Annotated in this window: 98 protein-coding genes and 4 pseudogenes (1 of these 102 only partly in view); 79 read left to right on the top strand and 23 right to left on the bottom strand. The window is 37.3% G+C overall.

Annotation, left to right across the window (positions count from 1 at the left end; translation table 11 throughout):
• Positions 1–11: 11 nt before the first annotated feature.
• The gene (locus ACZ5AE_RS16620; RefSeq protein ID WP_464565666.1) at positions 12–281 is read right to left on the bottom strand and encodes a hypothetical protein; all 270 of its coding nucleotides are present in this window, start codon (positions 279–281) and stop codon (positions 12–14) included.
• A gap of 185 nt (positions 282–466) precedes the next feature.
• Between ACZ5AE_RS16620 and ACZ5AE_RS16615 the strand changes: the two genes are divergently transcribed.
• From ACZ5AE_RS16615 to ACZ5AE_RS16605, 3 genes are read left to right on the top strand one after another with little or no spacing between them, the layout of a single operon-like run.
• On the top strand, positions 467–931 hold the full coding sequence (locus ACZ5AE_RS16615) for a MarR family winged helix-turn-helix transcriptional regulator (protein ID WP_464565665.1): 465 nt from the start codon (positions 467–469) through the stop codon (positions 929–931).
• Between the two features lie 17 nt (positions 932–948).
• Entirely contained in the window at positions 949–1,392 is a 444-nt protein-coding gene (locus ACZ5AE_RS16610) for a hypothetical protein (RefSeq protein ID WP_464565663.1), read from the top strand.
• 13 nt (positions 1,393–1,405) lie between these two features.
• A complete protein-coding gene (locus ACZ5AE_RS16605) occupies positions 1,406–1,981 on the top strand; it encodes an NAD(P)H-dependent oxidoreductase (RefSeq protein WP_464565661.1) in 576 nt (191 codons plus the stop codon).
• 479 nt (positions 1,982–2,460) lie between these two features.
• Here the strand turns inward: ACZ5AE_RS16605 and ACZ5AE_RS16600 are convergent, their stop codons facing one another.
• A complete protein-coding gene (locus tag ACZ5AE_RS16600; protein WP_464565659.1) occupies positions 2,461–4,146 on the bottom strand; it encodes a hypothetical protein in 1,686 nt (561 codons plus the stop codon).
• A gap of 289 nt (positions 4,147–4,435) precedes the next feature.
• Here ACZ5AE_RS16600 and ACZ5AE_RS16595 point away from each other — a divergent pair, with 289 nt between their 5' ends.
• From ACZ5AE_RS16595 to ACZ5AE_RS16555, 9 genes are all read left to right on the top strand, one after another.
• Complete coding sequence (locus ACZ5AE_RS16595) at positions 4,436–4,615, top strand: hypothetical protein (RefSeq protein ID WP_464565657.1); 180 nt, start codon at positions 4,436–4,438, stop codon at positions 4,613–4,615.
• A 58-nt stretch (positions 4,616–4,673) separates the two neighbouring features.
• Positions 4,674–5,750 (top strand): hypothetical protein, encoded by a 1,077-nt coding sequence (locus tag ACZ5AE_RS16590; RefSeq protein ID WP_464565655.1) that lies wholly within the window; start codon positions 4,674–4,676, stop codon positions 5,748–5,750.
• A 2-nt stretch (positions 5,751–5,752) separates the two neighbouring features.
• Entirely contained in the window at positions 5,753–7,795 is a 2,043-nt protein-coding gene (locus ACZ5AE_RS16585; RefSeq protein WP_464565653.1) for an McrB family protein, read from the top strand.
• On the top strand, positions 7,779–9,584 hold the full coding sequence (locus ACZ5AE_RS16580; protein ID WP_464565652.1) for a DUF2357 domain-containing protein: 1,806 nt from the start codon (positions 7,779–7,781) through the stop codon (positions 9,582–9,584). Before ACZ5AE_RS16585 ends, ACZ5AE_RS16580 begins: the two co-directional genes overlap by 17 nt.
• Before the next feature lie 197 nt (positions 9,585–9,781).
• Positions 9,782–10,330 carry a hypothetical protein gene (locus ACZ5AE_RS16575; RefSeq protein WP_464565650.1) on the top strand — a complete coding sequence of 183 codons (549 nt, stop codon included), beginning with the start codon at positions 9,782–9,784 and terminating at the stop codon, positions 10,328–10,330.
• A 560-nt stretch (positions 10,331–10,890) separates the two neighbouring features.
• On the top strand, positions 10,891–11,790 hold the full coding sequence (locus ACZ5AE_RS16570; protein WP_464565648.1) for a HipA domain-containing protein: 900 nt from the start codon (positions 10,891–10,893) through the stop codon (positions 11,788–11,790).
• Positions 11,762–12,247: a hypothetical protein gene (locus ACZ5AE_RS16565; RefSeq protein WP_464565646.1), complete on the top strand. Its 486-nt coding sequence runs from the start codon at positions 11,762–11,764 to the stop codon at positions 12,245–12,247. The genes ACZ5AE_RS16570 and ACZ5AE_RS16565 overlap by 29 nt, the downstream gene beginning before the upstream one ends.
• 475 nt (positions 12,248–12,722) lie before the next feature.
• Entirely contained in the window at positions 12,723–12,899 is a 177-nt protein-coding gene (locus ACZ5AE_RS16560) for a hypothetical protein (protein WP_464565644.1), read from the top strand.
• Positions 12,900–13,296: 397 nt separating this feature from the next.
• Positions 13,297–14,241, top strand: a complete 945-nt coding sequence (locus ACZ5AE_RS16555; RefSeq protein ID WP_464565642.1) for an alpha/beta hydrolase — start codon at positions 13,297–13,299, stop codon at positions 14,239–14,241.
• Between the two features lie 134 nt (positions 14,242–14,375).
• Here the strand turns inward: ACZ5AE_RS16555 and ACZ5AE_RS16550 are convergent, their stop codons facing one another.
• Positions 14,376–15,425, bottom strand: a complete 1,050-nt coding sequence (locus ACZ5AE_RS16550; protein WP_464565640.1) for a hypothetical protein — start codon at positions 15,423–15,425, stop codon at positions 14,376–14,378.
• Positions 15,426–16,158: 733 nt separating this feature from the next.
• Between ACZ5AE_RS16550 and ACZ5AE_RS16545 the strand changes: the two are divergent.
• A pseudogene (locus ACZ5AE_RS16545) lies at positions 16,159–16,386 on the top strand (thermonuclease family protein); the annotation flags it as partial.
• 285 nt (positions 16,387–16,671) lie between these two features.
• On the opposite strand, the gene ACZ5AE_RS16540 reads toward ACZ5AE_RS16545, so the two are convergent.
• A complete protein-coding gene (locus tag ACZ5AE_RS16540) occupies positions 16,672–18,099 on the bottom strand; it encodes an alpha/beta hydrolase domain-containing protein (protein WP_464565639.1) in 1,428 nt (475 codons plus the stop codon).
• Positions 18,100–18,964: 865 nt separating this feature from the next.
• Here ACZ5AE_RS16540 and ACZ5AE_RS16535 point away from each other — a divergent pair.
• From ACZ5AE_RS16535 to ACZ5AE_RS16385, 31 genes and pseudogenes are all read left to right on the top strand, one after another.
• A complete protein-coding gene (locus ACZ5AE_RS16535; protein ID WP_464573648.1) occupies positions 18,965–19,819 on the top strand; it encodes a malate synthase in 855 nt (284 codons plus the stop codon).
• A 588-nt stretch (positions 19,820–20,407) separates the two neighbouring features.
• Entirely contained in the window at positions 20,408–21,187 is a 780-nt protein-coding gene (locus ACZ5AE_RS16530) for a conserved phage C-terminal domain-containing protein (RefSeq protein ID WP_464565637.1), read from the top strand.
• A 199-nt stretch (positions 21,188–21,386) separates the two neighbouring features.
• A pseudogene (locus ACZ5AE_RS16525) lies at positions 21,387–21,956 on the top strand (replicative DNA helicase).
• Positions 21,957–22,023: 67 nt separating this feature from the next.
• The gene (locus ACZ5AE_RS16520; RefSeq protein WP_464565635.1) at positions 22,024–22,452 is read left to right on the top strand and encodes a hypothetical protein; all 429 of its coding nucleotides are present in this window, start codon (positions 22,024–22,026) and stop codon (positions 22,450–22,452) included.
• A gap of 55 nt (positions 22,453–22,507) precedes the next feature.
• Entirely contained in the window at positions 22,508–23,098 is a 591-nt protein-coding gene (locus ACZ5AE_RS16515) for a thermonuclease family protein (protein ID WP_464565633.1), read from the top strand.
• 209 nt (positions 23,099–23,307) lie between these two features.
• Positions 23,308–23,496, top strand: a complete 189-nt coding sequence (locus ACZ5AE_RS16510; protein ID WP_464565632.1) for a hypothetical protein — start codon at positions 23,308–23,310, stop codon at positions 23,494–23,496.
• Between the two features lie 632 nt (positions 23,497–24,128).
• Positions 24,129–25,292 (top strand): S-layer homology domain-containing protein, encoded by a 1,164-nt coding sequence (locus ACZ5AE_RS16505; RefSeq protein WP_464565630.1) that lies wholly within the window; start codon positions 24,129–24,131, stop codon positions 25,290–25,292.
• 88 nt (positions 25,293–25,380) lie between these two features.
• The gene (locus tag ACZ5AE_RS16500; RefSeq protein WP_464565628.1) at positions 25,381–25,665 is read left to right on the top strand and encodes a hypothetical protein; all 285 of its coding nucleotides are present in this window, start codon (positions 25,381–25,383) and stop codon (positions 25,663–25,665) included.
• 172 nt (positions 25,666–25,837) lie between these two features.
• Positions 25,838–26,407, top strand: coding sequence for a competence protein ComK (locus tag ACZ5AE_RS16495; protein WP_464565627.1), 570 nt, complete (start codon positions 25,838–25,840; stop codon positions 26,405–26,407).
• A 400-nt stretch (positions 26,408–26,807) separates the two neighbouring features.
• A complete protein-coding gene (locus tag ACZ5AE_RS16490; protein WP_464565625.1) occupies positions 26,808–28,643 on the top strand; it encodes an McrB family protein in 1,836 nt (611 codons plus the stop codon).
• Positions 28,644–28,646: 3 nt separating this feature from the next.
• Positions 28,647–30,572 (top strand): hypothetical protein, encoded by a 1,926-nt coding sequence (locus tag ACZ5AE_RS16485; RefSeq protein ID WP_464565624.1) that lies wholly within the window; start codon positions 28,647–28,649, stop codon positions 30,570–30,572.
• Positions 30,573–30,990: 418 nt separating this feature from the next.
• On the top strand, positions 30,991–32,274 hold the full coding sequence (locus ACZ5AE_RS16480; RefSeq protein ID WP_464565622.1) for a restriction endonuclease subunit S: 1,284 nt from the start codon (positions 30,991–30,993) through the stop codon (positions 32,272–32,274).
• Positions 32,261–32,620 carry a hypothetical protein gene (locus ACZ5AE_RS16475; RefSeq protein WP_464565621.1) on the top strand — a complete coding sequence of 120 codons (360 nt, stop codon included), beginning with the start codon at positions 32,261–32,263 and terminating at the stop codon, positions 32,618–32,620. The genes ACZ5AE_RS16480 and ACZ5AE_RS16475 overlap by 14 nt, the downstream gene beginning before the upstream one ends.
• A 10-nt stretch (positions 32,621–32,630) precedes the next feature.
• Entirely contained in the window at positions 32,631–34,511 is a 1,881-nt protein-coding gene (locus ACZ5AE_RS16470; protein ID WP_464565619.1) for an HsdM family class I SAM-dependent methyltransferase, read from the top strand.
• Positions 34,512–34,549: 38 nt separating this feature from the next.
• A complete protein-coding gene (locus ACZ5AE_RS16465; protein ID WP_464565617.1) occupies positions 34,550–35,962 on the top strand; it encodes a restriction endonuclease subunit S domain-containing protein in 1,413 nt (470 codons plus the stop codon).
• A 27-nt stretch (positions 35,963–35,989) separates the two neighbouring features.
• A complete protein-coding gene (locus ACZ5AE_RS16460) occupies positions 35,990–37,075 on the top strand; it encodes a hypothetical protein (RefSeq protein WP_464565615.1) in 1,086 nt (361 codons plus the stop codon).
• Positions 37,072–38,151: a hypothetical protein gene (locus ACZ5AE_RS16455; protein WP_464565613.1), complete on the top strand. Its 1,080-nt coding sequence runs from the start codon at positions 37,072–37,074 to the stop codon at positions 38,149–38,151. The genes ACZ5AE_RS16460 and ACZ5AE_RS16455 overlap by 4 nt, the downstream gene beginning before the upstream one ends.
• A gap of 14 nt (positions 38,152–38,165) precedes the next feature.
• Complete coding sequence (locus tag ACZ5AE_RS16450) at positions 38,166–42,215, top strand: hypothetical protein (RefSeq protein WP_464565611.1); 4,050 nt, start codon at positions 38,166–38,168, stop codon at positions 42,213–42,215.
• Positions 42,215–43,018, top strand: a complete 804-nt coding sequence (locus tag ACZ5AE_RS16445) for a hypothetical protein (protein ID WP_464565609.1) — start codon at positions 42,215–42,217, stop codon at positions 43,016–43,018. The genes ACZ5AE_RS16450 and ACZ5AE_RS16445 overlap by 1 nt, the downstream gene beginning before the upstream one ends.
• Positions 43,002–44,162: a hypothetical protein gene (locus tag ACZ5AE_RS16440; RefSeq protein ID WP_464565607.1), complete on the top strand. Its 1,161-nt coding sequence runs from the start codon at positions 43,002–43,004 to the stop codon at positions 44,160–44,162. Before ACZ5AE_RS16445 ends, ACZ5AE_RS16440 begins: the two co-directional genes overlap by 17 nt.
• Positions 44,159–45,847, top strand: coding sequence for a helicase HerA domain-containing protein (locus tag ACZ5AE_RS16435; RefSeq protein WP_464565605.1), 1,689 nt, complete (start codon positions 44,159–44,161; stop codon positions 45,845–45,847). The genes ACZ5AE_RS16440 and ACZ5AE_RS16435 overlap by 4 nt, the downstream gene beginning before the upstream one ends.
• On the top strand, positions 45,840–46,445 hold the full coding sequence (locus tag ACZ5AE_RS16430; RefSeq protein WP_464565603.1) for a hypothetical protein: 606 nt from the start codon (positions 45,840–45,842) through the stop codon (positions 46,443–46,445). The genes ACZ5AE_RS16435 and ACZ5AE_RS16430 overlap by 8 nt, the downstream gene beginning before the upstream one ends.
• A 1-nt stretch (position 46,446) precedes the next feature.
• Positions 46,447–47,895: a protein kinase domain-containing protein gene (locus ACZ5AE_RS16425; RefSeq protein WP_464565601.1), complete on the top strand. Its 1,449-nt coding sequence runs from the start codon at positions 46,447–46,449 to the stop codon at positions 47,893–47,895.
• A 91-nt stretch (positions 47,896–47,986) separates the two neighbouring features.
• Complete coding sequence (locus ACZ5AE_RS16420; RefSeq protein ID WP_464565599.1) at positions 47,987–48,883, top strand: ImmA/IrrE family metallo-endopeptidase; 897 nt, start codon at positions 47,987–47,989, stop codon at positions 48,881–48,883.
• Between the two features lie 150 nt (positions 48,884–49,033).
• Entirely contained in the window at positions 49,034–50,482 is a 1,449-nt protein-coding gene (locus tag ACZ5AE_RS16415) for a restriction endonuclease subunit S (RefSeq protein ID WP_464565597.1), read from the top strand.
• Positions 50,479–51,393, top strand: a complete 915-nt coding sequence (locus ACZ5AE_RS16410) for a hypothetical protein (RefSeq protein ID WP_464565595.1) — start codon at positions 50,479–50,481, stop codon at positions 51,391–51,393. Before ACZ5AE_RS16415 ends, ACZ5AE_RS16410 begins: the two co-directional genes overlap by 4 nt.
• A gap of 995 nt (positions 51,394–52,388) precedes the next feature.
• The gene (locus ACZ5AE_RS16405) at positions 52,389–55,004 is read left to right on the top strand and encodes a DEAD/DEAH box helicase (protein ID WP_464565593.1); all 2,616 of its coding nucleotides are present in this window, start codon (positions 52,389–52,391) and stop codon (positions 55,002–55,004) included.
• Between the two features lie 5 nt (positions 55,005–55,009).
• Positions 55,010–57,676 (top strand): DEAD/DEAH box helicase, encoded by a 2,667-nt coding sequence (locus tag ACZ5AE_RS16400; RefSeq protein ID WP_464565591.1) that lies wholly within the window; start codon positions 55,010–55,012, stop codon positions 57,674–57,676.
• An 84-nt stretch (positions 57,677–57,760) separates the two neighbouring features.
• Entirely contained in the window at positions 57,761–58,159 is a 399-nt protein-coding gene (locus ACZ5AE_RS16395; RefSeq protein ID WP_464565589.1) for a hypothetical protein, read from the top strand.
• Positions 58,160–58,468: 309 nt separating this feature from the next.
• A complete protein-coding gene (locus tag ACZ5AE_RS16390) occupies positions 58,469–59,425 on the top strand; it encodes a hypothetical protein (protein ID WP_464565587.1) in 957 nt (318 codons plus the stop codon).
• A gap of 65 nt (positions 59,426–59,490) precedes the next feature.
• Positions 59,491–59,628: a hypothetical protein gene (locus tag ACZ5AE_RS16385; protein WP_464565586.1), complete on the top strand. Its 138-nt coding sequence runs from the start codon at positions 59,491–59,493 to the stop codon at positions 59,626–59,628.
• A gap of 114 nt (positions 59,629–59,742) precedes the next feature.
• Here ACZ5AE_RS16385 and ACZ5AE_RS16380 read toward each other — a convergent pair whose 3' ends face one another.
• The 7 genes from ACZ5AE_RS16380 to ACZ5AE_RS16350 form a co-directional block, all read right to left on the bottom strand.
• Positions 59,743–59,979, bottom strand: a complete 237-nt coding sequence (locus tag ACZ5AE_RS16380) for a DUF5348 domain-containing protein (RefSeq protein WP_464565583.1) — start codon at positions 59,977–59,979, stop codon at positions 59,743–59,745.
• On the bottom strand, positions 59,976–60,776 hold the full coding sequence (locus tag ACZ5AE_RS16375; protein ID WP_464565581.1) for an ExeA family protein: 801 nt from the start codon (positions 60,774–60,776) through the stop codon (positions 59,976–59,978). Before ACZ5AE_RS16375 ends, ACZ5AE_RS16380 begins: the two co-directional genes overlap by 4 nt.
• Complete coding sequence (locus ACZ5AE_RS16370; protein WP_464565579.1) at positions 60,769–62,124, bottom strand: DDE-type integrase/transposase/recombinase; 1,356 nt, start codon at positions 62,122–62,124, stop codon at positions 60,769–60,771. The genes ACZ5AE_RS16375 and ACZ5AE_RS16370 overlap by 8 nt, the downstream gene beginning before the upstream one ends.
• A 40-nt stretch (positions 62,125–62,164) precedes the next feature.
• Positions 62,165–62,686, bottom strand: coding sequence for a DUF6431 domain-containing protein (locus ACZ5AE_RS16365; protein ID WP_464565577.1), 522 nt, complete (start codon positions 62,684–62,686; stop codon positions 62,165–62,167).
• 1,049 nt (positions 62,687–63,735) lie between these two features.
• Entirely contained in the window at positions 63,736–64,251 is a 516-nt protein-coding gene (locus ACZ5AE_RS16360) for a competence protein ComK (RefSeq protein WP_464565575.1), read from the bottom strand.
• A 632-nt stretch (positions 64,252–64,883) separates the two neighbouring features.
• A complete protein-coding gene (locus ACZ5AE_RS16355) occupies positions 64,884–65,075 on the bottom strand; it encodes a helix-turn-helix domain-containing protein (RefSeq protein ID WP_464565573.1) in 192 nt (63 codons plus the stop codon).
• 94 nt (positions 65,076–65,169) lie between these two features.
• Positions 65,170–66,018 (bottom strand): hypothetical protein, encoded by an 849-nt coding sequence (locus ACZ5AE_RS16350; RefSeq protein WP_464565571.1) that lies wholly within the window; start codon positions 66,016–66,018, stop codon positions 65,170–65,172.
• 521 nt (positions 66,019–66,539) lie between these two features.
• Here ACZ5AE_RS16350 and ACZ5AE_RS16345 point away from each other — a divergent pair.
• The 4 genes and pseudogenes from ACZ5AE_RS16345 to ACZ5AE_RS16330 form a co-directional block, all read left to right on the top strand.
• Positions 66,540–66,976 (top strand): annotated as a pseudogene (locus ACZ5AE_RS16345) (PspA/IM30 family protein); the annotation flags it as partial.
• 31 nt (positions 66,977–67,007) lie between these two features.
• On the top strand, positions 67,008–68,036 hold the full coding sequence (locus ACZ5AE_RS16340) for a TFIIB-type zinc ribbon-containing protein (protein ID WP_464565569.1): 1,029 nt from the start codon (positions 67,008–67,010) through the stop codon (positions 68,034–68,036).
• A complete protein-coding gene (locus ACZ5AE_RS16335) occupies positions 68,033–68,899 on the top strand; it encodes a TPM domain-containing protein (protein WP_464565567.1) in 867 nt (288 codons plus the stop codon). Before ACZ5AE_RS16340 ends, ACZ5AE_RS16335 begins: the two co-directional genes overlap by 4 nt.
• A 24-nt stretch (positions 68,900–68,923) precedes the next feature.
• Positions 68,924–69,910, top strand: a complete 987-nt coding sequence (locus ACZ5AE_RS16330) for an SPFH domain-containing protein (protein ID WP_464565565.1) — start codon at positions 68,924–68,926, stop codon at positions 69,908–69,910.
• Between the two features lie 145 nt (positions 69,911–70,055).
• On the opposite strand, the gene ACZ5AE_RS16325 is transcribed toward ACZ5AE_RS16330, so the two are convergent.
• From ACZ5AE_RS16325 to ACZ5AE_RS16315, 3 genes are all read right to left on the bottom strand, one after another.
• Positions 70,056–70,193, bottom strand: coding sequence for a YvrJ family protein (locus ACZ5AE_RS16325; protein WP_213119625.1), 138 nt, complete (start codon positions 70,191–70,193; stop codon positions 70,056–70,058).
• A 91-nt stretch (positions 70,194–70,284) separates the two neighbouring features.
• Complete coding sequence (locus ACZ5AE_RS16320) at positions 70,285–70,503, bottom strand: DUF2922 domain-containing protein (protein WP_217036811.1); 219 nt, start codon at positions 70,501–70,503, stop codon at positions 70,285–70,287.
• A 139-nt stretch (positions 70,504–70,642) separates the two neighbouring features.
• Positions 70,643–70,861, bottom strand: coding sequence for a DUF1659 domain-containing protein (locus ACZ5AE_RS16315; protein WP_464565562.1), 219 nt, complete (start codon positions 70,859–70,861; stop codon positions 70,643–70,645).
• A gap of 215 nt (positions 70,862–71,076) precedes the next feature.
• Between ACZ5AE_RS16315 and ACZ5AE_RS16310 the strand changes: the two genes are divergently transcribed.
• The 5 genes from ACZ5AE_RS16310 to ACZ5AE_RS16290 all read left to right on the top strand — a co-directional run bounded on the left by ACZ5AE_RS16310 (position 71,077) and on the right by ACZ5AE_RS16290 (position 73,721).
• Positions 71,077–71,403: a nucleoside triphosphate pyrophosphohydrolase gene (locus tag ACZ5AE_RS16310; RefSeq protein ID WP_464565560.1), complete on the top strand. Its 327-nt coding sequence runs from the start codon at positions 71,077–71,079 to the stop codon at positions 71,401–71,403.
• A 289-nt stretch (positions 71,404–71,692) separates the two neighbouring features.
• On the top strand, positions 71,693–72,433 hold the full coding sequence (locus ACZ5AE_RS16305) for an HNH endonuclease (protein WP_464565558.1): 741 nt from the start codon (positions 71,693–71,695) through the stop codon (positions 72,431–72,433).
• A 359-nt stretch (positions 72,434–72,792) separates the two neighbouring features.
• Positions 72,793–73,050, top strand: coding sequence for a DUF4160 domain-containing protein (locus ACZ5AE_RS16300; protein WP_464565556.1), 258 nt, complete (start codon positions 72,793–72,795; stop codon positions 73,048–73,050).
• A gap of 13 nt (positions 73,051–73,063) precedes the next feature.
• Positions 73,064–73,357 (top strand): DUF2442 domain-containing protein, encoded by a 294-nt coding sequence (locus tag ACZ5AE_RS16295; protein WP_464565554.1) that lies wholly within the window; start codon positions 73,064–73,066, stop codon positions 73,355–73,357.
• Positions 73,358–73,505: 148 nt separating this feature from the next.
• Positions 73,506–73,721 (top strand): hypothetical protein, encoded by a 216-nt coding sequence (locus ACZ5AE_RS16290; protein ID WP_464565553.1) that lies wholly within the window; start codon positions 73,506–73,508, stop codon positions 73,719–73,721.
• A gap of 332 nt (positions 73,722–74,053) precedes the next feature.
• Here ACZ5AE_RS16290 and ACZ5AE_RS16285 read toward each other — a convergent pair whose 3' ends face one another.
• The gene (locus ACZ5AE_RS16285) at positions 74,054–74,557 is read right to left on the bottom strand and encodes a sigma-70 family RNA polymerase sigma factor (protein WP_464565551.1); all 504 of its coding nucleotides are present in this window, start codon (positions 74,555–74,557) and stop codon (positions 74,054–74,056) included.
• Between the two features lie 400 nt (positions 74,558–74,957).
• On the opposite strand from ACZ5AE_RS16285, the gene ACZ5AE_RS16280 reads away from it, so the two are divergent.
• The 3 genes from ACZ5AE_RS16280 to ACZ5AE_RS16270 all read left to right on the top strand — a co-directional run bounded on the left by ACZ5AE_RS16280 (position 74,958) and on the right by ACZ5AE_RS16270 (position 78,481).
• A complete protein-coding gene (locus tag ACZ5AE_RS16280) occupies positions 74,958–75,857 on the top strand; it encodes an ABC transporter ATP-binding protein (RefSeq protein WP_464565549.1) in 900 nt (299 codons plus the stop codon).
• A 3-nt stretch (positions 75,858–75,860) separates the two neighbouring features.
• Entirely contained in the window at positions 75,861–76,688 is an 828-nt protein-coding gene (locus ACZ5AE_RS16275; RefSeq protein ID WP_464565547.1) for an ABC transporter permease subunit, read from the top strand.
• A gap of 467 nt (positions 76,689–77,155) precedes the next feature.
• Complete coding sequence (locus ACZ5AE_RS16270) at positions 77,156–78,481, top strand: glycoside hydrolase family 18 protein (protein ID WP_464565545.1); 1,326 nt, start codon at positions 77,156–77,158, stop codon at positions 78,479–78,481.
• A 238-nt stretch (positions 78,482–78,719) separates the two neighbouring features.
• Here the strand turns inward: ACZ5AE_RS16270 and ACZ5AE_RS16265 are convergent, their stop codons facing one another.
• Positions 78,720–79,151 (bottom strand): PaaI family thioesterase, encoded by a 432-nt coding sequence (locus ACZ5AE_RS16265; RefSeq protein ID WP_213145835.1) that lies wholly within the window; start codon positions 79,149–79,151, stop codon positions 78,720–78,722.
• Between the two features lie 306 nt (positions 79,152–79,457).
• On the opposite strand from ACZ5AE_RS16265, the gene ACZ5AE_RS16260 reads away from it, so the two are divergent.
• The 13 genes from ACZ5AE_RS16260 to ACZ5AE_RS16200 all read left to right on the top strand — a co-directional run bounded on the left by ACZ5AE_RS16260 (position 79,458) and on the right by ACZ5AE_RS16200 (position 97,046).
• Positions 79,458–79,637, top strand: coding sequence for a hypothetical protein (locus ACZ5AE_RS16260; RefSeq protein ID WP_464565544.1), 180 nt, complete (start codon positions 79,458–79,460; stop codon positions 79,635–79,637).
• Between the two features lie 1,457 nt (positions 79,638–81,094).
• Complete coding sequence (locus tag ACZ5AE_RS16255) at positions 81,095–82,315, top strand: ABC transporter substrate-binding protein (RefSeq protein ID WP_464565542.1); 1,221 nt, start codon at positions 81,095–81,097, stop codon at positions 82,313–82,315.
• A gap of 96 nt (positions 82,316–82,411) precedes the next feature.
• A complete protein-coding gene (locus tag ACZ5AE_RS16250; protein WP_464565540.1) occupies positions 82,412–83,299 on the top strand; it encodes a branched-chain amino acid ABC transporter permease in 888 nt (295 codons plus the stop codon).
• Positions 83,253–85,061: a branched-chain amino acid ABC transporter ATP-binding protein/permease gene (locus ACZ5AE_RS16245; protein ID WP_464565538.1), complete on the top strand. Its 1,809-nt coding sequence runs from the start codon at positions 83,253–83,255 to the stop codon at positions 85,059–85,061. Before ACZ5AE_RS16250 ends, ACZ5AE_RS16245 begins: the two co-directional genes overlap by 47 nt.
• 3 nt (positions 85,062–85,064) lie before the next feature.
• Complete coding sequence (locus tag ACZ5AE_RS16240; RefSeq protein WP_464565536.1) at positions 85,065–85,772, top strand: ABC transporter ATP-binding protein; 708 nt, start codon at positions 85,065–85,067, stop codon at positions 85,770–85,772.
• 94 nt (positions 85,773–85,866) lie between these two features.
• Positions 85,867–86,715 carry an AraC family transcriptional regulator gene (locus ACZ5AE_RS16235; RefSeq protein WP_464565535.1) on the top strand — a complete coding sequence of 283 codons (849 nt, stop codon included), beginning with the start codon at positions 85,867–85,869 and terminating at the stop codon, positions 86,713–86,715.
• Positions 86,716–86,737: 22 nt separating this feature from the next.
• Entirely contained in the window at positions 86,738–87,988 is a 1,251-nt protein-coding gene (locus ACZ5AE_RS16230) for a CaiB/BaiF CoA transferase family protein (RefSeq protein WP_464565533.1), read from the top strand.
• Between the two features lie 52 nt (positions 87,989–88,040).
• Positions 88,041–88,766: a beta-ketoacyl-ACP reductase gene (locus tag ACZ5AE_RS16225; protein WP_464565532.1), complete on the top strand. Its 726-nt coding sequence runs from the start codon at positions 88,041–88,043 to the stop codon at positions 88,764–88,766.
• Between the two features lie 460 nt (positions 88,767–89,226).
• The gene (locus tag ACZ5AE_RS16220) at positions 89,227–91,449 is read left to right on the top strand and encodes an McrB family protein (RefSeq protein ID WP_464565530.1); all 2,223 of its coding nucleotides are present in this window, start codon (positions 89,227–89,229) and stop codon (positions 91,447–91,449) included.
• Positions 91,424–92,908 (top strand): DUF2357 domain-containing protein, encoded by a 1,485-nt coding sequence (locus tag ACZ5AE_RS16215; protein ID WP_464565528.1) that lies wholly within the window; start codon positions 91,424–91,426, stop codon positions 92,906–92,908. The genes ACZ5AE_RS16220 and ACZ5AE_RS16215 overlap by 26 nt, the downstream gene beginning before the upstream one ends.
• 1,491 nt (positions 92,909–94,399) lie before the next feature.
• Positions 94,400–94,669 carry an HU family DNA-binding protein gene (locus ACZ5AE_RS16210; protein ID WP_464565526.1) on the top strand — a complete coding sequence of 90 codons (270 nt, stop codon included), beginning with the start codon at positions 94,400–94,402 and terminating at the stop codon, positions 94,667–94,669.
• 216 nt (positions 94,670–94,885) lie between these two features.
• Positions 94,886–95,086: a cold-shock protein gene (locus ACZ5AE_RS16205; protein WP_464565524.1), complete on the top strand. Its 201-nt coding sequence runs from the start codon at positions 94,886–94,888 to the stop codon at positions 95,084–95,086.
• 508 nt (positions 95,087–95,594) lie between these two features.
• On the top strand, positions 95,595–97,046 hold the full coding sequence (locus tag ACZ5AE_RS16200) for a DEAD/DEAH box helicase (protein ID WP_464565522.1): 1,452 nt from the start codon (positions 95,595–95,597) through the stop codon (positions 97,044–97,046).
• A gap of 740 nt (positions 97,047–97,786) precedes the next feature.
• Here the strand turns inward: ACZ5AE_RS16200 and ACZ5AE_RS16195 are convergent.
• Together ACZ5AE_RS16195 and ACZ5AE_RS16190 are read right to left on the bottom strand one after the other, a co-directional pair.
• On the bottom strand, positions 97,787–98,206 hold the full coding sequence (locus tag ACZ5AE_RS16195) for a GNAT family N-acetyltransferase (protein ID WP_464565520.1): 420 nt from the start codon (positions 98,204–98,206) through the stop codon (positions 97,787–97,789).
• 335 nt (positions 98,207–98,541) lie between these two features.
• Entirely contained in the window at positions 98,542–99,081 is a 540-nt protein-coding gene (locus ACZ5AE_RS16190; protein WP_464565518.1) for a hypothetical protein, read from the bottom strand.
• Between the two features lie 279 nt (positions 99,082–99,360).
• Between ACZ5AE_RS16190 and ACZ5AE_RS16185 the strand changes: the two genes are divergently transcribed.
• The 3 genes from ACZ5AE_RS16185 to ACZ5AE_RS16175 are packed head-to-tail and all read left to right on the top strand — an operon-like array spanning position 99,361 to position 102,278.
• Entirely contained in the window at positions 99,361–99,936 is a 576-nt protein-coding gene (locus tag ACZ5AE_RS16185) for a DeoR family transcriptional regulator (protein WP_464565516.1), read from the top strand.
• Positions 99,937–99,951: 15 nt separating this feature from the next.
• Positions 99,952–101,601 (top strand): copper resistance CopC/CopD family protein, encoded by a 1,650-nt coding sequence (locus ACZ5AE_RS16180; RefSeq protein WP_464565514.1) that lies wholly within the window; start codon positions 99,952–99,954, stop codon positions 101,599–101,601.
• Between the two features lie 23 nt (positions 101,602–101,624).
• Positions 101,625–102,278, top strand: a complete 654-nt coding sequence (locus tag ACZ5AE_RS16175; RefSeq protein ID WP_464565512.1) for a YcnI family copper-binding membrane protein — start codon at positions 101,625–101,627, stop codon at positions 102,276–102,278.
• A gap of 103 nt (positions 102,279–102,381) precedes the next feature.
• Here ACZ5AE_RS16175 and ACZ5AE_RS16170 read toward each other — a convergent pair whose 3' ends face one another.
• Together ACZ5AE_RS16170 and ACZ5AE_RS16165 are read right to left on the bottom strand one after the other, a co-directional pair.
• Positions 102,382–102,792 (bottom strand): DUF3021 domain-containing protein, encoded by a 411-nt coding sequence (locus tag ACZ5AE_RS16170; RefSeq protein ID WP_464565511.1) that lies wholly within the window; start codon positions 102,790–102,792, stop codon positions 102,382–102,384.
• Positions 102,789–103,247, bottom strand: coding sequence for a LytTR family DNA-binding domain-containing protein (locus ACZ5AE_RS16165; protein ID WP_464565509.1), 459 nt, complete (start codon positions 103,245–103,247; stop codon positions 102,789–102,791). Before ACZ5AE_RS16165 ends, ACZ5AE_RS16170 begins: the two co-directional genes overlap by 4 nt.
• Positions 103,248–103,971: 724 nt before the next feature.
• Here ACZ5AE_RS16165 and ACZ5AE_RS16160 point away from each other — a divergent pair.
• The 5 genes from ACZ5AE_RS16160 (at position 103,972) to ACZ5AE_RS16140 (ending at position 110,585) form a co-directional block, all read left to right on the top strand.
• Positions 103,972–104,985 carry an NHL repeat-containing protein gene (locus ACZ5AE_RS16160; RefSeq protein WP_464565507.1) on the top strand — a complete coding sequence of 338 codons (1,014 nt, stop codon included), beginning with the start codon at positions 103,972–103,974 and terminating at the stop codon, positions 104,983–104,985.
• A gap of 583 nt (positions 104,986–105,568) precedes the next feature.
• Positions 105,569–106,237: a Type 1 glutamine amidotransferase-like domain-containing protein gene (locus tag ACZ5AE_RS16155; RefSeq protein WP_464565505.1), complete on the top strand. Its 669-nt coding sequence runs from the start codon at positions 105,569–105,571 to the stop codon at positions 106,235–106,237.
• Positions 106,238–107,016: 779 nt separating this feature from the next.
• Positions 107,017–108,264, top strand: coding sequence for a DUF4153 domain-containing protein (locus ACZ5AE_RS16150; RefSeq protein WP_464565503.1), 1,248 nt, complete (start codon positions 107,017–107,019; stop codon positions 108,262–108,264).
• 466 nt (positions 108,265–108,730) lie between these two features.
• Positions 108,731–109,285 (top strand): DUF3231 family protein, encoded by a 555-nt coding sequence (locus tag ACZ5AE_RS16145; RefSeq protein ID WP_464565501.1) that lies wholly within the window; start codon positions 108,731–108,733, stop codon positions 109,283–109,285.
• 493 nt (positions 109,286–109,778) lie between these two features.
• Entirely contained in the window at positions 109,779–110,585 is an 807-nt protein-coding gene (locus tag ACZ5AE_RS16140; protein WP_464565499.1) for an aldo/keto reductase, read from the top strand.
• A 295-nt stretch (positions 110,586–110,880) separates the two neighbouring features.
• Here ACZ5AE_RS16140 and ACZ5AE_RS16135 read toward each other — a convergent pair whose 3' ends face one another.
• The 3 genes from ACZ5AE_RS16135 to ACZ5AE_RS16125 form a co-directional block, all read right to left on the bottom strand.
• Positions 110,881–111,114 carry a hypothetical protein gene (locus tag ACZ5AE_RS16135; protein WP_464565497.1) on the bottom strand — a complete coding sequence of 78 codons (234 nt, stop codon included), beginning with the start codon at positions 111,112–111,114 and terminating at the stop codon, positions 110,881–110,883.
• A gap of 332 nt (positions 111,115–111,446) precedes the next feature.
• Positions 111,447–111,683, bottom strand: coding sequence for a hypothetical protein (locus tag ACZ5AE_RS16130; protein ID WP_464565496.1), 237 nt, complete (start codon positions 111,681–111,683; stop codon positions 111,447–111,449).
• Between the two features lie 526 nt (positions 111,684–112,209).
• Positions 112,210–112,401 (bottom strand): DUF2187 family protein, encoded by a 192-nt coding sequence (locus ACZ5AE_RS16125; protein WP_464565495.1) that lies wholly within the window; start codon positions 112,399–112,401, stop codon positions 112,210–112,212.
• A gap of 283 nt (positions 112,402–112,684) precedes the next feature.
• Between ACZ5AE_RS16125 and ACZ5AE_RS16120 the strand changes: the two are divergent.
• A pseudogene (locus ACZ5AE_RS16120) lies at positions 112,685–112,848 on the top strand (tubby C-terminal domain-like protein); the annotation flags it as partial.
• Between the two features lie 194 nt (positions 112,849–113,042).
• Positions 113,043–115,343 carry the 5' portion of an EAL domain-containing protein gene (locus ACZ5AE_RS16115; RefSeq protein ID WP_464565493.1) on the top strand. The gene runs 792 nt beyond the window's last position, so 2,301 of the gene's 3,093 nt are visible here — the first part of the coding sequence; its start codon is at positions 113,043–113,045; the stop codon falls past the right edge of the window.

The raw sequence follows: 115,343 nt of genomic DNA, 5'->3' as shown, positions 1-115,343 counted from the left end.
AGCTTTTTCGTTTATTTCCGTACTTGGTCACTGGAAAGACTCATTCTTTTTCTAATTAACTGTGTTTTCGACTGAATCGGAAGGATGACCTTATGATTATACTTCACGGCTCTTAACTTGTCGGGATAGCTTCTTTTGTGAATTTCCTCTATCAGTTTAGAGTCTACAAAAGCCTTCTCTTTTTTCTTTTTGTTCACCCTATATTCAGCCAGGTAGATAGGCATTTCTGCATAACAGCCGCTTAAAAGGTTAACGCCCTCATCCTTATAAAAAGGAACCAAGACTTCTCCAAATGATTAAAAAAACCGCAGCTTTTACAAAATTCCAGCTGATCGGTCATTTATGTATTACCACATTCAAAAAGATTGGAAGTTTTTCCATATTTTTCTTTACAATAGGTGACATGTCATGTATATTTTAAATATATAAATGACATGTCATCTATTTAGAATTAGGAGTTGAAAAAATGGATTTCGATCAAAAGAAAATGGAAGCTCTCCGATTTTTAATTCTTGCTGCCCAACGCGAGGGAGAGCGAATGCTTCAAGACTTAACCAAATCCATCGGGATTACACCTTCACAAGCAGAAGTGATTCATATTTTGGAACGACATGAACCTCTGTCACTCAAAGAACTGGGTTCCCTTCTCATTTGTGAAACAGGCAGTCCATCCAGACTTGTTAACACATTGGTGGAAAGAGGACTCGTTACCCGTAAAGAAAATATCCAAGACCGGAGATATGTCACGCTTCATCTAACCTCACTTGGAAAAGAAAAAGTAAAAGAAATGAAGTCAATCGAGGAAAAAATGTACGGAATGATGGCGGCAAATTTTGATCCAGTAAAATTAATCACTCTCCACGATGCGTTGGTGGATGTTTTCAAAGGCCATCCATCAGCTGAAGTTTTTAAGAAAAGAAATCTCATATAAAAAAGGAGCGGCAAAGAATGAATAACTTCATACTCGGTATCCAAATGTTATGCTTGGCCATTATCGCAGGTGGTGGAATTGTATTAGGCGGCGGCCTTAGACCACAATTTATCAAAGCTATGGGTCAATCGAAAGCTGTACACGAACTTGAATCCTTACACATTAATATTTGGAATGCATATAATCGATTTTCGTTCATCGCGGCCATTCTGATTTTGCTGACACAGGTGGTTTCCCTTATCGCGACACAACAATTTCAAGTATTTAGTTTTTCTATCTCAGTTATTCTGATATTTCTTTTCATTATTAAACTATCGATAGATGGAAAGTTAAGAAGGAGAGCTGCTGAAAATTCTCTTGCTGCCGGAACCGTGGAACAAAAAAATGATCATAAAAAAGTAGAAATGATTTCAATTGGGATATTAATTCTTTCTACCATTGGAATATTCTTCATTCGTTAATGGGGGGATTCATATGACAACCTTAATTATTTATGCTCACTCTAACAAGGATAGCCTTAATCATGCGATTTTAGAGCACGTCATGAAAGGGTTAAAGGATGCAGGACGGAATTTTGAATTAATTGATTTATACGCGGAGAAATTTGATCCTGTTTTAGTGATCGATGAGCAGCACAAAAGAAGAGATTTAATCCATGATTCGTATACTGCAAAATATCGAGAAAAAATTGAGCAGGCTGAGCAGTTAATTTTCATCTACCCCATTTGGTGGTATGGTGTACCAGCTATTTTAAAAGGATTTTTCGATCGCGTGTTTGTTTCTGGATTTGCGTATCAATACGACGGGAAATTGCCGAAGGGTTTATTGAACAATAAATCAGCATGGGTTATTTACACCATCGACTCTCCATCGTTCTTTATTAGCTTGTTTAGAAGAAATGCCGAATGGATCGTGGTCCGAGACGCTATTTTGAAGTTCTGTGGCATAAAAAATATCAAAAGAACCCGGCTGACATCTGTTAAACATTCTACCTATGAGTCCAGCGAGAAATGGCTTCAAAAAATCTACCAGCACGCAAAAGCGATTTGAAAAATAGTGATAGCAACATCTGGTCTATAATTTATAATGGTCAGCACCTCGATAAATGAACGCTTTAAAGCACTAGGGGACTGATTTGTTTTTTCAAATGTGAATAGATTTTTTTCCCATTTCTTATTCAGACACTTGTTTTTACTCGCAGAATATCCGTATTAAAAAAATTTAGTGTCATTTTGTATATGATAATCTGTAAACACCCTCAGCAGGTCCTCGAGTATTATAGCTGCCATATCAGCCACTGTGTATAAATTATTTCCGTCTAATTGTTTATGAGTTGGTGAAAGACTAACCTTGCTACACTGCTGAGAAAATTGCGCTGGTTCCTGCCTGTGCAAACCCGTACGATGATGTATACATTATTCCATCCAGCAAAAGTGCTGGTTTTCCATTTACATTAATAATATTTTTTCAAAATAAAACCGAATCAGCAGCACCTCATGGGATGCTGCAATTCGGTTTTTTAAGTATGTTTAATAACTCGGCCAAGTAAAATCCTTCTTATAATAGGTCTTCTTTAATTTATACAAATCATATTCCCATTCACCGATGGCATAACTGAATTTAGTTGGGCCGTTTTTTTGTCCTTTTCTTAAACGGACATTATAGGCGATGGTGTAAGCCACTTTTTTTAATCCTAAGACAGGGACCGCCTTTTGGAGGATGGCCCACCGTTTCGTGCGAGTAAGACCGGTAATTTGATAACCTTGCTTTTTTAATTCGCTGTATTCGTTTAGCAGTGGCTGTTCATGATGATCATGTTGAGCATTTTCGTTTATTTCCGTACTTGGCCATTGGAAGGAATCATTATTTTTCTCTTCTACCATGTTTTTCGCCTGAATCGGAATGATGTCCTTAGGATTATACTTCACCACTCTTAACTTTTCGGGATAGCTTCTTTTGTGAATTTCTTCTATCAATTTAGAATCTACAAAAGCCTTCTCTTGTTTCTTTTTGTTCACTTTATATTCAGCTAGGTAAATAGACATTTCTGCATAACCGCCGCTTAAAAGGTTAACGCCCTCATCCTTATAAAAAGGAACCAAGACTCTTTTTTCTTGTAACATTAAATCACGCACTAATTCTCTAAGTTTTTCATTACCGACCATGGTTAGCGGCTTTAAATACGTCGGCAGCATGAAAGACGGTTTCATCACCTTGAATCTATCCACGCTGTTTCGCACTTTATCGATTATTTTCTGAGATTCTTTTTCATTAAAGAGACCACTCTGTCTTAAGCCGTGGCATAGATCGCGCAAGTGTTCCTCATCCGCTTTTTGATGATTAATGGCGTCATATAAAAAGGAATATAACTGAAAAACACTTTCCTTTTCATCCATCCAACGAATACAATCTTCGGATTTATCCAAAAGCTGCTGATCCAAGTCAAAGAGGTAGGCGTACCATAAGAAAAAGGCAACCTCCGCTTTCGTAAGGTTATAATCTAAAAATCCCCATTCGACTTTAATGATGTGAGAAAGTACATCCTCAAGTTCAGTTTCCATTTCAAATTTCATCAGAAGCTTTAAGAACGGAATGATAATTTTCGGTTCATTTGAATAAAGCGCACTATCCAATATATCTGAATAATTTTCCTTTAAAAAGCCGGTTAAATAAACTTCATGCTGTGTGTTGAAAAGGTTATTTAGCAGCTGGAAAAAACTTAAAAGAACCTTATCAAGAAGTTCATTGTCCTTATCGCCGGACACGATAAGATCATTATAAATTCGGGCTGCGATATTTTTTATTCCCTGGTCATTATGGAGTAAAGGTTTAGGATTATGGGTCAGGAGTTCAAGAATATAATGAATCTTTTCCAGATCCTTTTCTTCGACACAATGGTTAAAAATCAAAAGCAAAAATAAGGAATCTTCCATCGAAGAGGAAATAAATAGATGGTCAATAATTTCAAAAGTAACCGGACTGCTAAATGAATTGGTTGATTCCAAAATTTGATTATCAGCCGACACAGTTGAATACCTTCTATTTAAACTGTCAAGCTCCTCTTGTAAGTTATTTTTTTCGTCCATCAGAATCTTTATTTCATTTTTTAGCTTCTTATTTTCATTCTCTAAATCATTCATTTGTTTCTTATAAGGGGCTAAAAGCTGCTGCAGTTCATTTTCAAGATTTGAAATGATTTTGTTGATGCTTGACATCTCTTCTAACTCCCTTCATTAGTTTTCTAAAATAATTATAATATGAAAGTTGGTTCTAAAAGGTGGAAAGTTTACCCTTTACCCAGAAATACCATATAGAAATTATCTCGTCATAGTAAATCAAGATATAGTCAAAAATAACAGTATTAAAAAAATGGAAGCATAATGGACATCATCGAAATCAAATAAGATTGCCTGTTTGTAAAATTTTTTTGGATTTATGGCCCTGTTATTATTACTTGTTGATTCAGTAAGGTATGGCAATTAACAAGCGAAGAATTTCCGGCTAATGTATGTAGAGGAAGCTTATGATGCTGATATAAGCGTATATATTCCGTTAATTGCTCTAAATAAGACAAAATCCAAAGATTTTGAGCATATAAGCGGAAAAACTTCCCTTATTTTTAAGGAAATATCGGTATTTCCCAATTTAAGCGAATTTTCTCCGTTTATTTTTCAAGCACAGTGAAATGAGCATTCAGTGATAACAGCCTAATTTATAAAAAAGTGAAATGGGAGGGGAAACAGTGAGCAGGGAGGATTGGAAAAAGGTCTTGGGTTCTATCCCGGATGGAGAATTAGTTGATTTAATTGATATTTGGAAGATTCAAGTAAAAGGTTTTCGGCAAATAACAAAAGATAACATTCAAACGGTCAGGTCGATGGCCATTTTAGAAGCCTTAAAACCGAAAAACCTAAGTATGATCAAACATTTTTATGATACATTCCATCATCAAGAAAAACCTGATGGCAAAGATATGAACCTTCGCGAGGAATCGGTAGTTAGCCTTAAACAGCTCTACGAAGAGTCATCAGTAGACCTCCATATTATTTTGGGTGTCCTTTATTCCAGTGAAGACAAGCTACACCATCTGAAGGCAAGAAAATTAGAGGATCTTTTACTCGAAGAGCATGGAGCAACCTCCATTTCCGAACTTAATTTATCCAACAAAAATGCCTCTGATGAGCAGGTCCAGCTAACCTTAGAACCTGAAGTGGAATTGGAATGGGAAAAGAAAAAGCGAAAATTTGAGGAGAAAAATGAGAAGCTTCAAAAAACCGTCGATAAATGGGAGAAACAGTATACGGAATTAAAAAACAAGTATAAGGAAGAGAAACAGCAATGGGCCAAGGAAAGAGCACAGCTTCAACAAGATTTGGGTAGGGAAAAATCGAATGTATCTGGTGCAAATGAAAAACTTGCATTAGCCGAGGCAGAATCAGGACGTTTAAAAGAGAAAATCCAAACATTAAAAGCGGAAATATCCCATTTAAATGCGCTGATGCTTTGCTCTAATATAAGGAAGGATAGTGATTCAGAAAGTAATCAAGGGGCAACAAATCCTTCCCACATTGCCTTAGTGGGCGACCCCAAAAATAAATTAACGGAAGAATCGGAGGATCCTATTTTTCATGTATTCGGTCCCAAAGACATAAATGAGGCATTGGAGAAAAACGTCTTTCAAGATTTTGATGAAGTGTGGATTATGTGTTACCTAGTCCCGCCGCAGATGAAAAAGAAAATTAAAAAAATACATAACCAAAAAATTGTTGAATTTATGGATTTTCCAGCGATGAAGAGTTATATCAAAAAGGGGAGATAAACATGAGCACAAAAATCTGGGATAGTGATTTAGTTGGAGTTTTAGATGAGCCCGATCAGTTTGACCTGCCCTATAGAGATACCATATTTATCAATAAAAACAATAGTCTGCAATTCACAGTCCGGATTATTTCGCAGCCGGCAGAAAGCTTTCCGAACGTGAAAACGGTAACTTGTTTTTATTCCGATCTGGAAAGATGGGGATTTGAAGACGATTTTCTGGAAACCGAAGAAACCAGAAAAAATAGATTGCGTGAATGGTTAAGGGATCGCTTGTTCGTTTTTAAAGTGGAAAGGCGGATCAGATATAACCATGAAGAGGTATATAATGCGTTGGATGTCCGTGTCATGCCAAAGCTGCCAAGCTTTCACGAAGGATTACGGTTAATTCCAGCACCAATATTTAGTAAAGAAGTCCATGGTATGAAAAATATGGATGAGTTTGTACTCCGCCTCTCTAATAAAAAATTTGTTGGAAGGATCGATAACATCTCCCATGAGAGTGATGATACACCGTCCTTTGTTGTTTGGCGTGAGTTTGATGAAGAGGAAGATGAACGATTAACTATTTTTGGAGAATTTATAAGGCACCAGTACGCGCATGGTGGTTTTAGTTTCGATGTGAGTGACGAACTTAAAATGATTACGTTTCACGATAAATGGTTGGAGGAGTGTTATTTCAGTGATGCGATTGGGAATCTCGTTTTTATACCGATTGAGACGTATCAGGAAATTACCAATGCCATTGAAAGCGCAACGCCTATTCCAACCGTTACAGAAAGCGAATTGGAAATAAAATCACCTGTAGCACCAGCTGTAAATACAACACCCAACGTACTAATAGACAAGGAGGAACCTGAAGTAGCCCAAACACCGAAATCAGATTTGGAATCGGAAATGCCTGATGGAGTTAACGCTTCAGCTGCTGTCCCAACGACAGACCAAAAAGAACTTGATTTTTTAAAATTGCTTTATTCCAATACACAGGATGCGGGCTTGGTGTATCAGAGAGAGGATCTTATTAACTTTCATACGTCGATGAAATCTTCAACATTAGTGATCCTTTCCGGCATGAGCGGAACGGGGAAAACCAAGCTGGTGGATGTTTACAGTCATTCACTTGGACTGAAGGGAGAACAATTTACCGTAATTCCAGTCAGTCCCTCATGGACATCCGATTCCGACCTGATCGGTTACGCAGATACCATGCACATGGTGTACCGACCAGGAGATTCAGGCCTCATCAAAGCATTACGAAAAGCGGAGGATGAACCAAATAAAATATTTGTTATTTGCTTCGATGAGATGAATTTGGCACGAGTGGAACATTACTTCTCACAATTTTTATCGATTCTCGAGATGGACCCTGGAAAAAGAGTGTTAAGGCTCTATAACGATGACTTAGAAAGCCGGCTCTATAATTCCGCCCAATATCCGCCGACAATCGTCGTAAGGGAAAATGTGTTTTTCGTAGGGACCGTGAATATGGATGAATCGACTTATCATTTTTCAGATAAGGTACTCGATAGAGCCAATGTCATCACTTTAACAGTAATGCCATTTGAAAATATGAAAGAGATGCCTGAAAAGAAAAAGGGACTAACAGCACGCAGTGAGGAACTAGATTTTGAAACGTATAAATCATTTATCCGTGAAAATCGGACCGTAACACTTTCAGAACAAGAGCTAGCGCTTCTTTGGGACGTTCACAATGTGATGCAGTCGGCGAATAGACAGGTGGGAGTGGGCCCGCGTATCGTTAAACAAATCGACGTGTTCTTAGAGAATCTTCCGTCACAGGAATATGTGAATCGTGAAAGAGCCTTTGATTTTCAGTTTGTCCAGCGGGTATTAACCAAGGTAAGGGGATCAGAGGATCAATTGAATGACTTAATTGGAAAATATGAAAGGGATTCTGGAGAAGTTGTCACTGGCAAGTTAGTGGAGATCTTTAACGAATTCCCTATGGTTTCCGACTTCCAAACGAGCAGAGAGGTAATCAAACAAAAAGCGAAAGAGCTGAGGTTTAATGGTTACACCATGTAGGACAGATGATTTTGCGGTTTCATTTATTCATGTTTATGGAAATGGTTCACAAGAAGAAAAAGTCTTATCCTGCTTTGTCGAAAACCTTGAAGATTGGGATGACAAGGAACATGGCTACTTGGAAATTCGGGAATTTGTGGAATTAGAAATAATGTTTCAGTCTGAACATAATGATGCGAAATTGTTTATGGACGGATTAGAGGTCTTAACTGGGGGAGATATGCCCAGAGATGAAATAACGGGGGAACCTTATATCCAGGCTGGCCAAAGGGTTACTTTATATAAGAGTCCCGGCTATTATCCCTATATCCCAGGAATTTATTGTGTCAAGGTAGTCTTTTCGAATAAAACCTATCTTTCGCTGATCAAAGTGATTACCAACCGTTTAACAGATGAGCAGCTCAATGTCATGCGTTTAGAAGTGGAAGGCTTCTTAAAAGGGCTTGCACATGACGTCGTCCGCAAGCAGAAGGCCTTTTATCATATGGATGATGATCTACTCGATCCCACATTGCTTCAGCAATTCAAGCTATTGGACCATCATTTTGCGGAAATATCAGCCATTCTGGCGGATTTATCCCAAAGGGTAAGATTCTCGCTAATAAAGGAATATACTCTTCAGCCTGTTGACCGCCCGGCACAGGTAGATGATGTATCGATTAGATACAGATTAAGGCATCCCGAATCAACCAATTACGTGAAATCACCAAAGAAACGGGTGAACTATAATCTGCCAGAAAACCGGATCCTTAAATCCATTATTGAAAAATGGCTGCGGCTGCTAAAGAATTTTATAGAAGCAGTAGACCGTAATCTGGAACGGTTAACGAGGGGGAGCACAAAAGCATTTTCCTCCTATATTCCATATGAAAAGAGACTTCAATATGTGGAAGAATTAAGAGGCTTTCGGGACCGAGCCGCACAAATGAAAGGCGCCTTCACCATTTTAAAGACAAGCAGATGGTATCAGGAACTTTCCGGCGGAAGGGTGCAAATGATCCCAACCACGATGTATGTGGATGTGCGCTATCGGTTTATCTGGCAGATGGACAGGATTTTGTTTTCGGAAGAAACGGACATCACTTTGCATCCAGACTGGAGGTATCATTGGAAAAGAACGGATCATCTATATGAAATTTGGAGTTACCTAAAAGTGCTGCAAACATTAGAGTCAAGCCGTTACGGTTTTACATACTCTTCTGGCTGGCTTTTTGATCATAGAGATGTAGCGGGAGCCGACTATTTTGTGATTCCTACTATTCCTAAAGGCACGACCGTCGAGCTGAAAAAAGATGATTTGCGGCTATCTGTCATATACGATGCGATCATCCCATCCAACCAAGCCGATACGAATCAACTGGATCGTCCCATTTACACAACGGCAGAAAATAATAACCCCGACATCCGGATTGATGTTTACATCCAAGATATTTTTGTCGGAACGATTTTATTGGAATCAAAATACCGGAATAAAAATGCCATATTGGGAAGCGAAGTGATGCGGCAATTAACCAGCTATGCCGATAATGTTCGCTCACCATATATCTTTAATAAAAAAAGACGATGGGAAAAATTCCGTCCTGTTCATCAGGTTCTCGTCCTCTACCCGGAAAAATGGGGCGAAACAGATGTGGAAGCGAAAGAGGGGAGAAGTATCAGTTTGATCCCTCTTACACCGGCAACGGACTTGGACGTTTTTAACCAAACCATTGAGAGCCTCATAGAAGATTTGATTTTGGAAGCAGAGGATGAAGGGATTGTCACTGAAACAGTGTTGTTAAAACAATAGCTTTGGTACGCTATTATAATAGAGGCTAACAAAAATCGAGTACTAGTTTAACTAAAGCGGACATAGCAAAAATAGGTTTACCATTTTTGGTAGGCCTAATTTTTTTGGCAATGTTATACTTTAAAATGAAAAAAACTTATACAGCTTTGTTAATAAAGAGATATCCTAACAAATTATTAGTCAAAGGATGGATTTTAATGAAACTGGAATTAGACTTACAAAAATTTAATTTACAGGCGTTTCTTGAGGAATCAGAGAAAATCGGTGTAAGTATCATGACTCCCACTGTACAAATAATTGAAAATTTGGATGACTGTTGGTCTGATGATATTGACGTTTATGAATTTGAATATTACTTGGAAAATCTCGTAAATGAACAACATTATTTGTATGTGAATTTTTCGCAACCAGGTTTGGAAAGAGAAATTGAATGTATAGATGGTGAAACTTATTATCTAATTGATATTGACGATTATGAAATAGAAAAAGAAGAGGAAGATAGTGAAATTCCGGAGGATGTAGTGCCTGTAGAAAATCTGTATCTAAATGAAACTTGTTCGCTTGGATATTTATTGAATTATGAGAACGGCACTCTTACCATACAATCAGCCATTTATTATATTCACGGGAAACATTTTATTGGTCCTGGTGGATTCGGTTCCACCACGGAGATTGAAGTCGAAGAGGATGTTGAAATATTTGAACAGCCAATGATCGAATATTTAAAGAAGTATATGAAGGAATAAATTTTGCAAGAAAGCAAGTAAACTTCAAATTAACTTCAAGGGACTCTTTAGTCTCTTTTTTTGTTAATACGATGAATCCTTGCATAGGAACTACATGACTGGAAGAAATGTTCATTTAAAAGAAGCATGAGTGATCTAGCGAAAAAGTAAAGAGTATCGGGGGTTAATAAACTAATGGATGGTATGAAGGTAACTGCAAAGGTGAAGTAGGTTAAAAGTGGATAAGCAAAAATTTAGTTTTTTAAAATTTTATCCTTATATTAGAGGTTTTCAGTTAAATTTTGTTGAAATAAGTATATACAATGTACGAATTATAAAGAAATGTGTTTGAAAAGCAAATATGTGGTAAACTAATATGTTCTGTTTATTAAAACTTTCAAATTTGGTTTTCTTTGTTTAAAATATAGTAAATCTCTACGTGTTAAATACTAATGGAAATTTCTAATGACTATGATGGGTGTAACATGTAATTTAGAAATGAGGTGTTGGTAATTAGAATTTCTCGAAACCAAAACTCAAAGTTAAGTAATTGGAACCTAAATGAATTTGGAATTGACAACATGAATATTCCAAGGGAACATGTTAAAGATTTAATTACTAGCACTAATTCTTCTCAAGGAGTGCTTAAGAAATTCAACATCGTTTACCAAGGAAAAACATATTATATAAAGTCAGGCTCCGGAAAATTGTTTAGGGTAAAGGAACCTGTTATTGAATGTATTGCCGCAAAAATTGGATTACTGCTTGGATTCAATATAGTTCATTATAATCTATGGACAATTTATCGTCATCTGTTTTCAGATATGGAATCTACTGAAGGAAAAACATCACAATCGGAATACGAATCTGATTTTGAAAGAGTGAACGACACTACTAAATCCCTTTCTTTTGAACGGTGTTTAGCAGAAAACAATAAAGTCTTAGTTTGTGTATCTCAATCGTTTATGCCAAACGACGAATTTTCATTTGTAAGCTGTGACCAGTTAACAAAAAGGATTCCACACCTTCAACTTTATGATGAACTATGTAGTATTGGGGAAGAAATTAAGACTCAACTGGATCAAATGATTTTATTCGATTACATCATAAATAACACGGACCGTCATAAGAAAAATTTTGGTTTTTTAGTATCTGAGTCAAGTGACTTGAGGATGGCTCCTTTATTTGATCATGGCTTGTCTTTATTTTCTGATTTTAGCGATAATGAAATTGAAGAACATGGGACTGGTTTACTTGATTTTAGTGATGAGGGTAAACCCTTTGGCAGTCTTAGTGGATCTTTAAGAAAATATGTTTCTAAAGAATCTATACAAAATATTCGATTTGAAACACCGACAGAGGAATTATTGAAAATAATTGATTTCTATGCCCCAATATTAGGCTCTAGCAGAACTGAGATCATGAAATTTATTGTAAAGTTGAGGTGGGAGCATGCCAGAAAATTATTATTTGAGGTATAAAGATAAGATTATTGGCACTTTCTCTATGTCTGGTAATCGAATTATTTATTCACCCATTAAGATGATTGCTAATACAATACCAAATAATTTAGGTTATCCACTTGGATTATTTCCGATTGATCGAAGTAAAAAGGGTTTGTCACCATTGAAGGATTATACTCCAAATGACGAGGATATAAAACTTTGGCTAAGTGACAGAGTTTTTCCACCTGATCGGGAAGGTGCCTACAACCTTTTGCATTCACTTGGACTATACAGTTATGATATGTGGGAAATTGCCAAAAAAACAAAAGCAGTATCCTTTAATGATCATTACTGGATGAGTGCCAATCCAAAAGATATATATGAGGAAATTCATCCTCGTTTTTTAGTACAGTTTAACGTGGAAAGTTCCTCCATACCAAATAAAAATAATAATGCCACTTTAAATACCCAAAAAAAACAACACAAGGAATAAAAGACGAAAAGGGCCTTCGCTCCAAAATAGGGTAAGGAACAACAGAATATTAAAAGTAAAGCCTTAATAAGTTAAAGAAATACAACTTTAATATTAGAAGTTTAAACAATTTTATAAACTAGGTATCATCAGTACTTGATGATACCTTTTTCTTATTTTGGATTTCAAGGGTCAGTCCCCAGGTGCGTTAAAGCTTTAGTGTGCAGGGGGAATGACCCCATTTTACGGTGCGTTAAAACTTTAGTGTGATGTGGGACTGACCCTATTTTTGAATCTTGTTTCAAGGTGGATATTATTGCTAATTCCGATTAAATCGTTGTCTGTATCATGCAAAAAATAAACAAATCCGTCTTTTTCGGACCCGTAAAATTGGTTAATCGGCATATTTTTGACCTTTCCTAAAATGTGTTTTGTTTTATTTTTCGCTACTTATTTAACAATTACAGGAAAAGAGTGGTAGATATATAAAATTTCAGTGGAACTAAATTCCACTGAAAAAACACGCACTGTTCAAGAAGGTGAGTTACAGAAGAATAATAATACATTTGATTGTATTGGAACAAAAGAACTGACCAACCGGATTAAAAGAAAACAAAAGAAAAGAGGGTCTGCTTTATTATTTTCCTCTTTCCTAAACGAACAAATTACTTGATAGTCTGGAAACATATTCTTTCGCTACATTCCTTTTCAGAAGATGTTCCATTAAATTTTATATAACTGTACGAATGCAGAAGATTAGGTTTCAGAGTATACAGGGATACAGTGATCAAATAAATAAAGAGTCAGCGCGGGGAAATGGATTTTAGTAACGTGAGGTTTCCCATGCTTCTGAGGGGGAAAAGGTCTTTAGAACATCTGTCGGAATCATACATTAGTTCAGGTTAAAAAGAAGTGATTTTTTCGAATCAACTTTACATGACACAGCTGCAACTACACAGATAGTACTATACAAATTTATAATGGTAGTTCTAATGGGCTGAATGTTCAGAATAGTATTTCAGTCTGGAAATATCTGTTATATAATTTACTAAACTAATAGGGGGGATAACATGTTTAAAAGAAAATCATTTTTATTAGTAGTCATTTTGTTGCTTTCCTTGGTGCTTCCAACTCTATCTTTGGCAGATGTGGAGTCTCCGAAATCCAGTAACAGCCAAATTATCCATGAAAGTTTCTATTCGGAAGTATTGGGTAGAGATTATAATTACAACATCTATCTGCCGACCGGTTATAAAACTTCAGACAAAGACTATCCAGTCCTTTATTTGTTGCATGGCTCGGGCGGGAACGAAAATGACTGGGTCCAAAATGGGGATGTGAAAGCAACAGCAGACAGATTGATTGAAAAAGGCGAAATTCCAGCTTCGATTATTGTCATGCCAGGAGCCAAAAGCTGGTGGGTGAATGGGTATAACGAAAATGCCGAAACTGCTTTCTTTCAGGACCTAATTCCACATATCGATAGTACCTGGAAAACCATTGATACAAAACAAGGCAGATTAGTTGCTGGTTTATCTGCAGGAGGATATGGAACGGTGAATTACATAATGAGTCACCCAGACATGTTTGCTGCGGGAGCTGCTTTAAGTCCTGCTTCCTATGTAGATCAACCGCCTTCCAATTCATCAGGAAACACAAACCCTACTTATCAAAAAACGAATCCGAATTTTGACCCATCAAAACCAGTTAGTAAGGAAAATCCCAAAAACGTATATGACCCTGCAAAATGGACTGAACTAAACTACACTTCCCGTATAGATGGGTATAAGAATCAAGACATTCGGGTGCCGCTATTTATTGAAACAGGCGACCACGATGTATTCAATATCGCGTATCATTCTGCTGTTCTTTTCCAAAAGCTACGAGATTTAGATGCCACTCAGAAGAAGTTAGTTGAATTCAGAGTAATAGATGGGGATCATGAATGGAAGGTTTGGAAAGAATCATTGCCAGATGCAATGAAATATATGTATCAATTTGTAAACGTAAAATAAGCTTAGAAGTAATTAGAGTAAAACATAGAATTTATTGATCATTTACTATGAGACACTAAGATATACAAAGCAATAAAACCCACATATAGGTTGGGTTTTATTGCTTTAATATTCTTAAAGAAATTCCGCTGTTCCTATTCAATTGGATCGAAGCCCATGCCATCAAATAAGTCGTACCCTTCTGCACGTATCTCCGATAATGTCTTGTTCCTGTCTTTTACAACCGCATTATCATATCCATTGACCTTACCGCTTGGTACAAATTGTTTCGCCCAGGCATTTAAAGAAATGATTTTTCCATTGAACTCGACATTATTGCCGCTTTGGATCTTTCCGAGGGACTCGCTTTCCTTGTTCTTGAAGAAAATCTCATCTCCTTCCGATACAAGCCCAACATCCAGCATGTGGATGAGTTTCGGAAAACTTTTTCGGGTCCGGCTGGATTGTCTTCGCGCTGTAGGCCTCTTGTTTTCGTTCGTCAATATTTCTGAGAAATAATCGTCATCGGATCCAAGCGGAAGCAGCTTCTTGATTTCAAGAAGGTACTCATCGCTATTTTCCCCTTCAATCAAATGGGGAGCAATTTCAAAGCAAGAAATATCAAGTCCTTTTGTTAATAACCAGGCGGAGGCGGATAAGACACTTGAATCAAAACTCGAGGCGACTAATATGATTCGTTGGTCGGCATTAAAGTTCTCAAAGACTTCGTGATCATTTAAAAATCCTTCGATGTTCACAATTCCAATTTCAATGGCCTCTTCTTTTTTGACGTTTTCATGGTGGACTAAATAATCGGCATACACTTTTTCCACAATTTCTTGGATGCTGGTGATTTTGGCAAAAGAGGCGGCATAGCGAATGGCCTGGGATTCGAAGTTATCCCTTCTAGTTCTCATATCTTCTTCATCCCGCTTGATTTCAATCACGACCACGTTCCCATTACTATCGATTCCGACCAAATCCGTCCGCTTATTCGCATCGTTGCGGACCTGTCTACCAATAATCTTGAGTTCGTAATCTTCTTCTTGGGTTAACACCTCAACATTCTCCTGAAGAAACTCCTCTAAGGCGCTTTCAACAAGGCCCAGACTCTTATATGTAATTTTTGATATCTCGTGGGTGTTTTTCTTCAGTTTCTTTTTGTTGGGCGTACTTTCGTCAATTTGAACCTTGACCAACATCATAACTCCTCCAATTTCCATTCATCTTACTATACCTCTATTCAATTTACAAAAGTCATCTGCGGGGAACCGAATTTTGAGATAGGGTTCTATGGGATTCAAACTGATCCTTTCCGTTTGACAGTTTACTATAACGTTAATCAATAAGAATGTAGTGATGCCGATTGAACATTTGATTTTGTTTACGGAACCTTCTTAAGAAAGCATGACAGAAATATTTGCTTGTGCTGGGGGACTGACCTCATTTTAGGCCATTGATAGGATCTATAATGAGCCGTGTTTGTCTTAACATGACCCCTACATGAACCAAGTCTGCATCATGGGTGGAACCATCCCGAACCAAGCAATACCAGAGAATAACACATAGATTACTTCAGAGAATACAACAGAGAAAAATATATATTTGTCCCACAAAATACGAAACCGCAAATAAAACCCGCTTATCCGCAAGTAAATACATCCTATCTACAAATAAAAATTAAACCCACAAAAAAAATTTTTTTACTACCCTGTCCTTTTTAAGTCCTAATCGATAAATAGAAGGTGAAGCGGATGAGCCGATGCATCGGTCAGCCCTTCAAGCTGGACGAATTAGTCTATTCGCGATTGAAAAAGAGGAGGGGAATAGGGTGAGTAAATTATTAATCAACGAAAACCCGGTGATGATCATTCCATCACTGGCAGTAGAGAGGATTTTTTATCTTTACCTGCTAACGAATAGTCAAACTACTAGTATCAGAATCGCTACGGGCGGTTGCTGGCCTATGTCTATGTCGATGGGAAGTCGGTTCAGGAAACGCTGTTACAAGAGGGGCTCGCACGCGTGGGATATATCATGAATCCTTCCTATAAAAATCTTAATCTATATAGGGACGATGAACGCCGAGCAAAACGAAACAAACAAAACATTTGGAGCCAGCCTGGGTATGTAACAAAAACAGGGTTTAATGGCTGCGTTTCCTAGGACATGTTCGGATCACATCAATGTTTTTGGAGAAGATCATTTTGGAAATTGGAACTCTGATTTGTTTAAAAAGGGTTATGAAATCTCAATTAACATTTCTATGATTCTCTTGGTAATATATATGGTCTGTTTAGCTTTTGAACGCAGAAAAATAGGAAAAGAGTAATTCCTTAACAGTTTAAAATAGGAAGGAAACCCAAATATATAAGGTTTCCTTCCATTTTTTATACAAATATCAACGTGTAAAGATAACAGAGCCTTGTTTAGAAAACCGGAAAACTAAGCTTATTTACCAATCTTTGATTGAGCGGCTTCCTCGCGGATGGTCTTGGCATCTTCTTTCAATAGGAAGCCTTGTTTATTCACATCATTAGCAGCCTGGGTCACAGCCGACACATATGAGCCGTCGTTAGGGTAAAGACTCCTTAATTTTTCCGGACTAAACGGTTCATGGGACCCAAACAGATAGCAGAAGCCACCTCCACTGTTTGCACCGGTATTTGTAGCAGTTGGTACCTCATGCTGAGGCAAACGGATCCCACCAATTGCATTTCCGTTGCTGTCACGTGAAATGACAACAGGAGACGTGGACTCCACTTGGATTCGCTTACCTTTTGGTGGAGCAATTCCATCTTCAATCCAGCGTACCAAGTGCTCATACGCGGCATTGACAACGTAGCCAGTAGGGACGCGGCTCAATGCAGCTTTTTGGCAAACAGATATGTCAGCTACAGGGAGGTTATCACGAATCAGGATATTGGATCGGTAATCCGAGCCGCCGCCAACGTGAGAGGCACCTGCCACTTCATAAGTGCGAAGTACATTGGAATCATCCTGTCGTGCGGCCACTTCGCCAAGTGCAATCAAATCATTTTCTGTATTGACCTTTATGACCTTTGTATCAAGGTCAGTTCGCAGCTTATCGCCAATCCCAAGGTACATCAGGTAGCCGTCAAAGAGGTTGGTCTGAGGGTGAATTTTATTATAGTAACGCACAAGGAACCGCTCTGATTGCGAGGCACCTGCGGCAATCATCAGCTCTGGCTTGAGATTGCCTAACGGGTTAACGCCAACTGGATGGAGGATGGCTTGGGCTGCTTGCGAATAGATATCGAATGCCAACCCGTCATCGGTAATCTTGCCGCCATCCGTGACATCAAGTGTTCCATAGCGAACTGGACTCCATGATCTCAGGCCACTTCCCGCCTGGTGAACCCCGACACGTTGGGCGGATACCCCGACATAGGCATAGCCTTCCCTTAGGTAATGTTCATAGGAAGACATATACATCGCATCCAAATTGTAACCGCTGGTAACGTTTAACCATTCTACAATCACTTTGCCATTAAACTTGTCCGGAGAGGCAGGGCGCCGAACCAGCATGCGTGATTTGTAAGGATGATCGGTAGAAATCGCTGTAGCAGTTTCAAAGGATTGGGCGGTACTATAGCGTGTGGCTTTCCCTTCGAAAAAGAATTCCTCCTCTATGTACCCATATTTCCCTAAATCGGTGCTTGTCGCCAACTGCGGATAATTGTGGGAAGGATCTCCGTATGGACTTGATGGGATCGGTCCGGTGACAACAGGATTTGTAACATTGGAGGCAACTGACTTCTCCTGTTGTGCTGGTTGATCGGCCAGTGCTGAAGAATACAATGACAACGATAATGTTAAAGTGGCTAAAACAATAAACGGTTTTTTAATGAACTTCATGCTTAAACTATCCCTCCCGATTAATAGAGTTTACAACAGGGTGGTGCATCACTCCTTTCTTTAAAAGTGCTAAGCTTTTAAGGTAATACACTCTAGAAACACAAGTTGTCTACTAATAGGATAGCAGTTAAAGTCTGAATATTTCTATAATTAACGTTAGTGTTTTATTGACATTTCGTTAGGCGAAATGAAGAAAGATTGTCTAACTTTGTTCTTTAATCTGATGTTTGAAAGTGCTTCACGTATGATGCCGAGACGAAATTCGTTATGGGTGTATGTTGACCAACAAAAGTAAAATAAGAGGAGAGCCGGCTATTATCGGCTCGGGTGCTAAACTTGATCCCCCTACCAATAAGTGTGGACTCTCTTAATTCTAAAGGCAGGAATCAGCAGCTTTTTATCCACCAGTTTATATAGATCAAACTTGAAAAGACGTATGCCAATTCATACGTCATGTGTCATTTAATATTAAAGCAGCCGAAAACAAATCCTTTAGAGTCTGTCCGCCTGCACAATCATAATTTTTATTTTGAGAATACACCTTCAATAAAGACTCTCTTAATTGCAATTCCCAAAGAAATTAGTACTAAATCAAACATGTAAAATTTTTATTTTACACCAAACAAAAATCTCCTGTCAATGGAAAATTTGTAATAATTTCTAACGAATGGTATGATGATAATACAATTGTTTTTCCAGTCGTATTCCAACCACCTCAGTATTTTTTGCACATAGATTGAGGGATACGTTTTTTTATTCATTTTTTCTGAGGAAATTTAGGGTGTGAGCTTTGAATGGAAGTTGGGAATAAAATCCATTGCGATTTTTAGTAACAGAGATTTTATTCTACAAGGAGGTCCAAATGATGAATCTAATCAATAAGAAAGTGACACACATGCGTTTTGGCACGGGTAGTATCGTTAATCAGAATGATTCTGTTATAGAAATACATTTCGCAACAGAAAATAAAAAGTTTGTTTTCCCTGATGCATTTGGAAAGCACCTAAAACTGCATGAACAAAGTGCAGCTCATTCTCTTGAAAAAATGTTACATGAAAAGGAAATGGAACGAGAGCAGGAAGAACGGAAGAAGGATGAGGTAATAAAACGGTATCGTAAAAATCTGGAACTTCGCTTGGAACATGAAAAATTGATGAAAAATCATAAACTTCATTCCGAATCACAAATGGCTTTTTGGTGTGACTCAGAAGAACAGATTACTGCTTTTACAGAGTGGAAGGTTTTTTCAGGGGTCATAAAAACTGGGAATAACAAAGGTAAGCCAAACAAACCCATTCGCCTGCACCAAAATAGCGTATGTTTATTAACAGCGAGAGATTCCGACATGCCAGAAAAAGACAGACGGATCTTAGGTTTCTATATGATGAATGGAAATTTTATCGGTAAGCTTTGTGAAGATGGAATGATTCCTGCTCATTCAGAATACAGACTCCAGCTTACAAAAGAGGAATCGGATCAAATGCTTTTCTGGAAATATTTTTCGAATGAAAAATCCCTTGACAAAATGACATGGAATTCAGGTAAATACCGTTATTTTGATAATGTCTGGATGGCTCAAATTTTGTTTGATATTGTTGCTTTAAAAAGTGATCCAAAGGAACGAGAGCTAGCACAACAATTTTTTGAACACTTTTGTAAAATGAATGTGATAAGTAATCAAGAGCCGCCAAAACCTAATGGAGTATTAATGCGTGTTTAGGTGTTGGTGTTTCGGAGGGCAATGACGAGTGTGCTTCTGCCCATAATTAAATGCTGAAGAGTCTTCTGTATAAGTAATTCTAATGAACTAAGTGCCACGCACACCGGTAATTGAGTGTGCCTGGCACTTTTTTGCTTTTTAGGAGTTGGTGTAGAGTGGCACTATAAATAACTTTATAATTGTCATCTTGACCTGATCACACCCCAAATGGAACGGTTGTAACATGCAGAGTGAGCCATGTGCATCTCAGGATGACCCATATACCTATCCAAACTGTACGATGGATGGAACAATCCCGAACCAAGCAATACCAGAGATTAACACATAGATTACTTCAGAGAATACAACAGAGAAAAATATATATTGGTCCCGCAAATACGAATTCGCAAATAAAACCCGCTTATCCGCAAGTAAAAACATCCTATCCACAAATAAAAATTAAACTCACAAAAAAATTTTAAAACTACCCTGTCTTTTTTAAGTCTAAATCGATAAATAGAAGGTGAAGCGGATGAGCCAATGCATCGGTTAGCCCTTCAAGCTGGACGAACTAGTCCATTGGCGATTGAAAAAGAGGAGGGTAATAGGATGAGTAAATTATTAATCAACGAAAAACCGGTGATGATCATTCCATCACTGGCAGTCAAAATTGGCTTGAACGAAGCCGTCATCCTGCAGCAAATCCATTATTGGGTTCATGACAGCAGACATGTCATTGAAGGCCGGAAGTGGATATTCAACACGTATAAAGATTGGCAGGAACAGCTTCCGTTCTGGTCTGAAAGCACAATTAAACGTACGATTCACTCGCTGGAAAAACTAGGATTGCTGAAGACCGGGAACTGGAATCGGTCGAAAATGGATAAGACCAAGTGGTATACCATCGATTATCAAAGGCTGGAGGAACTGACAGAATGCGAGCCAATGATCCCTTCTGAGGAACCTCAACCGGCCGATCATGAGACCACCGAAACAGAAACAGATCTAGACCACATGCAAGTTGATTTATATGAGTTGTTGGATGATAACGAAGCCGAATACATGCAACAGCAAGTAACACCACCTCCGGCAGTAGAGAAAATACCAGTTGCCGAAGTCATCCACTACCTGAATGAAAAAACAAATGCAGCCTACAGGCCAAGTAGTCCGAAAACAAAGGACCTGATTTCAGCAAGGGCAAGAGAAGGGTTTACCCTGGAGGATTTTAAAGCAGTGATCGATTTAAAAGCGGCGGAATGGATGGAGGACCCGGTCATGTGCAAATATCTCCGGCCGGAAACATTATTTGGTTCGAAATTTGAGGCCTATCGCAACCAAAAGTCATGGAAAAAAGAGCTAACCGAGGCGGATTTTGATCTAGATGAATAAGCGCGTAACGTTCGCCCTATTGAAAATGATTGCGGTATTTTTTATGAACAGTTTAGTTTTGATCATTAGAAAGTGAATCTTTGGCACGATGCGCTAAAAGATCTTACGTTTCTGGACGTGGAGGAGAATTTGTTAAAACATGTGCGGCAATCGCCGTTTCCGCCGAAAGTGTCCGAGCTTTACATAAAGTCCAGGGCGAATCGACAGACTCAAAATGCGGAATCCCCAACAGTCATTCCAAGACGAAGATTGGGAACAATTCGCCAATGGAATCGGGAAACTGTCAAACCTGCAGCTGCATATCTTTGGCCGGGCTGGAATGGATGTGGCTTATATCAGGTCGAAGGCCCGTCAAGCACGCAGGACCTATGGAAAGCAAAGACGGATTCTCCTGGTGATTGACTATTTGCAGCTCCTTGCGGGCGATCGAAAAAACTATCAAAACCGCCAGGCAGAAATAAGCGAAATCAGTTGGGAGCTCAAAACCATGGCAAGGGAACTAAACGTCACAATCATTGCCCTATCACAGCTAAGCCGGGGAGTCGAAACCAGACATGACAAACACCCGATTCTTTCGGACCTCCGCTAAAGCGGGCAAATTGAACAGGATGCCGACCTGATCGAGTTTTTGTACCGCGACGATTATTAGAATAGCGATTCACCGAAGAAAAACAGGATGGAAATCATCCTGGCAAAACACCGCAATGGTCCGACCGGGTCCATTGAGCTTGGGTTTAACAAGCAATATGGGGCGTTCGTAAACCTCTGAGCATTAGTAAAAGCACGCCAAGGTGGCCGATAGCTTTTTAAAAATAATGAAATGGGAAGTGTGAAAGATGGGAAATCGTAGAGGGATCAATGTTGAAATTTGGGATCATCCAATGTTTAAAAAGATGAGTGTAGAAGAGAGGACTTTTTATTTTTACCTGCTAACGAATAGTCAAACTACTAGTATCGGAATCTATCCAATTTCACCAAGTCTAATCGCTCTTGAACTGGGTGTTTCGATTGAAAGTGTACTAGCATTACTAGACCGATTCAGCTTGGAGTACGAGGTGATTCGATACAATCCTGAAACGAGAGAGATCGCCATTAAAAACTGGGGAAAATTAATTCTGTTGGATGGCGGGAATGAGGCTATGATTTCTGAGTTAAAACAAGTGGAGGATCATTCGCTTATCACATATGTTATGCAATCCATTGATGATCCGAAAATTTGCACCCTATATAAATCATTTTGTCATCAAGAGCAAGGAATGTCATGACCGAGATGAAAATGATCATATGTAATAGAATTCGAGGGATTAGGAGGACCAGGTTATGCGAAAACAACTAGCCAGCACAGCCCTCCTGACAGCAGCTGCCCTGTTCATGGTAAATCTTCCAGACGTGGAACAGAATAATCCGGGCATCAACCAACAGCATAAGAAAGGGGACAGCCAAACAGAAGTGGGATTGTTGCCAGAAGGCCAAGTCCCCGTCACCTTCGTGGAAACAATCGATGGCGATACCATCAAAGTAAGAGTAATGGGAAAAATGGAAACAGTCCGGTATTTACTAGTCGACACACCAGAATCGAAAAAGCCGGGTATGTGTGTCCAGCCATATGCCAAGGAAGCATTCGTACGGAATAACGAGCTGGTCAAGAACGGCTCACTCACAATAGAAATGGAGCAGGGAAATACGAGAGATGGCTACGGGCGGTTGCTGGCCTATGTCTATGTTGACGGAAAATCGATACAGGAAACGCTGTTACAAGAAGGACTGGCACGCGTGGGATATATCATGAATCCAACCTATAAATATCTGAAGCTATACAAAAACGATGAGAATTTGGCAAGACGCAGTCAAATCAACATATGGAGTATGAGCGGGTTTGTAACAAAATGGGGCTTTGAGGGGTGTGAATAGTGGCTTGGGAAGGAATTGGCAAGGATATAATGATAAAGAACTCAATTAACAGACATAAAGCTATCTGGGAGTAGTTTTGAACAAGGAGTTGTGACGATGATAAATACAAATAAATTTGTTTACCCGGCATTTATAAAACATGTGAGAATGAAGGAATGTATGGAGTATATTTTCCCACTCTGTTTCCTGAGGCTGGTTGGGACTATCCCTTGTCACGAGGAGAAACGAAACGTATAGCGATAAACAATGCGAAAGAAGATTTAGCCTACTCTTTGGCAGGCATCTTGTATGATAATGAAGAACTTCCAGAACCGATTAGAGCCAATAGGCGAAATCTCTCCGCCTATCAGCTAAATACCCTGGGCAATCGAAGATACGGAGAAGTTAATAAAACGTAGCCACTAACACGGAAGTAAATTCATTGGCAGTAATTGTCCTAATCGGATCAGACTCTATCAAGTAACTCATAATATTACAATTTATTGAAATCTTTGAAAAAATATTTCAACGATGCTTCTAGATTGCTATACTATTTGAAGGTTTTTTAATTATCTGCAATTACCTCCATAATTCTACACTGTTTGCACTTTTATTCACTTCTGATTTTTATTCATGTCATGCATTTTCTCTAAAGTTCTTCTCCTCAACAGTTACAATTCCTATTGGGAGGTGTTTTTCAAAAAAACAATTTTACAAACAATAAAATAGTACTGACCAAAATCCACTTAAGTATGTTTTCCTCGACAAAAGACTCAGCAATTAATACTCTCGATTCTTAAGTATAACTTTTCCTATGATTCTCTCATTCGGTTTCAAGGTTTTAAAAAAATAATACTTAAATTATTCAGGGAAAATGGTAGATTAGAGCAACGCAATCGCGTTGCTTATTTTTTTGTTAGAAAACCGGTAACTTTTTAAAAGCTATAGTTTGAATATATCGAATCTTTGTGAATAATTTCCGACAATATTGTATACAAATGGTAAATTCACTGCTAAAATAGCGATTGAAACCTGAAAATGGAGGGGAAATATGAGGAAATTTGTACTAAAGGCAATGGTTTATCTGAGCATTATGATGTTATTATTTATTACAGTACCATCCGTAAATGCTGAAACGTCGTTTACTGATATTGACAATTCTTATGCTAAGGATGCAATTCTTGAATTAGTATCGAAAGGAATAATTTCAGGCGATGATGGAAAGTTCAACCCGACAGCTAAAATCAATCGTCAAGATTTTGCTATTATCCTAGCAAAATCATTAAATTTAGATGTAGTTGATGCACCAAAGAGTCCGACCTTCTCGGATGTACCTTCTAGCCATTATTCCTATCAATACGTAGAAGCAGCTGCTAAAGCAGGCCTGATTGCGGGAGCTGAAGGAAGTAATTTTGGTGTTGACGGTGATTTAACGCGTGAAGCGATGGCTACTATGTTTGTGAAGGCATTAGATGTCGACACAACAGGCTACGACAAAAAACTTCCATTTTCAGATGCTGGGGATATTTCTTCCTGGGCAAAAGAAGCCGTAGGTTACGCTGTTGAAACAAAAATAATGAGTGCGGAGTCTAATAAGTTTAATCCCCAAGGATCTGTAGAACGTCAACAAGTGGTACTAGTCGCTTCTTCTTTCCTTGTAAAGGCTGAGTCGCTAGGAATTATTCCACCAACAGAATCCACTCAAGTGAAGAAGACAACAACTAAGAAGACAACAACTGTTACAAAGAAGCGGAAAGTTGCTAAAAAGCCAGCAGCTGTGCAACCACCAGCGGAGCAGCCACCAGTAGAGCAGCCGCCAGCGGAACAGGCACCAATGGATCAGCCGCCAGCGGAACAGGCACCAGTGGATCAGCCGCCAGCGGAACAGGCACCAGTGGATCAGCCGCCAACGGATCAGCCGCCAAATGGAGAAACACCATGTGATCAACCACCAGGAGAAGAACAATCGCCATGCGATCAACCACCAGGAGAAGAACAATCGCCATGCGATCAACCACCAGGAGAAGAACAATCGCCATGTGATCAACCACCAGGAGAAGAACAACCGCCTTGTGATCAACCACCGGGAGAAGAACAACCGCCTTGTGATCAACCACCGGCAGAAAATCCACCATGTGATCAGCCACCAATAAAAGAAAATCCATGCGATCAACCACAAGTGGATACCCCGCCAATGGACGTAAATCAGCCATAGTGGATTCTTTACACCAAATTTAAAAAGCTGAAAATCGGCATACAGTCAAACAGACGTGCCAATTCTCAGCTTTTTTTATTTGGAAAGGGTGGAGAAAATAGGAAATTGCAATGAATCAATGATTGCCAGTCAACCGCTGCTCATCAGCCTTGCTTACTATGCCAATAAAGGATTGGAAAAAGTAAGTTTTGAAGAACGAAAGCGTGAAACGGTAAACCGAATGAGGGTATTACAAAAGGTAGATTTCAATCGGATGAACCCTATTTGGAAAGAGTTTAAAGGCAGCACCAGAGGCGGTTACTACTATTTGGCCAATGACAAAGCCACATTTGAAAAGATGGTTGCCTGGCTGCAAAATCAAGGAGGTGAGTAGAATGTGAAGGTAGATAATAAAAACCCATAGGCGAACATGTCCTGGCAGACGGCGCCCACGGGTTTCCACAGTTGGGTATACCAACATGTTGTTAGTATACCCTTTTTCATGAAAAATAAATAGTTTTAAGTTTAAAAGGTTATCAAACTATCATGAGAAGGGAAGAGTTAACATGGAAATAAAATACGATTATTTGATTAATAATAGAACAATCCTACTGTACGGAGTCCTACATGAAAATGGACATTTATATACGTTTGTCCTGGAGGAAGAAGAGGCATTTTTGGTTGCCATGGCACCGATTAAGCTAATTGATCAATCACTCATTAGTTATGGCTCTAGTTTCAATGGAGCGCTTAAAAGTTCAACGTATTTGCTGGGGAAAGAACGCAAAAAGTATCCAATTAAGATAGATGCTTCATTGGACATTTGGTTTTTTCCAACGAAGTCATATAGACAGGATAATTGCGTTTGGTTTGCGCTCAATCATGTGAGGGATACTTTGCCGGTTGGTCAGAAGTTTACGAAGAAAATATTGAGCAATGGGCATATGTTTGAACTGGTGATGCGGGAAGTTGCGTTTAGGGGTAAGTTACGAATGGCTGAGAATTTGAGGGACTTGATAAAAAAGAATACAAAAAAGTCGATAAATTATAATGGAGAGATGAAAAAGGGGTTCATGATAATTGAAAAGAAGGGAATTTATAAGTGTAAACAAAAGGTAGAAATAATTGATATTTAAAAGGTCCGCTCTAATTTCAATTAATACGAGAGCTGGTGCTGGATTCTAACAATATTATTTTCCTAAAAGGAATCTCTGGTTCAACTTTTACAACCGGTATCAAAAAGTGTTACATCGAGTTAAATTAAGAAAAGCACCCACAAATGTTGATATTTCAATGTTTGTGGGTGCTTTTTTGTTTGCTGGAAATGGAAAAGGTATGTTTTGGAATTATTTAACACAATTTATATACAAGATTTTATAATAGTTTTCCTATTACTATTTAAATGGGGTGGGATGAATTTTCTGAATTTTGTCAGCGAAATATGATTTTTGACCTATCTATCATTCTAATACTTTTCTATAATAGTAACATAAGGCTTTTAACAAGTAGATACATATGGATGTGAGGGACAAGATTGTGTTAAAAAACAAAAAAGTAGTTGAACTTACGAACGAATTAATAATTGAGATGTTAAACAAGGAGAAAAAGGAAGGAAAACTGGGAGCAGAAATTATGATGAGAGTCGATAAAATAATAAATCAGCCCAGGAATCGATACCTATACATATGTCAACTGTTATATCCTGGTGAATATTTTGATGAAATGATTAATCCATGGACGGGAGACCCATGGACTGTCGGCTTTTTTGAAGAAGGTAATTACAAACTTGGAGATGTATTAGTTGGCCGCTACGAACTTCAAAAAAATGAAAGAAATATAGAGCAATTGATTCGTCCTATCGCTTCGACTCTCTTTAAACTAGAGCATCCTACTGAGCTGGCAGACAAATACGGGGAAGAGTTTGTTCATTTCTTGAACGAAAAATTTGGCGGTGAGGAGGAACTTATAGGGTTGATGTATGAACGTCTGATGGAGACGGCAGAAAAGGATATTAAAGAGCAACAGGAACTAAAAAGGGACATTTTAATACAGATTGAGCAGCTGAATAAAGAGATAGATAATAAAAATAATAATCTTAATAGACTTGTAGAAGATATTAGATCGGAAGAACAAAAAAGGGAAGTCCTTGAACTCCAATATCTAGAAATCCGAAAAATGTTGGGCTTAGAAGAGCAAAAGGAAGTTGATTCAAAGGAAGATTTCTTAGAACTACAAGAAGACGAGGATTTTTTTCAGTTAGTGCAACGGGGTCTTTACCATATGAACGGAGAAAATCTAGTATACGATTATGATATCATCAGACGATTTATTACAGCTCTAAGAACGGATCAGCTTGTCCTATTAACAGGACCATCTGGTACCGGAAAATCTAGTCTAGTTCATCAGATTGGGGAAGTTTTGCACCCTTGTAAAGTTCATCACATTGCTGTGCAATCAAACTGGTCTGATGTTCAAGACTTATTGGGCTTTTTTAATCCATTAAAGAATACTTATATGCCTACTCCTTTCCTTCAGGCACTAGTGGATGCGAAAAATGATAAAAACTCTTTGCATATCATTTGTTTGGATGAAATGAATTTAGCACATGTTGAATATTATTTTTCAAGCCTGTTAAGCGCAAGGGAAAAGTTGTTTGAGAAGCGATTTTTAGATTTATATGCGTATAAGTTTTATCGTGAAGCTATTCTAGATTTAGAAGATATGGTAGGTAAACCATTTTCAGAGATTACTAGTTTTGATATAAAAAAATTAGAATCTCTTAAACGTAAAGAAGCACGAGAAAGATATGAGCTTATCTTGGATTATCCTGCTTATTTCCCTATCCCGAAAAATGTCCGCTTTGTTGGAACATTGAATATGGACGAAACCGTAAAGCCTCTAAGTCCAAAAGTGATAGATAGAAGTTTCATTATTGAACTAGATCATCCAACTAAGTTAAGCCATGTTCGGAAGGAATTAGAGGGAAATCCTTTGAACAAAAAAATTGGAATAAATATAAATGAGTTTATTCGACCAGCTCTAGAAGAACCCCAACTAACAAAGGAACAATCAACTGTTATTGATTTTGTTCTTGATTGGACGTCAGCATTAAATGATATCCCGAATGCAGTACTAAACAGCCGTGGAATTATGCATATAAGACGATATCTCTCAGCTTTAGATACTGTTGAGGGGGTTGCAGAGGAAATTGTAAATTCAAAAGTTCTACCGAGAATATTGTTTTCAAAGAATGAAACATCTTTACAAACGTCGTTTGAAAACTTCATGCGTAAGATTCCTGAGGGAGGATCAGCTAAAAGAAAAGCAGAAAAAATGAATACTGGAAAACGTGTCGTTCAATTCTGGAGGTAGAGCATGAAACCAGTGTGGATAAAAGTTAAATGGGATGTTCCATCTTTCTATGTTGGGGAGGAGATAATAGTTCGCCCTATCTCTGTGGAAGAAATAAAAGAAATGGAGAAGATTGACGGAGCATATAGTGGGACAGAATACAATCGCTTGCAAAGTGATATTTTAAGTATTGGAATAAAAGTAGATGTACCGTTTCAAAAAGTCACAGCTTATGGGACGTTTGGTTTCAAAAGAGAGATGACGGAAATTAACCAAGCCTTATGGATCTATCGCCCCGTTTATGAATGGAATCAAGCAGAAAATCAGTACGAAGTTAGTATTCCTTCCCTAGGTGTAAATCAATGTGGTACCTTTACCATAGAAGGGCAGTCTCTTGAAAATAATAATATTTACAAGTGCAATGTAACAGTCCGTTCGTCTCTCCTAACAGAGGAAGAGTATCTAATGATGAAGCAAGATTTGCTTATGATTACGGAAGACTTAATGTTTAAAAACTATACATCACATGATGGTAATGTTAGCAGACGAGGGTATATTGATCAAATAGAGGTTAAATATCTGGTTAAATTGTTAAAGGACACATTAATGGAATTGGAGAAAGCACCTGCAGAAATGCTTATAGAAAAAAGAATAAAGACACATGTTGACAAACTGCGAAAAATGGACATGAGGACACTGTTAGAACAGGAACTCCATCCATATATTGATACTGTTCATGGAATAACTAATGTTAGGTCCCTTAACGTGCCGGAACATAGGAAATTAAAGGGTGCCATCCTTGAATTTATTTCTATCTCTGAAAGAAATCTCGATACGGAAATAAGGTACTTACGTGGTATTGAATCTCAAATAGAGGAGCTTCACCTGGGAAAGAAGAAAGTAAGTGACCAAATGTTTTACGAGAAATTTGCAAGTAAGGAAAAGAGTCTCACTTATAACCGTATACAGTTTGAGGAACGTTCTAAAACTTGGAGTCAGATTGTTGCTACGTTAGAGGAATTACTTGAATACGAACTGCTTTCTCACTGTGAACCTGAAGAGTGGGGAGATACCCATTTATTCATGTTCCATACCGAATACAGTCAAGCATTTGAACTAGTTGAAAAAATACAGACCCAATTAAGACAAAAAAATGTCGCTTTAAAGAATTTTCAGAAGGATCTACTTAACTCTCCTGACCTTTATGAGAAGTGGGTATTATTAAAGGTGATCCATCATTTTGTTGAAACATGGCGTTTGACTCCTGAAAATGGGAATGTAATGCAGTTATTATTAAATCACTATGAAAAGAATCAAACTTTACGGGGATTTTGGTTCAGGCTTAAATTAATTGGTCCAATAAATATAGTCATCGGAAGTGAAATAACCTTCGACAATAAGCGTCCGGATATAACTTTGTTAGTTGAAGAGAATGAAGGCCGTTTATTCTTCCTTGATGCAAAATATAAGCCATATAGTAGAATGGATAAGCAATTGAGGCAGGATTTAGAACGTTCTGCCACAAGGTATCGATTAATGGATCGAAGGGGTAAAGCTGCATTTCTAATCCACCCAGATCAAGAAATGGGGAGTCACTATGAAGTATCTAAGCCACATCGTGAAGGTTTCTATGTATTAAAACCAGGTCAGGATGAGGGTCTTGTGTTATTTGCGAAAATGGTACTTCACTTTCATTTAAGGAAAGAGACTATCTGTCCCGACTGTGGAGAAAGGCACAATATTGACATGCAAGACTTAACTTATAAGAAATACTATACATGTAAATCTTGTAACTCGTTTTGGGTTCAAAGTAAGTGCTGGAATAGAAATCATGCATATCAGTATCTTTATAAGTATTTACATCGTAACTACCATCGGCCAACCGAGCATGAATGGGATGTACACTGTCCAACGTGTGGACTAACATATGCCGATTATAGCAGGTATTAATAATTGATTGTTGTAAACTACAATTAAATTGAACCGGTAGTAAGAAAAAAGTACATAATGGATTATGTGGATCTTCATATATATAATCTAGATACTCAGTCAATACAGTTTATATCCCACTAGGAGAATTTTTTTAATTCTCAAAAGGTAATTTATTAAAATGATAAAAGTAATAATATTTGTATACTTAGAAGTGATTGCTTCTTGCACAATATGCAAACTTAGCTAAATGTATCCACCTGGAAAACCAACACTTGGTTTGGGTGGATATTTTTTTAGTTATAAACGCTAATAAGATTATTATTAATAATATAAAAAGAGAATGCAATGAACAATAAAAACATTTATTATTGACAACATATGTAAAAATGTTATAAGTTTGATGTGGAAACAGAAAAGTTCAAAAAAGTAAAGTGTGGTGAGTCCTATTTTCCAATACATAAAGCCTGTTAATCTTAACACCGATAGATTGGACCCGCATTACTACACAGTAAAAGAAAAAATCTATAAGGAAATAGGAAGTATTAAGTCAGTTGAACTTTCGGAACTATGTGAAGGGATATCTGATGGCACTCGTAATGCTAAAGACTTTTTTAGTGAGGGGATTCCATACATTAAGATTTCCAACATAAATAACCAACAAATCGACTTGACTAATGTATCTTATTTAGTAAATTACTCAGGTATTGAATCGAAGGCCATTATCAGAAAAGGCGATATACTCATATCTAAGGTAGCTGCGATCCCGAAGGTGGCAATAGTTGATGAGAATGCTGATGGTGTTGTTATTAGTCCAGATTTATTGAGATTAAGACCGAAAAGTTCGAAAGCGAAAGATATGATCTTCAATTTTTTGAATACTGAACTTGGTCAACTTTCATTAAAGCTAGCAGTTACTCCGTCGGTAATACCGAAAATTTCTATTAAGGAAATTGGTAAATTGTTAATTCCGTTAGATGAGGAATCTGCTAATACTTCTATGTATCTAAATATGGAGCAAGTGAATTATAAGCAACAGCTAGAAAACTTTTATAATGTTGATGAGAAACGATATTTAGGAAATTTTTCACCTAATTTAATATGGGTATCGAAAGAGTTAACTCCAGATAGGCTCGATGTCCTATACTACCAACAATGTAATACAAGGTTGTATATGGATTTCAAAGAGCGATTAAGAAATGAGGAATGGGTACAACTAAGTGAAGTTGTTGAAATTGTTGATAAAACAATTAGTCCTTCTGAATTCAAAGATCAAACTATCTCGTATATTGGTATAAAAAATTTGGACCGTGAAAAATGGCTAATTCATACAACTGATAAAGTTCCTTATAAAACAGTTAGGAGCCGTGCGCGCTATGAATTAAAAGCAGGGGATATATTGTTAGGGGTTATCGGTACAAAGGTTGGTGAAAAGGAGCAACCACTTGCAATCGTTCCAAACTATTTCGCAAATTCAATAGCGTCCAATGTGTTTGTAGTTTTAAGGACTTATTATTTACCAGAACGATATATACTTTGGTGCATGAATCATCCATTTGTACGTTTACAGTTGCGAATCAAAAGTAGAGGTGGAATACAACCTTTTCTATCGATACATGACTTAAAACAAGTTCTTGTTCCAAGGTTACCAAATAATAAAATAAAAGAAATTAACAGTATCTTAGACTGTTATCAAGGGGGTGACCATCTTGATATTTCATGAATACCTAACCACACCAAAAACAACAGAACAATTAGTGAACATTGCAAAAGAACATGGTTTGAATTGGAATGAAGACCAAGTGAAATTATATAGCTTGCTTAATCCTACTATATATGAAACAGACTCAGGTCAATGGGCCGTTAAGGTTGATGACCGTCGTCAAACCATATTAGGGGCAATTGAAAAAGCATTAGAAAAGCGACCGATGACTAAGATTGACCCAAATATTATTGAACAGTTACCAAGTGATATGATTGTGCCTCATAATGAGGTAATTGAAGTGGCTGTTAGTACAGGGCGTTATGAATCACCGAGAGAAAATATTATCCGAGTGAAACGAAAATAGGGAGGAACTAATGATGCAAGCATTAATTGAAGAGTTAAAAGAACAACTCATGATGAAGGGGTATAGTACATTTTCTGAACCAGAAACACATGAAGAAGATGGCACAACGATTTTCTTAGCTACCGGTGATGAAAAAATTGTTTATGTAAAGGTATTTGACAAAGGAGCAGATTTATCTTTTGAAGTACAAGATGCTGCTTTAATAGAGGCTCAGTATAATGAAGAAGCTCCAGATTTTATTTGGGCATCAAATGGTGAAGTGAATTATTACGCCGACTGTATCGAGTCAGATCCACTGGCAGAAATACCAGCTGTTATTGATGTAACTAAAAAAGAAAAACGACAAATTTCTAAACAAGAAGAATGGTCAAGAAAGATGTACTCTACTCTTCAAAAGCGATTTGATGATTTGCATGAGCGCTTATATGGACCGGGTGGGGCTGATAATATTAGCAGTACTAACGAAGCCATCGATGAATTAAGTAAATTGCTTTTTATGGAGACTTTCCGCTTGTATCATCCGGACTATGTATTAAGAGAAGGGAAAAATGCAGGTCTGCGAATTTTTGATATTTTAAGGCATCAATACATAAAAGAGAATGGAAAAGAAGCTGTTAGACAAATCCGAGATGCATTTAAAGAAATAAAAAATCATGAGGATTATGTTGCGGTAAATGATCTTGGTGAAAAATGTTTAATTTTTAGTGAAGATGAATATATTCGATTGGAAAATCCAGCTAACTTTATTGCAGCCTTTGAAACGTTTCAGGAACTAGATGACTTTGAAGATGAAAATGGAAACCGAGTGAAAGCGACATTAAAAAATGTCAGTGCGGATATTTTAGGCCGTTTATTCGATGTATTAATGCGTGGTAAATATGACAATAAAATTGGTCAAGCTACATACTTAACACCAAGACAAGTAACTGAAGCAATGATTGAAATGGTTATGCATGATTTAACATCTAATCCAAAAGAAGCTTCAAAACTTATTACAGCCGATGAAAAAGGGATACCAACATTCAGAATGGGGGACATCACTTGTGGCTCAGGTGGATTTTTAATTAAGGGCTATGAAGGTGTAAAGAAGTATATGCTTTCGCAGTTTACTGGAACAATGAAAGATAAAATGGAGAAGCATTTTGAACTTATGAAAGAACATAGTTTTGTTGGGGCAGATAAAACAAGAAACATGGTTCTAAAAGCTCGTTTAAATATGGTGATGCATGGATTGCCAAAAGCACCGATATTCTGGGTGACAGATTCACTTATGACTGAATCATTGAAGCCTAAAAGCTTTGATTTAATTGTCACGAATCCTCCATTTGGATCAGGTTCAGTTTCTAATAAAACAGATGAAGGAAAAGAAATTATCAAAAGGTATAGTACTGGAATTGATGAAACAGGAAAACCGAAGAAAGACGGTCTCTGTTTAGGAGCAAAGCCAAATGCTAAAGGTGTTTGGAAGGAAGTTAATTCAACAGATCAAGCAGTGTTGTTCATTGATCGTAATTTACAATTACTAAAGCCCGGTGGGCAATTAATTATTGTTCTTCCAGATGGAACTTTAAGTAACTCAAGTTATAAACACGTACGAGAATATTTAATGGGTAAGAAAAATGAAGTAACAGGTGAATTTGAAGGTGGAAGAGCAATAGTTAAAGCGGTTGTATCACTTCCTACGGTTACATTTCAATTGTCAGGCACAGGCGCAAAAACATCATTTTTATATATTAAGAAGAAAGAACATGAAAACGAAAAGCAAGGTCCTGTGTTCATGGCTGTGGCTAATGAAATTGGATTTGATGTTAAGAACAAAATAGAAGTCCAATTGGGGAATGACCATAATGATTTATTGAAGATTGTCGATGCTTATAAAAAAGGTAAATAATTGTCCGTTTTAGTGAACAGTTAGAAAGGAGTTTGTTAATGACTCTCAAAAACCAATTAGATGCAAATTTTATTGATACTGATTTTATATTAGAAGATAGATTGGATGCGCATTATTATTCAGATAAATTTCATGAAATTGAAAAAAAAATAAAATCTACACCTTTTGTCGTAAAGAAATTTATAGATATTGCAAAAAAAATTAAATGTGGGCCTTTTGGTTCGTCAGTATTAGCTGAAAATTATGATGAAACCGGAATTATTATGGTAAGGCCATTAAACTTAAAAAATGTGCTGTTATCTAATGAAGAATTGGTTAGGTTTCCGGAAAAAGCTCTAGGTAATAATTTTCCGTTATTTAAACATGGAGATTTATTGTTTGCGAGGGTGGGAATGCCTTCATGTTCAATCATTCCTGAAACATACGAAAATGTAACAATTAGTCCCAATATTATAGCAGCTGAGCTTAGAGAAGAATATGATTCATATTATATAGCTACATTTATGAACACTTCGTATGGTTTATTACAAATAGAACGTAGGTTCAAAGCTGTATCACAACCAACTGTTTCTACGGAAGAACTAAAAACGCTATATATTCCTCTACCTGATTTTAAATATCAAAAGTATATAGGTGATAAAATCCGTAAAGCAGAACAGTTACGTGAAGAAGCTAAATTTATTAGAGAAGCAGCTATAGATTTATTTAATGAACAACTGAATTTAAATGAGTTTAAGTTTAAAAGTACTTTATCTTGGTATGTTGAAGGAACCTTATTAGAACCTTATTTAAATGCTCAATACTATAATAAACAGTATTTGGAATTTCAAAAGCATTTAGAGAAACAAGGGATAGAGACTGTACCATTAAGCAATGTTTTAAAACGAATAATAAGAAACACCTCTCCAGATAGTTCTGATCGATCAGAAACGGGCATCCCTTCTTTGATAGTCTCTGACATAGATCCTTATAAAATTGAAATAGATAATTCTAAAATCAAAGTTACTTTAGACTATTACAATAAGTTGGAGAATGACCAACTTTTTGAAAATGATGTTGTATTCACAACTGCTGGACCACCATTAGGAGAAGCTTGCTTGGTTGTTAAAGAAATGCTTCCACTATTATGTGGAGCGCACGTTTCGACATTAAGAACAAATAATAAAGTAATAGGTGGATATTTGACGGTAGTATTAAATTCAATAATTGGTCAATTAGAAGTAGAAAAACATTCTTACGGTATTAGGCAACAATATATATTCAACGAACAGTTGACGAAGTTCCTTATTCCAATATTAGATATGGATATACAAGAAGAAATACATGAAAAAATATCACGTTCTATTGTAAATGAAATTAAGGCAAATATGCTAATCGATGATGCTAAAAAGAATGTGGAGTCACTTATAGAAGGTAATTATGATGATTCTTTTTTTGAGAATATAGAATAGTGTCTTTTCTGAAGGGAGGGACCATCTTTGGATGTAAAGAAGACTTATAAGATTCTTAAACACCTTTATGACTATGGAGAAACTGAAAATGATGACTTCATTACTTTCCTGAAACAAAAGCGTATTATTGAACAAATACAACACCAGTACATCATTACTAACAATTGGATTACTTTTGGACAAATGTTCAAGTCTGAAAATGATCTAATATTATCTCTATTTTGTTTTAAAGAAGATTATCAGAAATATTTAGTAGAAGTTGCTCTTTTTACAGGTTTAAAGATGAGTGAAACGGAAGATGTCGAAGGAATCGAAAATTTTGTTAGCGGCTTACCGATTTTTTCTACCTATGCTATTTGTGTATTGGAGGAAATAAAAGATGATAGTGGTTTTTCAATTGCAAGATTAGAGGATCGATTACATCAAAAAGAGCAACTTTTTCAAGAGCTGAATGGGCTTATATTTGATGGTCCGCCGCATTATCAACGTGTAATGCTTTATTTAAAGCATGTTCAAGCATATAAGCCAGAGAATGTGACAGAAGACATAGAGCTTGGTAAGAAGGTAGATGATCAGTGGCAAAAAGGGAGAAAGATTTCAACTGGTCTTTCCCTCGCTCCTTTGAAAGAGAGACCATTATATACGCTAGTGCCTTCCATCCCTGAACGTAACATTGATCACCCACAATTTCAGCATATCTTTACATACCCTTGGAAGTTATTTGTTTTCCTCTGTTGTATTGTACGAGAGAATTTTGAAGCACAAGGAGTACAGGCTATTCGCTTTCAAGTGGTAGGGGATGGTGTTGATGTGTTATTAACAGCAAGTAATCATCAGCAATTTCGATATGGAAGCTTTGATGAATTTGCTATTGAATTCTGTAAAATAAATCAGTATCAATTGTTTCCTAATGAATTGCGCAATTTACCCACTATTTTTCAAAACCTTGTTGAACGCAAATTACTTACTGTTGTAGACGATGAATATCGTTTACCAACAACAATAGAAGATGTAATATATCATACTCGTTTATTTATTCCTCTTATTGCTGAGAGTAAACAGCTACGTGCAAGGTTGGAGCAGTGGGTCGATGAATTGAGGGAAAAACGATGAAACATATTCGCCTTTCAATTGAACGCTTTTGGATTGAACCGGGCAACTTTGAGTTATGGTGTGAGCAATTATCACGCATACCACAGCAAACAGAAGCAAAATCAATGAAAGAAATTGCTTCATTTTACTTAAATAAAGATGTAATTGAAAAAGACAAAAAGCTGGATCGTTCAAAAGAATTGTTTGGATTATTAGGCTATGAATACTTTAAACGAACTGCTCAATTTGAAATTAAAGGTGTATTCTTCCTCGAACGAATTGATGGCCATTTACAACTAACTGAGGATGCAAAAAAAATTATAATTTCCTATAAAAATGATGATGGGTGGGAAGTGTTGTTAGCAAGGCAATTATTACGGTTCTCACCAAGAGTTAGAGTAGTTTTTCATATGCTTTTAAATGGTGGATATTTTAATACTAATGGTGCATCGTTGGATTATATTGGGAGATGGCAGCTAAATATGTACGGTACATCATATCATCCTTTTGCAAGTAATCCGCAAAAAAATGATATGAATCGTTTATTAGACCAATTTAAAATAGAAGCATTAGGTAGTGAGTGGATGAAACTTCTTCTGGAGAAAGAAGTTGGGTTGGAAGAAGGCTGGTCTTTTATTGGCTCTGGAGGAAAAGAACCTGCTATAACAAATCTAACAGCATTTATGCGCGCTCCTATGCAGTTGTTTGATTATCTAGATTGGTTCATTAGAGATGAAGGAGGAAAAGTAATTTTAAATAAAGAAAAAGTCTTTAATGACATAGATGACTTAGATTCGCTATTTACTATTACTCCAACAAATTCAGTAGATGAAGTACATACATTAAAAGAAACCATTCATTCTCTCTCTGATGATCGTGGCTTTTTCCCACTTGAACCAGCTTTAGAACAAATTTTAAAAAAACATTTCCCTTCTTGGGATAAAGGGCTTTCTCGGTTTGTTGATTATTATATTACAAATGGTATAAATAAGGGGATTTTTACTGTAATTGCACATGAATCAGGCCAACCACGTCATGGTAGAGGTTATTTGGGAAAACGCGAGTATCAGTTAATAAAGCTTGATATTCACCGATAAGGAGTGTTCAATTCATGAAAAAATCAGTTTGGTTAAAAGATGGGGTTTCTACCTTTCCTGTGTTACAGCCAATGGTTGGGCAGCATGAGTTTTTTCAAGCATATCAGAATTTTTTAAGTGATATCAAAGATGCACCGATGTCTCGTATTTTTACACTGATTGCGAAATGGGGTATTGGTAAATCAAGGATTGCTTATGAACTCATAAGCGAAGTGCTTGGTATTGATAAAGGTTGGACGATTCGAAATAGTGATGGAGATTTAGAAGAAGTCAGGCTTTTAAAAGAAGATTTTGAAGATCGTATATTACCAATTTATATTCGCTATGAACAAATGAATGAAGATTATCTGTATGGAGATAATTGGGTGGGCTATGGAGCATATATTGCTCTATCAAAACTTTCCAATCAAAATGCAGAAACAACAATTCAAGGGAGTATCATTAAACATTTGCAAAGTAGTCTAATTCCACTTGGTTTTTCACCTCAAAAATTAGGTGAGATTATTGAAAAAGGACAACATTCTCTAGAACAATTATTAGGAGAAGATATTCCACTCCTAGATAAGCTTGTACAAGAAGGAATGAAGTATTTAAATCAATTTTCAATTGATCACCTACATATTATCGTTGATGAAGTGGAATCAGAATATGAATTGTTTAGAGATGAAATACATGAAAACAATGAAGAACGAAAAAAGAAACTAGATGGTGAAGCAATAAAAGTTATAACGTCTGCCATTAAGCATGAAGATAGTCGTTCTCGGCATCCTAATGTTTCATTCTTACTACTATGCTCTCCAGCAATTGGTGATCAAATTAAGTCACTTGAAGCATTAGATCGTCGTGGGGATAAGCTAGAGATGACACAGAATTCGTACGCGGATATCTCCGATTATATTGAATCTTTACAAAAAGCGGGGAAGATTCATCAATATCCTGAAGGGCTCGTTGAAGCGTCTTATACTATTGCTGCAGGGAACTTTGGTTGGCTTAATGTCATTATGGCTCATTGTGATCAATATTTAGATAATCAACCTGATGCTGAGGCAGGGCAAATATTACTTGATCTTTCTCAATCTGTACCGCGTTTTAAAGATAGTTTAATTGATATTTCACAACTTGATTATATTGATTCGAGTCCTGTACATCAACCGTTGCTAAAAAAGGCATTATTACGTCAATTACCGGTCCCTAAACAGGAGTATACCGAACAAGAGCAACAAGTATTATTATCAGCAAAAAATCTTCAAGGAATTCCTTTATTTAAAGAATTTATTGCTATTCCACTTACAAAAAGTGATCTTGGATTTTATCTTGTAAATAATAAATATCGCCCAGATGTTGACCATTTCTTTGTAAATGAGTCAACAGGTGAGAAGTTTAGCCTAGATGTTTTAATTCGTAGTTTGGAGACATTTTCCATTAATGCACCTAATAATTATTTTATCATCGGAAAAGAAAGGGAAACTTTTCTTTCACAAGTAAGAACACTTTATCCAAAAGATGAGGTCGTCGATGCAGCTGAGATTTTATTTAGTTATTTTGAACAAAAAAAAGACCAAGTTTTAAAAGAAACGTTTATTGGTCCAAACTTTGCTTTTCTTGAGCGTTTGAATCGTCGGTATGCTGCACAAACGGGTATTGCAAATTACTTGTTATTAGATGAAAAGGATCAAGAATTACAGCAGTTGCTAAAAGAACGTACAAAGGATTATGGAAAAGATATCGAAAGAACGGTTTTAGGTTTTATTCGTTCATTAGAACAAGAATATCCATCTACTGAAACACTTAAAATTAAAGGACAAATTTGTGGATTTAGGAGTCATGTTGAAAGGGATATTTACTTAGGAGTTCATCCGAAAAAGGTTGTAGATGTCGTTTGGGCAAGTAAATTAGAAAAGTTAAATGACCTTGCAGAAAGTAATCTTCTTGATATTGGCGTGCATCCAATATTTATATTATCGTCTACCGCTGATACAGAAATTGATATTAACAAGTTCAAACGTGATTACCCACTTGCAGGTAGATGTGTAATCTTTTTCCAAGTAACGAATTTACAGAAGAATGTATTAGAAGTTTTATCTGTTAACCGTGAAGTCATGGATATTCGACCAGTTGCGCATCAATTAGCGACTCCTTTTAAGGCAAAGATTAGAGCATTACGTGATGAAATTGCTAAAGTTTCAAGAGCTTGGTTTGAACATATTGATCAGCAAGGCTATGTATTAAGACCATTAATCTTTACAAAGGCTGAAGAAGATAACCTACCACTATTAGCAGAAGGGTACACTAGGATGTTAATTCATAGTGCAACCTCTACAGAACTAGGTATTAAACAAGGGGTTAAATTCCCTGAGAGTGAAAAATATAATAGATTTTTCCAAGTCTTAAAAGCAACAGAAGTTCGAGCAAAGCTAGAAAAGGATGGATATGAGGGTGCTAAGTTATTTGTAAAGACCAATGAAGATGATTATGAGGTTCAAGTGCCTGTAACATTTGCTGCATTGTTAACCTATATAGGGAACACTCGACGTGTTTTTAAAGATATTCAAAATACATTCTTTTTTAGTTCTGTCGATACAATCAAACCAGTTAAAATTGTTGAGCAATGGATTTACTTTTTACAAGATTTAAAAGTCATTGAGGTTCAAGGTGGCACTCATGCTCAAAATGTAATAAAAGCTACATTAGAATTTCAACGTGATAAAGTACAGAAGTGGCGTGATGAAGAGTACGACAAGTTAGTTGACGATTTTAAACAAACTATTGATAAAAATAGACTCGGCATACTAAAAGACGATAAATATCGTGGTCGTTTAGATTTAATTAATGAAGTATTAAAAGAGATAAATCTTTCTTCATTACAGGTTGATACAGTTAATCCACTTGATACTTGGAAGGAACAATTAAAGCTACTACAAACTTTCCATACAGAATGTAATTTTATTTATGATGAAGAACAATGGAATTCAATACCGTTTAATGAGCGAATAATAAGCACTTTAAATATCCAAGACAATGAAATGCCTATTTGGAAAAAGCTTCGACTCGTTCAATTGTTTCATGATTATATTTCGACCTTACAAAGAAATATATTGTCCAAATTAAAGGAAAAACTTGAATCAATAAAATCTAAGAGTACCTATAAGGATTATGTTTTACCAATTATCCAATTTACGAATGCATTAGAACGATATCAAACAGAAATCGAATATGCAAAGGATTATATAAAATCTTCAAAACGTGAAACGATGGTTGCTCAATCAGATAGCCTAGCACATCATTTATGGTTGGCTAATTACAAAGAGGCAATAGATAGATTAAACACGATGATTAGTGAAATAGGTTTGAAAAAAGAGGGACAAAATCAAGTTGAATGGAAAGAGCATAGTGGTATTTCTGGTCGTTACGATGAAATGTTTGAAAAATTTAAACAAGTAGTAGATTATTTTGTTGAGAATCAGCCAATTGTTCAGAAATGGTTATCTTACTTTGAGTTAGCACCTATTGATGTAAAACAAAAAGTTCAGTCAGACCAACTTGAGGCAAATTATCATGAAATTCAGATGTTTCTTGAAGCTGGGTTTGATGAGCAAATCGATGATTACCATCTGGCGCAAAAAGGTAATCCTATTCAACTAATTGAATACAGTGAGAGGTTATTACAAGAACACAAAAATAACATTACATCTTTAATCTCAATGCTTAACCAAATTGAAAGTTCAATGAGGAAAATTCGTGACGAATACTATGATCAAGAATTGATTGATTCAGTGAACTTTATTTATCGCCTTCAGCATAAATTACCTTATCAGCCGGAAATTGGTACAGCAATCCAAGAGATCAGCTATGAAAAAACAATAGAAACTGTAAAAAAGAAAATGGAACAATTAGATGAAGACGGTAGACAATTTTTTAAGGATAAGAATGCTCAGTTTGTTCGATTCGAATTTTTTAAAGAGGTTGTTAAGAGTAAGGCGGATATTGATTGGAAAAGTTATCCTAGAGAAAAAGAGGAACTAGAAAACTTCGGCCTTATAAAAACAAAAGTGGTGTTGTCCTAATGAACATCCAAATCGTTAAGAAGTTTACAAAAAGAACGGAATATAAAATGTTAAAGAACTGGATAAGTGCTGACGAACGAAATATTGATGAATTAACTTCTGGTATTTGTGTCATTCCAGCTATTATCATATTGAAATTGTCGGAAGTGGAGTTGCAATCATTAAATAAATGGTGGAGAAAATGGGGGAACCAACTTATTGTTTCCCCTCCTTTTCATCAAATGGACGTTGTCTCTATGCTTCAATTAAATGTTGATCTGTCAGTACAAGGAATTGAAGCCCAATCATTTAATAGTCTTCCTGTTATTGAATCAATTAAAACGAATACTAAATCAAAATGGGAACTTGCTAGCGGTGAGATAGTCGCTATTGATCATATTGAACATTCGGGAAGTGGATGTGTCACTTTAACAACAGTTCCATTACTCGATTATCGTTTATTGTCCAAGCAAGATATATGTAAAAAGTTGTTTTTAGAATTAATAATAGAAAATAAAAGTGATGAATCCACCACGGTTCAAGAGCCATTTATACCTAGCCCTGTTCATGAATACATATTGATACTCGCTTCAGCAAAAGTATTAGAGCCAACAAAAATATCAGGGCAGTTGAGCAACTTCTTTAAGGAAAACTTATCACATAATAAAGCTTTGGAATTGCTTCAACAGTTGATTGATCAGAAACTTCTAGAGGATTCTGGTGCAATAACAGATGAGGGAGAAAAATTTATCATTTTTAAAGGATATAAAGCGTTTGTTCGAGAGATAAAGAGATGGAGGCGTGACGATGGAGCATGGAGATAAGAAAAGAGATATATCCATCGCAAATAGTTTAGTTGCAAAGGTACAATTGGGTTTACCAAGTACAGTCGCCAAACTGGGTTCTAAAATGCGTTTTATTGATCAAATAGCTCCAAAACTTCGTAATAGTGGTGTAATTCGAACGGTAACTAAGAAGGTCCCATTAACTCTGAATGTCACAGGTATTGCTACCGCAAGTAAAACAATTCCTGCTTTTGGTGGAATCTTATATAGTGCAGGAGCGTTACGCCAAGATCTTTCGATTCAAGATGGAGTAGTATATCAAACATTTCAAGATAGCTTGGTGGATATTGATGAAACCGATGATGTGGATGTTAATCATAAATTAAAATTTGTTCATATGATCCAAATGTATGATTTACTAGAAGATCTGCTACATGAAATTGAAAGACCTCAATTAGTTATTGTTGATACTCAGCTTATGTTAGAACGCGCTGATGCACCAAGGGATACACATGGCCAACTTTATACAGATTATCAGCAATGTAAAGAAAGGATTAATGAATTTTGGTCCAGATATAAAGAAGAATTTTATCCTTTTAATAAAGATGGAGTACAACTCGTGGCTTTAAGTACTAAACGTTTTGGGTCTATATTTTATGGTTTAAATTCCGATGAGAAGGAGAAATACGTTATCGATCCCATAGATTATCAGTCATTAAATAATATAGAAAGTAACTTTTTGCAAATTAAGCGGGTTGGGGTAAAGAAATTATTACATGGAGTTCTTACTCGGAGAACGCGAACAGCAGCCTATCAATACGATTTACTAGTCACCAATAATGAACTTGAACCAAAAGAATTTCAGTCTCTAGGATTGATCAATTTTCATTTTCGTGCCGGTATGAGAACAATCCCACTTTTAGCAGAGGTATTGGGGAATAAAAAAGATTGGAGTTCTGAAGAAATCGATAAATTATCATCCAACCTAATATCATTATTTACTGTTGATCAAGCAAAAGCTTTGCCCCTTCCTCTTTGGTATGCCAATTATGCATTGAAGCCTGTTAAATCTGGGACCATTGTACATTACTATAAATCACAAGCACATGAAATGATCAAAAATGAAGAGGTAGAAAATATATGGTCAGAAGAAGTTGATATATTTGAGGAGGATAATGTATGAGTCAAGATAAATATATTGGAAAGCTGATTGGAAACACAGGAAATCCAAATGATTTAAAAATGATTCTCCACGATAGTTTTGTTGCAAGACGGGGAGAATTTGTTAAGATAGCTCACCAAGAACGAGAAGATGAAGAAGTGACATATGTTCTTGGACGCATTACATCTATATCTAGGAGTAACATTCTTTATAACAGTGAAATGGGAGACGGATTAAATTCCATTGAATTACTTCCCGGCACACAGATGACAGGGGAAACACTTTTTGGAGCCATTGATCTTGTAGGATACAAAGAGGCAAGGACTGGTCAAATTCGTATTCCGAGGAGACCTCTTGATCCCGGTAGTAAGGTTTTGGGAGTCGATTATGAATTTCTTGCTAAATTCTATCAATTTGATGAGAACAAAAGCATAGCAATTGGAAACCTAATTGGTTATGAACGTGGAGAAAATATAGTACCAGTTTATATGGATGTAAATAAATTAGTAACGGAACACTTAGCTGTATTAGCAATGACTGGCTCAGGTAAGTCGTATACAGTTGGACGTATTATTGAAAGATTAGTTGCTCAAATGAACGGAACAGTTGTGGTCTTTGACACGCATGGAGAATACGGGAAGGCTTTTGAAAAAGGAACTGTCCATTTCAACAGTGATTTAGAACATATTGAGGATCCGAAAGAAAAGGATAATATCCTATTTATTCAAGAAAGACTAAAGAAGCTGCAAGAAGCTGGTGGTGGTATTAGGGTATATACCCCACAGATGGAGGAATTTGATTACAAATATGCTGATAAAAACAATCATCTTGCCTTACAGTTTGACCGTTTTGAAATGGATGACTTTGAAGAAATTTTACCGGGCCTAACGGAACCTCAACAACGAGTACTGGATGTTGCACTTCGCTACTGGAAATTTAAGTATCCACATCCACCAAGAGATATTAAAGATTTACGTGAGCTACTCTCTGGTGATTTAGAAGAACTTAAAAGTTGGGATGATCTTTCTGATGCTGAATCACGTGCTTTAAACGGTAGGAGTGCTGCTGTTGCATCTATGAAGTTAAAACGAGTGATTAACGAAGCTAAAAGCTTTTACACTAGAGCAATTGGTGAACCAACCGATATATATAATTTAATTGGTGAAATGAATGAAAAAAATGGCCGATTAATTATAGTCGATTTACAAGGGATATCGGATGATGCGAAACAAATTGTAACAGCTTTAGTGTCTAGTGAAATTATGCGTGCTGCTGCGGATAAACAACGACCAATTCGTCCATGTTTCTTAGTTTATGAAGAAGGACATAACTATGCTCCAGCAGGCACTCCAACTATTTCAAAGAAAATCATAAAGAAAATTGCAGCAGAGGGAAGAAAATTTGGTGTTGGTTTTGCGATTGTTTCCCAACGTCCATCAAAGTTAGATGCTGATGTAACTTCACAGTGTAACACAATTATTACTATGCGTTTGAAAAACCCAGATGATCAACGTTTTATTACAAAAACTTCAGATATGCTTACAAAGGCTGATATTGACGAATTACCTGCACTATCTACAGGAGAAGCATTACTTACTGGTCGTTCTATTCCAGCACCATTATTAGTAAAAGTCGGTACAAAAGCCCTCGTTCATGGTGGTCAATCACCAGAAGTTGTTAAAGAATGGGGAGTTTTTAATGGATAAGGAAGAAATAAAAGAATGGATTATCCAAGAGTTTAAAAATGGCAAGATTCGTGATACTTGGTTTCCAATGCTATCTGTTTCAGGAGTGCGAGACTATTCTGAAACCGTTCATTCCACCGGATTAAACTATATTACTGAGATAGGGAGACAGTTAGATGGATATACAGCAGTGTCTGAGTATCCAGTGTATCCTATCAATGATAGTTATGGTCATAGCATAACTCGTGAAGTTCGACCCGATTCAATTTGGTATGAAAGAGAAGACCTGAAGCCAGTATTAGTTTCTGAATTTGAAAGGTTTGAAAATTCTAAAGCTAAAAATGATAAATTAAGGGAAAAGATTGAAAACTTATTGATTGCATATCACCAGCTTGGCGGTAATCTTCCCATTATTTTATTTGTATATTGGTCTCACAGTGGAATAGTGCCAAAAGATATTGAAAAATATATCTCTATATTTGATGAAGGTTTCCGATTACCAAATGGCATTTATATTAATGGGATTAATTCATTTGAAAGTGACTACTTGGTTTTTCAAGCGGTCGCTAAAGGTGACAAAGAAAAATTAACGATCAATCAATGGATTCAGGTGAAGTAATATGGTACGTAAACGATATATATTAGATTTAAAAAGGGATATGGAACTAGGGGACAAGTATGTTTTACAAGAGTATGTAAGTGAAGGGACTTTTGGTCAAGTGTGGAGAGCGGTTCGGCGTGATGATAGTCAAACAGTAGCTCTAAAAATACCAAAAAGTCAAGAAAAGGGAGATAAGGCATTAGCAGAGGGGTTGAAGCTAAAGGGGCTCTCTCATCCTAACCTTATTCAAATATATGATATGGGCCGTGTTGACGGATATTTTATTATTGAAATGGAATATTTCGAAGGCCATCCCTTATCCCAAGAGTTAACAAGCACTGGTATATCCACTCTTCGTACTTTCCAAACAGTGTATAAAATATTCGAGAAGATTTTAGATGGCTTAGAATTTATGCACGATTTGAAGATAGTTCATGGAGATATTAAACCGGATAATATATTAATTAAAGATGAGCAAGTGAAGATTACAGACTTTGGGACAAGTCGATTAATTGAAGATATTTTTGTAAAGACAATTGATGGTGCAGGTACATATGCGTATATAGCTCCAGAGGTAGCAAATTCAAAAGAGAGATATTTAAATTCAGATATCTATTCACTAGGAGCCATTCTCTATCAATTCTTAACAGGGCAAACACCGCATGATACTTTTCTGGATGTTATTCATAATAAGCAATTTCCACGTCCAAGAGAATTAAATAAATCCATCCATGAAGAAATGGAGCAGGTAATCCTTAAAGCTTTAGCACGTGATCCGCAGGAACGCTATCATACGGTTACTGAGCTAAGGAATGATTTTGTAAGGGCCGTTGAAAAACACCTCAAGCAAGAAACAAAAGAAAAGTATGTGCCAAAAGCTACCCTTGTTGAAAAAAGGGATGCTCTTGAATTAGCAATAACTAATTGCAAGTTAGGAAAATTTAAGCTTGCAGAAAAGATTCTTCAAACAGAGATTGCAAATGATCATGTATATCCCGACTTACTTCTCCAGTTATCATTCGTTTATTTTAAAACGAATCGTCGTTTTGAGGCGTTAAACACAATAGATAGTATTAATGTAAATGACGTTGAAGAAACTAGAAGAGATAACTTCCTAATCTCGTTGAAAGAATTAAAAGCAAGAATTCTATTCTCAATCAAGAAGTTCGAGGAAGCTCTAAAAATATATCAACAATTAGTACAACAACAACCTAAGTCTATAGATTATCGCTACCGATTAGCAATATGCTATGGCCTTTGCAATCAGGAAGAAAAAGCAATTCAAATATTAGAGGATATAAATCAAGAGACGCCGGGAATTTGGGTCGTTGTTAAAAAATTAGGTCTGGCTTATGAGCAAAAAAGAGAGTACGAAAAAGCTAGGGGATATTTTAAATATGCTTATAGGCTAAAGCCGGATGATGTGGAAGTGAAAGAAAAGTTGGAGAAATATGATTTTTATTTTTAATAAGGAATGTTATGGAAACTCTTCATTCAGGAAGAGCTGAATTTAGTTATAGAAGTCAGGAAAGATAAATCACTTTAGGATGGTGATTTTTGTGGAGAGAAACAATGTCCCTGAACTCGATAAATTATTTCAGGATGTAGGTACTTATCGAAAGAGCTCCGAATTTAATGAGTTAATCAAATTTATTAAGAAGTTCCCGCGTATTGCACCTTACAACGCTATGTTAATACATATTCAAAAGCCTGGTAGCAGTTATGTAGCATCTGCAACAGAATGGAAAAAGAGATATAAACGCACAATTAAACCTGGGGCTAGGCCACTAGTAATACTACGCCCTTTTGGACCTGTAGCATTTGTATTTGAATTGAGTGATACAGAGGGTGATGAACCAATTCCTAAAGAATTAATAAATCCCTTTGGAGTAGAAGGGAAGCTCCCGGAAAAAGTATACCATAATCTCGTAGAAAATCTTATATGTGATGGAATTTCATATTCGGAAGTAGAAAGAGGCACATCGAGTGCAGGGTTCATTCAAACTAATTCAAGTAAAAAGAATGTGCGATTAGTAAGGAATCAAAAAGAAATAATAGTAAAGATTTTATTTGATATTGTAGTAAATAGAAACCATCCAATAGAGACAAGGTTTGCTACAATTATTCATGAACTCGGACATTTATATTGTGGTCACCTTGGTACTCCAGAGCCAAAGTGGTGGAAGGCTAGGATGAATCTCGAATTAAATGAACGTGAGTTTGAGGCAGAAAGTGTATGCTGGATGGTGTGTGAACGACTTGGAATTAAAAATCCTTCTGCAGAATATTTGAGCGGATATCTTAACGAAAATGAATTTATTCCGGATATCAGTGTAGATACGGTATTAAAATCAGTTGCAATGATTGAGTCTTTATTACATAATGTTAAAACTCCCAGAAAAGAATTGGTTTTAAGGACCAGGGAATTACATGAACAACAATCTTTTGATTTATGATTATGCAGGCTTATATTACGAGAAAAGTGGATATGAACTTTTTGTTGTAACACTACTTATTTAAATTCAATAATTTTTGGAATATTTCATTTTGATTTGAAAATGCATTTTAATCACCCATATATCATTAGTGAAGTTAGGAGGTTTTGTGTGAACAATACTAATATATTACTAAAGAAAATAGCCGAGACAATACATTCGTCCAATATTTTATCTGATTTTAATGAAATTTCACCGAGTAATAAATATGATGCTGTTATGATGGAGTGTTGGAATAATACTCAAGAAAATGAAAAAAAACTAAAACAGTTAGCAAATGCACTAACGTCAGAAGGTGTAGCTTTTGTTTTAGTTCCTGCAGCCGTTCTTTTCGGTATGAAACATAAAAGTAACAGAGAATATATAATAAATAATTTTCATATTGAAGGCGTAGTTACTTTAAAAAACACAGTATTTGATTTTGCTTTTATACCAATGGCTTTAATTATTTTAGATAATAAAAATGGAAAGACATGGTTAACTTCCGCCAATAGTATTGAGGAAGTAATAAAATTGGTCATATCAGAAGATCACATAAATCACCAACATAAAATTTATTATACTACATTTGTTGATTCGTCTAATCTTATGCCAGAATTCTACAATGGAGAGAGTAAAAAAATTGATAGTATATTAGATAAGTATGAAACAAAGACACTAGATGAAATAGCTGAATTATTTACTGGGAAAAGTGTTCCTATACAAGAATTAGGTGGAAGTGAGGGAGACTTTTCATATTTAAGAGCACGAAATCTAATAGACGGAAAGATAGTTCCAAGTGAATTTGTGAAAAGTGAATTTGTAGAAAGATATGCTAGGCAAATTTTATTTCCAGGTGATATTCTTGTTTCTAAATATTTTGGTGAGAAACGTATAGCAAAAGTTGAAGAAAGTGATTGTCCAGCAATTGCGTCTAATGGTTTTATTGTTATAAGAGCTCTAGAAATACCAGAAGATTATTTGTACAACTACCTTTGCAGTAGAGCTGGAAAAGTTATTTTTAAGAAACAATTAGAAATGATAGAGACAGGAACCACAATAAGGTCTATTAATTTAAAAAACATCAAAGAATTAAGAATACCTATATTTGATAATGTAACAATGTTTGAAATGATGAACATTGATAAATTGGATAGAAAGGGTTTAAGTGATTTAGCTGAATATATAGATACTAATGTAATTGGAAGTAAGGCTGAAATGATAACTAAAGAAATGTTTCTTTCAGTTGGATGGGATGAAAATGATATCATTTCTAATGATGGTAATCTAGCTATTAATCTTAGAGCGGGTAAGAAATATATACCGGACATAGTTTTAAAGAATGATAAAGAAGTGGTTGCTATTGTAGAAGTAAGGGTATCCAATAGAATGACCTCTCCCGAATGGTTAAATAGGATTACGGAACTACAACAATGTAAAGATGTCCCACTTTTCATTCTTACGAATTTAAACAAGTTTGACCTGTATTTAACCCAGACGAATAAGAAGGTTACAGTTCAAACTATACCTTCCAAAAATCATCTTCTTGAGTTGATTGAAAGTGAGGGAAGTAACAAATGAATGAAGACTTATTATTTATTTTAGATGTTATAGGAGAAATTGATGGAAAACTAGAAGTTCTAGAAGCCATTGAAAAGAAGCTAGATGGACACGGAGTCACTCTTGATGGAATCAGTCGAGAAGTGGAAGGGCTTCAAAGTTACAGAAAAAGAATTGAAGAGAAAATAGATAATATAGGAAAACAATTATCAGATTTACTAATAAGTTTTGATGAACTCAAAACCGAGACCCGTGGATTTGAAGAAAAGATAATCTTGATGAATTTGAAATTAGAGCGTATCGAACAACACATAGATGCGGAAGATTTGGAAGATTATTATTTGCTAAGCCAGAGCAACTATTGTAATTGGGATATGCTCGATGATTTAACTCGTAAATTTATTCCTATAGCTGAGTACCTTTTCTCTAAATTGCAGAAGCTAACTGATGCAGATTATTCTCCAGTAATTCTAGAGTTATGTAGGGCAATAGAGAATGAGTTTTTACTTAAAGTTTTTAAAAAATACACTTTGGATTTAATTTGTAGACAAGGCACTAATATTCATAGATTTCTAGTAGCTGATAGTGCTAATAAAAATACAAGAATATTCGCAAAGGCAGTTAAAAAGGCACAAAGAACACAAAAGCCTGAATATACTTTAGGGCAAATGAATACGATTCTATCATTGCTCAAACGAGCAGATGTATTGGGGAATAGCCCCCTCCTTCAAGATTTTGATGCCTATTTATCGAGAGAATATGATTCAGGAAATCTTTTGAGTGCTACTTATATGGCAAAGATAAGTCAGATTGTAAATGATTATCGAAATCCATCAGCACACCCAGAATACATGGATTTTGAAAAGGCTAAAGAGTGTAAAGAAATTATGCCTGACAGGATAGACTACTTATTAGATTGTTTAATGGCTTAAAAACCTGTTAATAAATAATAGAATAGAAATTAAAAGATGTAACAGCTGTAATGATCGATAATCTCAAAGATAGGGATTGGATAGCATATATTCTACTGTTTAGAAATATGAGATCTGATGCAAATTGTATGATTATTATGAGTTGGTGACTAATATGAGTACCTGTATTCAATATTTACACTTCCAATTCATTTTACACAATTTTTACACATCACTACAGCCAATTCTTATTAAAAAGGTATTTCTAAACTATTTTCGACCCCGACCACCGGTATTGAAAGGAAAGAAATGTATCCAACTCGCTTTAAACAAACAAGGAACCGTACTTTTTTAGCTTTTTTTGGTTTTCTAAATTAGCCAAATGAATTAACAGAAAAGTACCCTAATGCCTTCAAAAAATCCAGCCAGTCATGCCATTATGTATAGCCATTAATGACAGTATGGGGGATCAAAAAAGGATTCTTCAAGGTTATCTGTACTATTTTCGTACTCCCGTGCCTGAACCCAAAAGATCTTGCTTCACAGAATTACTTCACAAATATCACTAATGAAAGTGTCAATTATTCTAAGAATAGTTGGCTCTTTTTTGTTTTTGCCATACAGATGCACCTAAGTTTGGGTGGTATCGCATGTCCAATTTTTACTTATTTTTAATTTGTTTAGGAGAATAAATCCAGTTTCGCCAATTTTGGTCATTCTAAATTCCATAAAACTGTTAGAATTGACATAAAGAGAGTTGAAGAGGGATACCGAAGGTTAAGTGCATCTAAGTAAATTTAACTAAATTTTATTTAAAGAAACAGGATTATTATCCTATTATAACGAATATGTTATATATTTCGTTTTACAAAATAATTAAAAATTCATTTGATGAAGATAAATTTTTAAAAATTTATCCAGAAGTATTTACGCAATGAAGGGATTGGGGAATATTTATGGCTTTTTTACAGTGTAGTTGTGGTTCGTTGTTAAAGGGGTTTCAATTTAGTCGTCGCGTGTTATCGAAAGGCGAATATAGATTAGTAGAATATAGAGTGGGCGCAGCACTATCACCCAATCAGTGGCAGAACCTAGATGATTCGACGGGCTGGCTCGAGCACTGCCCAGAGGGGGTTTATTGTCCCAAGTGTCATAGTGAAATTGGGTTGGACCCTCAAGAAAGTGCTGTTTTAGTAGACAAACGAATTCCAGGGGTTAGTTCTAGCGAATTTAACTCATCGGAAATTATCAACCGTTTAACTGAATTGAGCAAAAAAGAACGGGCTGAAGTTTATGTACATTCGATTCCAGAGTCTGAGCCTGTGTATGGAACCATTACGGAACAACTGCCTGAAAGCCTAAATGCTGCGTTGAAAAGGATGAATATCACCTCATTATTCACACATCAGGCGGATACCTATAATGCGGTAAGGGAAAAGAAGGATGTCGTATTGGTCACGCAAACCGCATCGGGAAAAACGCTTTCCTTTAATTTGCCAGTGCTGCAAGGCTTGCTCGAAGACCCTGATGCCCGGGCTTTATACATCTTCCCAACTAAAGCACTTGCTGACGACCAGGTTGAACAACTGTATCGTTGGACGGAAGAAATCGTCCCTGATGAGGAATTGGAGCAAGATGAGTGGTTTGAGCGGACGATTAAATTAGGCTCAAGCTATCTTACCTATGGCCGGCTTGATGGCGATACACCGCCAGGCTCCAGAAAACGGCTGATCAAAAATGGGCGGATTCTTTTTACTAACCCGGATATGATCCATCATTCTTTGCTTAAGCAGGTGCAAGGTAATTATCAATCAGCTTCACAGATTGTCAATCTATTAAAAAATCTAAAATATATCGTAATTGATGAGATGCATTTATACAGAGGAGCGTTTGGCAGCCATGTGTCTCTTGTCCTTCGCAGGTTGCAGAAAGTTTGCGAGGAACTGGGCAATCCCAACATTCAGTTCATTATTTGTTCAGCGACGATTGACAAACCGGAAGTGCTGGCAGTAGAGCTGACGGGCAAACAGAATTTTGCGCTAGTTGACAATGATGGCTCTGCCAAAAGAAATCGGCATATTGTGTTTTGGAATCCTGGCGTCACCTTGGATACTGGCGAGCGGAAAGCTCCTGTATCTGATGCGTTATCCATTGCCGAAAATATCCTTGTTCACGATAAACGCGTCATCCGCACCATTATGTTTCAGGGTTCCCGCTTACAGGGAAAGGTTACCGCCAGGTCGATGAAGGATGTTTTACGGAAAAAATTGCGCTTGAATCGGGAAAGTGTCAGTGGTGTTCAGCTAGCGGCTTTTTATAATGGCATGCTGGCCGTAGATGAACGGAAACAGGTGATTCATGCGATTAAACGCAGTGATGTCCATCTGGTGATTGCAACCAACGCGCTTGAGGTTGGAATTGATATTGGCCATTTAAGCTTCGCAATTCTTAGCGGTTATCCCGGAAGCAAAGCGGCTTTTTCCCAGCAAATTGGCCGAGTTGGTAGAAACGGAGAAGGCGTAGCAGTGATGCTTTTTGAGGATGAGCCGCTTCAGCAGTACTATATGCAAAATCCGAAAATCTTTTTGGAGAAGCCGCCGGAGGTTGTCAGAATCGACCCGAAAAATGAAAGCTTATTAAAATTGCATTTACAGTATCTTCAGGAGGAATTGGGACGTGACCTTACTATTGAAGATATCCTGTTTTTTGTGAATGACCAGCGGCTGGCCGACCTGCTATTGGGTGAAATCCCAGCAGGAGAAATAGGAGAAAGATGCAACCTGCGATCTGGCTCCACTATCAATTACAAGGTTGTCACTAACAAACAGCATGAAGTGCTTCTTGATAACGTGGATGAATGGACCGCTCTTCGTGATTTTCATGAAGGCGCTGTTTATTGGAATGCCAACGAAAAGGGTTATCGTGTCGACAGTATTAATCGGAAAAAACATGAAATTATTGTAGCTCCGATTAGAGGCGAGTTAGAGTACTATACACAATCCATGTTTAAGGATTCTATCAGTATTGCGGACGAGCAGCAGACCATTGATATGGACGAAATGGTCCAATCCACTGGTGTCTTAAACATCAAACGCTCTGTTTTCGGGTTTGCGAAAAACTATTTTGGCAAAAAAATTCAAGAAAAAGTAGCCCTCGACAATCCGCTGGTCGCTAATTTTGAATCAGAAGGCTTTTGGATCGTTTTAGGGGAAGACATCATTAATGAATTGAAACTTACGCTTGGCTCTGACTGCACCCAGGAAAAGCTGGACGGGTCGATTCGGGCAGCCGAGCACGTCCTATTGTCGGTCATCCCGGATACAATTATTTGCGATGGCAACGACATTTCCAGTTTCTCCGGCTTGTCGATGTCTGGGTTTGGCAATAACCCGGTCATTGGATTCTTCGGTAATCAATCAGGCGGTATGGGGGTAACGAAAGCCATTGGAGAGCACCTCGATAGGCTTTCTGTCAGTGCCTTGAATTTATTGGAAACCTGCTCCTGTGTGGGAGGTTGTCCTTCCTGCATCCAATATCCTGGGAAGGATAATGATCATTTATCCAAAGTCGGGGGAAGACAAGTACTCAAAATAATTGCGGAAAGTGTTACAAGTAATGGAGCGGAGGTTTAGATATCATGCCGTTAGTTTGTTTAAACTGTCACGATTCAACTGCTAGACAAGTTAACTTTTTTCAAATTAGCAGAAAGTATAAAGATACACCTTATAAAAGAGAAATTAAACAGCCTAGCAACGGTATTCATCTGCATCAGTGGGATGAATGGGATGGGCTGCTGCTTGAGGATGGAATCTATTGTCAAGGCTGTCAAACCATCATTAATGAAGAGTTTCTGACTCCAGATGAAAAAGTTATGTTCAAAGATATCCGCATGGAGACTTGGTCTTTTAAGGATTACCCTATTCAGGATGTCATCGATGGGGTAAAAAAGGTGGGAGCGAAATTAGGCTCCACTGTCGAACAATATTCAGTTCCGGCAAGGGAAGCGACTTTTGGAGATTTGGAGAAACCTTTGCCTGAGATTCTGACGGAAAAATTAGCACAAAAAGGAATCGCCCAATTATACTCTCATCAGGCGGACGCGATTAACAAGGTACGAAATGGGGAAAATGTGGTCATTACTACGGGAACCGCTTCCGGTAAATCCATGGTCTATACAATTCCTATTCTTGAGTCATTTATTGAAAATGATGATTCAACCGTCTTATATTTATCACCATTAAAGGCGTTAACACGGGATCAGCTTCAGTCATTGGATACATTTGATGATGAGAGTAGTTTAACAGAATCATCTTTCGGTTATAAAACGATCAAACTTGGCGATAAAAAGATTGGTGCCGGAGTCTTAGAGCGAGGGTCTGATTCGGTAAAGGAATTAACTTATCAAAGCGCCCGATACTGGTTAACCAATGTTCATTTTTTGCATTTCCTACTTAGAGGACCTGCCCATTACCATAAGAATAAACAATATTGCCGAAGGTTTTTCAAAAATTTAAAATATGTCATTATTGATGAACTACATGCCTATAACGGGGTATTGGGCTCCAAAGTGGCGATGCTGATGCGCCGGCTGCGGAACGTATGCAAGGCATTGGGGAATACCGATTTACAGTTTATTGCCTGTTCCGCATCGATTGGAAATCCAAAAGAATTAGCGGAGGAAATAACTGGGCTGAAGGGGAGGAATGGATTTTCCTTAATTCAACAGGACGGAAGCCCCTCCTATGAACGGGAAATATTATTATGGAATCCCGGATTGCTTGAGCAAAAATCCGATAACCGAACAAGAAGAGCGCCGATTACAGAGGCCCTTGAAATTCTTAAATCCATTGCCGGAACATACAAAATGCTGCCTAAAACGATTTTCTTTTACGGAAATCGTAGGGCTACTACGACAGCCAGCTTTGATTTAAATAATGCGATTCGTTCGAGGTTGGCGGAGGTAACGAATGGGGTGGACATACCATCCGAACTTTTCTCACCTTTTCATGCGCAGTTGAACGCATACAAAAAGCAGGAAATCATGGATAAATTGAAAAAGGGCGAATTGGTGGGGATTGTCTCGACCTCCGCACTGGAAATGGGCATTGATATTGGCGATTTGAATCTGTGCTTCATGATCGGCTATGCGGGAAGCAAGGCAAGCTTCCTGCAACAGGCCGGGCGTGTCGGTCGAAAAGGACCTGGCCTCGTCATTCAAATTTTCCAAGAGGATCCGTTGGAGCAATATTATGCTGCCAATCCGAAGGAATTCATGGAACGGGAAGCGGAACATGTCACCATTGATGTCTCCAACCCCAATATTGTCTCAGAACATTTGCAATATGCCACACATGAACTGAACGGGACCATCTCCTCACCGCATAACTTTTTTAAAGTTTCCGCTGCCCGGAAAGCGGATGGTTTTCTCGAAAAGATGAAGGAAGTGTCAAAAGGTACATGGAAATTAGTGGACCCGGAAATCAAGTATAATTTCCTATTAAGCAGCGGCAAATTGTACAATGTGATTCACAATCAAGGACTAACGAATGAAACCCTTTATGAAGGGGTCGATGAGCGGTCGTTACTGCGGGATTATCATTTGGGTGCGGTATTCCTCTATAATCAGAAGACTTATAAGGTGACCAGAATTTTACACAGCAAAAATGAAATTTGGGCACTTCCCATAAAAGCTGACTATACCACTAGATCGCAAATCTTTGATTCCTTTCATGTGCTGGAGGTCGTAAAGGAAAACACCATTCATGATTTGGTCAAGCTTGGCCAAGGCCAAGTGGAAATTACCAGACATTTGTTTGGTTATAAAAAGGTACAGTTATTTGGCGGGGGAACTTCGGAACTCATTCAAGAGAGTAATATGTACCCGGTTCGGTATACAACGGAAGGTTTATGGGTGCAGTTTCCGGGAGGAGTCTCGGAAGGTGCGCTGCATGTCGTTGAACATGCAATTGCCTCAGCGATTCCGACGATTGTCAAATGCTCTCACAGTGATTTCTCCTTGATGTCGTCAACAAACTCAAAGGAATTTGACAACAAGCCTACAATCGTTTGTTATGAAACGGGAGGTGGCGGTGCCGGTATCATGGAAGCGATCGAAGAACGGATGCTTCATATTTTTAAAAAAGGATTAGGAATTCTGAAGGCATGTCCATGTGCAAACGGTTGTCCAAACTGTACTCATTTGACCATCTGTGAGAAAAACAACGAACCGCTGGATAAAGCGGGTGGTATTCAATTACTGGAGGAATTTCTAACGGTTAGTAAACTTCATGTTTCGAATACCTAGAGATAACAATGGTCTCAATATTAGTGGCAGGATTATAGGGGTAGAAGAAGAACTTCAAAAGTTTTTGAAAAAGGAGAAGGTAAAATGCTCTTAAATAATGTCAGATGGATAACATCCGAAACCAAGAAAATTTATCAGGCTACTGTAGACTCAGAACGTTTAATGGAATATCTGGAAGAGAAGCTGATGCAGACTGACCTAGTAAAAATGATCAGTGAAGACCCAAATCCTAAAAGGGGATATGGTGTACTCTATTACTATTACTCTGTTAAACCAAGAAAAAGGTTACTATCTGCCGCACCACGAAGAAATAATAGTTATATTCATGTTGTCCTATTCAATCATCTACAAAGTCAAGATACCCTTCAACAAAATGGATTTACAATTGGAAATGCAGATGTTGATCCGGATATATTAGTAAAAAGTAAGGAGGAAATAGACATCCTTGTCTACCTCCTTAAAAAGAATTTGCGAATATCCTAGAGATGTAGGTTTTAGGATTTCATTCTTGGAGAAAGTGGTGCCTGCACTTCAGATTTTTAAGCTAATACTATCGAGAAAAGTAAATGAACGAATTACAAGTATTTAGTGAACTACATAAATTTTTTAATGGGTTAGATGTAATGAATTGTACGCTCGCGCCCATGAGATTAAACGTTACTGGGAAATCTAAGGGTGGTACTTGTAACCACCCTACTTTTGTCGTGGAGCAAGAATGCTGGACAAAAGTAAGGAATTTTGTAAACTGCTAGTTTTTGAATATGTAAATAATTTGGGAAGAAGGAACCGCATATGGAAGTGGTGAAGGAGAGGGCTTTATCTAACCAGAAACAGGTATTTCAAAAATATTTGTTTCCTATTACAATTACTTCATCAATGTTAATTTCAGGTTTAACCGGATATACAGCTAGTCAAGCAGTTGTAAACAATAGTGTTGGTGACCCAACAGAGTTAAATACCATGAAGAACCAAGTAAAGGAAGCTAGAAATAATTCGTTAAAAGTAATAGAAACAGAAATACCTAAAATAATTAGCGATCTAGAAAAATATAATCAGGATATAAATTTATTAGTTGAAAATGTTAAGTGGCTAAAAGAAAATATAGCTCCTATAAGGGATGTAATAGGCAAAGTTGACTCAGTAAATAATGTCGTTAAAGGAGTCAACGCTTTTGTTGATCTTTCTATTGTAAATAACATAAGCACTAAGTTAGATTTAGCGCAGACTCAACTTGATGAAATTGATAGCGTATTAACTGAATTGGAGAAATTAACAGTTATTAAACAAGAGATGAGTGACTCCTATCAAAAGTTAAATTTATTATTTGAAAAATATCAAAAAGAAAAAAGCACGGAACAGTTATTTCAAATTGAACAAGAGTTAAACTCTAACTTGATATATCAGATTGAAGATTTAAGGAATACTACTATAGAAGCTCAAAAAGTTTTTGAACTATCTTCACATGTATTAATTACAGTAAATAAAGCTAGATCCCTTTATATTTCAATGCAGGAAATGGGGAAAGATACGCTTAATGCAATTCAGTTTTGGAATGAAAATGAAGACAGTTCTGAAAGTGGGGCAAATATAAAAGAAAGTTTAAAAAAGGAATTAGATGCTACCAAAAAGAAGATTCAAAAGCTACCTAATGAATTAGATAAACGATCCAAGAGTAGTATTACCTCAATAAGCAATGTTCAAAAAGAACTACAAACTATAAAGATAGCAGAAATGATTAGTAGTGAGTGAAGGGGAATAACCATCTTTTAATATATTTTTCTCACTCATTCTTTATGAACCAGCAAATATTCTGAATGATATGGTCCAGTGACCTTGTGGTAAACTCTCTTGAGGTTTCTATTCCAATTGCATCAAACATTTCGATAAGAAATATAAACAGTGAAGAGGAAAAAGCAGCCTGGGGAAAACTGGTTGAATCGGAACCGGAATAAGGCATACACTGTTACTGACGTTCTATTTTGGCAAGAAATTGACGGTATCATTTGTCCTAAATCTGACGGAAATTTTGACCGAAAGAAAGGGGAAGACCTTAGCTTCCCCTTCAATTAAATATCAACCTGATAGGTTTCGTTTTGTTTCAAATAAAATTTTGTATCATTCCTACCGGCGATAATATACCAATCTCTTCCGAGTTCCAAACGACAAGAAAGCTTCCTTCCATCTCCGAGGTGAAGATCAAACCAATCGCCACAGCGCACCTTGTAGCCTGTATTATCACCCCAGAAGACCACCCAACAATCGAAATCCTCATTATACTTCATTTCTTTCCAGCGGTTCGTCATGACAGTTCACCCTGAATGACATGCTTAATCATATGATCATCAATAATCCGACGGCCATTTTGAGCTCCATAAAGAAGGCTGTGTGTACATACTTTATTAATAAGCCTTGGGGTTCCGCCAGAAAATCGATGAATTTCCTCCAAAGCACCATCTGAAAAGATTTGTTGGTCAATTCCTGCATATTCTAGATGTCGTGAGACATACGCATCTACTTGTGCACGATCATAGTGACTTAATTTGAACTGAATATCAATTCTTTGACGTATGGCAGCGTATGATTGAAGACGCAGACGATCCCATAATTCACTTTGGCCCACAAGGATAAGGGCCATTGGGCTTTGTGCATCCATCTTAAAGTTGAGTAAAAATCTAACTTCCTCAAGCATTTCGCGATCTAAAAGGTGTGACTCATCAACCACGACAACAGGCTGAATCCCATGAATGCCTCTCATCAATTCGATTTCTCGATGAAGCTGCCGTTTGGCATCGCCTCTATAAAACTTCGATTCCGATCCTAGCTGCTCTAATAATCCTTTATAAAAATGTCGAGGCGTTAGCTTTGAGTCGGATAAATATAGTATTTGAAATTTCCCATGATCCAGGCCATCTACAAATTTCCGAATCGTGGTTGTTTTCCCTGTACCACAATCACCAGTTAAAACGGCAAATAGCTGCCTTTCCGCGGTATACTTTAAGCGACCTAAAACCTCTTGCATCGTAATGGAATCATAAAGTTGAGCAGTAGGTACATCTCTTGTAAAAGGGGTATTATGCATTCCATAAAATGCTTCAAACATCCTCGCCGTCCTCCTTCCAAACAGCACGGAAAGATAGGGCTGGAGCTTGTTCAATCTTTCTTTCTTGATGCTTCTGTTCGGCTGCTTTAAGTAGTCTGGAAGAGTCTGCTTCAAGTGATTGAAGGTGTGAAGGCAATGTTGGACGCCTTCCGGCTCTTTCCCCAATCACAAGCTTTTTTGCTCTCCAAGGGGAATAACCCTCGTATTCAATTGTTAACTCCTCCAAATCCGCAGGATCATAGACAACATCTACTTGACGACCAATAAAAGAAAGGCCAACTTCATATTTCTGATCCATAAAACTAATGCATCCAGACTTATCTACTTTCCTCGTCTCACAATGCAAGAAAGCATTCGCTAGTTTATCAGGATCAATAAACCGAAGTGCTTTTTTATCACTTCGAAAAGCAGTTTCAGGGCTAATGTTCTCGCCAAGAGCGGAGTGTGACTTATTTTGATAACACTCTGAAAGCCATACTTGAAAAAGCTCATTCAATCGATCTAAAGAATTGGGCCTTTCTAGGGCAGCTTCACCTAAGAAGGAATCTACGACTCTATTGAAGCGTTCTACTTTACCTTTTGACTCAGCCGCATACGGTTTTGCATAGATTAATCTTGTCCCTAATTTGGAACATGTGCGAGACATCCACTTGGTTCGATATTGTTTACCGTTATCGAAATAAACGGCATCAGGGACGCCGTATTTTTGTATGGCGTTTCGAAACGCATCCTCTATAATCCTGGAATCAAGGGTAGGATAGAAGGCTCCATGTAGAATAAATCGAGTCGCATCGTCTATTATAGCGACTAAGTAGACCTGCTTCTTCGTGCCATTTGGTCCAATAGGCAAATAAGGTCCAAATTTTATATCCGATTGCCAAAGCTGGTTACGAAAACGCTTTTGAAATCGTCTAGCTGCTACTCCTGTTTGGGAGTAGAGCCTCATTTGACGTGAACTGTATCCTCTTTCAGTTAACTTTTCTTGAAGAGTTGAACGTTTTAGCTGACCTGGTGTAGCCAAGCCCTCCCACTCAAGTATTTGAATAATTTGTGCAACACTTCTAGTAGGAGCTTCTTTTCGAAGGAGAATCGCCTGGTCCAACAAATACGAGGGAATGGCCTCTTTTTTCATTTTACCCGAGATTCCTTTTGGTTTTAGCCCTTCAAAACTTTCGTTACGATATTGCTCAAGGTAACGCCGAATGGTTCTTTCAGAAAGACCGCTGGTCTTACATATATGGTTTTTCAATTCCTTTGCTTTTCCAGCATCTACCCCTTCGGCCAACAGAGGGGAAATGAGCTGGAACCTTTGTACTGCGATTTCTTCTGCCTTTTTTTGATCTCTCATGATAACACTCCTCTACATATGTGATTATCATGAGTGTAAATCAGCTATCTTCGGACAAGAATGCAGAACGGGTCTGTACCCATAAATTAAAATTCACAATTGGACGGACAATTCTCTCCAGCCATCTGGGGGCATTCCCTACCAGTCGTCCTATTCTATGAAGTGCAGTCTCTGAATTTGCGGACGTCAAATCCAAAGGGATCTTATCCTGTTTAGTTCGAAGCACAATGGATAAGAGGCAATTAGCCCAGTAATCTACGAAATAATTAAACCAATCAAACCAACGAAATAAAGTAGATTCATCAGCTGGAACATCATGTGTAGAAGGGTTCGTAAGAACCGACTCTATACACTCTGCCTTATATCTCTTATATGGAACTAAGAAATCTGGTAATTCATGATGAATCCGGCCGCATTGATCACACCCTAATCGCCGAATATTATATACTTTTGTCTCTCCAGAACTTTCTCTTGATTTTCTTCCTCTAGTACCAATTACGCTCATGCTTTTCCTGCAACAGGGCGAAGGAATCCTCCCCGCACCTCTAACCAAAAACTCCATTGTTTTCAATTAATTTATAATCTGATACAATAATCATATGGGTTTTTTAGGGGACGTCTCCTGTATATCTGTTGGCGCAGATATACATTATGGGAGGCGTCTTTTTCCTTTCTCCAGAATTATAAATGTCGAAATGTTTCGAATTATGTATACATGGACATTATAACCGTCTAATTCTGGACAGGCAACACCGTCAACTTTCGGTCATTTTGGAAAGGCAATAACAATACACTTTGAATCAGTCGTCGGTTTGGCACATTAGGCCAGAAAGGTGGAGAGAACCGCTTAAATGTTGCCATTTCACGGGCAAAAACGCAAATCCATATTGTTACCAGCATTGAACCAAGTGAGCTGGATGTCACTAATTCTAAAAATGATGGACCTAAGCTGCTCAAGAGTTATCTGGAATATGCAAAGGCTGTTTCAAACGTTAATAAAGAAGAAGTAGAAGCAGTATTGATGAAGTTAAATGAGGATTTAAATACTAAGAAGCAAGGAATAAAACACAGGTATTTGATTCTCCATTTGAGGAGTAGGTTCTGCAGAAGGTGTAGAGATTGAATTTAGGGATGCTGGATTTCCAGTATCCTTTTTTAATTTGCATTTTTTAATTACTTATAAATTTTCAAGGAATTCATTGAAACGTATGTTCTCTTGAGGACTTGTGAGTGATATACTATAAGTGCAATAGAATAGGGTTTCTCAAGGGTGGTCGGCACACCCCTAAACAGAAAGGGGGGTGATGCTGTGTGACAGTTTTTGAGTCTTTAATGTTTGCGATTGGATTTGCTGGCTTAATCGTAAGCATTCTGTCATTTAACCGAAAAAAATAACCCACCCTTGAGTTGACGGCTCGGGTGGATTATCCTACCAATATGCCGATCCCCTGCTGAGGGATCCGTCTATTGCTGGACCGGACATGTTACCGCATGTTCGGTCTTTTTTAATTTATTCTGTACTTGTTTATATTATAACTGAAGTTTAATAAAATGAAACAATTTATTATTATTTCTGCAAACCAAAATGATAGGAAGTAGGTGTTATCATAGTTAGCTATGTTGCAACTGGAACCGCGTAGGGTCTAACAGAAAACCGATGGGATCGTTTCCAATGGCCTTTGAAATTTTTCTTAATTGCTCCGCATTTTGCAATTTATTGTTAAAGGATGATACCTTACCAGGGATTGTGAGTATTTTGTCATTTCGAAGTATCAGATGAGTATTAAAATAATAGCCGTTGGTTCTAACAATATGATTTGGATTAAACCACATGGCATCCTCGTTTTTGGCTGATTTGGTGGCAAAGATGCAAATGTTATGTATTGGATCCACCTGGATAGGGCACATCGGGATATTCCCTAGGAGCGCTTTGGCGTTGGCAATCGCGCTGTTTAAGTCAAAACCAATACATCTGATGGTATCTGCTATTATTTCTAATGGAGAACGGTCTACAACCAGTTTTCTGTGTAATTCTTCAACAAGAGTGCAGCACTTACCATTTCGGTCATTATAACCTGACATGTGAATAAAATCAGGTTTGATAATATAGTATTTTTCAATATCCAAAGGATTTTCGCTCCTTAAAGGTTTTTTGATTGATTAATCTTTGAAAAAAGGTATACTATCAATAAGTTAGTTTGCGGCTAACTTATTAGACCAAGAGTACCGTCTGTCCTGGACATTTACTCTTGGTTTATTTTTTTGCTGCTCACATTTACCTCACCTCCCAGCAAAAACACATTTGCATAACATGATAAAAAGAACCTAGAGGAATCACTATAACTATACGACTATTCCAAAAGAATATAGGTATAGTTGTTTGAACGTGGTGAATAAAGAGCGGAACTCAGTATGTTCACTTAAAGTAATTATTTAATAAATTTTTTTACAGATAGCTGAATCATTGGATGAAAATTTATTGTTATTTTCAAAAAATATTTACAAATAAAAAATAACACAAAAAATTACACAATTGGGATTATTTTAATGCCTAATTCGTAACTTTTTGTGTCAAAAACAGTCGATTTATGTCTTGTTTGTTTGTTTGTGAGAATATTAAAATAATTGCATCATTTTACTTGCTATTCAGGTTCATGCTTTCACTTTTTAACGTTAAAATTAGTTTCTTCTTTTTCAGAAATGCGATAAAATTCTGCGGCTTCTTTAATTTCCTTTACAAGTTCTTCGGGTTCCATCTGTCAACCTTTCCTAAGTTTAAAGACAATAAATAGTGATGGACCTTTTTTATTTGTCTCTAAATCACTATCCAGGTTGCTGTCATGAGCAAGCTCCTCCTGTGTTATCCCTTTTTCAAAACAAATCCTTTTAATCACTTCACCTATGTAAATGGCCTTTTCTTTTCTCAGGAGAATTCTCCTTTTTAAGACCATTACATAATTAGAATGTAAAATGCGCCACGGGCTATAGCCGACAGAAACGTAGTATTGCTAAATTTTGTACCAAAGTTATTATAAAAATAATCTATTAAAGTTTGTCTTCATAATAAGCCAATAACATACTATGAATCCAGGAATCATTAGCCATAGGCCCCGGTATAACACCATGTTCTACGTCAAGCTCATCATAAAATCGGCGCATAAATTTATTCTGCAAAACACCATAAAAGTAGGCGATTGGATTTCTGACAGCTTTAGTGAATTTTAATTTGCGAATCAGCTGTTTAAATGCTTCAATAGCAATCTCAAGAATCTGATCTGTTTCGTTTTCACTGTTATATTTATAGGCAGCAATTTGCGTCATGTGCCAGAATTCCTCAATGGTCTTTGCGTCAGAATAAAAGTACTTTACCAGCTGGACAAATTCTCTTGGAACACGATTGCTAACATAGCTATGATCTAATTCCAACGGTTCTTCTTTACGTTTATTATTCTTTTGATCTTTTTCAGTTTTTAAAAGATTACTAGTTTCTATTGGCTGGTTCATTTTTTCTGGTTTAGGTGGTTCATTTGTAGGAAAACGATTAAAAACATACAGGTTGCTAGTTTGTGAGCCGTTTTTTCTCTCTGTTTCATATACGGTGATGATTCCGAATTCCTTCGCTTTTAAGACCATCCGTTTAAAGGTTGAACGGGAAATGCCATTGTCGTGGAATTCCGCGTGAATGGCCTTCAGAAGGGTTCCGATTTTGGCATTGCAGACACCAGGGATCTTTGCGGCAAATCGGACGAGACGCTTTAAGCCTACTAGTTCTCCTTTGGAGAAGTCGGCCTTGTGATCAAGCAGCCACTGTTCGATGTGGTGGTTAAACTCAGTGAGACTAGTAAATTGAGAAAACTCGTTAAAGTGTTCAATACTGGCTGATTTTAAACTCATATGTATGCGCCACCCTTATGATCGTTTGTATATGGCCATTCATCTTTTCTATGATTCTGGCACCTTTACGATATCGGGTTTGGCAGAAAGAGTCGAATTCACTCATTTCCAATTTGGAGCGAATTTGGGTAGGAAAATGCGATTTTCGGCTCCAAATTGGAAATGAGAAGGCCAATTTCACGATTTTCGTACCGATTTGATAGTTTTTTAATTCGGGAGGAAAATGGAAGATGGAGGGGGAAATGGAATAGAAAGTAACTATACCTTTGAAACACTGGTAGGATAGAGCAGAATAACAATGAGTAGTAACAGGGATTCAACTTACCAGCTACGGTTTAGTTTAAGTCAACGTTGAGTAAAGTAATAAAATTTGGATGTTGCATAATTTTTCCCTTTGGTTATTACGTGTCTCATAGGCTATACCTACTATAATTTTGCCGGGATTGCGCAAGTAAAATGTGAAACTTTTTGAAAATAAAACAGTATATTGTATTGGTACTTTTTCGAAGGGATGGGCAGGGATGAGTATTTTGGCAAGATTTAAAGATATTATGAAAAGCAACATCAATGCGTTGTTGGATATGGATGAAGACCCAGAGAAGTTAATTGATCAGTATGTGCAAAATTTGCAAATGGATTTAGGAAAAGTAAAAGCAGAAACGGCGTCGGTGATGGCGGAAGAGCAGCGGGCAAAACGGCAGCTGGATGAGTGCCAGGAAGAGATGGATAAAATGGAGCGCTATGCAGCAAAGGCACAGGAGGCAGGCAATGAGGGCGACGCAAGGAAGTTCCTCGAGAAAAAAGCGCTGCTGACAGCCAAGTTATCAGAACTTCAACATGCACACCTGTTGTCATCTCAAAACTCCCTGCAAATGAAGCAAATGCATGATAAACTAATGAAAGAAATTGAAGAATGGGAGCACGCTAGAAGATCCTGATTGCAAAATGGTTTGTGGCCATTTTATGTTTTAATAAAGGGGTGAGGGGATATGATCCTTCATTATAAATGCCCCGGCTGCGGGAGTGATATGAGCTTTGATGCAGAGTCAGGAGATTTATCCTGTGAAGCTTGCGGCCGGCATGAAAATATTGAAAATTATCCGGATGAATTGAAGTCACTGCGATTTTCAGAGGATGAAGCAAAGGAGTACCATTGCGAGAATTGCGGGGCCGTGCTCATCACTGACGCGGAAACGGCAGCGACCCATTGCGGCTTCTGCGGTGCGGGTGTGGTGATTGCCGACCGATTATCTGGAGATCTGGCACCGGCAAAGGTCATACCTTTTTCCATTAGCAAGGAACAGGCAACAACGGCGTTTCAAAAATGGTGCAGAAAAGGGTTGCTTACCCCAAAAGGCTTCATGACTGGTGACAGAATCAAAAGTATGACAGGACTGTACGTCCCTTTTTGGCTGTATGACTTAAATAGCAAGGTCCAGGTAAAGGCAACAGGCACAAGGGTCAGAACCTACACTCAGGGTGATTATATTTATACGGAAACGAAATATTATGATGTTTTTCGAGATATTAATCTTGATTATGTCAAAATTCCTGTTGATGCATCGGAAAAGATGAATGATGAATTAATGGATAAATTGGAGCCTTACCCGTATGACCAATTAAAGGACTTTAAAACCCCGTATTTGGCTGGCTATCTGGCCGAGAAATACAATTATTCAGACGAAGAGCTGCTCCCACGGGCGAAAGACAAAATCGATGGGTATATAGAATCTTATATTCAATCTACATTATCAGGCTATCATTCTATCAGGATAACGGATCAGCAGATTGATATAAAAAACCGAAAAAGCGATTATGTTCTATTGCCGGTATGGCTGGTAAGTTATGATTATAACCATTCCAATTATCACTTTGCGATGAATGGACAAACGGGCAAAGTAGTCGGCAAACCGCCGATTAGCAAGGGTAAAGTCGCTTCGTGGTTTAGCGGTATTGCCGTGGGCACCTTCTTTGCGCTAAAATGTGTCGCCTATTTTATGGGAGGTGGCTTTTGGTGAGTGTGAATTATTTTCGAAAACAAGGACTTCTTTTCTTGTTATTGATTCTTCCGCTGGTGCTGCCATTCGGGTTCCCTCAGACTGCGAAAGCGCAAGAATTTGATCGGACGAATTATATTTATGATCATGCTCAGTTGCTGACGGAAGCTGAAGTTGCAGAATTGCAAACATTGGCGGCGGAATTGGGAGGACAGAGTGAAACCGCTTTTATCATCATTACGTTGAATGGCTCGGATGGGAAGGACATCGTCCAGTATGTCGAGGATTTCTATGATGAAAATGCTCCCGGCTATGACCAACCTCATGGAAATACCGCGATCTTAGCAATTAATATGGGAGAGAGGGATATCTACTTGGCTGGGTTTAAAAAAGCCGAGCAGTATTTGAATGATGAAAGGCTTGATCAGATTCGCAATCAAATTACTCCAGATTTATCGGCTGGGCATTATTTTCAAGCGTTTTCACAGTTTTTAAATACTTCGTATGAATACATGGGCCAAGAGCCAACCAGTGTCTCCGATGGATACACGGACTATGGGCCCAGAGGCGATTATGATGGGCAAAACAGCTATGAAAACACTAATGTGGAAAACATCTTTTTTCAATGGTGGTTTCAACTCATTTCCTCCCTTGTTGTGGCAGGTATCGTGGTGACCATCATGGCTTATCGCTCCGGGGGAAGAGTCACGGTCAATGCCCAGACGTATATGGATCATGATAAATCCAGAGTAATTGGAAAGCATGATACCTTTACCCATCAAACCGTGACACGGCAAAGAAAACCGTCCAATAATACCAGCAGCGGCGGTGGTGGAATCACTGGGGGCGGTCACTCGCACAGCGGCAGCAGAGGCAAGTTCTAATAAAGTGGAGGGGAGTAGATATCGATGTCTTTTTTTAAGAATCAATTTGCAAATGTAGTAGAATGGCAGGAATTTCGCGATGATATGATTTTCTATAAATGGAGCAATCGTGAAATTAAAAAGGGGAGCCGTTTGATTATTCGTCCCGGCCAGGATGCTATCTTTTTCAACAATGGAAAAATCGAAGGGGTTTTCCAAGACGAAGGTGAGTATGATATTGAATCGCAAATCATTCCCTTCTTATCGACTTTAAAGGGGTTCAAATTCGGCTTCAACAGCGGCATGCGGGTGGAAGTGCTATTTGTAAATACGAAGGAATTTGTCGTGAAATGGGGTACACAAAACGCAATCAATATTCCGGCGCCGGGGCTTCCGGGCGGGATGCCAATCCGGGCAAACGGAACGTTTAATTTTAAAGTGGCGGATTATATTGCGTTAATTGATCAAATTGCCGGCGTACGCGAGCAATACTTGGTGGAGGATGTCAAAATTCGCATCACCTCTGCCCTGGACCAGCTTTTGATGAAATGGATTACAAAAGAAGGAAAGGATATGTTCAATCTACAGGCCAATTCCTTCGATATTTCCAGAGGTATTCAGGATGATTTGGATATGCAAATGTTAAAAAGCGGCATCTCGGTGACCGGATTCAATGTGATGAGCTTCAGCTATCCAAAAGAGATTCAAGACCGAATTAATAAAAATGCTTCGCATGGCATGGTCAGCGATGTTGGCCGCTATCAGCAAATTGAGCTCACAGATGGCATGGCTTCGGGAAAAATGAGTGGCGGCGGGGCAGCATCAGATATGGCCGGGATGATGATGGGGATGAATATTGCGGGTAAAATGCTGAACCAAATGAACCAGCAACCCCAGAATCAACCGGCACCGCCTTCGTCAGATGCACCAGCGTCGACAGAAGGGCAAAAGCGTCCGAACTTCTGCCCCAATTGTGGGACAAAAAACGAAGGATCTAATTTCTGTCCCAACTGCGGAAAAAAACTTGTTTAAGGCCACAGGGTCAGACCCCCAATTCGCTAAAGCTTTAACGCGATGGGGGTCTGACCCTGTGATATAGGTTTAATATGTTTAATGAATAAGCCAACAATCCCTAAAACATGGTAATTGGCTATATTCATCATGTCGCATAAAACCTTCACACCTTCATCCGTTCAGGTAAACTCTGTATCGACTGGACCACTAAATCTAGCTTCGACTCGATACGATAAAGCAGATAAAGTGTCACTACAATGGGAAATCCTACCTCGTTGATGAATGAAATGATTTGATCCACTACCATTCTTCTCCTTTCTGATTATTATTTTAAAAAGAGGCCGTTCGTTATGATCCCGGCCTCTCTCTTAAACATTATTAATGCTTTAAGCTTAGACAATTTCATACTCAACCACATTGCGGTCGATGACTCTCGCGCCTTTTGATGAAACATATCGTCCGCTGGCAGATGTAAATACATCGGCTGCAATAATCTGTTCCATTGACTGTTTTACAGCGGCCTCATCAATCGGTTCCTTTGGGTTTTCCACCGCAATACGTGCGGTTTTACCGAATTCCGTTCCAAACATTAATTCCAATGTTTTTGCCATTCCTTTCACCTCCTTTCTTTGAGCATGGGGGCGGTTCAATTTCCTCGAATTTCAACTCAATACCCGCATATTAGATTTGAAGCTTAGTTGATTTAGATTAGAAGAACCATCCCATTGCATGACTAATTACTTCCCGTTGTTACGCAGTTAATTCAGTGCTGTCGCTGCGCTCTGTTTTGTTTAGCGGGTAGTTGCATAGAGCAGAAATAGCTTGTGCAACCTGGAATAACTGATCGGCAGTTGATTCCTTTTTGATGTTGCTAAACGTTTTGGTTTTTACGATTGGGTTTCCTTGCTCATCAAGATCAACCTGAAACGCTAACCGAAGCTTTGAACCTTCTAACAATGCTTGTGCCATTGTTGTTCACCTCCTTTCACCTTTTATTTAGTGCTTTTGAGGTGAAAAGGACAGGGTTAGAAATATTTAATTTTTTCCTTGGGCAAGGTTCTCATGCATTACTAAGACTACTGATTTTTTAAATTTAAATTTATTAAACTTTTTATTATGGTAAAATAATCCTATATTAAGTAAATGAAATTGGAGAAATAAAGGGATTTTAATGGGGTGAAAAAATGCCACTGTATAATAAACTGGTCCGCGACAAAATACCAGAAGTTATCAAAAGCACGGGCAAGAAATGTTCTTTTCAAGTATTAAATGATGATGAATATATAAAGGCACTTCAAGAGAAATGCTACGAGGAACTCGATGAGTATGTATCTAGCACAACAAACACTGAGACATTGGAAGAGTTAGCTGATTTGTTGGAGATTTTTTATTCCCTTGCTGATTTTCATAGAATTTCCATTGAACAAATTGAAGAAATTCGGAAAGGAAAGCTAGAGCAGCGTGGTGGCTTTAAAGATAGGATTTTTTTAATTGATGTTGAAGATGAATAAAGTTAAAGTAAAAGATCGATGCAGGTGACAATATATGAGTCATAAATTACAAGTGGGCGAAATGAAAGCCGCTTATTTAACGGATAAAGAAATTTGGGGCCATTTTAATTACATATTTTCATCGAAATCCAAGAATTCCACCACATATAAATTTGTGTTAATCAAATCGTTGTTAGAAAACTTATATAATGTAAATAGCAAACTGGAATTGAATTACTCAACATTGTTTTCGAGTTTTGCCAAAATCTATTGGAATCTTGTTATTCACCATAATCTAAATCAGATCAATATGACGGATAAAAAAGCAGAAGTTCAGAACATCCTGCTAGGTGTCCAGACCAGATATCAAATCCCAGCAACACTTGTTTTTGATAGACTTTCTGCTGAAATGCAGGTGGAAATTATCAATAAAGTTAAGAAAAAATGCAAGATGAATGTTATGGGTGCAATATATGGAGATACCCACAGCACCATTTATGATTTTGATAATCAAAAAGAAATACTTAGAATGAATAGCACATTTTACTCGTTTATGCAAAGGTTCCAGCGGGTCTTAAATTATTTAACGAATTACCACCTTGCCTTATTTTTGGAAAAATTCAATGAAAAAGGTGACACTACCAATCTCCTTTTGAAGGTTGAAAATGTTTCTAAAAGGTCATCTCTCGATCAGTTTTACCAGGTTCTTTCCTCTTTCTATAATGGGAAGTGTTTTTATTGCGGAAAAGCCATTAGAAAGGAAAATGCACATGTGGATCACTTTATTCCATGGAGCTTTGTCCTGGCAGATCAGCTTTGGAATTTAGTTATTGCTTGTAGTGCTTGTAATTTATCTAAAAGTGATAAATTGGCTAGCAAATTATTTTTAGAAACGGTAATGGATAGAAATGAAACCTTAATTGCTATACCCGAACTTAGAACAAGAGAGGATATGAAGGTTTATTCTAGTAATAAACTTAAAGAGCTATATCATTTTTCGGCAGAAAATGGGTTTACTGATATTTGGACTCCAAAGAAACTGATTTTATAAGGAAGAAGAGAGGAACATTTAACGAATCTCACCAAAGATTTACTCTTTGAAACTTATTCATTTTTAATTGGGCAGGAAAAGTGACCAAGAAGGACCAACCTATTTTTCTAGGGAAAATGTACTGCACTCTTCGTTGCTGCTATAAAATGGATTTATTTTCATAGATTTTAACTAATGGGGGATTAAAAATATGAAACTAATAACATATTCGTAGAGTAGAAGATATTGGCGAATAGAGTGCAAAATATTTATAGGGTATTGTTGCCGAGAGACCGAACGAGCAAGGTTATTTACGAATACGTTTTATAGAATTTGGTATATAATGTAAAGGTGGTGTATTTGGGTTGCCTACTATAAGCATGTTTGGTGGTATGAAGATAGCAGTATTTTATAACGACCATCTTCCCCCTCATTTTCATGTTGCATATAATGATTATATAACCAGAATTGAGATAAAAACTGGTGAATATTTAAAAGGGGACGAACCTTTACCTAGAAGTAAAGAAAAAGATATTTTGGAATGGTTAGATAAGTATCAAGGGCAAATTATGGACGCTTGGAATGACTGTCAGGCTAAACCTAAACGTCAGCCAAACAAGGTTCCGCCCCTATATTAGGAGGGATTTCTGCATGGTTTTAGTAAAAAACGTTACAGCTATTGATGGATTAGATGGCTGGTTACTAATTGACTTTAGTAATGGAAAGAAAAAGTTTGTTAATATGAACCCTCATATGGATGGCACAGCGGAAAAGCTTAAAGAGCCTGACTTTTTTAAGAAAGTCCATGTTCATCCTGATTTCAATACAGTTACTTGGCCCGGTGAAATTGATTTTGATCCCGACAGCCTTTATGTTGAGGGGGTTGAGGCACAAGATTTAATTAAACTTGTGAAGATTATTAAAGATGATATTATGCTTGCTTAGGTATTAGAAAAGTAACAACAATCTGTACACATGTTTCTTGTATAAAATGTGTAAATTGAGTAGCCCTTTAGGTATACTCAATTTTTTTAGAATATCTACATTAATTAAACAGGTAATAGAACCAGAGCGTGAAGTAGGAGAGAAGAAAATGAACGAATTGCAGGTATTTGGTGAACTACATAAATTTTTAAGTAGATTAGGTGAAATGAATTACACGCTTCCGACAAAAAGTTTATCGTTAGGATATACACCCCTACGTTTTGGAAGAAGATATTCTAAGTTTGCGACCTTATATGGTGAAAAGCGCTATAACTGTTTGATTCTACATGTTGACATAGGCAATCCAGAATATGAGAAGCTTTAAATTAAAAAAACATGAGGTTTTTATTCCATTTGAAATAATCGACACTAAAGAAAAATTAGAGCAATTAAAACATTTTGTAAGTAAACAATATACTATTTTTGTAAGCAGATGAATGAGGCAGAGGGACGGTTCTTTTGCTTCAATTTGTATCCCTTTATCAATTGGAAGGTTCGTTGATTTATAGATTGAAGCAGCTTTTAGATCATAGAACCGGCTTCATGCATCTAGGAGTACCTCGTGATTTAATATTATAATGAATGAAAAAAGACTGATTTTAAATTGGAAAATGATCAGTCTTTTTTAACAGAAACTACATATGAACAATTTTTATACTATTCATTAAAATTTTCTCTAAAAGTAACCGTGTTATCCATCAATCTCCTACGCGCTCCTTCCCGCCATTGCTTTACAGCCGATACCGTTACACTTTCCCGTTCGGCAATTTCCCTGACGGATAGGCCATTAATGAGAGTGTACTGAAGCCATTTCCCTTGATTCGGAGTTAGTATTTCCAAACAGGATAACAAGTTTTCTTTTTCGAAAGAGGGGTCTTGCCGGCAGTCAGATGCCACCTCCCAGAATTCCTCCTCCGGACAAAAACTTCTTTCCTGGACTTTTGCCATCTTATTGAGTTCCATAAGCAGCTTGCCTCTAATATATGAATAAGCATAGTTTGTAAAATTCCCTTTTTCCGGATTGAATCGTTGGCTGGCCTCCCATAAGGAAATGAGGCCAAGTTGGTAAAATTCCTCCAGGTCTGTGTATAGATGAAGAGAGTGGATGATCTTGTGAATCATTGGCTGATATTGTTCGACTAACTGTTCAAAGCTTTCCAACGCTAGGTCCTTTCAGGAAAGCGCGCTTATGCCTCTGTATTCCCGGGTATCTCTACCATAGCGGGAATTCCTAATTTCAGCGAATCCACTCATTTCTAATTTGGAGCGGAATTACCCCCTCAAAATGGCAAAATCTACTGTCTTATTTCTAATTTGGAGCTGATTTTAAGAAGTTTCGACAAAAAGTATATAAATTGAGATTGGGGAAGATTCTCAAATGGTATTTATTTAACTCATCGCAAATAAAGGTATTTAGGATTTTTATATCGAATACATATAATGGTAAATTTTACCCATAAAACTAATGGGGTAATTAAAAGATAAACTTTTATGGAAATAACATTGCAACAACCATTTTGTACAAGTTTGGATTTTAATAATATAAGAAGGATCGTGACAAATGACTAGTTTTATTAATGTAGAAGGTATGAATAAATCATTTGGTCAACAAACAGTATTAGAAAATGTAAACTTTAAGGTGAAGAAAGGGGAAATAGTTGGGTTATTGGGCCCAAATGGGGCAGGGAAAACGACCTTTATCCGTATTTTGAATGGCGTTATCAAACCGGATAAAGGATCAATCTCCTTAAACGGAATGGATCCTGCCTCAGAGGGAGATGCCATTAGAAAAATATCTGGAATTGTGACGGAGAGTGCCGGACTGTATCACCAGATGAGCGGAAAAGAGAACCTGGAATTATTCGCTGAATTATATGGGGTAACAGATAAGAAAAGAGTGGCAGAGCTTCTTGACCTGTTTGATTTAAAAGAACATCGGGATAAACCAGTTGGTAAGTATAGTACAGGAATGAAAAAGCGGTTAGCCTTGGCTAAGGCGCTGTTGCATAAACCGGACATTCTGTTTCTGGATGAACCAACAAATGGATTGGACCCTGATGGAATTCAAATGGTTTTATCCTATCTTAAAAAATATAATCAGGAAACAGGGACGACGATTATCATTTGTTCGCATGTCCTGCATCAATTGGAGAATATTTGCGATTCATTTGCTTTCATCGAAAATGGGACGATAGCTGAACAAGGAACTTTAATAGAGTTAGAGAATAAATATGTTCAAAATGTCACCGTGAAAGTGAATACCACATTTACGCCACAAGAACAGCATTATTCAGGGTTTCCATGCAGGGTTCTGGGAGAATCAATGGTAGCTTTCGATCTGCCTTCTAAACATGATATCCCGCAGTTGCTCAATGGATTATTGAAGACAGATCCTGTTTATTCGGTTACCATCATGAACAATGATTTACAATCGATTTATTTCAGGGTAAGGGGGGTATAATGAATGGATTCATATATGAGTAAAGCTTTGATTAAAAAAGATCTTAAAGATATATTCAGAAGTAAGACATTGCTGGTAACCATGATCATCATCCCGATTGTGTTTTCTGTTATTTTCCCTTCCATTGTATTGGGAGGTGCACTGCTATTTGATGCAGAAAAGATTGCCGGAAATGACGGACAGAAACTCATTGATTCTCTTCTCGCCAGTACAATGGGTGATGAGATTTCTTCTTATTCACTTGAACAGCAAATTATTTATATATTCATTAATTTTATGCTTCCAACTCTATTTTTACTGGTTCCGATTATTACAGCCTCGACAGTGGCCGCGAACAGCTTTGTTGGCGAGAAGGAAAACCGAACGCTGGAAAGTTTATTGTTTTCACCTATTTCGATTAAAACGTTATTTCTGAGCAAGATAGTAGCGTCTTTAATACCGCCATTAATTGTTTCTGTCATCAGTTTCGTATTTTGCGGCATCATTATCAATTCTTTGGGGTATCCTTTGTTTGGCAAGCTGATCTTCCCATCAGGTAACTGGGTGGTGTTAATTACCTGTCTTTCCCCAATGGTTATCTTGCTAACGGTGCTGTTGAATATCTTAATATCAGCAAGGGTGAAGACGTATCAGGAAGCCCAGAACCTTGGTGGCATTATCGTCCTGCCTGTAATTGCCATGATGATTGGCCAGGTTAGCGGCCTGTTTTTACTGGGAGTTCAGTTAATCATTCTGATTTCAGCAGGAATATTAATTGTGAATCTGGTGTTATGGAGCAGAATTTCAAAAAATAATGACAGGTATGTGTTATTTGAAAAGCAAATTCATTAAGGATTTTAGACTCCTTTTAAAATAATAAAGGAGTTTTTTTTTGAAATAATGTAGAGGATTTTTTATGAAAAAAATCTATTTGAAAAATAGCTAACTTTTTAGCTAGTTTTTTTTGCTATGTCTTTAAGCTCCATACAAGAGGCTGTGTAGAAAGCGTCAAAATAATATATGGGGTATAAGTGGCACTAATACCCCATATTAATTATTGTTAATTCTCAATCAACGTATAACTCCATTATAATTTAAATAGACAGAGTAATAGGAAAATAAAAATCACATTTTATTATATTTATTTCAGATGGAAAGAGGTCGAAACCGTGCAACAAAGGTAAAGAAGAAAAAAGTGATATACACAAATCTCATTTTTCAACACGATGGTACAAGAAGAAATCATGACCTATTGAGAGCAAAGATTTTTTTATAAATAGATTAGAAAATAATTTATTATGAGGGAGGAATATATAACGATGACAAAAATGAAGCAAAGTGGTTTTGATCTTTCTGAGGCGGACATAAATGAAGATTTGCTAAGAGAATTATCGGAATTCCCACTTCTTGAAGCACTTTTTGGACGGCGTTCCCGCCGATTTTTTCTTGGAGCAGAAATACCTGACGGACCGCTTGCATATAAATCAAGACACGAACCAGTACCGCTAAATAATTTAGAAAAACTACTAATATTATTGGGGGTCAGTGGTGTAACGGGTTGGCATCATTCAGTTACTAGACATGAACGTTATAAACCGTATCTATCCAATTATTCTGGATCAGCGTCGGGCAGAACCCATCCATCTGCAGCGGGATTTCATACTTCTGAAGTATTTTTTACGGATGACACTGGTACCTACATTTTCCGTACCCGTGATTTTGCACCAGAAGTGGGACGCTCAGAAAATGGGAAACTTTCTACAAAAGAACTACTTCTATCACATCAAAAAAGAATTGAGAAATTATCTGACGATCGCCTGCATATTCCAAATTATGAGCCCTATATGGAGGGGCATAATTCCTGGGTGGCCAATAAGCCAGGTACCTTCTTAGTGTTTCCAGTTGGGGATTTAGCCCAGCATACACTTTTAAATTTATGCTTCTACGTTCAAAATGGACTAGTTATCTATGACGATATTAATAAACGGAAAATCCCAGGTTTAGAGAAATACAGAAATATTGTGGATGTCGATAATCCGGTTCCCCTTAGCTTCCTTGATCAATATTCGCTTGCTGAACTATCTGCAGAATTGGCCACAGCAACATACTCAGGAATGTTATTGCAGCAAGCAATTGGGCTCGGTGGCTGGATGTTTGATGGAATTGATCGCTTAACCGTTTTAGGAGCCAGTGGTGATCCAGATGTTCCCGGTCTTGGTTTCCGCTATGATACAGATGAACGTTGGGCAATACCTAACCCAACAGGACTTGAAGGAGTATTTACTTCGTATACACCTCCACATTATCCGACCATGAGAGATGCAGTTGAAGCATTAGTGGAACGCAAATTTGGGAAGGACGGTCCATTTCATCCTGAAACAAAGGGGATATGGAAGAATCCGTCGATTGTGCGGAGCAGTGCACAAGTTCATGATGAAGAATTTAAAGAAATTATTGCCCTACAGGCTCAATACATGTATGATACATTCGGGAAATTTCCGGCAGCCGTACCTTCTGTCTATTCATTAATGTACTTACAGTCGCACCATTTAGATTTGGAGTATTATGACAAACTATTTGATCCGCATTCTTACTTATCCACCCATGCTGAGCATTTGAAAAAGTGGCATGGCATAAAGCTGTAACCATTAAACATGTATTATTACTATCGAAAAAAAAGCTATGCAATTAGATGCCTGATGACACTATGGCCATCAAGTTAAGCAAAATCATTCTATTTTTTACAAAAAGGAATTAGTCGTGATAGGCACCACCCAATTATTGGATGGTGCCTAAGATAATAATAAATGGTAGATTGAACTAGTTATGTAGAAGAAGAAATAATAAAATAAAGTAGAGAACCATCCCCCTGGTCACCCTCGGTTACTTGTCGTATCGATAAAATGTGCCTGAGGTTGTGCACAATAACTCGCCTTCTTCATTGCGGACGTCCGCTTCCATGAATGAAATTTTATAGCCATCCTTCTTATAACGAGACGTTGCAATCAATTTTCCCGATTTCGTTGCTTTAAAAAAAGAGGTCTTCAATTCTAGCGATACATAAGGTACGTCCTTCAGCCGAAAGTTTAAATGACCCATCGCTGTGTCAGCGAGAAAGGTAAAGATGCCGCCGTGCACGATGCCAGCCGGGTTATACATAATGTCAGTAACCGGACACGTAATGGTACATGTTTTCGCCTCATCATCATAATCAAACTCAAACTGCAACATATTGAACATAAATATACTTTCCGGTTTGATGGCGCTTGTATCATAAGCCTGCTCCATATGTGCCATAAATTCTTGCTTGTTCACCGATATTCACCCCATTGTTAAAATTTCTCCCTTTATATCATATCATATTTTTCGGAATTCTTAGAATACATTACCGAATTAAGCTAAATTAGGTAATTCGTTTGTGATTGTAATAGTAAATATATTTTCTAGTTCACACGTTGCAATTTAATAAAAGGCCGGCGGGTCAGCCTATCAGCATGCAAAAGTTTTAACGTGCAACAGGTCCGACCCTAATTTGTGTCCACTTGATAGAACTTCTCCTTCAGTTACACCAAATTTGGTAGATGTAAATTTCCTAATTTATTTTAAGCGGGTGAAACAATAATGCTAAACCTTACATACTTTCAATCACTATTTAACGAAGACAACACAGAATTTCGCTGCCGGAAGGTGCTGGACGAAATTTCACCGGTTGTGAAACCAATCTTTCAACAATTTGTTGAGAAAATCGGGATTTCACTTGGGAATGAGTACATAATCAGGAGTTATGATACGACTCAATGAGTGTAATTTTAAGTAACCTAAAATAATAGTAAATTAACAGTTTATTTACAATTGGATGATTTTATCTGCCAAATTATTTCGAAAAAATGGTAGAATAGTATTATTGCATAGTATTCCTGGAGGGTATTTGGGCTCCGAAGAAACTAATTTTATAAGGAAAAAGATAGGACATTTAATGAATGTCACCAAAAGAATTACTCTTTGAAGCTTGGATTGATGGCTTTGAGGAAAGTTTCGTAAATAGTGCTTGATATGTAAATCCATGCAAAAAAACCTTCCGATGCACTCTAATTGGAGGGTTTTGTTTTATTTAGGTAGATATATGCTCCAAGCTAAATCTTGAAAAGTAGTTCTGTTTTTAGTATGGCATAAAACCAATACTATGTTATCAATTTGAACGTAAGGGGGAGTAACTCCGGTAAAGGTTAAATGGGTGAGTAATCTAAGGTTCATAAATTCATAAAACTCAGTTTTATATAGTGGTATTCTGAGGGCCTTAATAGAGGCCCTTGTTGTTATTGCTGAATATTTTCTTAGAAAAAATTCTAATAAAATAAACATTATTTTTGTAAAATATCTAAGCTTCATTTCGATAGAATTTGAGCCGAGGAGTCGTGGGATCTTCCAATTTGAAATTAGAAATAAGAAACGTCGAGCTAACGTGGGCTATAAAACTTTAGAGTATATTTACACAGGTGAAATGATACTTTTTCGTAGTTACTAGTAACTTTCAATTTTAATAATCCTAAGCCAATTGCTAAAAAGTTGACATATTATATATCCAATAAATTGAGTGATATAAGTAAATTTATATTAATTACCCAATTGTGAATTTTATAAATTTTTAGATAACTCATTGACTGTACGTAATTAATATGCTAATTTATGGTTAAATATCATAAGGATATTTACAAACTTGGTAAACAATTCAAATTATAGTTCGGATAATATAAGTAAATCAATTTATAAAAGTTGTTATATATTATTCGAATACAAATAGGAGGTGTTGAGTTTAATGTAAGGGGTTACATATTTTGGACTTGGTATCAACGAAGTATTAGACAAAAATTTGATCGATGGGAATTTATCACATGCTGTTATCAAAAATGCTTTATAACTTTAAAAAGCTTTCTCTTAATTTACCTAAAGAATCTTTTAATACCAAGTAAATTTCTGAATGATATTGGATAAAGGATACACTTAAGAGTGGTTAATTGAAAAACATTAATTTTTCATTATTGTGGGCACTCTTAAATTTCAATTTTATAAACCTATCATTTCTTTTCGAAATTCCCGAAAACAAAAAAGTGATAGTGTGAAGCACTTTATTCTATTTTCCTAAGTGTAGTTTAACACTTAAGATTTCGGTTTTATGTAAGGAATAAATTGATTGAGGACAATTAAGGAATTTAATAGGTTATTCAGCCGGATAAGAATACTAATAATGGGGGAGAAAGATGAGAAGAAAAAGCGCTGTTTCTATGAGTTCGATCATTCTGAGTTTGTCATTACTTTTTACTGGTTGTAGCAGTACAAATGATGATACAGCTAAAGAGGCCAGTGGTAAACCGAAAGAGATTGTAATCGGAAATATAGGAGCCATGACTGGTTCTAGTGCTACACTTGGGGTGGCGCAATCTCAGGGGGTAGATTTGGCAGTAAAGGAGATTAATGCAAATGGTGGTATCTTGGGTGCCAAAGTGAAAGTAGTTAAACGTGATGATGGAGCCGACCCAACTAAGTCGAAAACTTTTGTGGAGGAGTTGGTGGACAAAGAAAAGGTGGATTTTATGGTTGGTCCTACCAACTCTACACCTGCCGCTGCTTCAATGGCATTTCTTCAGCAAAACAAAATTATTTCCATCCTTCCGATAGCAACTAGCACCCAACTGATTAATCCAAATAATCCGTATGCATTTAGACTTCTGCCGTCAAATGCTATACAGGCAAAGGCTATTGTGAAAATTGCCGTTGAAGAAAAAGCTAAAAAAATTGCACTGGTTGCTGATACTTCAGCACTTGGCACGGATGGTATGTCCGTTATGGAAGAAGCCATGAAAAGTCACGGTGTAACCCCTGCAGTCAAAGTTACCTATAAAGCAGATGATGCAGACATGACACCTGTTGCTCAGAAGATCAAGGACGCTAAAGCAGACGTGGCATTATTCTGGACCTTGGGTGCTGATGGTGCAAAAATTGTCAGGGCCCTTGAACGGATTGACTACATTAATGATTTAGATATTATTGGCTATACAGGTTTAAACATGCCGAATTTCACTGAACTGGCCGGTCCTGGTGCTAATAAAGTGAAAACTGTTACTGCTGGTAGCTGGGCATTAGACACTGGCAAAGAAGAGTTAGCTCCAAAATATTGGAAGATGTACCAAAAGGTCGTTTCTGAATATGGCGAAAAAAACAAACGAGATACTAGTGCAGGTATGATTGCTCAAGCGTATGATGCGGTGTATTTGCTGAAATGGGCCATCGAAAAAGCCGGTTCAACTGATAGTGATAAAGTGAAAAAGGTTTTGGAAACGGATATAAAAGATTTTGATTCCGTATATGTAAATAAATATGCATTTACAAAAGAATCTCACGAGGGATTTCCTGTTGCAGAATTGTTAAAGGTCAAAATCGGTGACATGGCTTACGGTGAAATCTTTAAAAAAGCGGATTAGTTCTTATCATAAGTGCCGCGCACCCCATGGTGCCGGCACTTATCAAGTAAATTGAGGAAATTTTTTATAAATTTCAAATTTGAAAGGAGACTATTGATGCAAGAAATAATCACTGCCCTTGCCAATGGAAGCATTTACGCATTAATGGCGCTTGCAATTGGCATCATTTATTCTACGACACAGATTATCAATTTTGCTCACGGTTCTGTCATTATGATAGGGGCCATGACGAGTTACTGGTTACTAAGTATTTTTCATATGAATTATATTTCGGCTATTATTCTAGCTGTCATTATTAACGTAGTCCTTAGTATAGTGATTTATAAAGTATCTGTAGAAAGATTAGGAGATCTGACCCAAAATTCAGGATGGATTGTCACTCTCTTTGGTGCAGGAATCATTTTAGACAATGCGGCCCGAATGTTGTTCGGTACAGAGCCAAAGGCGTATCCTTTCCTTTTTGATGGAAAAGTTATTCCGATTTTTGGCACGAAGATTATGGTACATGAGATTATGATGATTCTTGTTGCAGTATTAATAGGTGCTCTTTATCAGATTGTGATGCAAAAAACTAACTTCGGCCGTGCTGTCAGAGCCGTTTCCTTTCGTCCAGATACCGCTCGGATTATGGGGATTAGGAGTAATCGCATTGTGTTGATGTGTTTTGCCATTTCAGGTGCTGTAGCAGCAATTAGTGGTGCTCTTATTGCCCCGATAACCTTCGCAAGTTATACAATGACTTACTCCGTAGGTATTAAAGCCTTTGCAGCCGCATTGATTGGCGGGCTGGGAAACACCAGGGGTGCATTCATTGGAGGGCTTTTGTTAGGGCTGATAGAGGAAATTGCAAATATGATTGTTCCAGGCGGATTCGTAGATTCTATCAGTTTTTTAATTATGATCATCGTTATTATCGTTTTACCGGGGGGGATATTAAGTGCCAAACTCTTTAATAAAGGCGAACTCAATGCAGAAAAAATATAGTCGTATGTTTAAAATGGTTTGTGCAGCCGCATTATTAATCAGTTTTGTTCTCCCTCTATTTGCTGGTGACTATTATATGCGGCTTATATCCTTAATCTTTATCTATATTATTCTTGCAGTAGGGTATAACATTTCAGCGGGTTTTAGCGGAATTACCTCATTCGCTTTTGCCGCTCACTATGGTGTAGGTGCATATGTTTCCGCAGTAGCAATTACCCGGTATAATATGCCGTTCCTTGTAGGGTTGCTTGCCGGTGCAGTAGCATCAGGTTTAGTGGGCTTGGTTGTTTCCCTTCCAGCTTCTAAAGTCAAGCACCATTACTTGGCTCTTATTAGTATAGGACTATTAGAAATAGTGCAGCAAATACTGAATGAATGGCAATGGTTTACTGGCGGGTCCGGGGGAATGTACATACCTTCCTGGGACTTCTTTAACATTAATTTGAATAACTTTCAGAAATATTATGTTATTTTCATTATTATGTTGTTCTGTGTCGTTTTACAGAGGAATCTGATGAAAAGCCGTTGGGGCAGGGACTTAATAGCAATCAAAAATAATGAAATTGCCGCTGCGGGGGTAGGGATTAATTATAGCAAGTATCGGATAGCTGGTTATTTTCTAAGTTCTATACTGGCTGGTCTGGCGGGCAGCGTTTATGCCAGCTTTAGCGGTTATTTGAGCCCCGATACCTTCAATTTTGAATTTACAGTATTCATCCTGTTGATGGCGGTTGTTGGAGGTGAGGGTACTCTTAGTGGTCCAATCATCGGGGCTGTTTTTGTCACATTTATACCTATGCTATTTAATGCTGCACCTGACTTAAAGCAGATTGTATTCGGTGCGCTCCTGGTCATCTTGCCGCAGGTAATGCCCGCTGGGATTGCAGGAACAATTAAGAAGTATTTTAAGGAAATCGATCATAACAAATATATAGTAGATAAAATTGAGGGCAACGAGTTTGACCTTGAACGTAATGTTAGTAGGAATAATTCGGAAATGGAAGACATTCTGGTTGTTAAGGGGCTTACAAAGAGGTTTGGGGGAGTAACGGCTGTAGACGGTTTAGATATGACCATTAAAAGAGGAACTGTTCACTCCCTAATAGGTCCCAACGGTGCTGGTAAGAGTACGACAGTAAATATGATTACCGGGATCGACAAACCTTCAGAAGGCACCATCATTTTCAATGGGAAGGAAATCACCGGTGACAAATTTTTTAATCTAACGAAAAAAGGTCTCTCACGGACGTATCAGCATGTTAGGCTCTTTAACAATCTATCAGTAGTTGAAAATGTTGCAATGGGGGGACGTTTGTTTTATAGCTATTCGATTATCGATTCTATTTTCCGGACTCGTAAAATGAAGAAGGAAGAACGGAAATCATTTCATGAGGCGATGGAATATTTAAAGATTATTAATCTTAACGACAAAGCAAATTACGATCCGGAAAGTCTTTCTGCAGGTCAGCAAAAGTTATTGGAACTTGCTCGAGCCCTTTATATGAAGCCTGACCTTTTAGTATTGGATGAACCATGCGCCGGTCTTTCCGAAACGGAAACAATGGAATTTGCGAAGATCATTCATAAAATCCGTAATGCCGGTATTTCGATTTTGATGATTGAGCATCATATGGATCTTGTAATGGAAATTTCCGATTACATTACAGTAATCGATTACGGTAAAAAAATTGCTGAGGGCGACCCTGCCAGCGTAACTACTAATCCTGTTGTAAAAACAGCATATCTGGGCGAGGGGGCATAATCTATGTTACAAGTAGAAAACTTAACGATTGGTTATGGAAAAACTGAAGTAGTACACAATATCTCTTTTCATGTGAAAAAAGGAGAGATAATTACCATTTTGGGTGCAAACGGTGCAGGAAAAAGTACGATCCTCAACACCATTGTTGGTCTGCATCAAGCAAAACAAGGGAGCATTCGTTTTCAGGATAAGGAAATATCCAAAAATCGGCCTGATCAACTGGTTCGGAGAGGGATTCGGTTAGTGCCGGAGGGGAGGCAGATATTCCCTCAACATTCTGTTCTGGAAAATATTCTTTTAGGCGCGTACATTGAAAAGAATGCTAAGAAAGTCCAGACACGACTGCAATCTATTTTTGAACGTTTTCCACGGCTCGAGGAGAGAAAAAATCAGATGGGAGGAACTCTTTCTGGAGGCGAGCAGCAAATGCTGGCTATTGCACGAGCCTTAATGACGGACCCCTCATTGTTAATTCTTGATGAGCCTTCACTTGGACTTGCTCCAATCATTGTAGGAGAAGTCTTTGACCTTTTAAAGGAAATTAGTTCTTCAGGTGTCACAGTGCTATTAGTAGAGCAGATGGCAAATAGTGCCTTAAAAATTTCCGATCGGGCCTACGTCCTAGAAACCGGCCGGATTGTTCTTGAGGGCAGGGGAGAAGAAATAAGGAATAACTCAGATATTGCAAAAGCATATCTGGGAAATGTTTAAATGTTCAGAGCATTTACAATATAAACCTGAATTAATATAATGAACAAAAATATAAAAATTTACCACAAAGGTGATTACGTAAATGACTCTTAATATGTTAAATATACTTTGGCTTGCTAAAAGTGAATATCCAGCAGGCAGCAGTCTTACTCCTCATAAACATGATTACTATCAAATTTACTATGTTATTAGTGGAGAAGGAGATTTTATTGTAGGGAATGAATCCGTGAAAATGGGCCGGGGGATGTATCTTTTTACAAGACCAAATGATATCCATGGCATTTCCAACACAAGCGATGTAGATGGAAATCCGTTGCGAATGTTGGAAGTAAAGTATGTTGTGTTTGATAACGAGCTTGAAGAAAGTCTAAATCAGATACCGATTGTGTGCCAGGGAACAGATAATATTGAAGAAATGCTGGCGCTGGTCTTTAAAGAAGGAATTGATACCCTTCCTTGGTATTTAGAAATAGCAACGCATACATTTATTGCTGTGCTATACTACATGATTAGATTTCAGAAAATTGAGGTATCGGCAAATCCCAAAAAGTCTAAAGTGGTAGATCAAATTAAAGATAATATTCAAGAAAATTATAGAAATGAAATTTCTTTGGACCATTTAGCAAAGTTTGTTGGGCACAGCAAAAATTATATTTGTAAAACATTTAAAGAAAATTCTGGTATGACCATCAATCTATATCTCAATAAAGTGCGAATTGATAAAGCTGCGGAGTTACTGCTTAACACCGATTACGATGTAGCAGAGATTGGTAGAGAGGTAGGATACAATAATATTTTTCATTTCATCAAGACGTTTAAGAAAATTGTCGGTACTTCACCAGGGAACTTCCGTAAAAATGAACTCACTGGCAACGCACTCGTGAGTTCTAAAGTAAAGGCGATTGCAACCATTCCAACTCAACAGACAAGGCATGATATATAGCTATATTTAAAGAAATATATTAATGAATGAGGTGAAATTTATGACTGTTCTATCTGGAGTAAGAGTTTTGGATTTAACCCATTATATTGCAGGACCTTTTTGCTGCCAAATGCTTGCTGATTATGGTGCTGATGTCATTAAGATTGAACGGCTGGAAGGGGAGGTTGGAAGAACTTCTTCCCCGATGCATGATGATGTCAGTTTGTATTTTGCCTCAGAGAATCGGAATAAAAGAGGGCTTTCATTAGATTTGAAAAGTGTGAAGGGTAAAGAGATTCTTCACCGCTTAGTAGAAACGTCAGACGTTTTAGTTACCAATTATGGTTCCAATGTACCCGAAAAATTAGGTTTTAGCTATGAAACTATTTCCGCTATAAATCCGAAAATTAGCATGGTACATATTACTGGATTCGGAGCAACCGGCCCTTATCGGGATTACGCGGCTTATGATGGTGTCATTCAGTCAATGAGCGGTTTAGCAGAATTAACTGGACATCCAGATGGACCGCCAACCTATGTTGGAACTTTTATTGCCGATCACATTGCAGGTTTGCAAGCAACTTTAGGGACAATGTTAGCCTTGTTTCATAAAGAAAAAACTGGAAAAGGCCGCTTCGTGGATATTAGTATGCTTGATGGTATGGTTTCTTTATTAGGGTTTAGCGTGGCGGAAGCCAAGTTGCATGGAATCAATCAACAAAGGTGGGGGATGAGTGATCGTTTTCAATATTCGAAAGCATTCCCTACCAATGATGGGTTTGTATTTTTAGGAGCCTATATTAATGCACCAGAGAAAAAGTGGATAGAATTAGCTAAATTAATTGGCAAAAATGAATGGGGTCAAAGTGATTCGCCATTCTTGAGGGAAGAAGAAAGATTTAAAAACAGAGAAATAGTGGATAATACGATTGCGAATTGGACGATGAAACATACAAAAGAGGAAGCTTTTCAACTTTTACAACAAGCGGGTATTGCCAGCAGTCCAGTCAATAATTTAGAGGATGTCATCAATGATCCTCAAATCCACCAAAGAGAAATGATTCGAACTTTAACGATGGGAGATGTTGAAGTTCCGGTTCCCGGCGCTGCGATTAAGATTTCAGGAAAACCCGTACAAGAGTTTACCGTTCCTCCAGCTTTAGGTGAACATTCAGAGGAAATTTTAGGACAGTTGGGGTTTTCCGAGAAAGAAATAGAGGATTTTATCGCAAACTATATCATTGGATTTGAAACGAATAATTATAGTCATAGGGAACTGAGTTTAAAATTATAATATTAATCAGTAGGATATGCGGATTGTCTTGGGAGAATGAGAGGGGGAAATTATGAAACTTGAAGGAAAAGTTGCCATAATAACTGGTGGCGCTGGCGGCCTTGGAAAAGAAACTGGTTTGTTATTTGCTAGAGAAGGTGCACATGTTGTAGTGGCTGACTATAATCTAAGTTTAGCGGAAGAAATAGCAAAAGAGATTGACGGTATTGGATTGGGTGTAGATGTTTCAGCACGTGATCAAGTGGATAGGATGGTCAATGAGGTTATTGAACAATTTGGGAGAATTGATATCTTAATAAATAATGCTGGTATTACAATGGACTCTACTCTTGTAAAAATGACACAGGAGCAATGGGATCAGGTTATATCCATTAATCAAACTGGTGTTTTTCATTGTACGCAAGCTGTTGTACCTCATATGATGAAAGAGGGATACGGCAGGATTATCAATACTAGTAGTATAGTAGGAAGAATGGGTAATTTTGGTCAGACTAATTATGCTGCCACGAAAGCAGCTGTTATTGCGATGACTCAAACTTGGGCAAAAGAGCTTGGTCAAAAAGGAATTAATGTAAATGCTGTTGCTCCAGGCTTTATCATGACCCCTATGACAGAAAAGATGCCCGAAAAAGTTCTAAATGGAATGAGAGAGAAGGTATCACTTCAACGGCTAGGCACACCGAGAGATGTTGCCAATACTTATTTATTCTTGGCTAGCGAGGATTCCAGCTATATCAATGGAGCAGTTATACCGGTAGACGGAGGTCTTTCTATATAATAAGTACCATAAGTGAAGTAGGAATAAGATTACTTTAGGAGTTGGAACTTAATATAAGTAAGGTCGTTTGAGAGAAGAACCAAAACGCGACATTCATTCCGGATAGATGCTATAGATGAACTGAAGCACTTTTAAAAACAGGAGACTAACCGCAAAAAGTTGTTGAATGACTGCTCTTAAGGGGCAGTTTTTTAATTTATTTTTGGTTAGGTTTTCTACTAACGTGTCGGGGTTACCCCTTTAATCTTGGCCTATTTATATTATTTCTTGGAAATGGAATCACATTAATAACGAGGTACTTGCCCTAAATTTTTTTCTCCTGTAACCAAAATTTCGGTTTTACCAAATTTGGTAGATGTAAATTTCCTGATTCTGCTAGAATATAAATAAATCTTACATTTACTAAAAGGTGCTTTATTCAATGCTCCCATAAAGGTAATCATTCGAAGCAGGTGACCAAATGCTAAATCTTACATATTTTCAATCGCTATTTAACGAGGACAACACAGAAATTCGCTGCCGGAAGGTGCTTGACGAAATTTCACCGGTTGTAAAACCAATTTTTCAACAATTTGTAGAAAAAATCGGGATTTCAATTGGGAATGAGTACATAATCAGAAGCTATGATACGACGCTTACCACGACCTATCATGATGCTCGGAACCCAACTTATGCCGAGAAGAAAAAGGAATCGGATATTGGCCGAAAACACTATATTAAACTGAATCGGAAAGTGGATGACAAGGAGTACAATTTCCTTACCCTTGAACTTGATGGGATCAGCAGAATGTTGTTGATCCATTCTGAACTCAATTTCATCCCGTTTTGGGCATGGGTTCGGAACGAAAAAATTCAAGGTGTCCTGGAGGCGATTCCGTCCGATTATTCTATTTTTACGGGGTGGAAGGAAAAGTCGGTGATCCCTAAAGAGGAGTTTGTTCCGTTTGTCAAAAGCTGTATTAAACCAAGGAAACGTCCGTGGTTTCAGATTGGGACGAGTCTTCCATTGGAAGGGAACTTGGAAGAGGAATCCCTGATTGCCGAGCTTGTGACCGCTTGGGAAAAGCTTGGTCCATTCCGAAGTTTTTATCATGAAGAAATTGATGTTTCAAACAAAGCATATGATGCCCTGATGCTCTTGGCTGCGACCCGAAACATAAAGGAGACGCAATTGCTGGGCCGTACCTATTCTGTCGATATCGGGCCATTGGAAGATCAAAAACATGGAAAACGCCAGCCTTTTAATATCTATGATGGCGAACAAATGCTGACAAAGGGGTATATCAGCTATCTTGACTATAGTGATAAAGATTCGCCATTCCAGACGATTATCGTGCAGTTGGAAGGTCATAATCATATTTTCACTAGCGCCAGAGCCATCATTGGGGACGGCACGATAGAGTGGTGGATTACCAAGTTATTCGCGTCACAAATCGCTGACAACACAAAGGTGATGGCCAATGCGATGCGATTGTTGAATGAGCATCATATTCAGGTTAAAGGAAGTTCCTATTTTGTGGGGAGCTTCAACAATGAAACACAATCATTTGTGGAAGGGGGAGAAAAGGTTAAGAAAACGTTTATTGATGCTGGCCTCATCTTTGCTCATGTTAAAGGGAAGCTGGAATTGCGGTCTGATGCTCCAACTGCCGAAATTGAAGAAGAGGTCCACCACGAGGAAGAACAGGGGGTGGAACCGAACTTTACGTTCAGTGAAATCATCAACTCGATTTCCAACAGTCAATTTACATTTTCCCATGACATTATTCGTGACTTACATTTGAATTTGACTGCTTTGGATGATAAGCATTTTGTTCTGTTAAGCGGGATTTCCGGGACAGGGAAAACCCAGCTTTGCCGCTTATATGCCAATGCTGTTTATGGTCTGGAGTATGAGAGTGAGAATCCGTATTTTACGATTATCCCTGTCCGGCCCGATTGGACGGACGCGACTGCTCTGTTCGGTTATTATAGTTCTTTTGAAAAACGCTATGTCAAAACGGAGTTCCTCCAGGTTCTGCTGCATGCGTTAAAAGCGCGGGATAAGCCGCATTTTATTTTACTGGACGAAATGAACTTGGCCCGTGTGGAATATTACCTGAGTGATTACCTAAGTGCAGTTGAATCCAGAAAAGAAATTCCGCTGCATCAGGATGATCAGATTATAGATATTCCGAAGAAACTGGTGGTTCCGCCGAATGTCTATGTGCTGGGAACCATTAATGTTGACGAAACCACCCATTCCATCTCTGATAAAGTCTTGGACCGGGCCTTTGTCATGACGCTTTCTGATGTTGATTTTGATTCGTATTGGGAGAGAGTCGATCAGGATCTAAAAAGTGCGCTTACGAAAGAGTTTACGATTTTACGGGAGTTGCATTGCACTTTATCCGTTTATGAGCTGCATTTTGGCTATCGTTCGATGGGGGAAATGCTGCAAAAACTATATGCCAATCATCAGCTTCCTGAGGAGTATCAACTGGATGGGATGGAGGCATTGGATCGGGTGATATCTGAAAAAGTATTAACAAAGGTCCGGGGGGATGAGCGGATTTCTGATATGCTGGCCAACCTGGAGGAGTGGCTGGCCATGAATCTAGGTACTTCTTCTATCTCGCTTCGGCACGTGAAACGGATGAATAAGGAGCTGGAGTATTATGGCGCAACCCAATTCTGGCGCTAATCTTCTTGAGCTTTTTGATAAGCAGCAAGGCTGGATTCCGTTTTTCGATGCGTACCTTAGAGAAGCAACTGAATATAAGCTGCGTTTTCACGGAGCTCAAATAGATGTGAGGTTTCAGGGGATTCCAATCCCATTTTTTCAAAAAGAGGGGAAAGGCTTTGCCACTCTTATAACGCCTTTTCAATCTGGCTCCGTTCAGGTTTTTATAAATGGTCAAGAATTTGATACTTTTGTTTATCCGGACGACCGGAAACTGACGGAAGATCAGTTCAACCTGATGCTGGAAGAAATACTCTGTGAGGCGAATAGCTGCTTCCAGCTTAGCGGGTTGACGACCAGTGTGAATGTATCAGGGCGAAACCGTGATATCACTTGGACACAATGGAGTTATTTGGATCGATCCTTTCATAGTTTGAAGCACATTTTTTCAAAAATTGAAAAGCAGCCGCTTCGCCGTTTGGACAAATATACGATGATGATGAAACGAGAAAAGGTCCAGCATTCGGAACAAGTTACTTTAAGGTGGTTGGATCTGCAGGGGCACGGCGATGAGATTCCTGGTACGGTTCAGAACATGAAGACTTTAGAAACTCGAAACCTATACGAAAACCAGGTGCTAAAGCAGCAGTTGCAGGATTTGTATCGTCTTCTCCGTATGTATGAAATGGTTGAACATGAAGAGGTTGCGCACAAAGCGTTGAAGTATAAAGGGATTGTCCAACGCTGGCTGAACAGTTCTTTTATGAATGAAGTCATAGCAAACAAAGGTCCTTATACGATTACGCAAAAATTTCGTAAGCATCCCGTTTACCGCTTGTGGTATCAATGGTTTGACCAGCTTTATAAGCATAACCGCGAGGGCATCGGCTATGATTACCCGATTTCATTAAAAGACACGTTTCAATTGTATGAAATGTGGTGCATTATGAAGGTGGTCAGGATTCTGAGGGAAGCTAATCTTGTGCGTGATACGGGTGGACTGTACCGGCTGACGAAGGATGGCATTTTTCTGAATCTGGCCGAGAATAAGGAAAGTAAAATTCAATTGGTGGGCGGCGTGAGCCTGTACTACCAACGGGCCTATCAGTCCAACTCACAAACTTTCCATACATATACGCAAAAAATGATTCCTGATATTGTTCTGGAAGGAGAAAACGGTATGATCGTGTTCGATCCCAAATATCGGGTTCCGGACAATCTTGGTACGGCACTGGGGGAAATGCATAAATACCGCGATGGTATTCTTAAAAGGGACACAGGTGAGAGGGCTGTTCAGGAGGTCTATATCCTGACACCTACAAAAGATGAAGTGTCCGAAGGGATGAGATATTTCCATCAGGATTACCATGATCAGTTTGGTATGGGTGCTATTCGGGTGATGCCTGGGGAAGAAGATGAGATGATTCGAATGAAGATTGTGGAAAGTGTTGTTCGCCTGTACAAGGATGCGGTTTATTAGAGTAGGTTTTCGTGCTGTCGAATTCACATTTGACCCAAAGCCACAATAAGAAGGTAACGGATTCACTTTTAGGGTGCAAAAAGGGATAAAACAGGTCAATTCACTACTGCCCCGTTTGCAAATTTTTCCACCCCTAAATTCCCAGGGCAAATCACGAATGTGTTTGACGACTGAAATATGTTTAATAGTGCAATTAGGGTAGCCAATCGAGGCTATTGGCTACCGTAATTAGTGAACAAGGTTATTTTGAGTAGCCAATGGAGGTTATAAGCGACCGTTATTAAGGAACCAAAGTACCTTAGGTAGCCATTGAAGGCGATTGGCGACTTTAATTGAGGTACAAGAGTAATTAGGGTAGCCAATGAAGGCTATTGTCGACTGTAATCGAGGTACAAGAGCAATTAGGGTAGCCAATGGAGGTTATAAGCGACTGTAATGGATGAACAAAAGAACTTTGTGTAGCCAATGAAAGGCTATTGACGACTGTAATTGAGGTACAAGAGCAATTAGGGTAGCCAATGAAGGCTATTGTCGACTTTAATTGAGGTACAAGAGCAATTAGGGTAGCCAATGAAGGCGATTGGCGACTTTAATTGAGGTACAAGAGTAATTAGGGTAGCCAATGAAGGCTATTGTCGACTGTAATCGAGGTACAAGAGCATTTTGGGTAGCCAATAGAGGCGATTGGCTACTGTAATTGAAGAACCAGGTTATTTTGGGTACCCAATGGAGGTTATAAGCGACCGCAATACAGGAACAAAAGTACTTTGGGTAGCCAATAGAGACTATTGGCTACCGTAATTGGAGAACAAGAGTATTTTAAGTAGCTAATAGGTAATTTTGGTTACTAAAATATGAATAATATTAAAAAAACTGCCACAATAAAACTTCCTTTTAATTCACATTAATAATCGCACCAACTCGAGTACACTCAATTAATTATTTCACCATTTATAATAACTTGCTTATTTAGGATATAAAAATGAAATAAAAACCGCACTGGGTCTTGAATTAGACTTCTAGCCGTTCGTTTATTAAAATAACTTAAAGTATATGGGGAGAAAATATTGACACAAAACGAAGACTAATGATATCATAAAATTTTTGATAAATAAGACAGAGTGTGTTATCCTATAAAGGGTACAATATTGAATGATTAGTTTCTTAAGTTTTTTTCCAGCGTTATCCAGTTCCTTCAACTCATATTTTTAATGCTCCTCTTTATTTCCTTATATTCGATTATTTCTTATTTTCTCCGCACAAATCGATATTTTCAGAATGAGTTAATTAAAGTAATTTTTTGAGTTTACAATCCTGATTCACACTGGCACGGTCTAGGAGCCGTAAGGATGAAAGAGAGGTAGGGCTTTCATTGTTTTAGGTATAAAGGTTCATTTTTAATGGAATAACATCGGGTCAATCTATGGTTGATTTTTCAAAACAATTTTATTGCCAAAAAAGCAGTTTTTTGACAAATTGGAGGGATCTCTTTTGAACAAAACAAAATTAATAAATGAAGTATCAGAGAAGTCAGAGCTATCTAGGAAAGAAGCAGAATCTGCTGTAGAGGCTGTATTCGATTTCATCACACAATCACTAGTAAGCGGCGATTCTTTTGCACTTTCAGGGTTTGGTAAATTTGAAGTTTGTCAACGTGAAACTCGTACTCGTATCGACCCTAAAACGGGGGAAGAATCAATCATTCAAGCAGGCAAAGTTCCTGTTTTTCGGGCAAGTAAGTCATTACGACAGCAAATATAGGTTTAATGGTTATCCCAATTTAAGATGTGCTATGTTTTAAGAAAATTAGCATTTGTTCCTTAAACTTCCCTTCTTGGATGGCTTCATATTAAATAAACTGAATAAGCTTTCATCTATCTAGGTAAAATATAATTATTCCAGGAATAAATAAAATTCTTGGTGGTGTTATAATCATTCAACAATTGTGTGCATTTTACACAATAGGAGGCAGCAAAATTGGAAAAAGGTAGAGTAAAATGGTTTAACAGCGAAAAGGGTTTCGGATTCATTGAACGTGAAGGCGGAGAAGACGTATTTGTTCATTTTTCAGCTATCCAAAGTGAAGGCTATAAATCATTAGAAGAAGGTCAAGAAGTTACATTTGACGTAGAGCAAGGCCAACGTGGACCACAAGCATCAAACGTTCACAAAGCCTAATGATAAGAAGGACGAATAAGGAGGCTGACCCAAAAGGTCGTTGAATTACGACTTTTTGGGTTGGTTTTTTATTTTCAATTTATTTTTGGGGTATTTTTCAGTTGATTGGAGCCGCTTGGAGCGGGAATCAACAGAAAAAATTTAATGGAGCCATACATAAAAAAGGGGCTGGCCTTAAAAGTGACACTTTTTTGGGACTGCCTCTTTTTTAAAATGTAAAAAAACCCCACTCACGAATGTGAGCAGGGTACATGTAAACGGTAAATCAAATGGTAAACTCAGTGTAGCATACTATGTCAAAATTACCTAATTTGAAATAGGATGAATGAAAAATTGGCTCTTTTCATTTACTTTTAATAAAATCTTTAAATGTCATTTGAAAAACGAAACCTACAAAATCAGGGTACCTCAATTTACCGTGCGATTGTAAAAATCAACATAGACGTGCATTCAATCAAGGAGTTTAGTTCAACCTAAAAAATAGTAAACACATAGAAGGAGTTTTGATATGACAACATTTCATGAAATGGGTATTCGTGAGCCTATTCAAAGAGCGATTACAGATATGGGATTCGAAGAAGCATCTCCTATTCAAGAGAAAGCAATTCCCGTAGCTTTAACGGGGAAGGATATTATTGGTCAAGCACAAACGGGTACCGGGAAGACAGCTGCCTTCGCCATACCGATCTTGGAGAAGGTGGATACAAGTAAAAAATATGTTCAGGCAATTGCAATCGCACCGACAAGGGAATTGGCTATTCAGGTTTCTGAAGAAATCAATCGGCTTGCGAAATATATGGGTATAACTTCTCTTCCTATTTATGGAGGCCAGTCGATAGATCGCCAAATTAAGGCATTAAAAAAGGGGCCTCACATTATTACGGGAACACCTGGGAGACTTTTGGACCATATTCAACGGAAAACGCTAAAGTTAGACCGCATCTCTGTGGTGGTTTTGGATGAAGCGGATGAAATGTTAGATATGGGCTTTCTTGAGGATATCGAACGAATCCTTAAAGAGACCCCTGAAGAAAAACAAACCTTGCTGTTCTCCGCAACCATGCCCAAACCGATTCAAAATCTTGCGGAAAAGTTTATGAGGGATCCAGAGCTCATAAGGATGAAAGCCAAGGAAGTTACCGCTCCAACTGTAAAGCAAATTTATTATGAGGTTAAGGAACGGGATAAATTTGATGTGCTTTGCCGTCTGTTAGACGTGGATAACCCAGAATTAGCGGTTATTTTTGGAAGAACAAAAAGACGCGTGGATGAATTAAGTGACGCATTGAATAAAAGAGGATATCTTGCTGATGGATTGCACGGAGATTTAAATCAACGACAGCGAGATGTTGTGATGAATAAATTTCGTGAGGGAAATATTGATATTTTAGTTGCGACCGATGTGGCTGCAAGGGGTATTGATGTTTCAGGGGTTACCCACGTCTACAATTTTGACATTCCTCAAGACCCGGAAAGTTATGTTCACCGAATTGGCAGAACGGGGAGAGCTGGTAAGACGGGGTTAGCGATTACATTTGCAACACCGAGGGAAACCGGACAAATCCGCAGTATTGAAAAAGCCTCTAAAGGAAATATCCAGCGTAAATCAATACCGACGGTAGCAGAGGCAAGGGAGTCTATACAGCAAGCCGCAGTAGAAAAGATGATTCAAATGGTTGAAGAGGAGCAGTACACACAGTTTAAACGCGCAGCAGGGGAATTGCTTGATCAGTACGATTCTATCGCGTTAGTTTCAGTTGCCTTGAAATTGTTGTCAAAGGAACAGAAGGATATTCCCGTTCAGTTAACTTCCGAGACGCCGCGATATGCCAGTAAGCCTAATACAAAAGGCCAAGAGAAATCAAGGAGACCCGCTAAAGGGAAAATGGAATTTGGGGGGAAAGGGGGATATAGCAATCGTAAGAAAACTTCCATGTCCTCTCGAAAGAAGAAAGCGTAATAAAATGAATACGGGAAGGATGTTATCAATCGATTAAAAAAAGCGCAGATATAATTAAAACGGGTTTACTTTAGAGGTGCAAACATTGTAAAACACATATGAAAACGCACTAGAATTCACGGTATAATTCATAGTGCGTTTTTTATTGATTTATCAACGTTTTGGTAAATTTTATGACTTCATTCACATAGAAAATCACAAGGTATGAAATAATTATTGGAGGATGTGTGAATTATTTGTTATTTAGTTGATTGAGTAATTAGTGATATCTAAAATAAACGGAGATTTTCCGGTTATTCTGAAAAAAGCGATCATTTCGGGGTAAATAAGCGGAGGTTTTTCGCTTAAGCAAAGCAAAATCCTCCATTTTCACGTTTTTCGAGTCAATAGGCGAAATTTTTACGTCTATTTATGCTATTTTCAATGCTAATTCTTAAATAAGGGAAATTTCTCCGCTTATTGATCAAACTCACTTTCCCGTCAGATAAACTAGGTACAACTTACGATGCTTAGTTAGTAAAGAAAAAGCTAAAATAGGCTTAGAGATATTTGCATCTCTAAGCTTTTTGACTGTGAAATATCTTGTGAATTACACTGCCATTTGCTGTTTTGCACCTCACAAGTAAACCCGTTAATATAACTAGGGTACAAAATACACAAGTAGTGCATAAAAACTTGCATAATTTTGGCTCTTTAATCTTATCTTTTATTATGTGAAAGCACCCTTTGAACAAGAAACATTACTCTAAATACTCATCACTTAGGCTTGGATTTAAATACCTTGCCATTCCAGTTTTCAGCTTTTTTAATCCAAGTTTTCGATAAAATCCTTCATTGCCAGTTGTTGATATCAAATGTACACAAGAAACATTACTTAGCTTATCAAGTAAAAACTCCATAATCTTTTTAGCTATTCCTTGCCCTTGAAAATTTCGATGAACCACTACATCATAAATTGCGGCATTAAAAACGCCATCTGTCATCCCTCTGCCAATCCCAATAATTCTTCCATTGACCTTAACTAAGGCTACAACATTACTTGCTTCGAATACTTTTCTAATTATCTCTTTTGTATGCTTTGTCCACCCAACTGAAGCATAAATTTGCTTTATTTCATCAAGATTTGCATTGGTGAAATCACTATGAATTTCTATATCCATATAAATACTCCCCCTAAAATTTCAGTGTTTATTCTAAAACTAAATTGTCCGTTAGACAAACAGGAAAAGCTGTCAAAATGACAGCTCTGCTCATAAATTCTTGCCCCCGTAAGCTTACATACATGATGCAGCGAAGGTCAATAAGGATGCGAAGCATTTCTAAAAAGTCAGTTGCCTTTGACTTTAAGGTTAGCCCTTTTATTTGATTAGTTAATTAGTTATAAACGAGTTTAATCATGATAATACGATGCCAACAATAGTTACAGATATTGGTAATTTGATATTTCAAGCAAAGATAGTCTTCATGCTGATCCCCATTTACCACCCAAAAATTCTTAGCGTAACCACAATTGTAAATTAAGATTGAACAATAATATCATTAATAAAAAAAGAACACCGATAACAATGAAACTTACAATTAATGTTTTGTTTTTTGATGGTTCTATTTGGTTTGTTTTAATTTCTTCATCCATTATACGAAGCAGTAGAACACTTATAAAAAAATTTATCATGTCTATAAAGTAAACTATTAATTCGGCGGAAAGTGGTGAAAGCATAACTCCTAACATGGCCCCCATCATACCACCCATTACCCCCGCTGAAAGTCCGTCTAATGATGCCATTAATGAGATTGGCCTTCCAGTAACATATCCCACAACCATTCCTATTGATACAGAAATAATGGTAGGTATGGCTAAATCCTTATCCTGAATGGAAATCCCTAAAAAAATGCCGATCGCAACACTCGTCATCATGGAGTTTGTCATAGCTGCAATCATACCAGTCATGGAAGAAAGAAATATACTTTTAGTGAAAGTGTAATATATAACGAGACTTGATAAAACAAAAATTAAAATAAAACTAGCCAAAATCAATATTTAGTACCTCCATTCCGCTCAAGTTGAGTTGTATCAATTCGAAAACGAAATGCTGATTAAAATGGCTCCTTTAATTAATAATTCGAACCCTAATGTATTTTTTACTATATATGACATTATGGCTTGAACTAATGATAAGTGCTGTTATTCTTTTGAGAAAAAATGTGATTTTATTGTTGTTTTTCACATAATATTCACATTTCCATCTTATATATTGTGAGATGATGTTTTAAACTATTGGTGAAGGAATTTTTATTCATCTGTAGGAGGTGCAAAATGTTACCTATTGAAAGGCAAAGAAAAATATTGAATTGGTTAAAAGAAGAAGGAACGCTCTCTATAACAGAATTAAGCGAGCGTTTTAATGTATCCGAAATGACTATTTATCGAGATATTAAGCCACTAATGAAGGAAAATAAGATTAATAAAACATCGCGTGGCATTTCTCTTGCGTCCATTGTAAATGTTTCTTCGAATACCTGTACGTATTGCTTAAAGGAATTAAATAATAGACATCCTGTCCAAATCATTACTCTTGATCAAAAAGTGGAACAATTATGCTGTCCACATTGTGGTTTATTAAGGTATCGGGATATTGAAACTAATGTTTCTCAAATCATATGCCGTGATTTTCTTCAGAATACAACGATTAGTGCTAAGTTGGCCTATTTTTTAATGGACACTGATTTTAATTTGAATTGCTGCCAACCCCAGGTACTAACGTTTGATTCTTTTAAATATGCCGAACAATTTCAAAAAGGCTTTGGAGGAGTGATTTTCCAATTTAGCCAGGCAGTTGATGAAATTGTGAAGAGAATGAATGGAGAAAGAGGTTGTGGGTGTCAAAAATAGGAAGGTAGTGACGGTTTGAATAGTAGAAAGAGCGTAAGCATAGCGATTTTATCCATATGTTTTATTCTATTTTCGTTTCCTTCTTTTATCTCGGCTCATGCTTACATAGTAAAATCCGCCCCTTCTGAAAACGAGGTCCTTAAACAATCTCCTCAAAACGTTTCCATTCAATTTGATGAGACGATTCAACCTATAAATAACTCGATTCAAGTTTTTGACAAAGAAGGCAAAAGGGTCGATCAGAAGGATGGACGTATTAACGCTAAAAATTCAACCATTTTGGAATGTGGATTAAAGCAAAACCTTCCAAATGGTACCTATAATATCCAATGGAAGATTGTATCCAGTGATGGACATCCAATTCAAGGGACTATTTCATTTCAAATAGGTTCAGACAGTAAAGCCCAAGATAGCTCCACAGTGGGTCAGGAGTCAAAAGGATACACACCGAAATGGGATCTTATTCTTATTCGCTGGGTGCAATATTTTAGTAACGCTTGTTATGTTGGTATTCTATTCTTTTTCCTATTGGTGATGCCAGGAGAACTTAAACAAAATGATTTTGTTAAAAATGCATTTAAAAGGACAGTAAAATTTTCTTTCTTCTTTTTATGTTTGAGTATTTTTTTAAGTTTACCATTAATGGCATCTATTCAATTGACCACATCTTGGAGTAACGTGTTAAACATTCAAACACTAAGGGATATGATAACCAATACAACGTTTGGAAAGACGTGGATGATTCAAGTCGATGGTTTGTTTTTCCTGGCAATTTGTACTTATCTTATTAGTGTTAAAAATAAAGCAATTGTTCTTTGGGTTTCTTTTATTCTTGGAATAGGTTTGTTATTCACAAAGGCTCAAACAAGTCATGCAGGTTCTTCAACAAATCCAATACTATCGGTTGGAATCGACTTTTTTCATTTACTAGCTGCATCGATATGGGTTGGAAGTTTATTGGTTTTGGCTGTTTTAATCCCATTAAGCAGGAAAATGGATACAAAGAATCTTTTTATGGAAATGATCAGACGTTTTTCCAAATGGGGAATCATGATGATTGTGGTTTTAACCTTTACAGGTGTTTTCGGAAGTTTTTCATATATTCCTAACCTTCGTTCTCTCGTTTATACCGATTATGGAAGGGTATTATCAGGAAAGGTTATTCTCCTTATTATCATGATTATGTTTGCAGTAATGAACTTTTATAAAGGAAGGCTCAAATCCAGAAAAGGAATATCGGCCTCTTTATGGGGAGAATTAGGTACGGGGATGATTGTGTTAATTCTTTCTGTTATGTTAACTAATTTACCAACCGCGATGGCTTCACCTGGACCAATAAAGGAAACAAAAACAGTGAATAATGGAAACAAAATTACATTTGAAGCTACTCCTAATGTTATAGGAGAAAATACCTTTGAATTATTTTTGAAAGATCGTAATGGTCAACCGATTAAAGATGTTGAACAGGTAACCCTTACATTCACCTCACTTGAGATGGATATGGGGGATGACACTAAAACATTAATGAAAGTCAAGGAAGGCGAATATAAAGCCAAGGGAATGAATTTCAATATGGCAGGGCGTTGGAAAGTTCATGTTCACGTACTGACTAAACAACTGGAATCTATTGATACAGACTTCAACGTTATGGTAGGGAGTCAATAGAATATATTTGAGGAGAAATGATCATGAAAAAAATAATGAAAAAGATAACATCAGTGTTTTTGCCAACCATTTTAGGATTATTTTTATTTTCGAGCGTTGCGAGCGCCCATGTGACCGTGGTTCCGAAAACATCCACTACGGGTGCATGGGAAACGTATACGGTTAAGGTTCCAGTTGAAAAGGAAGTTCCAACTACGAAAGTTACTTTAAAGACACCTGTTGGGGTTGAAATTATGTCATACCAACCAGTACCAGGGTGGACATATTCCGCTGATAAAGATGCATCCGGGAAAGTAAAGTCTATTACATTCGAGGCAACAGGAGAAGGTATACAATCTGGTCAATTCCAACAGTTTTCCTTTGTTGCGAAAAATCCCGATAAAGCCTCAGAAATAGCATGGGATGCATTCCAATATTATAAAGATGGCAGTATCGTGGAATGGACAGGGAATGAAGGTTCAGATTCGCCACATTCCATTACGAATATTGTAACTGGAACTGCAACGGATGATCATCATGATAAAGCTGGAATTGAAGACACTAAAAAGAATGAGGCAACAACGGACGTAGCTAATACAACAGACCCTGAAAAATCTAGTTCTCTTCCTATGATTTTCTCGATTGTTGCTGTTGTCCTATCATTAATTGCTGTTGTACTTGGATTCCGTAAAAGATAATCTATTACCAAAGTGACTTATTCATCTGCTGAATAAGTCACTTTTTTTGCACATCGTCCCATAAAGCGTATAAGCAATCCTAGTACCTCATAAAAATAAAATTTCATAGTTTTTTTAGTTCATCATTTAACTTCCGTGCTTGATTTTTGAAGTAAAGATAGAATGCAACCCAAAAGATCGTATAGACGACAATGGAAATTAAGAGTGTTAACAAAATATTTATCATATTAAATGGGATCCATCCGATCGTAAGCGCCAAGAGGAGGTAAAGGATCATAACGGTTAAAAAATGAAGAATGGTCTGATGGGAAAGTTTCAAATTTCTAATTTCAAAGTACAAAGGACTGACTGTAAAAAACCAGCCGCAGAGAATAGAACCTATGGAGTTTTTTAAAAATAATGGTCCATCTATCATTTCCATGCCACCGAAAAGGATATTTAAATTGGTGATTAAAACCGCAATAAAACCACCGAAAAAAATACCGATGAAACTACGGATTATAAAAGATTTCATTCTACTTTCCTCCTATTCAATTTTAGAACTTCTTTAATCACAGGGACATAGGTACGAGACACATATTCTTTCTTTCCTGATTTGAAGTAAACGCAGAGTGTCCCATTGAATGATGCTTCAAAGCGGCTCAATTGATTCAGATTGGCGATAACCGATTTAGACAGGCGGATAAATTTTTTAGAAGGGAGGATGGCCTCGAGCTCATATAATTTCTCTTTTAAAATAAAAGAATCTGTTTCCGTTACGGCAATAATATGATCGTTTTCAGTATGAAAATAGTGGACGTCATCCGGTTTGAGAATATGTTGCATTTCTCCCTTTTTTCCAACCAGGAATTGTTGCTCCCTTCCATAGATGAAGTCAATGAGTTCCTGTATATTTTGATCCAACTCAGGCCCTTCAATGGTAACTCTTATTTCTTTAAGTGCTTTGTCAATATTAAGGAAAAGTTTCAAATTTCAGACACCTCTTTTCACACTAAAGTATATTCGATTCAGCTCTCGATGTCTGTCAATAAATGTTCTGTTTATCCTCCTTTCATTAACTTTCTAATCAAATTGTATGATGAAATTCCTTTCAAGTCTGTATCATTCCAGTAAGTGGAATGGGGAAGAGGGTAACCTGTGGAAAATAGATGGTGACTTACATAAAAGGGAAACCATAACCCGTTAAACGAAAACAACAATTGTTGAGGAAGTTATAGAGAAAGATAAAAACCTTCAACTGTGAGATAAGTATTGTTACAGTATTTTTGGAAAAGTATTGCACCTAAAGTAACGCGGTCAAGAGTTGAAGATCCAGCTCCCAATATGATGGTTTTTTGTTATTGAACGATGCATTTTAATTAAAGAGGAATAAGTATCAGACACTACTAGAACCAAAGACGACTATGTTCATTTGTATGCCGACTTAATCGTAGATGAAGGCAATCCCACACCCACTCATCCCATTCGCGATTAGAGTAGTAAGGAAAGAGGTAACTTACCATTCGGCGTGTTCTAAGTTAAGTAGATATTGTGTGTTCTTATCAGCAAGTTTGTACCATACAAAAAACTCTCAAACGAATATTTTAAAATTAGATTAAAGTTCCTTTTTAATCTATAAAATTTGATATAAGGGAGTTTTTGAATAAAACTACGGAACGACTTTCTATACATCGGTGACTTCTCAGACAATACCGTGAAGGCTTTTGATGCAGAAACGGGGAGGTTCCTTGGCAGTTTTGTTGCTTCAGGCGACCAGGGCTTAAACGGTCCCACAGGACTTATCTTCGACCATGGAGGGAATCCCCTTGTTACTAACCAAAATGTGGATCCTCCTCCTCCTCCAGCACAACAAAATGGCGAGGTTTTGAAGTACAATGGACAAACTGGACAGTTTCTAAGAATCCTTGTACCACCAGACCAAAATGGACCGTTTGCTCCACGCGGCATCGTCCTGTCGAAACAAAATATACTGTTTGTGACCGACGTGGGTGATTTCGGCATACCTGGTGAAGTGAAGATGTATAATGGCTTCACTGGCGACTTTCTAGGCAACCTGGACCACACAGGCTTCAGCCCTTTCCACCCCCGCGCATTAGTATTCGGCCCTGACGGCTTGCTGTATGTCTCCGCGATTGACTTTATAGAACCGGGAATTATAGCTCCGGAAAAAGGCTGGGTGCTGCGCTTTGATACGAAAAACAAAAAATTACTTGATGTCTTCATTAGCAATAACGACGTAACAGATCTCCACCGACCTGAGGGCTTGGTGTTTGGTCCTGACGGCAACCTTTATATCACCAGTTTCCGTTTGAACGCCAATGACACCGACAAGATTCTGATTATCAACCGCCATACACGCAAACTTATCGACAAGATTGACCTTGATGCCGTCGGACAGCCCCGCGCCTTTGCGCAGGCACTTCTGTTCGGTCCCGAAGGAAAACTGTTTGTCCCTATTACAAGCAACGGTCCTGACACCGGTTCGGTGCGTCGATACAACGTCCATCATCATCATAAGACTTTCGATGTGTTTGTACCACCAGCATTATTGGGAGGATCATTAGGGTTGCCGTTCTATCTGACATTTGGCAATACAGACCCCGCCACACTAGATTACGAGGGTGACCGGGAAGAAAGTAGCGACCATCATCATCATAGTCACCATCATAACCATCATGATTTAAGTAGTGACGAGAGTAGTAGTTAGAATTTAAAAATCAAGGAAAGACCGTTGGTCAGGATAGTTTAACAAACTTAAAAGAAGCCAGTGGAGAACGACATCTGGCTTCTAGATTGTACAAAAAAAATTAAATTGGAGTCTTTATTTGACAAATTGGGTGCAAGAGGTGAAGAACTAGGATTGCTACTGCGGTCCTTTGTTATTCAGCTAACGGACAGGTTAATATAAAAAGGATTCTTGATTGAAAGTGAAGAATATTAAATAAAATCATCTAAAATTTTTAGAGGATAAATAAAAATATTATGATTCGGGTAGAGGTGAAAGTCGATTATCAATTATCTTTCATCATTCATCAAACATTATTAAATGTTGGGGAGGTGAAAATCGTTTTTAAGATTTCCTCACACTGAAAAAGGGGTTTCAGTAGAGAATAGGGAATATGAAAAAATAGGTTAAAATGCAGTTTGTACGACATTATGTTCATTTTGCATTTAGCTATTGACCAAAAAGGTTTAGGCAGTGTGCTATCGAGTCTATGTTATACTTAAAAGTTCTTGCCTTTCAGAATATACTAAAAAATAGTAGCTTTTAACGACAAGGAGTTGAGATTATGAAATTACTACTTACATCTGCAGGCATCAATAACAAAAGCATACATGACGCGCTGGTTGATATGCTGGACAAGCCAATCGCCGAATCCAACGCTCTGTGCATCCCCACAGCGATGTACGGACACCCCTGGGTCGGCCCCGGCGTCAAAGCCTGGGAGTTCATCAGCGGGAAAGAAGAGAATCCCATGGTCGACCTGGGCTGGAAGTCCGTCGGCGTGTTGGAGCTCACAGCGCTGCCAAGCATCGACAAGGACCGCTGGGTGCCGCTGGTCCGGGAGACGGACGTCCTGCTGGTTTCGGGCGGCGACGCCCTCTACCTGTGCCATTGGATGCGGCAATCCGGGCTGGCAGACCTCTTGCCGTCGCTGCACGCAGTCTATGTGGGAATGAGTGCTGGGAGCATGGTGATGGCACCTAACATCGGGGACTTCTTCGTTGGCTGGACTCCACCCAACGGTGGTGATGAAACGCTGGGACTTGTCGATTTTGCAATATTCCCGCATTTGGATCACGAGATGCTGCCGTATAACACGATGGTTAATGCAGAGAGATGGGCCGCCGGGATGCAGGGGGCGGCGTATGCAATTGATGATCAAACCGCCATCAAAGTGATCGACGGAGAGGTCGAAGTTGTCTCCGAAGGGCATTGGAAACTGTTTTCGCACTGATATTACTCCGCCGCTAGACATATCAAAAAACTTAAGCGAGATTCTTGTGATGAAAATATGATTTCACTTGACTGGGTCTTCGCTTCAACCAGCGTCAACAGATGAAGGCTGGGCATTGCTTGATAACTTTGGGTCAAAGAATCTTGATAATATAGGGAAACAGTAGAAGTGTTCTAATTCAAGGTAAAAGCAAAGTAAGACGTTAAACTGGTGTGCACCCAATTTAAGCTTTAATGAAATAGAAAGATATGCTAAACGGAGTCAGACAACACTGGTTTCGTTAGTTTTTGTAAAATCACCAGCACCACTTTTGTTTCCACATACACTCTGGATATGTGGAGTGTGGAAACACGTGGTTTTAATACATAGTTGGCTTGGTCAATAAAAACCCTTATTGAATTTTGAAAGAATAAAAAATGGTCAATCAGAAATATATTGCATTCTGGCTCACCTTATAATACGAGAGGGGCAGGGCAGCTGTACAAGTTTTAAATTTAATGGTTTTAAGTTATCAAGCATTTCTTTAATTTAGGAATGCTTTTTATTATTGCTCGAAACAAAGGCCTTGAATACAATAAAAATGTTATTGGAATTAATAAATATTTATTGTAAAACGATAAAAAGTATATTAAAATCAATATAATAATTATGTGAGGTGCTTATTATGGAAAAAGTAACTATATTGTTTTAAAAAACTGTTCTTTTTTAGGAGTGCCAGTTTTTGCTCTGTGCATCTTTAGTGCAGAAAACCAATATTTCAATTTTAGAGGAGGTATACAATGGACATTAACAATTTGATTATTGAAAATGTTGCTGACCCTCATGAGCTGGAGAGAATGTATAGAAAAGACCCAAAAGCTTTTAAAAATTTATTCTCACACGCATGGGAACAAAATCCTGATTCTCCGGTTCTTGGCGTTTGGTATGAACGATTGTATTTCAAAGAGAAGGCAAATAAAGTAAAATCTTCCTTGCTTCAAAAAGGCTTCTTTTTCATGGGCATTTTAGCCATTCTGTCCGGGATAAGCACTAGGATCATTTTCCATTTTGTCGAACAGGAAGCAATTGCTCCAATTAACCTAGCTTTTGGTATCATTCCATTTATTGCTGCCTATTTTGTTTACAATAATCCTCCGAAAAAAAGTGTTATTTTTTCCATTGCAGCGTTGTTCCTCATTTCTGGGTTTTATCTTAATATGCTGCCATTAAATTATAAAGACAGTATTATTCTTGCTTATATACATCTTCCCATACTCTTATGGGTATTGGCAGGGCTTGCATTTACAGGAAATCAATATTCAAAAGGCAGCGCAAGATTAGCCTATATTAAATTCAATTTGGAATTTGGGATTCTCTACGCTTGCATGGCGGTTAGCGGAATGGTGCTAGCAGCACTCACCATGAGGTTATTTAGCTTTATTGGCATGGAGATCGAAGACTTTTATTTTAGTAATGTCGTTTTATTTGGTGCTGCCGCTCTGGCTATTGTGGCTGCATACTTAGTATCCATGAATCTTAAACTTGCTAAGAATATTACACCCTATCTAGCTAAAATTTTTAGTCCGCTAGTCTTGGTCACCTTGTTGGTCTATCTTATAACGGTTATTTGGGTCGGAAAAAATCCATTCTTGGATCGCAATTTCCTAATCGCCTTTAACGGAATACTCCTTGGTGTATTGGCCGTTACCATCTTTTCCATTACCGAAAGCGACTCTGACGAGAGAAAGACCATATCAGATTATATCAATTTTGCCTTAATTGTTCTTGCGCTAATCATTGACAGTGTGGCTTTGTCAGCCATCGTGTTCAGACTTTCTTCTTATGGGATTACGCCTAATAGACTTGCCGTTTTAGGTGTCAACATACTTATCTGGGCAAATCTCATTTGGATTATGCTATCCTATATGCGTTTTCTGCAAAACAAATCCGGACTTTCAACTATCCAAGATGCCGTTACCAAGTATTTGCCGGTCTACGGACTTTGGGCAGCTTTCGTTACATTTACTTTTCCAATCCTTTTTAATTAGAAAGGATATGTTTATATAAAGAACATCTAATGTTCTATAATGAACAAAACCCTTATTGCCGATATTATGCAACTTTTATACAGAGTTGCATAATTATCGGCATTTTTCATTACTGATGTTAAAAAGAGGTTAAGCAATCTAGAAGACATAATAATATTGTTGCTGCTGGATTCTTTCAAATATATTCAGTTCATGTGCCACCGAAAAGGACTTCATGAAACGTATTTGAAAAGCTAAACTTGAAGTTTTTATGTTTGAGATTGTATAAATTAATAGTGAAAAGAGGTACTTACACTAAAGGGTGCAAGAGTTGAAGATAATGCTGCATTATTTTTGGAGGTAACTATTTTTAGGCTAAAATTTACTAAATGAACAAAATATCTGAAATGTTGGTGGTACCCTTTTGAATAAAAAATTTTTCTTTACAAACAATATGTTTGTATACTACCAGCTCAGGAGGGTTCGAATGGTAAATATATTGGAAACTGTCATCGATGCCATGAAATCACTGACAGTTCAAGACGAAGACCAACCACTTCATGTTGGAGAGGTGATGTCATGCTGGATTTACTTAGCAGGACTTGAATTGGCTAAAGCATCTGTTCAAGCAGGTATTAATACCACGACAGATGCCGAACTAAAAGCAATTCTTGAAGAAGATATGAAATTAGGAACCAGTCAAAGAGAACGACTCCATGATTTCATGATTAAGGAAGGAATTCCGCTGCCTCCTGCCCCTGAAGATATGCCAAAATCAGACTCTAATAGTATCCCTCTTGGAGTTAAATTAACGGATGATGTGATAGCAAACGAATTATCATTAAAAATCGTAAGTTTAATTATGCGTGCAGCTGGTGCTGCCTCTGAATCGATTCGCACAGATGTTGGTTTATTATTTATTCAGTTTCAAACTGAAAAATTTTCCTTCGCAGCGAGATTAAAACATTTAATGCGTAAACGTGGATGGATTAAAGTACCACCTTTTTACATACCGCCTGGTTCTCAACAACCATTAAGTTAATGGGATACATAGCTACATGAAATAACCGTGAATAATTAATAAAGAGCTAATGACTAGTCCGATTCTTCATACGAAGGTCGGCTTTTTCTTATTCCACTTTGATATTCTATTTACTGGGAACGTATGGGTGAATTGGTTTGGTGTTTCTTATATTTTATACGTCTTTTATACGTTGTTTGTTCGTGTATGTATATCTAAGGAAAGCATCCTCTTTAATTTTCTTCTTTAAGTAACTTTGCAGGGTACTAAATTAAGAGGAATTGGTAGTTTCTTTCCTAAATTAAGGAATGTGATTATTTGGAAAAAATGCCGCCACTATTAGGGAATCTTTCCGAAAATCAGGTGGTTATCATAAAGCTGTTGGTGAGATTTTCGAATGTAAACTATAGACCAGGGGGGGACAGTCCCCCTGGTCCATATTACTTTTTGAAAATTCTATAATTTGGTATGATGTACTTGGTAAAGAAAGTAAACAGAGGGAGTGGGTAAAAATATGGAATACATAACACTTAATAATGGGGTAAAAATGCCAATTGTCGGGACTGGTACAAATACGTATGGAAAAGAAAATAACGATTATTACGGTGCGTTAAAAAGTGAAATTCCTGAACTTGTTTCAGCACTTGAATTAGGATACCGATCAATAGACGGAGCCATTAAGTATCGAAACGAAGAACTTGTGGGTAGAGTGTTAGCAGAAAGCAATGTGCCTCGAGAAGAGTTATTCATTACGACAAAGGTTCCAGCCAATGAAGAATATATTTCTTCAAAGGAAGCTACTCGAGCAGCGATTGATAACAGTCTAAAAAACTTCCAAACAGACTATCTCGACCTGCTTCTGATTCATTTCCCGATCGAAGACAAAGTACAACTTAAAAACACGTGGGAAGTCTTTGAAGAATATTACGAAGCGGGCAAACTAAAAGCAATCGGCGTATCAAACTTTGGAAAACATCATCTAGATGAATTGAAAGAATTCGCGAAAGTAAAACCAGCTGTTAATCAAATACAAATTAACTTAAAAGAACCTAACCAAGATCTCCTAGCCGTATTACAAGACGAGGGCATTACACCTGTTGCCTGGGGACCGATGAAAGCCGAAGACCACCAAAAAGAAGTGTTGAATGAAATCGGTAAAGCCTATCAAAAAACTGGTGCACAAGTCTTACTGAGATACCAAATCCAACGAGGTGTGGTCGTTATTCCAAAATCACATAACCGTGAAAATCAAGCATCTAATCTAGATCTTTTCGATTTCGAATTAACTGCAGAAGATGTGGAGAAAATTAATAACTTATAATTCGTTAATCCTTCATCCTAGAGAAATGAATAATATCGCGGGGATGAAGATTTTTTCAAAACTAGAGTTAAAGAGTAGAGCTGTCATAAGGGCAGCTTTTTCTTGTTGTGCTAACGAAGCAGGTTAATGGAATAAGATAAATTGAAATTCATTTCTCTTAAACTAATAGGGTGCTATCTTAATAACGAAGGATTGCTTGTTCTCACCCAAGCTGAGTCTAAATTTTACATATGTACAATCCTCAAAACCCTGTAGTGCATAAGTTAAAAAGGACTCATTTAAAGGCAGGTGAATTTTATGCATTCAGGTCAATCTTGGGGGCAATGGCATCAGCAGCATCCTCACGGTACTTGGCAACAGTGGCAGCAACAGTACCATCCACAGCAACAGTTTCCGCATGGCTCTTGGCAGCAGTGGCACCAGCAACATCCTCATGGTACTTGGCAACAGTGGCAGCAGCATCACCATCCGCAGCACCATCCGCATCACCCATTCGTCCCTTGGCACTTATGGCACCAACAGCATCCACACGGTACCTGGCAGCAGTGGCATCAAATATATCAAAGGAGTTAATGGAATTATTGAATTAGTGGTGAAATATTTACCACCTAATTATTTAAAGGTTATCATTATACAGTTTCGGTGGCGATGCTTCAATTACGAAGGATCGCCATTTCTTACTGAAGTAACGGGCCGGTTGGCGGAATAAGAAATGTGCAGATGTAAAATGAGAGTAGTAGGTTCCAAATGACACACTAAATCTTTTTTTTTTGGACATACTGAGCCACCATTAAAGGTATTGTATTGGCTGAAAGCTTACAAGAAAAAGAGGTAAAATTGCGCCTCTTTTTCTTTTTTTACTTAATCTTCTGATGCAAGCACGCCATCAATTTTAGTTTTTGCTGACTCAATAAATGGCTTAGAATCATCGATATCAGTTTTAGCCATATCCAATTGAGCTCTATCTAACTCACCTAAAGTTGGATCTAATGCCATTGCTCTATCAATGAACGCCTTTGCTTGATCAAGTTGAACTTTAGCTACGTCTGTTCTTCGCTTCGCTTCATTTAAAAGCGCTCTACCTTGTGGATTAGCCATAATATTCCCTCCTTTCGTTTTAGAAGTCTTTTAATTTTATGTATTTCTATTAACAAGTGATTGGACAAGCATGTATTTTAAATGCCCTTTTTTTGTATTTTAGATCGAGAAAAAGTGTAATTAAAGTAATGGGGGCAAGAGTACAACGATACTGTTCAGACGGAAATAAAAAAGGACGATTTCCATATGAATGGTGATCGTCCTTCTGCAACTAATGGGGGAGATAGTGAAAGAACGGGTATCGCTGAGGCGAGCCTTCCTTGTTAGCAGGATAATCAATAAGAAGAATATGCCTTATGTCTCAACAGACAAATATTATTCATTAAGAAAGGGATGATTACGATGACAAAATTATCTTATAGCGGTTTTATATAAAATGAAATGTGAGTAAGAAAAGTTTCAATGTATATATATTAAAATCGATGTAACTTTGTGAACTGGTATACTTAAACGGGTAGCAAGAGTTCAAAAAGGACTGTTGCGGCAAATCTAAAGAAGGGCCTAGAAATATTTCCAGGCTCTTACGTTATTGTATAAATGCTGCTTTTTGGATCACTTCATAATTTTTATGGTTGATAATGGTTACGTTATTTTCAAAAGAAATATCCGTTGGATTTTTAAGTATTTTTATCATTACCGAGCTTTCATAAACCTTTTCCACAATACCTATAATTCCTTTGTTAGATCGAATCTGATCTTTTACTTCTGCTATTTTCAAGAAGCCTCACCCTTTTTTATTTTCTAATTTACACTAAGTTTTCTGAAAATTCAATCCCCTAAAGATTTGAAACACAATTAAAATATTCTATTTATCAAAGTATTGCATAAGGATAAAAAAAGATTGTGAAAAAATGTACTTAAGCTAATGGGTTAGTGAAAAAATATATAAACATTTATGAAAATATGGTATTTTTATACAGTGATTCTAGTAGAAAAATCGAAGAAGATGTAATAGTCAGCTAGTAAACCAAAAATTCAGGTAAACTTTAAATTAAGGATAAAAGGTTCCTGCAAAATTTTATTATCAAGGAAGAGAAGTAGCAAGATGGAAAATGAAAACTACTGAATGGTTCAAGTCATATTTAGTAATTGAAGAGGAATGTCCTATACAAGAGCAGAATTTTTCATTGGTCTTTTTCAAGCCATTTTCTATATTGGTGACTAACAATTTCAAGTAATTTATATTTATTTAATAATGAATATGAAGTGATGTACTAAATGAACTACGGTCAAGAGTTTAAGATGGGATCGCTGTTTCGGGCTCTTTTTCTTATTGAGCTAACGAAGCGGGAAATTTAATTGTAACTATGTTATGTTGGGGATAAATAATCAATACTTTAATGGTAAGGAGATAAGATATTGAGTAAGACAAGCAATACTGAGATTATTTTGGAAAGAATTTCTGATGCGTTTTATTCGTTAGATAAAGATTTAAAATTTGAATACATAAATAATGTAACAGAAAGTCTCTTACAAATTAACCGTGGAAAGGCGATTGGACAATATATAAATGAAGTATTACCACATAGTGATATACAGAAATTTGTCAAGCGATACAAAAGGGCTTTATTAAAACAAATTCCGGTAGAATTTAAAGAGTATTTTAACAATAGATGGTATGAGATAAGGGCTTTCCCGTCAGCTGATGGTTTGTCCGTATTTTTTAGAGATATTACAGAACAAAAGCAAGAGTATCAAAAAATGAATTATCTGGCTAATTATGATGTTTTAACAGATTTACCCAACCGATATTTTTTTAAAAATTACTTAAATGATAAGCTACAACCTCCTGAAGTGTCTATTGCAGTTATATTTATATCTATGAACAAAATAGAAAAAGTAAATGATACATTTGGTCATGAAACAGGTGACCAATTAATTAAACAAACTGCAGAACGTCTAAAAAGGATTGTAGAACCAGTAGGGTTTATTGCTCGTTATTCTGGAAACGAGTTTCTTGTCGCTATGGAATACCGTGATGAAAAGGAGATATTGTCTATTATTGATCAAGTAATGGAATCGGTTTCTAGTCCATTTTTAATTAATGGTTTTGAACTAAATACTTCAATATGTATGGGCATAAGTCAGTCTCCAAAGGATGCACAAAATGTAGAATTCCTAATGAAACATGCTGCATTCGCTATGAATAGAGCTAAAAGAGCAAGTGGTAGTAATTTTAAGTTTTACTCCTTTAATGAGGGTGAAGGAAGCATTGACCCATTAAAGTTGGAAGTGGAGCTTTATAAAGCTATAGACCGCGATCAGTTATTCCTCCACTATCAACCTAGAATAAATTTAAATACAGGGAAAATAGTGGGTGTAGAAGCGTTAATTCGTTGGGAACATCCCGAGTGGGGATTGGTTTCACCTGAGATATTTATTCCAATAGCTGAAGAAACAGGATTAATTATACCTATAGGTGAATGGGCTTTGAATGTAGCTTGTAAACAAAACAAATTATGGCAAAAACAAGGATTTAATACAGTAGTTTCTGTCAATTTGTCAGCAATTCAATTTAATCAACCAAATTTAATTAATACAATTGAAACTGTTCTTAAAAAAACAGGACTTGAACCACATTTTTTAGAAGTTGAAATCACTGAAAATATGGCAGCTGATATAGACAGTACAATTTTAATGTTACAGCGCCTAAAAAGGATAGGTATTCTTATAAGTATTGATGATTTTGGAACTGGATTCAGTTCTCTTAGCTATTTAAAATATTTCCCTGTAGACACCTTAAAGATTGACCGATCATTTGTTAGAAAACTTCATAACAATCCTGATGATGAAACAATTGTTAAAACAATCATTACGATGGCTCATAATTTAAACTTGAAAGTAGTTGCAGAAGGAATTGAAACAAAGGAGCAACTTGTTTTTCTGCAAAATTATTTATGCGAAGAAGGGCAAGGTTTTTTCTTAAGTAAGCCGTTACTAGCCAATGAATTAGAACAAAAACGTTCTAGCATTGAACAAATTGTCGAAGACCAAGGGATCCCTGGGGATCTAAAAGAAAAATTGCGGTTGAAAGAATTTTATGAAAAAGCTAAAACAGAGTTACAAGATACTGTTCGATTACAACAAGGTATGATTTTCAAGTTTAAAAAAATTAATGATCGATTTATTCATACACTTTGCGATGGGGAATTACTCTACCGGTTTGGAATGATTCCTTCTCAAGTTATTGGTAAAAGTTTAGAGGAGTTTCTGCCTCATGAAAATGCAATCGAAAAAGCTTCCTTCTACAATAGGTCATGGGAAGGAGAAGAATTTGTTACTTATGAAGACGAGTTTAATGGAATTTGTTATTTAGCCACTTTACGCCCTTTAAAAAAGGGAGGAAAAGTAGTTGAAGTTATTGGGTCCTGTATTGATATAACAGCACGAAAAAAAGCAGAGAAAGCTTTAAAAGAGAGTGAGTTTAAATATCGCCTTATTACGGATAATATGACTGACTTAATAATGTTATTGGACATCAATGGAAAAATATTATATTCATCACCGTCCTTAGCAAATATTATCGGTTACCCGTTAAGGTCATTTGTAGGTGAAAGTTCATTTGATTTAATACATCCCGAAGACAAACAAAACGTAATAATGGAGTTTCAAAAAGTATTAGACACTAAAACACCAGCTAGTGTGGAGGCTCGATTTTTG

Source organism: Neobacillus sp. S1227 (genome assembly GCF_055385255.1).
This window is presented reverse-complemented; position numbering and strand designations above follow the sequence as displayed.

What these genes read in the sequence shown, in the direction of transcription:
- ACZ5AE_RS16535 (WP_464573648.1), top strand. Translation starts at nt 18,965, where the DNA reads ATGAATCTAATCAATAAGAAAGTGACACACATGCGTTTTGGCACGGGT.
- ACZ5AE_RS16455 (WP_464565613.1), top strand. Translation starts at nt 37,072, where the DNA reads ATGAAACATATTCGCCTTTCAATTGAACGCTTTTGGATTGAACCGGGC.
- ACZ5AE_RS16540 (WP_464565639.1), bottom strand. Translation starts at nt 18,099, where the DNA reads ATGAAGTTCATTAAAAAACCGTTTATTGTTTTAGCCACTTTAACATTA.
- ACZ5AE_RS16305 (WP_464565558.1), top strand. Translation starts at nt 71,693, where the DNA reads ATGACGGATAAAAAAGCAGAAGTTCAGAACATCCTGCTAGGTGTCCAG.
- ACZ5AE_RS16610 (WP_464565663.1), top strand. Translation starts at nt 949, where the DNA reads ATGAATAACTTCATACTCGGTATCCAAATGTTATGCTTGGCCATTATC.
- ACZ5AE_RS16585 (WP_464565653.1), top strand. Translation starts at nt 5,753, where the DNA reads ATGAGCACAAAAATCTGGGATAGTGATTTAGTTGGAGTTTTAGATGAG.
- ACZ5AE_RS16350 (WP_464565571.1), bottom strand. Translation starts at nt 66,018, where the DNA reads ATGAGTTTAAAATCAGCCAGTATTGAACACTTTAACGAGTTTTCTCAA.
- ACZ5AE_RS16515 (WP_464565633.1), top strand. Translation starts at nt 22,508, where the DNA reads ATGCGAAAACAACTAGCCAGCACAGCCCTCCTGACAGCAGCTGCCCTG.
- ACZ5AE_RS16355 (WP_464565573.1), bottom strand. Translation starts at nt 65,075, where the DNA reads ATGGTCTTAAAAAGGAGAATTCTCCTGAGAAAAGAAAAGGCCATTTAC.
- ACZ5AE_RS16225 (WP_464565532.1), top strand. Translation starts at nt 88,041, where the DNA reads ATGAAACTTGAAGGAAAAGTTGCCATAATAACTGGTGGCGCTGGCGGC.
- ACZ5AE_RS16185 (WP_464565516.1), top strand. Translation starts at nt 99,361, where the DNA reads ATGTTACCTATTGAAAGGCAAAGAAAAATATTGAATTGGTTAAAAGAA.
- ACZ5AE_RS16380 (WP_464565583.1), bottom strand. Translation starts at nt 59,979, where the DNA reads ATGACGAACCGCTGGAAAGAAATGAAGTATAATGAGGATTTCGATTGT.
- ACZ5AE_RS16340 (WP_464565569.1), top strand. Translation starts at nt 67,008, where the DNA reads ATGATCCTTCATTATAAATGCCCCGGCTGCGGGAGTGATATGAGCTTT.
- ACZ5AE_RS16485 (WP_464565624.1), top strand. Translation starts at nt 28,647, where the DNA reads ATGAAACCAGTGTGGATAAAAGTTAAATGGGATGTTCCATCTTTCTAT.
- ACZ5AE_RS16330 (WP_464565565.1), top strand. Translation starts at nt 68,924, where the DNA reads ATGTCTTTTTTTAAGAATCAATTTGCAAATGTAGTAGAATGGCAGGAA.
- ACZ5AE_RS16295 (WP_464565554.1), top strand. Translation starts at nt 73,064, where the DNA reads ATGGTTTTAGTAAAAAACGTTACAGCTATTGATGGATTAGATGGCTGG.
- ACZ5AE_RS16400 (WP_464565591.1), top strand. Translation starts at nt 55,010, where the DNA reads ATGCCGTTAGTTTGTTTAAACTGTCACGATTCAACTGCTAGACAAGTT.
- ACZ5AE_RS16320 (WP_217036811.1), bottom strand. Translation starts at nt 70,503, where the DNA reads ATGGCAAAAACATTGGAATTAATGTTTGGAACGGAATTCGGTAAAACC.
- ACZ5AE_RS16505 (WP_464565630.1), top strand. Translation starts at nt 24,129, where the DNA reads ATGAGGAAATTTGTACTAAAGGCAATGGTTTATCTGAGCATTATGATG.
- ACZ5AE_RS16255 (WP_464565542.1), top strand. Translation starts at nt 81,095, where the DNA reads ATGAGAAGAAAAAGCGCTGTTTCTATGAGTTCGATCATTCTGAGTTTG.
- ACZ5AE_RS16370 (WP_464565579.1), bottom strand. Translation starts at nt 62,124, where the DNA reads ATGAGAGATCAAAAAAAGGCAGAAGAAATCGCAGTACAAAGGTTCCAG.
- ACZ5AE_RS16495 (WP_464565627.1), top strand. Translation starts at nt 25,838, where the DNA reads ATGGAAATAAAATACGATTATTTGATTAATAATAGAACAATCCTACTG.
- ACZ5AE_RS16200 (WP_464565522.1), top strand. Translation starts at nt 95,595, where the DNA reads ATGACAACATTTCATGAAATGGGTATTCGTGAGCCTATTCAAAGAGCG.
- ACZ5AE_RS16130 (WP_464565496.1), bottom strand. Translation starts at nt 111,683, where the DNA reads ATGGCTAATCCACAAGGTAGAGCGCTTTTAAATGAAGCGAAGCGAAGA.
- ACZ5AE_RS16235 (WP_464565535.1), top strand. Translation starts at nt 85,867, where the DNA reads ATGTTAAATATACTTTGGCTTGCTAAAAGTGAATATCCAGCAGGCAGC.
- ACZ5AE_RS16570 (WP_464565648.1), top strand. Translation starts at nt 10,891, where the DNA reads ATGAATATTCCAAGGGAACATGTTAAAGATTTAATTACTAGCACTAAT.
- ACZ5AE_RS16270 (WP_464565545.1), top strand. Translation starts at nt 77,156, where the DNA reads ATGACAAAAATGAAGCAAAGTGGTTTTGATCTTTCTGAGGCGGACATA.
- ACZ5AE_RS16375 (WP_464565581.1), bottom strand. Translation starts at nt 60,776, where the DNA reads ATGTTTGAAGCATTTTATGGAATGCATAATACCCCTTTTACAAGAGAT.
- ACZ5AE_RS16140 (WP_464565499.1), top strand. Translation starts at nt 109,779, where the DNA reads ATGGAATACATAACACTTAATAATGGGGTAAAAATGCCAATTGTCGGG.
- ACZ5AE_RS16575 (WP_464565650.1), top strand. Translation starts at nt 9,782, where the DNA reads ATGAAACTGGAATTAGACTTACAAAAATTTAATTTACAGGCGTTTCTT.
- ACZ5AE_RS16565 (WP_464565646.1), top strand. Translation starts at nt 11,762, where the DNA reads ATGCCAGAAAATTATTATTTGAGGTATAAAGATAAGATTATTGGCACT.
- ACZ5AE_RS16145 (WP_464565501.1), top strand. Translation starts at nt 108,731, where the DNA reads ATGGTAAATATATTGGAAACTGTCATCGATGCCATGAAATCACTGACA.
- ACZ5AE_RS16465 (WP_464565617.1), top strand. Translation starts at nt 34,550, where the DNA reads ATGACTCTCAAAAACCAATTAGATGCAAATTTTATTGATACTGATTTT.
- ACZ5AE_RS16595 (WP_464565657.1), top strand. Translation starts at nt 4,436, where the DNA reads ATGTATGTAGAGGAAGCTTATGATGCTGATATAAGCGTATATATTCCG.
- ACZ5AE_RS16395 (WP_464565589.1), top strand. Translation starts at nt 57,761, where the DNA reads ATGCTCTTAAATAATGTCAGATGGATAACATCCGAAACCAAGAAAATT.
- ACZ5AE_RS16260 (WP_464565544.1), top strand. Translation starts at nt 79,458, where the DNA reads ATGCTAAACCTTACATACTTTCAATCACTATTTAACGAAGACAACACA.
- ACZ5AE_RS16220 (WP_464565530.1), top strand. Translation starts at nt 89,227, where the DNA reads ATGCTAAATCTTACATATTTTCAATCGCTATTTAACGAGGACAACACA.
- ACZ5AE_RS16605 (WP_464565661.1), top strand. Translation starts at nt 1,406, where the DNA reads ATGACAACCTTAATTATTTATGCTCACTCTAACAAGGATAGCCTTAAT.
- ACZ5AE_RS16550 (WP_464565640.1), bottom strand. Translation starts at nt 15,425, where the DNA reads ATGATGTTGGTCAAGGTTCAAATTGACGAAAGTACGCCCAACAAAAAG.
- ACZ5AE_RS16435 (WP_464565605.1), top strand. Translation starts at nt 44,159, where the DNA reads ATGAGTCAAGATAAATATATTGGAAAGCTGATTGGAAACACAGGAAAT.
- ACZ5AE_RS16250 (WP_464565540.1), top strand. Translation starts at nt 82,412, where the DNA reads ATGCAAGAAATAATCACTGCCCTTGCCAATGGAAGCATTTACGCATTA.
- ACZ5AE_RS16310 (WP_464565560.1), top strand. Translation starts at nt 71,077, where the DNA reads ATGCCACTGTATAATAAACTGGTCCGCGACAAAATACCAGAAGTTATC.
- ACZ5AE_RS16390 (WP_464565587.1), top strand. Translation starts at nt 58,469, where the DNA reads ATGGAAGTGGTGAAGGAGAGGGCTTTATCTAACCAGAAACAGGTATTT.
- ACZ5AE_RS16365 (WP_464565577.1), bottom strand. Translation starts at nt 62,686, where the DNA reads ATGGAGTTTTTGGTTAGAGGTGCGGGGAGGATTCCTTCGCCCTGTTGC.
- ACZ5AE_RS16555 (WP_464565642.1), top strand. Translation starts at nt 13,297, where the DNA reads ATGTTTAAAAGAAAATCATTTTTATTAGTAGTCATTTTGTTGCTTTCC.
- ACZ5AE_RS16410 (WP_464565595.1), top strand. Translation starts at nt 50,479, where the DNA reads ATGAATGAAGACTTATTATTTATTTTAGATGTTATAGGAGAAATTGAT.
- ACZ5AE_RS16230 (WP_464565533.1), top strand. Translation starts at nt 86,738, where the DNA reads ATGAATGAGGTGAAATTTATGACTGTTCTATCTGGAGTAAGAGTTTTG.
- ACZ5AE_RS16445 (WP_464565609.1), top strand. Translation starts at nt 42,215, where the DNA reads ATGAACATCCAAATCGTTAAGAAGTTTACAAAAAGAACGGAATATAAA.
- ACZ5AE_RS16150 (WP_464565503.1), top strand. Translation starts at nt 107,017, where the DNA reads ATGGACATTAACAATTTGATTATTGAAAATGTTGCTGACCCTCATGAG.
- ACZ5AE_RS16520 (WP_464565635.1), top strand. Translation starts at nt 22,024, where the DNA reads ATGGGAAATCGTAGAGGGATCAATGTTGAAATTTGGGATCATCCAATG.
- ACZ5AE_RS16440 (WP_464565607.1), top strand. Translation starts at nt 43,002, where the DNA reads ATGGAGCATGGAGATAAGAAAAGAGATATATCCATCGCAAATAGTTTA.
- ACZ5AE_RS16600 (WP_464565659.1), bottom strand. Translation starts at nt 4,146, where the DNA reads ATGTCAAGCATCAACAAAATCATTTCAAATCTTGAAAATGAACTGCAG.
- ACZ5AE_RS16170 (WP_464565511.1), bottom strand. Translation starts at nt 102,792, where the DNA reads ATGAAATCTTTTATAATCCGTAGTTTCATCGGTATTTTTTTCGGTGGT.
- ACZ5AE_RS16315 (WP_464565562.1), bottom strand. Translation starts at nt 70,861, where the DNA reads ATGGCACAAGCATTGTTAGAAGGTTCAAAGCTTCGGTTAGCGTTTCAG.
- ACZ5AE_RS16240 (WP_464565536.1), top strand. Translation starts at nt 85,065, where the DNA reads ATGTTACAAGTAGAAAACTTAACGATTGGTTATGGAAAAACTGAAGTA.
- ACZ5AE_RS16615 (WP_464565665.1), top strand. Translation starts at nt 467, where the DNA reads ATGGATTTCGATCAAAAGAAAATGGAAGCTCTCCGATTTTTAATTCTT.
- ACZ5AE_RS16280 (WP_464565549.1), top strand. Translation starts at nt 74,958, where the DNA reads ATGACTAGTTTTATTAATGTAGAAGGTATGAATAAATCATTTGGTCAA.
- ACZ5AE_RS16155 (WP_464565505.1), top strand. Translation starts at nt 105,569, where the DNA reads ATGAAATTACTACTTACATCTGCAGGCATCAATAACAAAAGCATACAT.
- ACZ5AE_RS16425 (WP_464565601.1), top strand. Translation starts at nt 46,447, where the DNA reads ATGGTACGTAAACGATATATATTAGATTTAAAAAGGGATATGGAACTA.
- ACZ5AE_RS16470 (WP_464565619.1), top strand. Translation starts at nt 32,631, where the DNA reads ATGATGCAAGCATTAATTGAAGAGTTAAAAGAACAACTCATGATGAAG.
- ACZ5AE_RS16175 (WP_464565512.1), top strand. Translation starts at nt 101,625, where the DNA reads ATGAAAAAAATAATGAAAAAGATAACATCAGTGTTTTTGCCAACCATT.
- ACZ5AE_RS16290 (WP_464565553.1), top strand. Translation starts at nt 73,506, where the DNA reads ATGAACGAATTGCAGGTATTTGGTGAACTACATAAATTTTTAAGTAGA.
- ACZ5AE_RS16430 (WP_464565603.1), top strand. Translation starts at nt 45,840, where the DNA reads ATGGATAAGGAAGAAATAAAAGAATGGATTATCCAAGAGTTTAAAAAT.
- ACZ5AE_RS16385 (WP_464565586.1), top strand. Translation starts at nt 59,491, where the DNA reads ATGATATGGTCCAGTGACCTTGTGGTAAACTCTCTTGAGGTTTCTATT.
- ACZ5AE_RS16195 (WP_464565520.1), bottom strand. Translation starts at nt 98,206, where the DNA reads ATGGATATAGAAATTCATAGTGATTTCACCAATGCAAATCTTGATGAA.
- ACZ5AE_RS16300 (WP_464565556.1), top strand. Translation starts at nt 72,793, where the DNA reads ATGTTTGGTGGTATGAAGATAGCAGTATTTTATAACGACCATCTTCCC.
- ACZ5AE_RS16275 (WP_464565547.1), top strand. Translation starts at nt 75,861, where the DNA reads ATGGATTCATATATGAGTAAAGCTTTGATTAAAAAAGATCTTAAAGAT.
- ACZ5AE_RS16450 (WP_464565611.1), top strand. Translation starts at nt 38,166, where the DNA reads ATGAAAAAATCAGTTTGGTTAAAAGATGGGGTTTCTACCTTTCCTGTG.
- ACZ5AE_RS16215 (WP_464565528.1), top strand. Translation starts at nt 91,424, where the DNA reads ATGGCGCAACCCAATTCTGGCGCTAATCTTCTTGAGCTTTTTGATAAG.
- ACZ5AE_RS16530 (WP_464565637.1), top strand. Translation starts at nt 20,408, where the DNA reads ATGAGTAAATTATTAATCAACGAAAAACCGGTGATGATCATTCCATCA.
- ACZ5AE_RS16580 (WP_464565652.1), top strand. Translation starts at nt 7,779, where the DNA reads ATGGTTACACCATGTAGGACAGATGATTTTGCGGTTTCATTTATTCAT.